The 93,139-nt window shown below is 38.1% G+C and carries 106 protein-coding genes, 1 tRNA gene, 1 rRNA gene, 10 pseudogenes and 1 riboswitch; of the genes and pseudogenes, 77 read left to right on the top strand and 41 right to left on the bottom strand.

The genetic code is table 11. The annotated features are described in order from the left end of the window. The first annotated feature begins 79 nt into the window (after nt 1-79). Nucleotides 80-194: ribosomal RNA gene (gene rrf, locus B9T38_RS14345) — 5S ribosomal RNA — on the top strand. Nucleotides 195-463: 269 nt separating this feature from the next. Here the strand turns inward: rrf and B9T38_RS14340 are convergent. The 7 genes and pseudogenes from B9T38_RS14340 to B9T38_RS14310 all read right to left on the bottom strand — a co-directional run bounded on the left by B9T38_RS14340 (nt 464) and on the right by B9T38_RS14310 (nt 7,368). After that, a complete protein-coding gene (locus B9T38_RS14340; RefSeq protein WP_086197443.1) occupies nt 464-1,045 on the bottom strand; it encodes a lytic transglycosylase domain-containing protein in 582 nt (193 codons plus the stop codon). Between the two features lie 201 nt (nt 1,046-1,246). Further along, nucleotides 1,247-1,789 carry a type 1 glutamine amidotransferase domain-containing protein gene (locus B9T38_RS14335; RefSeq protein WP_086197442.1) on the bottom strand — a complete coding sequence of 181 codons (543 nt, stop codon included), beginning with the start codon at nt 1,787-1,789 and terminating at the stop codon, nt 1,247-1,249. Nucleotides 1,790-2,154: 365 nt separating this feature from the next. Then, on the bottom strand, nt 2,155-2,640 hold the full coding sequence (locus B9T38_RS14330) for a GNAT family N-acetyltransferase (RefSeq protein ID WP_086197441.1): 486 nt from the start codon (nt 2,638-2,640) through the stop codon (nt 2,155-2,157). A 102-nt stretch (nt 2,641-2,742) separates the two neighbouring features. Continuing rightward, the gene (locus B9T38_RS14325) at nt 2,743-3,942 is read right to left on the bottom strand and encodes an acyl-CoA dehydrogenase family protein (RefSeq protein WP_086197440.1); all 1,200 of its coding nucleotides are present in this window, start codon (nt 3,940-3,942) and stop codon (nt 2,743-2,745) included. Nucleotides 3,943-3,966: 24 nt separating this feature from the next. Continuing rightward, a pseudogene (locus B9T38_RS14320) lies at nt 3,967-5,253 on the bottom strand (acyl-CoA dehydrogenase family protein). Between the two features lie 235 nt (nt 5,254-5,488). Continuing rightward, nucleotides 5,489-6,862 carry an ABC1 kinase family protein gene (locus B9T38_RS14315; RefSeq protein WP_086197439.1) on the bottom strand — a complete coding sequence of 458 codons (1,374 nt, stop codon included), beginning with the start codon at nt 6,860-6,862 and terminating at the stop codon, nt 5,489-5,491. A gap of 200 nt (nt 6,863-7,062) precedes the next feature. Beyond that, nucleotides 7,063-7,368 (bottom strand): hypothetical protein, encoded by a 306-nt coding sequence (locus tag B9T38_RS14310; RefSeq protein WP_086197438.1) that lies wholly within the window; start codon nt 7,366-7,368, stop codon nt 7,063-7,065. Nucleotides 7,369-7,569: 201 nt separating this feature from the next. Here B9T38_RS14310 and B9T38_RS14305 point away from each other — a divergent pair, with 201 nt between their 5' ends. The 6 genes from B9T38_RS14305 to B9T38_RS14280 all read left to right on the top strand — a co-directional run bounded on the left by B9T38_RS14305 (nt 7,570) and on the right by B9T38_RS14280 (nt 13,333). After that, nucleotides 7,570-7,935: a lysozyme inhibitor LprI family protein gene (locus B9T38_RS14305; RefSeq protein ID WP_086197437.1), complete on the top strand. Its 366-nt coding sequence runs from the start codon at nt 7,570-7,572 to the stop codon at nt 7,933-7,935. A gap of 103 nt (nt 7,936-8,038) precedes the next feature. Then, entirely contained in the window at nt 8,039-9,049 is a 1,011-nt protein-coding gene (gene prmB / locus B9T38_RS14300; protein ID WP_086197436.1) for a 50S ribosomal protein L3 N(5)-glutamine methyltransferase, read from the top strand. Nucleotides 9,050-9,061: 12 nt separating this feature from the next. Beyond that, the gene (aroC, locus tag B9T38_RS14295; protein WP_086197435.1) at nt 9,062-10,156 is read left to right on the top strand and encodes a chorismate synthase; all 1,095 of its coding nucleotides are present in this window, start codon (nt 9,062-9,064) and stop codon (nt 10,154-10,156) included. A 218-nt stretch (nt 10,157-10,374) separates the two neighbouring features. After that, nucleotides 10,375-10,920, top strand: coding sequence for a GNAT family N-acetyltransferase (locus B9T38_RS14290; protein WP_086197434.1), 546 nt, complete (start codon nt 10,375-10,377; stop codon nt 10,918-10,920). Nucleotides 10,921-11,095: 175 nt separating this feature from the next. Continuing rightward, a riboswitch (glycine riboswitch) is annotated at nt 11,096-11,185 on the top strand. A gap of 148 nt (nt 11,186-11,333) precedes the next feature. Further along, nucleotides 11,334-12,578, top strand: coding sequence for a D-amino acid dehydrogenase (locus B9T38_RS14285; protein WP_086197433.1), 1,245 nt, complete (start codon nt 11,334-11,336; stop codon nt 12,576-12,578). 110 nt (nt 12,579-12,688) lie between these two features. After that, nucleotides 12,689-13,333 carry a flagellar biosynthesis protein gene (locus B9T38_RS14280; protein WP_086197432.1) on the top strand — a complete coding sequence of 215 codons (645 nt, stop codon included), beginning with the start codon at nt 12,689-12,691 and terminating at the stop codon, nt 13,331-13,333. A gap of 68 nt (nt 13,334-13,401) precedes the next feature. Here B9T38_RS14280 and B9T38_RS14275 read toward each other — a convergent pair whose 3' ends face one another. Further along, the gene (locus B9T38_RS14275) at nt 13,402-14,052 is read right to left on the bottom strand and encodes an A1S_1983 family putative colistin resistance protein (RefSeq protein ID WP_086197431.1); all 651 of its coding nucleotides are present in this window, start codon (nt 14,050-14,052) and stop codon (nt 13,402-13,404) included. Nucleotides 14,053-14,151: 99 nt separating this feature from the next. Here B9T38_RS14275 and ispF point away from each other — a divergent pair, with 99 nt between their 5' ends. Further along, the gene (ispF, locus tag B9T38_RS14270) at nt 14,152-14,643 is read left to right on the top strand and encodes a 2-C-methyl-D-erythritol 2,4-cyclodiphosphate synthase (protein WP_086197430.1); all 492 of its coding nucleotides are present in this window, start codon (nt 14,152-14,154) and stop codon (nt 14,641-14,643) included. On the opposite strand, the gene B9T38_RS14265 is transcribed toward ispF, so the two are convergent. The 3 genes from B9T38_RS14265 to B9T38_RS14255 all read right to left on the bottom strand — a co-directional run bounded on the left by B9T38_RS14265 (nt 14,631) and on the right by B9T38_RS14255 (nt 17,327). Beyond that, complete coding sequence (locus B9T38_RS14265; RefSeq protein ID WP_086197429.1) at nt 14,631-15,155, bottom strand: protein tyrosine phosphatase family protein; 525 nt, start codon at nt 15,153-15,155, stop codon at nt 14,631-14,633. The two genes, ispF and B9T38_RS14265, sit on opposite strands and share 13 nt — an antisense overlap. Before the next feature lie 62 nt (nt 15,156-15,217). Continuing rightward, nucleotides 15,218-16,309, bottom strand: a complete 1,092-nt coding sequence (locus tag B9T38_RS14260) for a 3-deoxy-7-phosphoheptulonate synthase (RefSeq protein ID WP_143222737.1) — start codon at nt 16,307-16,309, stop codon at nt 15,218-15,220. 127 nt (nt 16,310-16,436) lie between these two features. Next, complete coding sequence (locus B9T38_RS14255; RefSeq protein WP_086197427.1) at nt 16,437-17,327, bottom strand: sulfite exporter TauE/SafE family protein; 891 nt, start codon at nt 17,325-17,327, stop codon at nt 16,437-16,439. 704 nt (nt 17,328-18,031) lie between these two features. Between B9T38_RS14255 and lpxB the strand changes: the two genes are divergently transcribed. Continuing rightward, nucleotides 18,032-19,225 (top strand): lipid-A-disaccharide synthase, encoded by a 1,194-nt coding sequence (gene lpxB / locus B9T38_RS14250; protein ID WP_086197426.1) that lies wholly within the window; start codon nt 18,032-18,034, stop codon nt 19,223-19,225. A 3-nt stretch (nt 19,226-19,228) separates the two neighbouring features. On the opposite strand, the gene B9T38_RS14245 is transcribed toward lpxB, so the two are convergent. Continuing rightward, nucleotides 19,229-20,152 (bottom strand): cupin domain-containing protein, encoded by a 924-nt coding sequence (locus B9T38_RS14245; RefSeq protein ID WP_086197425.1) that lies wholly within the window; start codon nt 20,150-20,152, stop codon nt 19,229-19,231. Nucleotides 20,153-20,343: 191 nt separating this feature from the next. Between B9T38_RS14245 and B9T38_RS14240 the strand changes: the two genes are divergently transcribed. The 3 genes from B9T38_RS14240 to ybaK all read left to right on the top strand — a co-directional run bounded on the left by B9T38_RS14240 (nt 20,344) and on the right by ybaK (nt 23,464). Then, entirely contained in the window at nt 20,344-21,546 is a 1,203-nt protein-coding gene (locus B9T38_RS14240) for an alkane 1-monooxygenase (protein ID WP_086197424.1), read from the top strand. A 523-nt stretch (nt 21,547-22,069) separates the two neighbouring features. Then, nucleotides 22,070-22,534: a MarR family winged helix-turn-helix transcriptional regulator gene (locus tag B9T38_RS14235; protein ID WP_086197423.1), complete on the top strand. Its 465-nt coding sequence runs from the start codon at nt 22,070-22,072 to the stop codon at nt 22,532-22,534. A 462-nt stretch (nt 22,535-22,996) separates the two neighbouring features. Then, entirely contained in the window at nt 22,997-23,464 is a 468-nt protein-coding gene (gene ybaK, locus B9T38_RS14230) for a Cys-tRNA(Pro) deacylase (protein WP_086197422.1), read from the top strand. A 95-nt stretch (nt 23,465-23,559) separates the two neighbouring features. Here ybaK and B9T38_RS14225 read toward each other — a convergent pair whose 3' ends face one another. Beyond that, nucleotides 23,560-23,829 (bottom strand): hypothetical protein, encoded by a 270-nt coding sequence (locus B9T38_RS14225; RefSeq protein ID WP_086197421.1) that lies wholly within the window; start codon nt 23,827-23,829, stop codon nt 23,560-23,562. Between the two features lie 195 nt (nt 23,830-24,024). Beyond that, on the bottom strand, nt 24,025-25,098 hold the full coding sequence (locus tag B9T38_RS14220; protein WP_086197420.1) for an ATP-binding protein: 1,074 nt from the start codon (nt 25,096-25,098) through the stop codon (nt 24,025-24,027). Between the two features lie 90 nt (nt 25,099-25,188). Between B9T38_RS14220 and B9T38_RS14215 the strand changes: the two are divergent. The 35 genes and pseudogenes from B9T38_RS14215 to B9T38_RS14070 all read left to right on the top strand — a co-directional run. Beyond that, nucleotides 25,189-26,079, top strand: a pseudogene (locus B9T38_RS14215) (helix-turn-helix domain-containing protein); the annotation flags it as partial. Continuing rightward, nucleotides 26,076-26,333: a helix-turn-helix domain-containing protein gene (locus tag B9T38_RS14210; protein ID WP_086197418.1), complete on the top strand. Its 258-nt coding sequence runs from the start codon at nt 26,076-26,078 to the stop codon at nt 26,331-26,333. The pseudogene B9T38_RS14215 and the gene B9T38_RS14210, both read left to right, overlap by 4 nt. Continuing rightward, nucleotides 26,333-26,749, top strand: a pseudogene (locus B9T38_RS14205) (putative endonuclease domain-containing protein). Before B9T38_RS14210 ends, B9T38_RS14205 begins: the two are co-directional and overlap by 1 nt. Continuing rightward, complete coding sequence (locus B9T38_RS14200; RefSeq protein ID WP_086197417.1) at nt 26,746-27,291, top strand: hypothetical protein; 546 nt, start codon at nt 26,746-26,748, stop codon at nt 27,289-27,291. The pseudogene B9T38_RS14205 and the gene B9T38_RS14200 overlap by 4 nt, the downstream one beginning before the upstream one ends. A gap of 159 nt (nt 27,292-27,450) precedes the next feature. After that, entirely contained in the window at nt 27,451-27,690 is a 240-nt protein-coding gene (locus B9T38_RS14195) for a hypothetical protein (protein ID WP_086197416.1), read from the top strand. A gap of 99 nt (nt 27,691-27,789) precedes the next feature. Further along, on the top strand, nt 27,790-28,119 hold the full coding sequence (locus B9T38_RS14190) for a hypothetical protein (RefSeq protein ID WP_143222733.1): 330 nt from the start codon (nt 27,790-27,792) through the stop codon (nt 28,117-28,119). Nucleotides 28,120-28,208: 89 nt separating this feature from the next. Further along, nucleotides 28,209-28,673 carry a hypothetical protein gene (locus tag B9T38_RS14185; protein ID WP_086197414.1) on the top strand — a complete coding sequence of 155 codons (465 nt, stop codon included), beginning with the start codon at nt 28,209-28,211 and terminating at the stop codon, nt 28,671-28,673. A gap of 391 nt (nt 28,674-29,064) precedes the next feature. Beyond that, nucleotides 29,065-29,211, top strand: a complete 147-nt coding sequence (locus B9T38_RS16845; RefSeq protein WP_171263253.1) for a hypothetical protein — start codon at nt 29,065-29,067, stop codon at nt 29,209-29,211. 89 nt (nt 29,212-29,300) lie between these two features. After that, complete coding sequence (locus tag B9T38_RS14180) at nt 29,301-29,588, top strand: hypothetical protein (RefSeq protein ID WP_086197413.1); 288 nt, start codon at nt 29,301-29,303, stop codon at nt 29,586-29,588. A 98-nt stretch (nt 29,589-29,686) separates the two neighbouring features. Then, nucleotides 29,687-29,763, top strand: a tRNA-Met gene (locus tag B9T38_RS14175). Nucleotides 29,764-30,030: 267 nt separating this feature from the next. Then, nucleotides 30,031-30,276: a hypothetical protein gene (locus tag B9T38_RS14170; RefSeq protein ID WP_086197412.1), complete on the top strand. Its 246-nt coding sequence runs from the start codon at nt 30,031-30,033 to the stop codon at nt 30,274-30,276. Nucleotides 30,277-31,229: 953 nt separating this feature from the next. Then, the gene (locus B9T38_RS14165) at nt 31,230-31,508 is read left to right on the top strand and encodes a hypothetical protein (protein WP_413784595.1); all 279 of its coding nucleotides are present in this window, start codon (nt 31,230-31,232) and stop codon (nt 31,506-31,508) included. 616 nt (nt 31,509-32,124) lie between these two features. Further along, complete coding sequence (locus tag B9T38_RS14160; RefSeq protein ID WP_086197411.1) at nt 32,125-32,313, top strand: type II toxin-antitoxin system HicA family toxin; 189 nt, start codon at nt 32,125-32,127, stop codon at nt 32,311-32,313. Nucleotides 32,314-32,315: 2 nt separating this feature from the next. Continuing rightward, a complete protein-coding gene (locus tag B9T38_RS14155; RefSeq protein ID WP_086197410.1) occupies nt 32,316-32,702 on the top strand; it encodes a type II toxin-antitoxin system HicB family antitoxin in 387 nt (128 codons plus the stop codon). Between the two features lie 127 nt (nt 32,703-32,829). After that, nucleotides 32,830-33,027 carry a hypothetical protein gene (locus tag B9T38_RS14150; protein WP_086197409.1) on the top strand — a complete coding sequence of 66 codons (198 nt, stop codon included), beginning with the start codon at nt 32,830-32,832 and terminating at the stop codon, nt 33,025-33,027. A gap of 39 nt (nt 33,028-33,066) precedes the next feature. Then, entirely contained in the window at nt 33,067-33,513 is a 447-nt protein-coding gene (locus B9T38_RS14145) for a hypothetical protein (protein ID WP_086197408.1), read from the top strand. After that, nucleotides 33,464-33,928, top strand: a pseudogene (locus B9T38_RS14140) (putative metallopeptidase); the annotation flags it as partial. The gene B9T38_RS14145 and the pseudogene B9T38_RS14140, both read left to right, overlap by 50 nt. Before the next feature lie 5 nt (nt 33,929-33,933). Then, a pseudogene (locus B9T38_RS16640) lies at nt 33,934-34,101 on the top strand (phage head morphogenesis protein); the annotation flags it as partial. A gap of 146 nt (nt 34,102-34,247) precedes the next feature. Further along, complete coding sequence (locus tag B9T38_RS16840) at nt 34,248-34,403, top strand: hypothetical protein (protein ID WP_171263252.1); 156 nt, start codon at nt 34,248-34,250, stop codon at nt 34,401-34,403. 158 nt (nt 34,404-34,561) lie between these two features. Further along, nucleotides 34,562-35,320, top strand: a complete 759-nt coding sequence (locus B9T38_RS14135) for a phage tail tube protein (RefSeq protein ID WP_086197407.1) — start codon at nt 34,562-34,564, stop codon at nt 35,318-35,320. Nucleotides 35,321-35,686: 366 nt separating this feature from the next. Beyond that, nucleotides 35,687-35,812 (top strand): YHYH domain-containing protein, encoded by a 126-nt coding sequence (locus tag B9T38_RS17140; protein WP_143222731.1) that lies wholly within the window; start codon nt 35,687-35,689, stop codon nt 35,810-35,812. 82 nt (nt 35,813-35,894) lie between these two features. Beyond that, entirely contained in the window at nt 35,895-36,551 is a 657-nt protein-coding gene (locus tag B9T38_RS14130) for a porin family protein (RefSeq protein ID WP_086197406.1), read from the top strand. Between the two features lie 57 nt (nt 36,552-36,608). Then, nucleotides 36,609-36,890 (top strand): hypothetical protein, encoded by a 282-nt coding sequence (locus B9T38_RS14125; RefSeq protein ID WP_251992253.1) that lies wholly within the window; start codon nt 36,609-36,611, stop codon nt 36,888-36,890. Next, a complete protein-coding gene (locus B9T38_RS14120; RefSeq protein WP_171263251.1) occupies nt 36,829-37,170 on the top strand; it encodes a hypothetical protein in 342 nt (113 codons plus the stop codon). The genes B9T38_RS14125 and B9T38_RS14120 overlap by 62 nt, the downstream gene beginning before the upstream one ends. A gap of 9 nt (nt 37,171-37,179) precedes the next feature. Further along, on the top strand, nt 37,180-38,799 hold the full coding sequence (locus B9T38_RS14115; RefSeq protein ID WP_086197404.1) for a hypothetical protein: 1,620 nt from the start codon (nt 37,180-37,182) through the stop codon (nt 38,797-38,799). 59 nt (nt 38,800-38,858) lie between these two features. Continuing rightward, nucleotides 38,859-40,094 (top strand): hypothetical protein, encoded by a 1,236-nt coding sequence (locus tag B9T38_RS14110; protein WP_143222729.1) that lies wholly within the window; start codon nt 38,859-38,861, stop codon nt 40,092-40,094. Beyond that, nucleotides 40,084-40,440, top strand: coding sequence for a hypothetical protein (locus tag B9T38_RS14105; protein WP_086197402.1), 357 nt, complete (start codon nt 40,084-40,086; stop codon nt 40,438-40,440). Before B9T38_RS14110 ends, B9T38_RS14105 begins: the two co-directional genes overlap by 11 nt. Further along, complete coding sequence (locus B9T38_RS14100) at nt 40,437-40,829, top strand: hypothetical protein (protein WP_086197401.1); 393 nt, start codon at nt 40,437-40,439, stop codon at nt 40,827-40,829. Before B9T38_RS14105 ends, B9T38_RS14100 begins: the two co-directional genes overlap by 4 nt. 13 nt (nt 40,830-40,842) lie before the next feature. Further along, a complete protein-coding gene (locus tag B9T38_RS14095) occupies nt 40,843-42,861 on the top strand; it encodes a hypothetical protein (protein WP_086197400.1) in 2,019 nt (672 codons plus the stop codon). After that, nucleotides 42,854-43,087, top strand: a complete 234-nt coding sequence (locus tag B9T38_RS14090; RefSeq protein WP_086197399.1) for a hypothetical protein — start codon at nt 42,854-42,856, stop codon at nt 43,085-43,087. Before B9T38_RS14095 ends, B9T38_RS14090 begins: the two co-directional genes overlap by 8 nt. 68 nt (nt 43,088-43,155) lie before the next feature. Beyond that, complete coding sequence (locus B9T38_RS14085) at nt 43,156-43,542, top strand: hypothetical protein (RefSeq protein ID WP_086197398.1); 387 nt, start codon at nt 43,156-43,158, stop codon at nt 43,540-43,542. 100 nt (nt 43,543-43,642) lie between these two features. Beyond that, nucleotides 43,643-43,792, top strand: coding sequence for a hypothetical protein (locus B9T38_RS16835; protein WP_171263250.1), 150 nt, complete (start codon nt 43,643-43,645; stop codon nt 43,790-43,792). A 76-nt stretch (nt 43,793-43,868) separates the two neighbouring features. Continuing rightward, nucleotides 43,869-44,456, top strand: a complete 588-nt coding sequence (locus B9T38_RS14080) for an N-acetylmuramidase family protein (protein ID WP_086197397.1) — start codon at nt 43,869-43,871, stop codon at nt 44,454-44,456. Between the two features lie 89 nt (nt 44,457-44,545). Continuing rightward, nucleotides 44,546-44,827, top strand: a complete 282-nt coding sequence (locus B9T38_RS14075; protein ID WP_086197396.1) for a type II toxin-antitoxin system RelE/ParE family toxin — start codon at nt 44,546-44,548, stop codon at nt 44,825-44,827. A gap of 24 nt (nt 44,828-44,851) precedes the next feature. Beyond that, on the top strand, nt 44,852-45,136 hold the full coding sequence (locus tag B9T38_RS14070; RefSeq protein WP_086197395.1) for a HigA family addiction module antitoxin: 285 nt from the start codon (nt 44,852-44,854) through the stop codon (nt 45,134-45,136). 20 nt (nt 45,137-45,156) lie between these two features. Here B9T38_RS14070 and B9T38_RS14065 read toward each other — a convergent pair whose 3' ends face one another. Further along, nucleotides 45,157-45,375, bottom strand: a complete 219-nt coding sequence (locus B9T38_RS14065; protein WP_086197394.1) for an excalibur calcium-binding domain-containing protein — start codon at nt 45,373-45,375, stop codon at nt 45,157-45,159. 207 nt (nt 45,376-45,582) lie between these two features. Between B9T38_RS14065 and B9T38_RS14060 the strand changes: the two genes are divergently transcribed. Genes B9T38_RS14060 through B9T38_RS14050 form a run of 3 tightly spaced genes read left to right on the top strand, consistent with a single transcriptional unit; the run spans nt 45,583 to nt 47,530 of the window. Then, on the top strand, nt 45,583-46,731 hold the full coding sequence (locus B9T38_RS14060) for a hypothetical protein (RefSeq protein WP_086197393.1): 1,149 nt from the start codon (nt 45,583-45,585) through the stop codon (nt 46,729-46,731). Continuing rightward, nucleotides 46,724-47,062, top strand: coding sequence for an STAS-like domain-containing protein (locus B9T38_RS14055; RefSeq protein WP_086197392.1), 339 nt, complete (start codon nt 46,724-46,726; stop codon nt 47,060-47,062). Before B9T38_RS14060 ends, B9T38_RS14055 begins: the two co-directional genes overlap by 8 nt. Before the next feature lie 6 nt (nt 47,063-47,068). Beyond that, nucleotides 47,069-47,530 (top strand): hypothetical protein, encoded by a 462-nt coding sequence (locus B9T38_RS14050; protein WP_086197391.1) that lies wholly within the window; start codon nt 47,069-47,071, stop codon nt 47,528-47,530. A gap of 20 nt (nt 47,531-47,550) precedes the next feature. Here B9T38_RS14050 and B9T38_RS14045 read toward each other — a convergent pair whose 3' ends face one another. Together B9T38_RS14045 and B9T38_RS14040 are read right to left on the bottom strand one after the other, a co-directional pair. Continuing rightward, the gene (locus tag B9T38_RS14045; RefSeq protein WP_086197390.1) at nt 47,551-48,432 is read right to left on the bottom strand and encodes a hypothetical protein; all 882 of its coding nucleotides are present in this window, start codon (nt 48,430-48,432) and stop codon (nt 47,551-47,553) included. A gap of 77 nt (nt 48,433-48,509) precedes the next feature. Next, entirely contained in the window at nt 48,510-48,824 is a 315-nt protein-coding gene (locus tag B9T38_RS14040) for an Arc family DNA-binding protein (RefSeq protein ID WP_086197389.1), read from the bottom strand. 151 nt (nt 48,825-48,975) lie between these two features. Between B9T38_RS14040 and B9T38_RS14035 the strand changes: the two genes are divergently transcribed. Further along, nucleotides 48,976-49,779: a BRO-N domain-containing protein gene (locus B9T38_RS14035; RefSeq protein ID WP_086197388.1), complete on the top strand. Its 804-nt coding sequence runs from the start codon at nt 48,976-48,978 to the stop codon at nt 49,777-49,779. A 360-nt stretch (nt 49,780-50,139) separates the two neighbouring features. Here the strand turns inward: B9T38_RS14035 and B9T38_RS14030 are convergent, their stop codons facing one another. After that, nucleotides 50,140-51,000, bottom strand: a complete 861-nt coding sequence (locus B9T38_RS14030; protein WP_086197387.1) for an alpha/beta hydrolase family protein — start codon at nt 50,998-51,000, stop codon at nt 50,140-50,142. A gap of 117 nt (nt 51,001-51,117) precedes the next feature. Between B9T38_RS14030 and B9T38_RS14025 the strand changes: the two genes are divergently transcribed. Next, a complete protein-coding gene (locus B9T38_RS14025; RefSeq protein WP_086197386.1) occupies nt 51,118-51,588 on the top strand; it encodes a hypothetical protein in 471 nt (156 codons plus the stop codon). Between the two features lie 70 nt (nt 51,589-51,658). On the opposite strand, the gene B9T38_RS14020 is transcribed toward B9T38_RS14025, so the two are convergent. Beyond that, nucleotides 51,659-51,901 carry a hypothetical protein gene (locus B9T38_RS14020; protein ID WP_086197385.1) on the bottom strand — a complete coding sequence of 81 codons (243 nt, stop codon included), beginning with the start codon at nt 51,899-51,901 and terminating at the stop codon, nt 51,659-51,661. A gap of 479 nt (nt 51,902-52,380) precedes the next feature. Continuing rightward, the gene (gene brnQ / locus B9T38_RS14015; protein WP_086197384.1) at nt 52,381-53,673 is read right to left on the bottom strand and encodes a branched-chain amino acid transport system II carrier protein; all 1,293 of its coding nucleotides are present in this window, start codon (nt 53,671-53,673) and stop codon (nt 52,381-52,383) included. Between the two features lie 358 nt (nt 53,674-54,031). On the opposite strand from brnQ, the gene map reads away from it, so the two are divergent. After that, nucleotides 54,032-54,826 (top strand): type I methionyl aminopeptidase, encoded by a 795-nt coding sequence (gene map, locus B9T38_RS14010; RefSeq protein ID WP_086197383.1) that lies wholly within the window; start codon nt 54,032-54,034, stop codon nt 54,824-54,826. Between the two features lie 420 nt (nt 54,827-55,246). Here the strand turns inward: map and B9T38_RS14005 are convergent, their stop codons facing one another. The 4 genes and pseudogenes from B9T38_RS14005 to B9T38_RS13990 all read right to left on the bottom strand — a co-directional run bounded on the left by B9T38_RS14005 (nt 55,247) and on the right by B9T38_RS13990 (nt 58,456). Further along, nucleotides 55,247-56,146 (bottom strand): LysR substrate-binding domain-containing protein, encoded by a 900-nt coding sequence (locus tag B9T38_RS14005; RefSeq protein WP_086197382.1) that lies wholly within the window; start codon nt 56,144-56,146, stop codon nt 55,247-55,249. 96 nt (nt 56,147-56,242) lie between these two features. Continuing rightward, nucleotides 56,243-56,947: an SIR2 family NAD-dependent protein deacylase gene (locus B9T38_RS14000; protein WP_086197381.1), complete on the bottom strand. Its 705-nt coding sequence runs from the start codon at nt 56,945-56,947 to the stop codon at nt 56,243-56,245. Between the two features lie 26 nt (nt 56,948-56,973). After that, a pseudogene (locus tag B9T38_RS13995) lies at nt 56,974-57,895 on the bottom strand (alpha/beta fold hydrolase). A gap of 15 nt (nt 57,896-57,910) precedes the next feature. Continuing rightward, entirely contained in the window at nt 57,911-58,456 is a 546-nt protein-coding gene (locus tag B9T38_RS13990; RefSeq protein WP_086197380.1) for a PadR family transcriptional regulator, read from the bottom strand. Nucleotides 58,457-58,591: 135 nt separating this feature from the next. Here B9T38_RS13990 and B9T38_RS13985 point away from each other — a divergent pair, with 135 nt between their 5' ends. The 4 genes from B9T38_RS13985 (at nt 58,592) to B9T38_RS13970 (ending at nt 62,925) form a co-directional block, all read left to right on the top strand. Then, nucleotides 58,592-60,616, top strand: a complete 2,025-nt coding sequence (locus B9T38_RS13985) for an FAD-dependent oxidoreductase (RefSeq protein WP_086197379.1) — start codon at nt 58,592-58,594, stop codon at nt 60,614-60,616. 217 nt (nt 60,617-60,833) lie between these two features. Next, a complete protein-coding gene (locus tag B9T38_RS13980; RefSeq protein WP_086197378.1) occupies nt 60,834-61,244 on the top strand; it encodes a nuclear transport factor 2 family protein in 411 nt (136 codons plus the stop codon). Between the two features lie 83 nt (nt 61,245-61,327). After that, nucleotides 61,328-62,416 carry a YheT family hydrolase gene (locus tag B9T38_RS13975; protein ID WP_086197377.1) on the top strand — a complete coding sequence of 363 codons (1,089 nt, stop codon included), beginning with the start codon at nt 61,328-61,330 and terminating at the stop codon, nt 62,414-62,416. A gap of 272 nt (nt 62,417-62,688) precedes the next feature. Then, a complete protein-coding gene (locus B9T38_RS13970) occupies nt 62,689-62,925 on the top strand; it encodes a hypothetical protein (protein ID WP_502687120.1) in 237 nt (78 codons plus the stop codon). A gap of 1,061 nt (nt 62,926-63,986) precedes the next feature. Here B9T38_RS13970 and B9T38_RS13960 read toward each other — a convergent pair. After that, nucleotides 63,987-64,346, bottom strand: a complete 360-nt coding sequence (locus tag B9T38_RS13960) for a hypothetical protein (protein WP_086197376.1) — start codon at nt 64,344-64,346, stop codon at nt 63,987-63,989. Nucleotides 64,347-64,553: 207 nt separating this feature from the next. Continuing rightward, a pseudogene (locus B9T38_RS13955) lies at nt 64,554-65,023 on the bottom strand (CinA family protein). Nucleotides 65,024-65,274: 251 nt separating this feature from the next. Here B9T38_RS13955 and B9T38_RS13950 point away from each other — a divergent pair. The 4 genes from B9T38_RS13950 (at nt 65,275) to B9T38_RS13940 (ending at nt 70,016) form a co-directional block, all read left to right on the top strand. Beyond that, complete coding sequence (locus tag B9T38_RS13950) at nt 65,275-66,690, top strand: iron-containing redox enzyme family protein (RefSeq protein ID WP_086197374.1); 1,416 nt, start codon at nt 65,275-65,277, stop codon at nt 66,688-66,690. Between the two features lie 68 nt (nt 66,691-66,758). Next, nucleotides 66,759-68,885 carry a catalase HPII gene (gene katE / locus B9T38_RS13945; RefSeq protein ID WP_086197373.1) on the top strand — a complete coding sequence of 709 codons (2,127 nt, stop codon included), beginning with the start codon at nt 66,759-66,761 and terminating at the stop codon, nt 68,883-68,885. 695 nt (nt 68,886-69,580) lie between these two features. Further along, complete coding sequence (locus B9T38_RS16830) at nt 69,581-69,721, top strand: hypothetical protein (protein ID WP_171263249.1); 141 nt, start codon at nt 69,581-69,583, stop codon at nt 69,719-69,721. 73 nt (nt 69,722-69,794) lie between these two features. Continuing rightward, nucleotides 69,795-70,016 (top strand): hypothetical protein, encoded by a 222-nt coding sequence (locus B9T38_RS13940; protein WP_086197372.1) that lies wholly within the window; start codon nt 69,795-69,797, stop codon nt 70,014-70,016. Nucleotides 70,017-70,466: 450 nt separating this feature from the next. On the opposite strand, the gene B9T38_RS13930 is transcribed toward B9T38_RS13940, so the two are convergent. From B9T38_RS13930 to B9T38_RS16825, 4 genes are all read right to left on the bottom strand, one after another. Then, on the bottom strand, nt 70,467-70,700 hold the full coding sequence (locus B9T38_RS13930; RefSeq protein WP_086197370.1) for a DUF2171 domain-containing protein: 234 nt from the start codon (nt 70,698-70,700) through the stop codon (nt 70,467-70,469). Nucleotides 70,701-71,027: 327 nt separating this feature from the next. Next, nucleotides 71,028-71,654 carry an SOS response-associated peptidase gene (locus tag B9T38_RS13925; protein WP_086197369.1) on the bottom strand — a complete coding sequence of 209 codons (627 nt, stop codon included), beginning with the start codon at nt 71,652-71,654 and terminating at the stop codon, nt 71,028-71,030. 204 nt (nt 71,655-71,858) lie between these two features. Beyond that, nucleotides 71,859-72,107, bottom strand: a complete 249-nt coding sequence (locus B9T38_RS13920; RefSeq protein ID WP_143222727.1) for a hypothetical protein — start codon at nt 72,105-72,107, stop codon at nt 71,859-71,861. A gap of 230 nt (nt 72,108-72,337) precedes the next feature. Then, nucleotides 72,338-72,505 (bottom strand): hypothetical protein, encoded by a 168-nt coding sequence (locus B9T38_RS16825; RefSeq protein ID WP_086197367.1) that lies wholly within the window; start codon nt 72,503-72,505, stop codon nt 72,338-72,340. A gap of 253 nt (nt 72,506-72,758) precedes the next feature. Between B9T38_RS16825 and B9T38_RS16630 the strand changes: the two genes are divergently transcribed. From B9T38_RS16630 to B9T38_RS16820, 3 genes are all read left to right on the top strand, one after another. Then, nucleotides 72,759-72,968, top strand: a complete 210-nt coding sequence (locus B9T38_RS16630; protein ID WP_143222725.1) for a hypothetical protein — start codon at nt 72,759-72,761, stop codon at nt 72,966-72,968. A gap of 133 nt (nt 72,969-73,101) precedes the next feature. Next, nucleotides 73,102-73,227, top strand: coding sequence for a hypothetical protein (locus B9T38_RS17050; RefSeq protein WP_240921614.1), 126 nt, complete (start codon nt 73,102-73,104; stop codon nt 73,225-73,227). 510 nt (nt 73,228-73,737) lie between these two features. Then, entirely contained in the window at nt 73,738-73,902 is a 165-nt protein-coding gene (locus B9T38_RS16820) for a hypothetical protein (protein ID WP_171263248.1), read from the top strand. A 99-nt stretch (nt 73,903-74,001) separates the two neighbouring features. Here B9T38_RS16820 and B9T38_RS13910 read toward each other — a convergent pair whose 3' ends face one another. Then, the gene (locus tag B9T38_RS13910) at nt 74,002-74,442 is read right to left on the bottom strand and encodes an META domain-containing protein (protein ID WP_086197366.1); all 441 of its coding nucleotides are present in this window, start codon (nt 74,440-74,442) and stop codon (nt 74,002-74,004) included. A 395-nt stretch (nt 74,443-74,837) separates the two neighbouring features. Here B9T38_RS13910 and B9T38_RS13905 point away from each other — a divergent pair, with 395 nt between their 5' ends. The 6 genes and pseudogenes from B9T38_RS13905 to B9T38_RS13880 all read left to right on the top strand — a co-directional run bounded on the left by B9T38_RS13905 (nt 74,838) and on the right by B9T38_RS13880 (nt 79,756). Then, the gene (locus B9T38_RS13905) at nt 74,838-75,071 is read left to right on the top strand and encodes a hypothetical protein (RefSeq protein ID WP_086197365.1); all 234 of its coding nucleotides are present in this window, start codon (nt 74,838-74,840) and stop codon (nt 75,069-75,071) included. A gap of 810 nt (nt 75,072-75,881) precedes the next feature. After that, complete coding sequence (locus B9T38_RS13900; protein ID WP_086197364.1) at nt 75,882-76,130, top strand: hypothetical protein; 249 nt, start codon at nt 75,882-75,884, stop codon at nt 76,128-76,130. A 597-nt stretch (nt 76,131-76,727) separates the two neighbouring features. Further along, on the top strand, nt 76,728-76,952 hold the full coding sequence (locus B9T38_RS13890) for a hypothetical protein (protein WP_086197362.1): 225 nt from the start codon (nt 76,728-76,730) through the stop codon (nt 76,950-76,952). A 446-nt stretch (nt 76,953-77,398) separates the two neighbouring features. Next, a pseudogene (locus B9T38_RS17240) lies at nt 77,399-77,512 on the top strand (putative metallopeptidase); the annotation flags it as partial. A gap of 352 nt (nt 77,513-77,864) precedes the next feature. Further along, nucleotides 77,865-79,022 carry an MFS transporter gene (locus tag B9T38_RS13885; protein WP_086197361.1) on the top strand — a complete coding sequence of 386 codons (1,158 nt, stop codon included), beginning with the start codon at nt 77,865-77,867 and terminating at the stop codon, nt 79,020-79,022. A gap of 254 nt (nt 79,023-79,276) precedes the next feature. Beyond that, nucleotides 79,277-79,756, top strand: coding sequence for a hypothetical protein (locus B9T38_RS13880; RefSeq protein WP_086197360.1), 480 nt, complete (start codon nt 79,277-79,279; stop codon nt 79,754-79,756). 82 nt (nt 79,757-79,838) lie between these two features. Here B9T38_RS13880 and accC read toward each other — a convergent pair whose 3' ends face one another. The 5 genes from accC to B9T38_RS17040 all read right to left on the bottom strand — a co-directional run bounded on the left by accC (nt 79,839) and on the right by B9T38_RS17040 (nt 83,098). Further along, complete coding sequence (accC, locus tag B9T38_RS13875; RefSeq protein ID WP_086197359.1) at nt 79,839-81,203, bottom strand: acetyl-CoA carboxylase biotin carboxylase subunit; 1,365 nt, start codon at nt 81,201-81,203, stop codon at nt 79,839-79,841. A gap of 17 nt (nt 81,204-81,220) precedes the next feature. Next, the gene (gene accB / locus B9T38_RS13870; protein WP_086197358.1) at nt 81,221-81,640 is read right to left on the bottom strand and encodes an acetyl-CoA carboxylase biotin carboxyl carrier protein; all 420 of its coding nucleotides are present in this window, start codon (nt 81,638-81,640) and stop codon (nt 81,221-81,223) included. 16 nt (nt 81,641-81,656) lie between these two features. Further along, nucleotides 81,657-82,112: a type II 3-dehydroquinate dehydratase gene (gene aroQ, locus B9T38_RS13865; RefSeq protein WP_086197357.1), complete on the bottom strand. Its 456-nt coding sequence runs from the start codon at nt 82,110-82,112 to the stop codon at nt 81,657-81,659. A 332-nt stretch (nt 82,113-82,444) separates the two neighbouring features. Then, nucleotides 82,445-82,621 (bottom strand): hypothetical protein, encoded by a 177-nt coding sequence (locus tag B9T38_RS17045; protein ID WP_251992252.1) that lies wholly within the window; start codon nt 82,619-82,621, stop codon nt 82,445-82,447. Between the two features lie 102 nt (nt 82,622-82,723). After that, a complete protein-coding gene (locus B9T38_RS17040) occupies nt 82,724-83,098 on the bottom strand; it encodes a DNA polymerase Y subunit UmuC family protein (protein ID WP_251992251.1) in 375 nt (124 codons plus the stop codon). 850 nt (nt 83,099-83,948) lie between these two features. Here B9T38_RS17040 and B9T38_RS16815 point away from each other — a divergent pair. Then, nucleotides 83,949-84,089: a hypothetical protein gene (locus B9T38_RS16815; RefSeq protein WP_166169875.1), complete on the top strand. Its 141-nt coding sequence runs from the start codon at nt 83,949-83,951 to the stop codon at nt 84,087-84,089. A gap of 125 nt (nt 84,090-84,214) precedes the next feature. Here B9T38_RS16815 and B9T38_RS13855 read toward each other — a convergent pair whose 3' ends face one another. Continuing rightward, a complete protein-coding gene (locus B9T38_RS13855) occupies nt 84,215-84,835 on the bottom strand; it encodes a LexA family protein (RefSeq protein ID WP_251992250.1) in 621 nt (206 codons plus the stop codon). Between the two features lie 128 nt (nt 84,836-84,963). Here B9T38_RS13855 and B9T38_RS13850 point away from each other — a divergent pair, with 128 nt between their 5' ends. The 4 genes from B9T38_RS13850 (at nt 84,964) to B9T38_RS13835 (ending at nt 87,934) form a co-directional block, all read left to right on the top strand. Then, entirely contained in the window at nt 84,964-85,329 is a 366-nt protein-coding gene (locus tag B9T38_RS13850; RefSeq protein ID WP_086197356.1) for an immunity protein Imm33 domain-containing protein, read from the top strand. A 138-nt stretch (nt 85,330-85,467) separates the two neighbouring features. Then, nucleotides 85,468-85,725, top strand: coding sequence for a hypothetical protein (locus B9T38_RS13845; RefSeq protein ID WP_086197355.1), 258 nt, complete (start codon nt 85,468-85,470; stop codon nt 85,723-85,725). Between the two features lie 4 nt (nt 85,726-85,729). Next, on the top strand, nt 85,730-86,479 hold the full coding sequence (locus B9T38_RS13840) for an ATPase (RefSeq protein ID WP_086197354.1): 750 nt from the start codon (nt 85,730-85,732) through the stop codon (nt 86,477-86,479). A 690-nt stretch (nt 86,480-87,169) separates the two neighbouring features. Next, nucleotides 87,170-87,934, top strand: coding sequence for an alpha/beta fold hydrolase (locus tag B9T38_RS13835; protein WP_086197353.1), 765 nt, complete (start codon nt 87,170-87,172; stop codon nt 87,932-87,934). Nucleotides 87,935-87,959: 25 nt separating this feature from the next. On the opposite strand, the pseudogene B9T38_RS13830 reads toward B9T38_RS13835, so the two are convergent. Next, nucleotides 87,960-88,136: pseudogene (locus B9T38_RS13830) on the bottom strand (M15 family metallopeptidase); the annotation flags it as partial. A 1-nt stretch (nt 88,137) separates the two neighbouring features. Here B9T38_RS13830 and B9T38_RS13825 point away from each other — a divergent pair. Then, nucleotides 88,138-88,381 (top strand): annotated as a pseudogene (locus B9T38_RS13825) (OmpA family protein); the annotation flags it as partial. 178 nt (nt 88,382-88,559) lie between these two features. On the opposite strand, the gene B9T38_RS13820 reads toward B9T38_RS13825, so the two are convergent. Further along, a complete protein-coding gene (locus tag B9T38_RS13820) occupies nt 88,560-89,981 on the bottom strand; it encodes an amidase (RefSeq protein ID WP_086197444.1) in 1,422 nt (473 codons plus the stop codon). 128 nt (nt 89,982-90,109) lie between these two features. Next, nucleotides 90,110-91,525 (bottom strand): aminotransferase-like domain-containing protein, encoded by a 1,416-nt coding sequence (locus tag B9T38_RS13815; protein WP_086197352.1) that lies wholly within the window; start codon nt 91,523-91,525, stop codon nt 90,110-90,112. A gap of 170 nt (nt 91,526-91,695) precedes the next feature. Between B9T38_RS13815 and B9T38_RS13810 the strand changes: the two genes are divergently transcribed. Next, nucleotides 91,696-92,541 carry a hypothetical protein gene (locus B9T38_RS13810; RefSeq protein WP_143222723.1) on the top strand — a complete coding sequence of 282 codons (846 nt, stop codon included), beginning with the start codon at nt 91,696-91,698 and terminating at the stop codon, nt 92,539-92,541. A 72-nt stretch (nt 92,542-92,613) separates the two neighbouring features. On the opposite strand, the gene B9T38_RS16810 is transcribed toward B9T38_RS13810, so the two are convergent. Continuing rightward, nucleotides 92,614-92,772 (bottom strand): hypothetical protein, encoded by a 159-nt coding sequence (locus tag B9T38_RS16810; protein WP_165493301.1) that lies wholly within the window; start codon nt 92,770-92,772, stop codon nt 92,614-92,616. Nucleotides 92,773-93,139 lie beyond the last annotated feature (367 nt).

Raw genomic sequence — 93,139 nt, 5'->3', positions numbered from 1 at the left:
AGATATACCTGTTAATGAATTCTATTTGACCAAGCATTGGCATCTAAATAAGACCAAACGCAAAGTCATAAACAGTTGTGCTGGCGACCATAGCAAGAGTGAACCACCTGATCCCTTCCCGAACTCAGAAGTGAAACCTCTTAGCGCTGATGGTAGTGTGGGATTACCCATGTGAGAGTAAGTCATCGCCAGCTCATTATTCCTAAAAAGCCCCTGCATAAAGCAGGGGCTTTTTTTATGCGGGGAATAAGGTATATTCTTTTTAAGTAAAACTTATAGTAGTTGAGCAGATAATGTTAGATCATACTTTATTGTATCTATATGAAAAAATTGAAAATAAATTGTTAGATTCAAAAATAATATCTGCAACTTTCTCATAATTTAATCCCTGTTGCACTTCATTTGAGAATCTAGGAAATAATAAAAAAGCCCCAAAACTGGGCTTCGAATAACAATTTAGCGTTTATAAAGCATTTTTTAGATTCTTTTGATGTTGCTTTACCTGTTTAGCATACCGTTTACCTTGTTTACGCATTTTACGATTATTCTCATAACCTGACGGACCTACATTATAATAGGCAAGTGCCTTCTTCCAGTTACCGGATGATTGATTATATTTAGAAAGAATATAAGTCCCACATTGGATATTACTGCTTTCATTGTATAAGTCACCTGGACAAGTTTGTTGCCAATAACGTGGAATGACTTGGGTTAATCCGACCGCCCCAGCAGGCGAAATTACAGAGTTTCTATAGCTTGATTCCTGTCGAATCATCGCAGCCAATAATATTGGATCTACATTATATTTGTCTGCGCTTTGAATAATCATGGGAGAAACGCGGTTTGCAGTAGCTGGTTCAACTGAATAGGCTTTTTGTATACCTGTAGATAATTTTTCAGATCGTTTAGCAATTGAATTACTATTTAAAGAAGTACACCCGACAAAAGTGAGAGTAGTAACAATGATAGCTACGGATTTAAATGTAAATAAATGATAGTTAGATTTTTTTGAGGATAAATATGAGAAATGCTGTGTAAAAAACAAAGTCAAAAACCCAAAGTAAAATTTTATTGCAGTTATGCTAGTGGGCTGAATAGGATGAGTCAAGCACTGACATTTTGATGGATTAGATCAATGTGATAAATATTTCTCTGATCTCAATTTATAATTCAAAATAATTCAATTATTTAAATCATAAACAAATTGTCCCATTAATTGAATGAGACTTTTCACTTAAAAATATTTTTAATGATCTAGTTCCTGCAAAATTGCCTGATTAAATGCAGGAATATCATCTGGAGATCGTGATGTGATTAAAGGCCAATTATTGGTATTGCATCGATGTACTTCTTCATCTAACCATTTGGCACCCGCATTTTCCAAATCTAACCGGATACTTTTATAAGAGGTTAAATTTTTATCTTTAATTCGCTGTGCATTGATTAAGGTCAAAGGGCCATGGCAAATAGCAGCAATCGGTTTGGCATTATCGGTAAAGTGCTGAATAATTTTATGAGCATCTTCATTTAAGCGTAGTGTATCAGTATTTACTGTCCCTCCTGGGATGACTAAAATATCATAATCTTCTGGAGAGACTTTAGCCAAAGTTGTTTGTGGAGTGTAAGCCATTGCATGTTCTTTATCTTTCTTGACAGTTTGGACATCTTTTTGCTCTTCTGCAGCATGAATGACTTCAATTCCTTTAGATTGTAGAAATTCAAGGGGTTTGATCAGTTCATCTTGTTCAACACCGATATTGGAAGTTATGAATAATGCTTTTTTAGTCATGTTAATGATCCTGAATCATTTAGATAAGCTTTGACATTAACAAAACGACTCAATGAAGCTGTACAATTTTTGGCTTATTCTTGTTAAGGTTTGAAAATATTAAAAAATAAGCCTCATAGCTAGATGAGGCTTATTTTATCTTATGAGGGTGATTAACTTCTTGCTTATATCGTTTATTCTTTTTATTAAGGAAACTTCATGTTTCCTGATGCTTTTAGCATAAATTTATGACTCGATATGCTGTAGAAGTTAATAAATATTTTCAGTTTAAGTCAAAGTAGATAACAAGATATTAATTAAATCTTAATAACCCTGATGAGTTAAATGAATATGACTTTTTATATAAAACAATAAAATAAGACCGATTATAGTTGTTTTGCCATCCAGATTTCACAGGCATGGCTATGTCCGGTGTTTCCCTTAGGTTGATCTAAATATTGAAAACCTGATTTTTCATAGAGTTTCACTGCTTGCCAAAGTTCCTTGGTGGTTTCCAGATAACATGATTGAAAACCATGCAGCTGTGTAAACTGAAAGGCTTTTGCTAAAAGTTGTTTGGCGAAACCTAAGCCTCGAACTTCAGGTAAAAAGTACATTTTCTGAATTTCTAAAATTGTAGAATCACCCTTTAAAGGTGATAAGCCACCGCCACCCAGAATTTTACCCTGTTGATTTTCAATTACCCAGTATTGGGCATTTGATTGCTGATAAACTGTATATAAATCATCTAAAATAGGATCGGCTACAGCAAAACCAGATTCAGGAGCAAGGCCAAATTCTTTAGAAACTTCACTAATAACCTGTGCAATTTCAGCATTGTCTTGGGGTTGAATAGGTCTGATCTGGTACATAAAACTCAATGAATAAAATAAAAGGAGATTGATTTTTATAACGCGATATCTAATAAAAATCCATCTTTTGTCCGGTTTTATGCGTAGAAAAAAGCGACAAATTTATTTTAATTCACTGGAATTTTTGCCTAACTCACGTCGAGCAATAATCAGTTGCTGAATTTGTTGAGTACCTTCAAAAATATCAAGAATTTTTGAGTCACGTGCCCATTTCTCTAACAATTCCTCTTCGTTATAGCCCACGCTTGCTGCAAGTTCGACACATTTTAAGGTAATTTCATTACAGATACGACCAGCTTTGGCTTTTGAAATGGAGGCTTCACGTGAGTTTGGTTTTTTATTATCTGCCATCCAGGCTGCTTTCATGGTGAGTAAACGAGCAGCTTCCCATTCTGCTTCCATGCGGTAAATCTGCGCAGCAATATGCGAGGTCTGTAGATAGGGAGTCTTGTAATTTTCATCTAACTGATCTTTGAAAATTTCCTTAACTCTTTCCAGAGATGCTTTGGCACATCCCACCGCCATGGCTGCGACCAATGGACGGGTATTGTCGAAAGTTTCCATGACACCTGCAAAACCTTTAGTAATATCAATTTCAGCATGACCCAACAGATTTTCTGCAGGTACACGGCAGTCAATAAAGCTGATCACAGCTGTATCGGATGCTTTTATGCCCAGTTTATGTTCAAGACGTTCAACTTTCATTCCAGGCGTTCCTTTAGGAACGACAAAGGATTTAATTGCAGCACGGCCGAGTTTCTTGTTCAATGTTGCCCAGACCACTACAGCATCGGCACGCTCACCCGAGGTTACGAAAATTTTTTCACCATTTAAGATGTAATGGTCACCGTCTTTTGTCGCTGTAGTTCGAATAGCGGCAGAGTCTGAACCACAGCCGGGTTCCGTAATGGCCATGGCCGCCCATGTGTCTTTAAAGCACTCCAGCTGTTCATCATTGGCAACGGCTGCAATCGCCGAATTACCTAAACCTTGACGCGGCATGCTGAGCAATAAACCGGTATCGCCATAGCACATTTCGATTACGCCAAGTACCGTAGACATATTGACGCCATTTTTGTTGCCTGAATCTGCATAGCCACGTTTGCCCACTGCAGCACCGGCATTGATGCCTTCGCCACTATCATTCATGCCATCAATGAGTGAGGCGAACATGTTGAGTTCCTTGGGATAGCTGTGTTCGGCTTTGTCATATTTACGTGAAATGGGGCGTAGTACATTTAAAGCTGATTCATGGGCTTGATCTATCAACATTTTAAATTTTTTAGGATTTTGTAAATTCATTTTTATAACTCCTGATTTGACAGATTAAGCATGTAAGCCTGAATACAAAATTGCAGTAGCACGTAAATCACGATACCAACGCTCAACTGGATGTTCTTTGGTAAAGCCATGGCCACCCAAAATTTGCACACCATCAGTACCAATTTTCATGGATTTTTCAGCACAAAGTAGACGTGCTAGATAAGCCTCACGATGGAAGGGTTTTCCTGCTTCAGCCAGGCTGGCCGCATTTAAAATCAGCATGCGCATGGCATCAATTTCAATGGCCATATCCGCAATCATAAAGGCGACACTTTGGCGATGTGAAATAGGTTCACCAAATGCAGTACGTTCATTGGCATATTGAATACAGTAAGCTTTGACTGCTTCACATGTGCCAACCGCCATAGCACACTACATTAAGTTTCCCAGATCTAAAAATGCCAGATAATCAAAGTCATCATCACCTAACAGTTCAGCAGGTGTATTATGGAATTTTAAGCTAACGGTTTCGGTTGCCTTTAGACCCATAGCCGGACTTTTTTGAGCCGTAATACTGAGATCACGTTTAACAATAAATACTTCTGGCGAGCCATTGAGCTCAGCATTAACCAGAAACATATCTGCAGTTTTACCTAAAATCACCAAGGTTTTTTCGCCATTAATATAGTATTGCCCATTGATTGAACTGGCTTGGGTTTTTAATTTCAGTGGATTAAATGCAGGAGTGGCTTCCTGGATGGCAAAGGTGGCGTGTATCTCTGCATCATTTGCAAAACTGGACAAATAGGTCGCCTGAACTTTTTCAGAACCCCATTGTGTAATGGCATTAATCACGCTAAAGGTTGAAAGTAATCCGGCAGTTAAGCTGAAATCACCTTTGGCCAAATGTTCTGCAATCAAAATATTGCTTAAAATATTTTTTTCGGTGGCCACTCCACCCAAGGCTTCAGGCAAAGCATAGTAATTTAGTCCTAAGTCTGTTGCATGTTGCCAAAGCGTTGCAGGAAATTGTTCGTTATTATCTGCCTGAGCTGCCAGTGGATAAAGCACTTCGGATGCAAACTGATCCATGGCATCACAACTCATTTGTTGTTCTTCAGTCAAACTTAAATCAAAGAGTGATTTCGGTTGATTGGGCAAACGTTGCTTACTGACATCGGAGCTGGCTTTAAAAACTTTTTGGGTTTTGTTTAAGGTTTTAAAACCCATTTTTGAACTTTGATAGAGAGATTTTTCCAGAAATTTACGCAGTTTGAATTGATCAAGTACATCGCTACCCGCAATTCGAGTAATGAGTGATAGCCCAAGTCCTTGCGCCTTGTTTACTATATTGGTCATTTTTGTCGTCCATCGATTTTCGATTCTTTATATTTTTATGCTGACATGTGAATATCGAAATGACTATGTCATCGCTGACAATTAAAATTGACTTGGATAAACGGTTAAAAATTAGTTCAAATTTGATTAAATTATTGAATATTATTTATTTTATTATAAGTAAAACTTGGTATGAAAAATGAAAATTGACTAGAATGACAAGACATCATTCTAGTCTTTACACAGCTTATAGAAAATTCGCCACCATTTTCCGTACATTAGTTTTTGCATCAATGACGGTCATGAAGGTATAAGCACCAATGAATTTGCGGCTAATAAACATAAACTCTTTAGGTGGCACACTGAAATAACGCGACGCCATCGATTTGGAAGCACGTTGCATGACACGGCTATGAAGCTGGCTTTTTTTCCAGTCATAGCGCTGATTTGCATCCATCACACCTTCAGGCAAGTCTGGATTATTCATAATGCTGCTAAAGGCTTCGGTGGCTAATAAAAACACTTTAGCCATATCTGGCTTGATACTTTGCGGAATGGAATCAAAAAATTCATAGCCAGTCATGGCATGAACCATTTCATCGATATTGTGATCATAACCAGCTTTAATCAGGTTGCGGGCGACTTTCAGCAAATGTTCATCAAACTGGCGGATGGCCCCGAAATCAAGTAATACAATCTTGTCTTGAACTTCTGCACCATCTCCCAAGCGGACCAGATAATTGCCAAAATTTGGATCGGTCTGCATTTCACCCCATTCAAAGATCTCACGAACGGCAATCTCGAGAGAGGCCTCACCTAATTGGTTACGACGTTCTTGAGGAAGAGAGAGCATGACCGGGCTGTTGATCGGCACTCCACGCTCAAAAGTCATGCACAGCACTTGATCGGTACAATATTCATCCACAATTTGTGGGACGATATAACGAGAATCATCTTTTAAACGTTCGGCAAAACGGCGAGTGGTCGCGGCTTCAATCTTGTAATTGACTTCACGATGCATCATTTCACGAACTTCATCAAACCACTGATCAAACTCACGGGTTTGCGGCACCATACGGGTCAGTTTGAGCATGTTTCTAAATAGGCTCATATCTGAATCAATTGCATCTGCCACGCCCGGATACTGAATCTTTAATACAATTTCCAAACCATCTGAGTTGCGTGTGGCGCGGTGTACCTGGGCTAAAGAGGCTGTGCCCAAAGGTTCACGGTCTATGGTCAAATCATGCAGTTTAGAGCCGAGTTGTTGTTCCAGTTGTTGTTTGATGGCCGGCCATGCAAGTGCAACAGTCTGATTGTTTAAGGTATTTAAAGCTTGGGTAATTTCTTCAGGTAAAAAATGTTCGCCATAGAGTGCCATCATTTGCCCGATTTTCACAATCGAGCCTTTCAATTTGCCGATTTCAGAAACTAGATAATCAGCTTGTTCCTTCATGGCTTTTTTACGTTTTTTTTCTTTTTCTGCTTCGCTTGAAAATATGGTGGTTGCACTTGATGCAGCCCAACGCGTTCCTGCGAGTAATGATGCTTTAGCGATAGATAAGCGTCGATCCATGGAAGAGGTTTTAAGTTGTTTAAGCTTATCGTTCTGATCTGACATTAAACAAAATCCTTTAATCAGCAAGTCGCAGAATATTTAATTGTAACGGATATTACCGTTTATTCACGTATTAAAAAAGTTCAACATGCTGAATGGAGAGTAAATATGTTTAATTTAATTTATTTTCCATCAAAATATAATAGACTGCTTAACTAAAATCGTTATTCAGATGGACTCAAGCTTCAATGCTGGGCTGGTATTTACATCCGAAATTGAATTTTGATATCACCTTTTTGCTGTAACAATTTTTTATTGTCTTGAATGTATTTAAAAATCATGGCTTGAACCGTGTCATGCTGAAAACCTAGTGCATAACCTTTAACAATAACGATACTCGGTAAACTAAAAAACAGATATTTGGCATCATCTTCTGATGGGCTGCTATGAATTGCCTGTTTCAGTAGTGTTTGTTGAAAGAATTTTTTTTCCCTCTGTACCTGTACAGAATTGGTATCATTCCAGTAGTTTTCACGCATCGCCATTAAATTATTGTGCTTGTAGCTCATAACAATAAAAATATTTTGTAGAAAAAGAATTGAAAATATATGGGGCTATTTTAGCCAGATTCAATATGCAATATGAATGATCTTTTTTAAGTTGGGGGATAAATGATCGAGTTATAGGAATTTGCACATGATTGATGTAGTATCACGACATAAACACAATAATAGTATTTGATATTAAGTCTTTTAGGGCAGGGGAATATTATGCGATTGGCAATATCAGTGATGCTGAGTCTGACTGCTTTCTGGTCAAATTCAGTTTTAGCTCAAGGCTATTCTGACGAATATAATAAATGTCTCAACACTTCTTATGGTGAAATTGGAACAATCAAAAAGTGTGTCGAAAAAGAACTGAAAAATCAGGAAAAACTTTTAAATAAAGCTTATAAAGGCTATATAAATAAGAATGTGGTTAATCAAAGTAGTATCGAACAACAGCATAAACTTTGGCTTAACCGTGTAGATCAAAAATGTTATTTAAAAGTAACGTCTGCCTATATGGCCGTTAAACAATTCAAGTGTGTACTCGAAATGACAATCGAGCGTACTTACTATTACCAGACTAAATAAATTCACCCTAGATATTTGTTTTTAATCTGGTCGAAACATTATAAAACCCCACAAAACAAGGTATCATAAGGCGTTTTAAAAATTGACCTTGGAGATGCCTTAAGTGGATCAACTGACTATTAGCCCTGAACATTTACAGGAAGCCGCTGAAAACCTAAGCACAATTCGCGATTTTATCCGTTTTGGTGTTTCAGCTCTACGTCAATACGATGCACACTTAGGTCAAGGTACAGAAGATTTTTTTGCTGAAAGTTCGGCTTTGGTTCTGCAAACACTGGCATTGGACTGGAATGCCAACCCGGAAATTTTAGATGCGAAATTGCTGCCAAGTGAAAAAGCAGAATTTATCAGCTTGCTGGAACGCCGCATTAACGAGAAAGTGCCAACCTCTTATTTATTAAATCTGGCTTATTTCTGTGGCAAACCGTTTTATGTCGATGAACGTGTACTGATTCCACGTTCACCAATTGCTGAATTGATTAATCAGCGCTTTGCACCTTACTGCCTGGATGAACATGGTCAGATGCGTGAAGCTTTAAACAATCTTCCGGAAAATGAGCATCCGCAAACACCGCGTCGTATTTTAGACATGTGTACCGGTTCAGGCTGTATTGCAATCGCTCTGGCTTATGCATTCCCGGAATCTGAAGTGGATGCCACCGATATTTCTAAAGAAGCTTTAGAAGTGGCTTCTATTAACGCTGAACATCACAATATGCAATATCAGGTTGCATTGATGGAATCGGACTTATTTGCAAAAATTCCTGCTGAGAATCAATATGATTTAATCGTATCTAATCCTCCGTATGTGGATGCAGAAGATATGGCGGATTTACCTGCGGAATTCTTGCATGAACCTGAGCTTGCACTTGCAGCAGGTCAGGATGGTCTGGATCTGGTGCGTAAAATGTTAGCACAAGCAGCAGATTACTTGACTGAAGATGGCTTAATTGTCATTGAAGTGGGTAATTCTGAATGGGCGATGAAACAGAACTTTAATACTGTAGATTTCCACTGGTTAACTTTCCAAAACGGTGGTTCAGGGATTTTTGCTTTGACAGCAGAGCAATGCCGTAAATACCGTGATTTATTTGTACAATCTGTTCAAGCATAAGGAGTTGTCAACATGGCGGGTAATAGTATTGGACAACTGTTCCGTGTAACGACTTGCGGTGAATCTCATGGCGTTGGCCTGATGGCGATTGTCGATGGTGTACCGCCAGGGATCGAACTGACTGAAGCAGATTTACAAAAAGATTTAGACCGCCGTAAACCGGGGACTTCTAAATTCGCAACCCAGCGTAAAGAACCGGATGAAGTCGAAATCATTTCCGGTGTCTTTGAAGGTAAAACCACAGGTACATCGATTGGTTTACTGATTCGCAATACCGACCAGAAATCTAAAGATTATGGCAATATTGCGCAAACATTCCGCCCAGGTCATGCTGACTATACCTATACCCAAAAGTATGGTTTCCGTGACTACCGTGGCGGTGGTCGTTCAAGCGCACGTGAAACGGCTATGCGTGTAGCTGCGGGTGCCATTGCCAAGAAATTCTTGTTTGAAAAATTTGGTATTGAAATCCGCGGTCACGTGACCCAGATTGGCACTGAAAAAGCTGAAAAACTGGATTGGAATGAAGTTCCAAATAATCCATTCTTCTGTGGTGATGTGGATGCCGTACCACGTTTTGAAGCTTTAGTTACTTCATTACGTGAACAAGGTACCAGCTGCGGTGCGAAGCTGGAAATTCTTGCCGAGAATGTGCCTGTGGGTTGGGGTGAGCCGGTATTTGACCGTCTGGATGCAGATATTGCGCATGCCATGATGTCTATTAATGCTGTTAAAGGCGTTGAAATTGGTGATGGTTTTGCGGTTGCTGAACAGTTTGGTCATGAATCACGTGATGAATTGACCACAGCTGGCTTCCTGGCAAATCATGCTGGCGGCATTCTGGGTGGAATCTCAAGTGGACAAACCATTCGTGTTGCAATTGCGCTGAAACCAACTGCAAGTATTACCACTCCGGGTAAAACCATTAATATCGATCGTGAAGATACCGATGTATTGACCAAAGGCCGTCATGACCCGTGTGTAGGCGTGCGTGCAACTCCGATTGCTGAAGCGATGTTTGCCATTGTACTCATGGATCACTTCATGCGTCATCGTGCCCAGAATGCCGATGTGGTTGCACCATTTGCTCCGATTGAGCCTAAGTGAAGAGCAAAGCACTGCTTTGCTCGAACGCAGTGGGTGTGAATAGCGTCAGCTATGAACTATAAATAGAAACAAAGCATTGCTTTGCCCGAATGCAGTAAGTGATGAGCTTTTATGATTCAATAAAAAACCAGACATTAAATCTGGTTTTTTTATTGCCTGATTTTTTATCTATTATTTGTGGTAATTTATTTCTATGAAACAGACATTTTTAGAAAAAAATGAAAGCATTAAAATATAGACTGGCAAATGCCAATGATGTTGAAACTCTTGTTGCGTTGATCAATCAGGCTTATCGTACCAATACAGGTTCTAGCTGGACCAGTGAGCAGCATATTATTGCTGGAGACAGGGTTAATGCCCAGCAGCTAAAGCAAACCTTGGCACAAGAGAATTTTTATCTGTATATAGCTGAAGTTATAGAAGATGGGAAAATGCATTTAGTGGCATGTATTGGCTTAACTTTTCAGCAGAATAGTGTGGAAATAGGCACTTTTTGTGTAGCTTCAGCTTGGCAAAATCAGGGTATTGGCAAACATGTTTTAAAATATGCTGAGAAAATGGCAGTAGAACACTGTCCTACATTAAGTCATTATGAAATGTGGGTGCTGGATAGCAGAACAGAGCTTATTCAATATTATGCACGGTGTGGCTATGCTAAAACGCAGCATACCGAACCTTATCCCATTCATGCCAATGTAGGACAACCCTTGATTGATTTGCAATTACAACAGATGTCAAAGCCGGTGCTCAGTGGTATAAGTTAAGCAATCAAAACAGTACATAACCTTAAAATAATAGCCTAAGCTATATCATTTAACTAAACTGGTTTGAATTTCAAGTATTTGAAAAATATGTCTATTCATAGTGTGATAACTGTGCTTAACAAATCAATCAATTTAGTGCTCGCACATGGTATAAAAATTGCTCATATTAATATAAATAATTATTGCAGGAGAGATGTTCTTCTGTGAACAGGCCGAAGGAGCAACGACCCCGGAAACTCTCAGGCAAAAGGACTGTAATAATTTCAAAAATCTGGAGAGAAGCATAGAAAAATATATGCTCACCGAAGGGGATGGTCGGCGTTATTGATTATAACGATGTGATCGAAGCTCTCAGGTAACCATGACAGATGGGGCGCATAGAAATGTAGATCTACATTTCCAAGGAGTGTGCTATGTGTCATATTGTTGTGATTGGATCAGGTATTACGGGTGTTACCACTGCCTACGAGCTCGCCAATTTAGGCTATAAAGTCACGGTTTTGGATAAGCATTTGTATCCTGCCATGGAAACTTCATTTGCCAATGGCGGACAACTTTCCGCCTGTAACGCAGAAGTCTGGAATCAAAAAGCCACCGTACTCAAAGGTATTAAGTGGATGTCGAATAAAAATGCACCATTATTACTCAACCCATCTTTTGATCTGCATAAATATGGCTGGTTAATGGAGTTTCTATGTAATATTAAACGTTATGAAACCAATACTCGTGATACCGTTAAAATGGCACTTTTAGCGCGTGAGCGCTTATTTGCAGTTGCTGAAAAAGAAAATATTCAGTTCAATCTGGAAAAACGCGGCATTTTGCATTTTTACCACACCAAATTAGATTATGAGATCGCCACCAAAGTGAATGATCTGCTGATCAAGGGTGGACTGGAAAGAATGGCAGTTACTCCTGCAGAAATCCAAGCCATAGAACCAAGCTTGAAAGGTGAATATTATGGCGGTTTTTATTGTCCGGGAGACGCGACAGGCGATATCCATAAATTCACCAAAGGTCTGGCTGAAGCCTCTGAAAAGTATGGAGTAAAATACCTATTTGGTATGGAAGTCACGGATGTAAAACACCATAACAAAGGTGTCACTGTGCTTTACCATGCCAGCAATGAAAATATGCACCGGGATGCAGCTGTGGTGGAATCACTGGAAGCTGATGCCGTAGTGGTTTGTGGTGGTGTGGGAAGCTATCACTTGGCAAATTTACTGGGTGATCGGGTCAATGTCTATCCAGTGAAGGGTTATTCAATTACCCTGAATTTGAACGATGAAGAGAGTGTCAAAAATGCGCCGTGGGTAAGTTTGCTGGATGAAAGTGCAAAAATTGTGACTTCACGCTTAGGTGCTGATCGTCTGCGTGTTGCAGGTACGGCTGAATTTAATGGCTATAACCGGGATATTCGCGCAGACCGTATTCAACCGCTGACAGATTGGGTCAACAAGAATTTCAATATGAGTACTGAAAATGTTGTACCTTGGGCAGGTTTACGTCCGATGATGCCCAACATGATGCCGATGGTCAGTCGGGGTCGCCGTGAACGGGTTTTTTATAATACCGGTCATGGTCATTTAGGTTGGACTTTATCTGCAGCGACAGCGGTGATGATTAGTCAGCAAATCGCTTCACAGCATCCTGTTTGATCATATAAAAGCATGGAGTTATTGGCTTCATGCTTTTGAATATATAAAGATTCATTATTCGAAGATGGTATGATAATTTGATTTTTATCACCTTAAAATAATGGATAATTATGAATATTTTTTCAAAAATTGTATTAAGTTCAGTTTTAATTGTGGGGATGACAGGGTGTGTTTCTACCCGTGGCTTGGTATCTCTGGAATCACCAGTGAAGCAGATCAATACACAGGAAAGTGGTCTTAAAACTGCGGTTATTAAAATAGTCGAAGATAAACGTGTATTTGAAGAAAAGCCCAAACAGGCCAATATTCCTTCGCTCAAAGGTGGATTACAGCAAGCGACAGCATCAGATAAAGCGAAAGCGATTGCCCGTAAACGTAATGGTTATGGTAAAGCCATGGGGGACATTTTCTTAAGAGATGAAACGGTAGTTTCCGTGTTCGAAAAACGCATTGAATCTGCTTTGCTGCGCTCAGGCTATAAAGTTGTACCAGCAGCACAAGTTCAAAATCCAGATTTGGTGTTAATGGTTAAAGTAAACAAGTTTTGGTCATGGATGCAACCCGGCTTTTCATACATTACCTTGAATACTGAAATTGAAACTGAAATTTATGATGCCAATAGCACTAAACAGCCTATTCGTACTTACACAAAAATATCCAAACCAACGGCAATGGCGACTGGCTCGCGTTGGATTGCAACCATGAATGAAGCTTTAAATGATTATGAAAGCCGTCTAGTTGATCAGTTGAAGTAATTTAGTTCTTTAAATAAAAAGACAGAGGTATGATGCCTCTGTCTTTTTATTCAATAACTTCAATCTTTTTAATCATACAGCCGGTATATACCTGCAAAACGTTCACAGCCTTTTTGTTTGGTTGTAACCGATAAAAGTGCTTTATTAAAATCGAAATGGTATTTGCAATCGTGTTCGTTATCGACAATTTCACTTTTTTGATCAGCGGTGGTATAGGCTAAAAAAGGAATCGTTTGTGTTTCTAATTTATTGTTCGGGTTACGGTAGGCTACGCCCTCAATTTTAATTTTATCTTTGGTCAGTTGATGGACTTGTAAATGTACCGGTTGATGGGCAAATTGACCCTTTTCAAATTTTAAATAGTGATTGGTCAAAGTCTGGTTCAATGAGGTATAAAAATTCAGATCTTCAATGCGTATTTCAAATTGCTGCTTATAACAGTCCAGGCTTTTACATTGCTGTAAGCGCTTAAACCATAAATGGTGTGTATCTTCGAGTAAATGTACCGGCGCATCGCTGACTAAAAAAGCCGTGATATAGTGATTAGAGAGTTTTTCTCGCGATTTTGCAAAATTGTCAGCACAAATATTTTTCATTGAGGCTGTATCAGGCTGTGTACAGTCAATGTCTTGAGCATATACCATGGTTGAGCACAAACAGCCAATACTGAATAATGTGCCTAATGTTTTAATGAGATTAATATCGGTATTCACCAGCATGATCGCTTATAATTTCACTATGTTGCGCTGCTGTAACTATAGCGAAATAGAAAGCGTGAATACAACATCTCAATCATTTATTTCTTAAGGATGCTTAACGTGGTCGCACAAATTCGAATTGGTCAGGGAATGGATGTACACGCCTTTGAAGAAGGTGATTTTGTTACTTTAGCGGGGGTCAAGATTCCACATAACCAAGGCTTAAAAGCCCATTCAGATGGTGATGTGGTATTGCATGCACTCTGTGATGCATTATTGGGGGCATTGGCTCTGGGCGATATCGGACAGCATTTTCCTGACACCGATGCAAAATTTAAGGGAGCAGATAGTCGCGTTCTACTTAAACATGTCTATCAACTAATTTTAGATCGTGGTTATGTGTTAAATAATGCAGATATTACGGTCGCCTGTGAACGTCCAAAACTGGCCAAATATAATCTGGAAATGCGTCAAAGTATTGCAGATGTTCTGGATGTACATGTTACACAAATTAGCGTTAAAGCCACAACCACAGAAAAATTAGGCTTTACCGGACGTGAAGAAGGTATTTTATCGACTGCAACAGTGTTGATTTCGCATCAGGCAAAATGATCTGGATGGATCAGCGACTGCTGTAGTTCCTGGGTAGCTTTGCGACCTTGCAGTTGTAGGGCTACTGCATGGATTAAGCCGGTCCAGGTTTCATTCGGTTCCCAAATACTGTGCATCAGCTCTTGCGCAGTGGGCATGTCCATATCCATATAATATTGACGATATAAATACATCAAACTGCTGACATGGTAATTGGTGACACAATGCACCCACACCATCTGTTCCTGTACCAAATGATCAATCATATCTAATGCCAGTAAGCATTGATCATCTGAAGGGGTTTCTGGAGAAAGGGGCAGCTGAATATAGTTTAAGCCCAAATCCAGACAAATTTTATCTTCATGATCTAAATACTGCACTGCATCTGATAATCCCAGATTCACAATGGTAGTTACGCCGTATTCTTTAATCAGCTTTAGCTGTTCCGCTTTAGGCTGGGCAGAAGTGAATAGATGCTCGTGAATAAACTGGAAATTTTCGATATGACTGAGAGCATGTTCAATTTCATTCATCAGATAAAATTTTTCCTAAGGTTAAAGTAGAAACGCCATCTGGTCAGATGGCGTTTTAGCTCTTAGCGATTTGGCAAAATGTCTTTCAATGCTTCATGCATATCGAGCAGGGCTTTTTCAGTGGTTTCCCAATCGATACAGCCGTCAGTCACCGATTTGCCATATTCCAGATTGTCCAGATTTTCAGGAATATCCTGACGACCACCTTTCAGATGACTTTCAACCATAATGCCCACAATCGACTTGTTGCCATCCTGAATCTGTTCAGTAATGTTTTTCAGCACCAGCGGTTGCAGGTACGGGTCTTTGTTGGAGTTGGCATGGCTGGCATCAATCATGATCTTGTTGCTGACTTTGGCTTTTGCCAAGGCATTTTCAGCTTCTGCAACAGAACCAGCATCGTAGTTGGGCTTCCCATTACCGCCACGAAGTACTACGTGTGCGTACTGGTTACCGCTGGTACGAATGACAGAAACCTGACCCTGATCATTCAGGCCGAGGAAGCTGTGACCATGTTTCACCGACTGCATGGCATTGGTTGCAACGGTCAAGCCGCCATCAGTACCATTTTTAAAGCCTACAGGTGAAGATAAACCTGAAGACATTTCACGGTGCGTCTGGCTTTCAGTGGTACGGGCACCAATCGCTGACCATGAAATCAGGTCTTGATAATATTGTGGCGAGTTTGGATCGAGTGCTTCAGTGGCGCATGGCAATCCTTTCTCGTTCAGTTCAACCAAAAGCTGACGACCAATACGCAGACCTTTTTCAATATTGAAAGAGTCATTCATGTCAGGATCATTAATCAAACCTTTCCAGCCTACCGTGGTGCGTGGTTTTTCAAAATAGACACGCATGACGATATAAAGGCTATCTTTAACTTTTTCGCTTAAAACTTTGAGACGATCGGCATATTCATGTGCAGCCACGGTGTCATGAATTGAGCAAGGACCAATGACGACAAACAGGCGTTTGTCTTTACCATCCAAGATATTGCGAATAGTTTCACGGCCTTTAAGGACGGTTTGATAGGCTTGCTCAGTCAAAGGTAACTCTTTTTTTAATTCTGCAGGAGTTACAAGAGGCTGAATGCTTTGTACATTCACGTCGTCGATGTCAGATTGTGTAATAGGTTTTGACTGTAGTGTATTCATTGCCGTCACTGGTTCGATCATACAAAAAATTATTTCATCCCCTGAATATAACACGAATATACATTCACCATGTTATAAAAAAGATCAATATATAGGTCAAAAAAAAGTGATGAATCGTATAGTTAAATTAAACATGTGCAGTTTTTTCAATGCTGATCACTTGTGCGGTAGCCGGTTTCGCCACAGGTTTTGCCTTGACTGGATGCAGCATGAAATTCATACCTAAGGCAAACAAGGTAATGCCCAGAATCTTACGGATAATTTTTTCCGGCAAGCGGGAACTAATCAAAGTACCTACTACAATTGCAGGAATGGAACCAACCAATAACCAGCCAAGCAAGTGTAAATCGACATTACCTGAACTCATGTGCCCAAGTCCTGCAACCAAAGTCAACAATACAGCATGCACCACATCGGAACCAATAATTCGGATCATGGGTAAATTTGGGAACATCAAAACCAGTGCCATAATACCGAATGCACCAGCACCGACTGAAGATAAGGTAACGAATATTCCCAATACAATGCCCATAATCACGATATAAGCACGTTTGTCTTTGGCTTGTAAGTTAACCTTTTCCAGATCCTGCGTCATATCAACAGGTACATCTTTACGCAGCTTGTTAAAAAATTGTTCAATATGACCACGGAATACGATAGAAACACCGGTCAGGGTCAACATAAAGCCTAGGACCATGGTTAAGACAGCTTTATAGCTACTGGATTGGCTGAGATAGTTTTCTAGTACCCAATGCGTTGCAAATGAGGCAGGAATACTGCCTACAGCAAGCCAGATGACAATCGGCCAAACAATATTCATTTTTTTTGCATGAACTAAAGACCCGCAGAATTTTGAAATAGCGGCATATAGCAAGTCTGTTCCAATGGCGATATGTGGTTCGATTCTAAACAGGCTAATCAGGATAGGAGTCATTAAAGAACCGCCACCGACCCCTGTAATCCCAACGCAGAAACCAACCAAAACACCTGCTAAAATAAATTCTAATGGACCAAACATGGTTATATGCCAAATATCAAAAACGTGCATATGTTATGACTTTTTCATATAAGTCGTTGTCTTGATTATTGATTTGCTTATTCTAAAAAGAGATAAAGCGGGATTTTATTTTCTTATGTTGTGCGTTAATACTTTTGTCTGATTAAAATTAAATATTGAAAATTCAGCAGGATATGAATTCTTGAAATAGAGATCGGAATAATGGAAGTTGATTATATAGCAGTTCAACTTAGACACTATCTGGGCTACTGTTATGTGATGCATTTTCACAAAAAGTTTCGATAGCCTTTTTTATAGTGGAACTATTCATATAGGTCATATAGTCACAATTTGCAGTCTATTTTTTTCATGAAATATCCATGAAGCGATTTGTCCTTGAAAACCAGAACTGGTGGCTGCTGTAGAGCGTTATGGTTTTAAGTTGAGCTGGAACCATATATTGGGACAAAGTATAAGAGCGAAGAACTGAACATTAATGAAAAATATTAGGCTGAAAATAAAATGTTTGTTGATCTATGTCTGAAAAGATTTTAGAACTTCCTGCTGAAGCCATGTTTGTATCGAACTCAAATTTTTCCCCCAACACGGCAACTAAATTTATTGTTTTGCTATAGTTTGAAGAGATTAATGCTTAGTCATGTAAAGACAAAGGACTATGCTAAAATATTAAACTATTCAGCCGCAGGACGTATGGGGAAAAACACTTGCAAAATAGAAAACTAAAAATTGGGATGGTAGTTGGTGAGGTTTCAGGCGATACCCTTGGCGCTAAACTGATCCGTAGTTTTCGTGAGCAAGGCATAGATGCTGAATTTGAAGGCATCGGTGGTCCACAGATGATTGCTGAAGGTTTCAAAAGCTATTATCCGATGGATATTTTATCGGTCATGGGCATTGTGGAAGTTTTAAAAGATCTGAAAAAACTTTTCGCCGTGCGTGATGGTTTAGTTGATATCTGGAGCAAAGAGCCGGTGGATGTGTTTGTCGGGATTGATGCACCGGACTTTAATTTACGCTTATCTAAAAGCCTGAAACAGAAAAACTTACCGATCAAAACCGTGCAATATGTTAGCCCTTCAGTCTGGGCATGGCGTCAGGGACGGGTACATGGCATCAAAGCCAGTATTGATCTGGTACTTTGTTTATTTCCATTTGAGAAAACCTTTTATAAGAAATTTGATGTGCCAGCTGCTTTTGTCGGGCATCCATTGGCCAGTCAATTGCCTTTGCAAAACCCGCTGATTGAAGCCAAGCAAGAGCTGGGCTTGAACGTGGAACACAAGCACATTGCACTGTTACCGGGGAGTCGTCGTGGCGAAATTGAAAGACTGGGTCCTTTGGTGCTTGATGCTGCCAAAATCGTCAGTCAAAAACATCCTGAATATGTGTTTCTGATTCCTGCGATTAATGATGCACGTAAGCAGCAGATTGACGCATTGCTACAACAGTATCCTGCTGACTTGGTGGCTAAAGTCTGTTTGCTGGAAAATACTGATACGGAATCGAAAATTGGCCGTCAAGTGATGAATGCTTCCAATATTGTGGCATTGGCTTCGGGAACCGCAACTTTAGAAGCGATGTTGTTACATCGTCCGATGGTGACTTTTTATAAACTAAACTGGCTGACCTATCATTTGGTCAAATTCCTGATCAAGATTCCGTATTATTCGTTGCCGAATATCATTGCCGGGAAAAAGGTCATTCAGGAACTGATTCAGCATGATGCCACCCCTGAAAATCTGGCTGCTGAAATTGAAAAACTGATAAACGTTGAAACCGCACAAATTCAGGCCATGCAGCACATTACCATGCACAAGCAGCTGCTTTCAGGCAATAGTGAGGATCCGGTTCAGGCTATTCTGAATACCTTGAATGCAGGCACATCTGATCAAGTCTGATTTTTATTGGAACTGCTGGCGATATTGGCTTGGGGTTAAATTAAACAGGCGTTTAAAGGTTTGGCTAAAGGCCGTTTCAGAAGAATAACCGACGCGATGGGCAATTTGCTGTATGGATAATTGCCCTTCACGCAGATGTTGTGAAGCCAAACGAAAACGGTATTGCTGTAAATAGGCCAAAGGTGTTTCACCTACGATACTGCTAAATAAGGTGGCGAACTTGGAACGGGACATACAGCATTGTTCAGCCAAATTTTCCACTGTCCAGGCCTGATCAGGCTTACCATGAATGGCCGCCAAAGCATTGGCGAGTTCGGTATGGGAAAGAACCCGTAGCCAGTTATTTGAATCCTGTAACTGGGCAATATAATCGCGTACACATTCAATAAATAGAATACTGACCAGATGATCGAGGATTTTGTCGCGACCCGGACGAATTTGATAGGCTTCTACAGCCAAAAAATGTAATCCGATTTGTAGCCATTCAGGGGCTGCACTGCCGGTAATATGCTGAATATGAATATAGTCGGGCAGGGCATTCAGTAAGGGACGTGCCATAATGGTATCAATATGACAGCGGATCGCCAGAATCAGTGCCGGTTCACCGCTGGTACTTCCAAACTCGATGGTTGCCTGCCTTTTTTTATCGAAAAGACCGGTAATATTAAGTGCTTCAACCAGATTGTCTTTATTATTACTTCGGCAGGTATGGTTTTGCCCTGAAGGAATCAGGATTAAGTCTCCCGCTTCGAGCTGAAGCATTTTTTCCGATTTGAATTGGATGTTGAGATTGCCCGCCAGAACCACATAGCCAATCATGGCATCCTGTTCCTGATAAGCATAAGCCCAGTGACCTTGCGGTTTTAAATAAATATATTCAGATTTATTCAGATGAATATCGTCAAAAATTTTACTTAAGGCATCCATGTCTTATCGTTCTGTCATCATTGAATAAAAATTATAAAATTCTGGATTTATGCCAGCATGTGTTTTTAGGTCAAAAATTGGCTAAATATGCCAAGGACGTTTGCATAGCTTTTTTGGACGTTTACAACTGTTCTTGAGGACCTATTTCTAGAAATATAACGTTAGAACAAAAAATAGGGAAGATCGCCAGCATGAATGCACCAGTAAATTTAAATCAAACTACAATTCAGCCCTTAGCCACTGCTTCAGGTTTAGCCCTCGATAAAAAACGTTATTGGTGGTTGCTGAGCCCCGGTTTACCGGTGATCGGTATGGGGATTTTGGCTGGCTATCAGTTTGGTCCTAAAGCCACGAAAAAAATCTTTGCTTTGGGCGGTCCTTTATTGCTGCATGTGATTATTCCAACGGTTGATGCTCTTGTGGGCGATGACAGTAATAATCCTGATGATGAAGAAATTAAGTCACTTGTAGCAGACCCTTATTATGACCGCATTGTAAAACTGTTTATTCCTTTGCAGATGGCAGCCAATCTTTTTGCTGGTTATGTGGTAAGTCGTAAAGAAACTTCTTTTATCGATCAGATCCTGCTCGGTATTTCCATGGGCGCGATTAATGGTGTAGGCGTGAATACAGCACATGAGCTGTCGCATCGACCACATAAAAAGGATCATTATCTTGCCCATGCCACATTAGCGCCGCTGTTTTATAATCACTTTCGGGTTGAACATCCTTATGGACATCATAAGCGTGCTGCAACGCCTGAAGATCCTGCTTCTTCGAAAATGGGTGAAACTTTCTATGAGTTTTGGTCAAGAACGGTATTTGGTGGAATTAAATCGTCCATTGAAATTGAAAAGAACCGTTTAAAACGTAAAGGATTATCCTTCTTTAGCAAGGAAAATGAACTGTTTCAAGGCTGGGCGATGAGTGCTGGCTTCCATGCCGCCATGCTGAAATTATTTGGTAAAGATGTAATTCCTTATTTGGCCACACAGGCTTTTTATGGCATCAGTTTGTTTGAGATTATTAACTATATTGAACATTACGGTTTAATGCGCGATAAAAAGGAAGATGGAACTTATACACGTACCATGCCTGAGCATAGCTGGAACAATAACAATATTACTACCAACCTGTTTTTGTACCAGTTGCAGCGTCATTCTGATCATCATGCCTATCCGACACGTCCATTTCAGGCCTTACGTCACTTTGATGAAGCACCTGAATTGCCAAGTGGTTATGCCACCATGTTATTACCAGCTTTAATTCCATCGCTCTGGTTTAAAATGATGGATAAACGTGTATTCGACCATTATAAAGGTGATTTAAATAAAGCCAATATTCATCCAAAACGCCGTGCCAGCATATTCAAGAAGTTCGATGTGTCTTTATAAAGTATTCTGCGCTGTTCTATTTGGAAATTTTCTATCAATAAATATATTTAAAAAAGCACTTATTTTTACAGAGATAGAAAATTTCCCGTTCTTTTTTGAAGAACATATATGAATGATCTTGATAGCTTGGATGTAAAATTCATCATTTTTATACGTTATGGCACACAGGAATTTAAGGTGTTTACGGATTAGTGTAATAGATTTTTTCCTGTGATCAAATCATACAGGAACAGGAAGTTCAGCAATAAAACAATAAATAGAAGTAAAGAAAAAATTCTTAGATTAGAAAGGTGATCTACGACAGGAGTCAGATCTAAGCATCAAATACGAAAAGGCCCGACATGATGTCGGGCTTTTATTTTATACAAATTTTGTAGATTTTTTGCACAATTTGTGGGAGACTTAATTTTTGAATGAGCAATAAAAATAATTTAATATGTATTGCTAAAAAAAATGACTTTAAATAAAATTTGGAACATTAAAATAATTTAAATTACAACAATAAGTTAGAGGTTTTTTTGACATGACAAGAAAATACAGTAAATTTTTTTCTGCAGCATCTGAGTTTAACCTGGATAATTTTCCATACTACTGGATTACTCAAGTACATTCTCAATATGTTCAGAATGTGGATCATGCGTTAAAAAAATATGGTTTAGACAATTCTCGTCGGCGTATCTTGTTGGCTTTAAAGTCCAAGCCCAATGCGAGTGTATCCGAGCTATCCGAGATGCTGATTTTTAAGATGTCGACGACTACGAAAATTATTTATCGTCTAAAAGATGAAGGCTTGGTACATACTTATTGTTGTGAAGACGATGCGCGAATTACCCGTGTCGTTCTAACCCATATGGGCGAGCAAATGGTGCAAAAAATTAACGATTTGAGTCATATTGTTTTAGATCAGTCTTTTGAAGGTTTGACCCCGTTGCAAATTGAAAAGATGTTAGACAGTCTTAAACTTATTTTCAGAAATTTAGCTCATTAATTTTAATGTAACCAAAAAGCGTGGATGCAATATCCACGCTTTTTATCAACTGTTGTAGGATCTACTTTTTAAAACTAAAAAAGCATATTTTTAACAGTTTTGATTTAAACTTCAGTATCGCGCTATAGCAGGTTGCTAAGATAAAGCCAGTTTTTCAAGTAAAAGTATATGAATTAGAGAAACAAGTAAAGGAAGACCAATACCCAACATCACAATAACCGCTTGTAAAGAAATGCGTCGTCTAGTCGACAGTAGAATAGGGAATCACCTCATACTTGCTTAGGCTTAGATTTTAGCTATGTCCATAATTCGGTTTTAAAATATAAGTCCTAAAATGATTTTTTAATGTTTTTGTAGAGTCACGTGATTTAAAAGATGAATCTAAAATAGCTTAAGCAATCTAAACATTCGTTTCTAAAGGGCATATAATTTACTTATCTCGTTATTAATATCCTCAAAAAAATGACACCAGCTTGTAAAGTTTTAAAATCCAATAAAATTGAATTTTCTATTCATGAATATGAACACGATACCAATGCAAAAAGCTTTGGTCTAGAAGCGGCTGAGAAACTGGGGCTCAGCGTTGAAGAAGTCTTTAAAACTTTATTAGTCACCGATGATAAGAACTACTTTGTAGCAGTTTTACCGGTCAATCATCAATTAAATTTAAAGAAAGTGGCAGCGGCTGTAGGCTGTAAAAAATTACAGATGGCTGATCCTAAAAATGCTGAACGTTTAACAGGTTATCTGGTCGGTGGAATTAGCCCGGTTGGACAGAAAAAACGTTTAAAAACAATTATATGTGAGAGTGCTAAAAACCTTAAAACCATGTACGTTAGTGGTGGAAAAAGGGGATTGGATGTTGGGTTAAACCCACAAGATTTAGCACGCGTTTTAGATGCTAAATTTGCTGATATTGTTGATGAATAATCGCATTATTTTAAACTATTAATTTGGGTGATTTTTTACTTGTTACTCACATTATTACTCACTTATTCAATTCCTTCAAAACAACAAAAGCCGCATTAAGCGGCTTTATGATTTGATTCTATATCAAGAATCACTGATTGAACATAAGAGTGAAACCAAAAACTTTTCCTCCCATCTTTGTGAGGTTTTTTATATCTTCCATCCCTAATTCGCGCATCTAGTGTTTCAGGTTCTATGTTTAATAACTTAGCAAACTCCGCCCGACCAATACGTCTTTCACTTTGATGCTTGAGTGTCTGTTTCAACTCTTGCATCTCATTAAAGATAGCTTGAAGTAAATTGTGTTCAGATTCGGTTCTCATCATGGCACCTCCTTCAAACTTTGCAAAACCTCAAAAGGCAACTCCAGCTCAGTAACCATTATCTTCTCCAGGTCGCTTCTTTAAACTTCGCATTGATTAATAGCTCTTCAATTTCACCAACACTGACATTATTAAAAATATGATCCATCTTGGCCCCGAACACTGTGAGTGTCCGGGTGATAGTTGAGTAGTTAAATTTCATTCTGACCATCCCTCCATATCTGATTTGGCCTGACAGGCATTTAAAATTTGTTGTTCGTACTTTGTGCCTTTGAAGTAATTCACAGGGCGATTTAGATCATTGACGTGACTGGCGTTCTGAATGTCCTTCAACGCAGCCTGATAATCATTTTCGAGACGTGCTTCATTCTCAGCATGGAGTTGCTGCTCATTATCCTGTTGCGCTTTTTGGTTACGCTGAATGATTGAGTGAATGCCAGCGCATGTCTCATCAAATTTTTGTTGTTGAACATCATGCAGACTGTTTAGTCCACGTTTGGCACAATATTTTTCAATATCAATCCCAGCTTGTTGCATTAAGGCTTCCAGTTCTAAAAACTGGTTGCCATTGATACATGCATCAGCAGATCCAGAGTTCAGCCATTGTTTGAGCAATATGCCTGCCTGTTCTGTAAGCAACATTGGTTCACTGAAAATACGGGTACGGTCTTTGGTTCTAACTGCATAGTTGTCATGAGTTAGATCCAGAACGGTAGTGAACTCATATTCGATACCATCGCGCTGTTCAGCTTTCATGCCCACTTTTTCGACTTTCTTTTTACCGTTGCCTGCATCAACCTGAACGGTATCCATTTTGCTGCGCATGGTCACAATAATATTGATGCTGGACTGAAGCATTGCGTCAATAAATTTGCGATGGCGTGGAGTAACCTGACTCCATGCACCCCAGCTATTACCTTTGAAAGTGGTACTGGAAAGTTTGTCGACAATCTCCAAGCAACCACCAACGCCAGACCACTCATGAGTAATGCTGTCCAGGATTAAAGTATCGAAACCTGCTTTCTCTGCAGCATGAATAGCATCAATAAACTTTTCAGGCGTGTAGGGAGGCTGAATGTTGGCATGTTCAAACGCAACAACATCTTCATACAGTTCAGCACTACTATTTTCTGTATCTGCTACTGCAATTCGGCCACCAATTCCTTTAGCTAAAAGAAGTCCACCTAAGGTTTTACCTGAACCGGTAGGACCGGCAAGAGCAAGACGTAATTTTGCGTTTTTGCGTTCAGCTTTTTTAAAAAATACAGTCATGATCTTTCCCCTTAATGCACAGCACGATGGGATTTAGCCCATTTTTTATATTCGTCAGATTTGAAGTGGCCAGTATTTTCTAGAATCTGGTTAAAGCCTCTTAAAAAATTAGTATTGCTTTCACTTGCTGATCGTGCAGGCGAAGATCACTGTGCTTATCCAAGTATGGCTAGATTGGTTGGTGATACTGAGATGGATCGTAAAACGGTTTTAAAGATCATTGATGAGCTGATTGAAGATGGATTCATTGTAGATACAGGTGAGCGAAAAGGGAAAACCAAACAGGTCAAAGTGTATCAATTGGTTGGGGTAAATGGCCGTGAAACAGTACCAACAGTGGAATCCTTAAAAGAGCAAAAAGCCGATTTAAAGAGTCCCAACAATGGAACAGTACCAACAACGGAACAGTTCCAACAATTCCATGAAAGGGTCCCAACAATTCCGTTAAAGGGTCCCAACGTTGGGACACGGAATCTATCAAAGAACCTACCAGAAGAATCTAAAAATAAAAAAGACTGGATTTGCTTTAAAAAACTTCATGAAGAAATTTATCTGGCCGATGACAGCATCGATTTTGAATCCATCATGAATTCGAAATGGGCTGAACGTGAAAAACGAGCATTCGAGAATTACAACACTGAAAAAACCATGAGTGATGATCTGATGATTTATCACTTTGCTGACTGGTTGATTAACGCCTACAGAACCAAGTATTCAAATACTCAAAATCCAGTTTCTGGAAAACCTGCAGGTACCTGCAGTAAATCTCAGCAGCTTTCTGAAAAACAGATTCACACCTTCGCTCAAAAACTTTCCCAGCATCCTGAGTTCTCAAGCAAGTTCTCTGAACCAGGTGAGTCCTATGAAAAACTTGCAGCACGTATCGCCGTGAAACTGGAAGATCCAGCACAAGCCAAAAAATGGGAACCGTATCTGAAACAGGTTGGGTTCAATGGATCACTCCCGGGAGCTGCAGCATGACCCATGCAGACCGAACTTACATGAACCTGATGATCTTCCAGATTATGTCATCCAGCAAAGGCCGAGTATCTGTGAAACAAATTCACCAGGCGATAGAGCCAAATATGGGGATTTCAGTGCGTAGTCTGCAGCGTTATTTGAATGGACTGGCACGCTGGGGACTGGTCGAAAAGGATGGTGAAACACCACAAGGATTTATTCTGACGGACAACGCAAAGGTGCTTTTCCACAATCTGGCTAACGGATGTGATTGATGGCCAGCTACTCAATCGCTGAATACAAGAAAATGATTGGAGCTTCAAAACCTAAACGGGGTTCCAAGCGTCCAAAGGTTAAAGGGGAAAAGGTACAAAGTGAAGGAGAGGCCAAACTGGCCAGAGACTTGAAAGCCTTAAAAATTGAGTTTGAGTAGGAATTTAAGTTTCACCCAAAACGTAAATGGAAAGCTGATTTCCACCTGATAGGAAAAATGATTTTGGTTGAGGTGGAGGGTGGGATCTGGATGGAAGGTGGTGGCAGGCATACGAGAGGTAAGGGATACATCGGGGATATGGAGAAATACAACACGGCAACAATGATGGGTTATCAGGTCATACGGTTTAGTACAGAGCAAGTGAAGTCAGGTTTGGCGGTTCAGCAAATAGAGAAGATGGTTGGAGATTTGGGATGAATGCAGCGGTTAAAGTTCAAAATATTATGCAGGTAGTTGATTGGTCTAAGTATTCATTGGAAGAATGGCTCTACCAGTTTGGGGCTTGGCAGAACTCTACAAAGGGAACTCGTGGTAGAGCACTAAATCCTATTGCTGTAGCTATGGATCAAGCTGTGGTTAAACGTAAGAAGTTGAAAATGGGAGTTAAAAAACAACGCCAAATTATTGCTGATGTAATGTTGGGTGATGTTGATTTCATGCCAATTAAAAAACAAACCCCAAAAGATATTGTTTGTCAGATTGATGATAATGAAGCGCGTGCTGTACAGCGCTTAATTTTGGATATGCAGGGAAGCTCAGAAACATTAGATGGCTGGATTGATGCAGTTGTTGATCGTTATTTTTATTTTAATACTTGGCCTGAAATGACTAAATGGGAAATGCAATGGGTTGGGGAAGTAAGAAAAATGGTAAAGGTCTATTCTGAAATGGATGCTAGATTTGATGTGAAATGTGGTTTAGCTGCATTACATGTGCGTTATGGATTTATTAAGTATTGACCCTGTACAGGCGATATGGCATATTTATGTTATAAGTGGTCGAAGTGTTAGTTAAGCACTTGATCTGAAAGAAAGCTCGCCAAATGGTGGGCTTTTTTGACATTATTCGTTTATATTAATAAAGGATAATGACTTTTTATTTTTTGAGATTTAATTGAGATGGCAATTCTAACTGTCAAGAAATTAGATGATACTCTGAGTGAGTTAGCAGTTAATGGCAAAAAACCTGAAAAGATTTTGTTAGGTTATAAAGCATATGCCGACCTAATGAATGATCGCAGATTTTTTGAAGAAGTAGCAGGCTCAGCAATGGATCCAAACAAACGAAAATATAAGAATATTAAGATTAAGGTTACCCAAGACGAATACCAGCTTGAAGTGAAGTGTTCAAAAGAATAGATTTGTATAGCAACGAAAGCTCGCCAAATGGTGGGCTTTTTTGCATTTATAATCTTTCAAAATTGGAACGAGCTGCAAATACACTTTTTGTACATCGTAATGAGAAGTATTGATTTATCTTTGATGGGTGACGTTAACCAGTTGGACATTGTTATGGTCCAGGAGATATTTGACTTTATTTATGATGAAGCTCTAAAGGAGTATGAGCCATCAAAATATGACATAGTCAATAAGTTAAATTTTTTTTTAATAGCGCTGCGATTATTTGCAGAGCTCAGGGATGAAGATGCTTACATTGAAATGAATACTTTGACTCTCATATTCAAATATAGGCTTAAATCTACATGTTATTGGGTATTTGATGTACCTGAAATAGAGGATAAAAAGCAGTTCATTGAGTATCTGTCTTCTGAATTAAATAAATTGTGATGACAGTTCAAAACTCAGTAAAACTTAAAGAATATGCGTCCCTTTATCTTAGGGTTCTAGTATCTTTCCCATGTAAACGAGTATGAGTCATGGGTCTAATTCTTCTCCTTATTGTTATCTTAATAACAGCTTTTGTAATGGTAAACCCTTTCCAACAAAAGTCTGGTGGAAAGTTTAAAGAAATGACTAAAAATAAGTTTGGTCATAAAGTTTCCAGTGCAATAGACTTTCAGCACCCCATAATTGAGATAGTTGGCCCTCAGCTTGATCATTCTGTCAGTAAAGTTGTCAATGCTCTTTTGATCATGGATACCACAAACACAGAATATACCTATGCAATTATGGTGATTGTTGGTGGTATTCAAGTAGGTTATCTAAGTGACGAAGATGCTGAAAAATTTCTCAAAATTTTAAACGATAAGCATCTATATGAAGATACTGGAATTGAAGTAAAAGCGCTTATTTATGGGGATTGGGGCAATGCTGATCAAATTGCAAATTTTAAAATAAATTTAAATCTCCCTAAAAATTTTGAAGATTCAGAAATCACATAATTAGATTGCTAAAGAGGCCTCCATTGGGAGGTTTTTTTAATGCCAGGAGAAAAGTATTTTAAAACCCATTTTCTATAGTTTGCTGATTAGCTAAAGCCTGTTTGAGTAAACACGTTTAGACTCCTCGAAAGAGGGTACAACCCATGCAGTTCATCGAGCATGAATAGGATATGCAGGAAAGTGAATACAGAGTTGGAATGGATACACATGATATGTGTATCCATCTGATACAGATGGGACCTCACCGAAAGTTAGGCTTTTTATTTAACTTATACTTCAAATGTATTTATTTACATTCTGTACAAAAAACAATCTAGATGGGGTTGAAAGGCTACAAATCCAAATGATAGTTTTGATGTATACCAAAATCATTAAGCATTTGAGGTGAGTAATGAAATTATGGAATCTACTTGGTTTAAGCGTAGCAAAAAGCTATTGTCAAAAAATTATAAAAAAAACTCGGTATTCGAAAGCTGACTTTGATGAAATTGTCAGAAAAGCGTTATTAAAAGATTTTGCCAACTATAAAATTGATTAACATTTACCAAATGAATAAGCTCATCGAAAGGTGGGCTTTTTTATTGTTTAAAATGGTATAGTGAAAATATCCTTTAAGTACTTGGTTCCATGTCTGAATCCTATAAATACATTTATACTCAAATTAGTATCTTTGGTTCGTTACCTACACATAAGGTTTTTTTAGATAGTGTTGAGAGAAAAGCAAAATTTATTTTTGCCGATAATACATTTATTTATGGAAAGATTTCTGATTGGGCTCTTAGTCATTCAGGCCTGGATTCAAGAAAATCATCCTGGTCTGATGAGCCTAAATCATTTTTAGAGAATGAAAAAAATAGATTGCGTAAGTATAGAGACTTACATCCAGCTTTTATTACTAAAACGAATAATGGTTAGATTTAGATACTTATTGATGCCGGATATGCTGTAAGTATTTATTTTTAAAATAAAGTTTGCTTTGATGCTGCTTATGACGTATAAAGCTAACTCGTTGATGCGGGATGGAGCAGTCTGGTAGCTCGTCGGGCTCATAACCCGAAGGTCGTTGGTTCAAATCCAGCTCCCGCTACCAACGAAAAAGATTCAAAGTTTATATACCCACTTATCTCAATTTGTGGGTATTTTTTTGCTCATCGAAAGGTGGCTTATTTTGTTCAAAATTCAGTATTGACACCAATTAAATTTTGAAGAAAATAAGCACCACCAGCGCATGGATGCTTTGGGTAATTTCGATTGACAGCTCGGAAAAGACGGCAAAACCTCAGAAAGCTCACATAGTGGGCTTTCTTATTTGTCATAATCCTTTGCTATTCTTTAGAAAAAATACTGAGCCGTTGTTATGAGTGCATTAACTAAAGATGAATTACAGTCGTTATTGGCAATGGTGATGCACGAAAATGAAGAATTAAAGGAAGAAAACCGAAAGTTATTGTTAATGGTTGCTGATTCTGCTGAGCAAATAAAGAAGGCTACTTATATTACTGAAGAGTATCAGCGAATGTTTAATGAGATTACTGAAGCGCTTCGGACTCGTTATCCTGCAGAGTTTAAATTTGTTGAAGATATTCCAAAACACCTAAGTTAATTCATATAAAAAATCTAAGCTCGGTCATTGATCGGGCTTTTTTGTTGTCTAGTGTTTTTGATACACAAATGAATTTGTCTCTCAAAATAACCCAAAAAGGAGAATCAAAATGCCAGTATTTGCTTAAGCAGCTTTTGAGCTAGGTTTAGATCGCACGAAAGACGATACAACCCATGCAGTTCATCGAGCATGAATAGGATATGCAGGAAAGTGAAATCAGAGTTGGGAGTGATGCCCCGCCATACATTGATAATGAAACCGAAAATTGATTAGTACTGTGCCTATTCAGTGGCAATCACAGTAGGGAGTAGCGGTAGATCAGTTGCCGAGCTGGTTAATATCGTAATCTGAGGCAATGGGTACACATGATGATATGTGTATCCATTTTTTATGAGCTTATAAGTTACTGAAATGGCAAACCAAAGTACATCATGCTTATAAATTTGCTAATAGAATTGGTTTTAACTAAATTACGCCCACTGTTATGAGGCAGTACTTATACATCTTGAATCAGCGCAAAATGATACAGATGGGGCTCACCGAAAGGTGGGCTTTTTATTTAATACACATAAATTTACCTGACATACAAAAAACTATCGAAACGTGCTTGGAGTGTAATGAATAGAGGTGATAGTTATATATGCTTGCATTTCTGATTGGTTGAGGTGAAAGATGAAACTATTAACTTTGATTGGTACAGGTGTGGTAGCCGGATATTGTTATAAAAAGCTTAAAGATAAGAAGAATTCAAAAAACAATAATTATCATTATATGAAGGGGGATACTAAGTCTTCATAATGAAGATGGGATTGTTTGTGCCCTGAGAAATGTCATGTGTAAGCAATATCAGGGCACCCAGATTTTTTTGATCACAAATTTATATAAAAAATTAACAACACATAAAGATGGCACTTCTATAATTCTTTGGAAAAAAATAAAAAGAGTTATTGGAAATGTCTAAAATTTTTATATTAAAAGAAGTAAAAGCTATAAGTCGTTGCGGTATGAAGATAGTGGTAGAGCAGGTATTTGAAAAGGTTTTCAATGAATATGGAAGAAACCCTATATGTGTGCCTTTACCCCAAATAGTGATTAATGAAAATGTGATTAGTTTAGATGGTGAAAACACTTTTATTCATCCTGGAACAAAGAAAAAGTTCAGGGTAACAAGAGAGGAAGTAATGTTTAAATCAAAATTGCCATACCTTAAAAAGAAAAATAACCCAAAGTAGACAAGTGAAAACAGTTCCTGTGCATTCTCTATACTTTGTTGTTAATTTTTTAGTGCTATCTTATTTTTGCGAAAACAAGAAAACGCAAATAAAACGAAGAAAATGACTACAGCACCGGCCCACTTATTTGAAGGAGTAAGTGGGCTTTTAATTGCCTGAAAGTTACCTATCAGCTTTCATCTTTAATGTTAATAAATAATTAATTAAGTTATTCTAATAATTTGATTTAATTATCATTATTTTAATTTTTGGTATATTTTGCCACTGAAAAATACTTAAATGGTGTAGAAAATAACCAACAGAAACAGCTGTAGTTTCTGAATGACCTACTCCATGGTCAGTGTTTATAAGCCCACCAATGTTCTCGAGGTGGGCTTTTTTTGTCAGGAGAAACTAGATGCTCCAATTCCTACGCAAATTATTTTGCATACATGCATTTGATTACGAGTCAGACATATTTGCCGAGGTCGAATGTCGTAAGTGTGGTAAAACAAAACCTGAGTGATTTCTCCATTGCCGAACGTATTACGGCATATAAAACCCCGCTACATACTAGATATTGGCGGGGTTTTTCTTTTCTATTCCCTATTAAAATAATGTTGTGTATAATTACACAATGAACAGCAAAGACATTATTAAGCGTCTAGAGCAGGAAGGCTGGTACAAGGTTGGCGGCAAAGGCGACCATGAAAAGTACAAGCATCCCGATAAACCCGGTCATGTTGTGGTTCCACATCCACGTAAAGATATGCCGATAGGTACTCTACGCAATATATATAAACAGGCTGGTTGGGAATGGAGGTAAATATGTTATATCCGGTATATGTTCATAAAGATGAAGATACTGCTTACGGTTTAACTTTCCCTGACTTTGAAGGATGTTTTAGTGGTGCGGATGAAATGCAAGAAATCCAGCGCATGGCACAGGAAGCGGTTGAGGTTCACTTTGATGGTGAAGATATTCCGTTGCCTGCACCATCAAGCCCAGAGCAATGGTTAGGTGATGAACGATTTGAAGGTGGTTTTTGGCTGTTAATTGATATTGATACAACAAAGGTAAATACGAAGTCTGTTCGTATTAATGTCAGTATGCCAGAAGCTTTAGTTAAGCGTATTGATGCAGTTGCGAAGAAGCAGCATTTAAGTCGTTCAGCATTTTTAGCAAAAAGTGCGGAAATGGCATTGCATCAGTAAAAGTAAATAATTTCATATACCCAGCCTGAGTGCTGGGTTTTCTTTTATTGAAAAGTAAAGCAAGTATTTCATGTAGCATAAAATAAGGTAATATTTTGATCACTTAAAATAAAAAATGGGATGTGATATGTTTTTACAACATAATGAATATATAATTAATATTAATAATATCAATTATATAAAATCTAAAATTGGGAAAACCCAAGTGACAGTAGTCTTCGAAGGTGAGCTTACAAATTCTGATACTGGATATCATTTAAGTCTAAAATTTGAAAGTGAAGAAGAAAAAGATAAATTTCTTGAACAGATAAAAAAGATAAAATAACAAAGCCTCCTCAGGGAGGTTTTTTAATGGGTACAATTTATGGAACTGGACGCATACAAAGCCCTGACTGATAAGAAACCCATCAAAAAGAAACCACGTACCAGACCATTACCCAAAGCCGGTGAAAAATACTTAGAAGCATTCGAGCGACTGAAAGAAATTCTTGATCGTATGGAAATCAAGTATGAAGAGTATTTTCATTTTAAAAGCACCAAACACTGGCGTTTTGATCTGCATCTTATTGAATATCGAATGCTGATAGAAATAGCTGGTGGACCATGGTCAGGTGGACGAAAAGGCAAACTGGCCACAAAAGCCTGGAGTATTGACCGGTATGACCATGCTGAAGAAATGGGCTATCGCTATATGCGCTTTGAAACTGGTGATATCAATATGGGAAGAGCTACCAAGTGGCTGAGAAATTTAAAGGCATCTTATGAAACAGTTCAGACCATTCCCGCCAACGGATCTGATGGATCAGGCTGAGGAAGAAGAAGCGATTCGATTAGCACCGGCATCAGAGCTTAAAGAATGGGTTGTCAAAAACTGGCTGACTTTGGGTGGTGAACTCCATAACCCTGATCATGACCATATTGCTGAGCTGCTTCACGACAATGATGAGTTCCTTGCATTCGCCTGGGCTTCATCGGCCGCCGTAGCTAAAAAACGTATGGTGCTGGGTCAATGTGAAAAAGTGATGTTTAACCAAGGCGGATGGAAGAAGGCACGCCAGGAACAGCAGATGCGGGACTGGTTCGGTTTCGTACCTCAATATTTGATTACGATAGACGCAGCATTCTGTGAGCAAGCTTCAGATCGTGAATTTTGTCGTTTGATTGAACATGAGCTTTATCACATTGGTGTTGAGCGCGATGAAGATGGCGAGATCATCTATAGCGATATGGCTCAAGCATCGTGATTCAGATTGAGAATGCCAAAGGGTTGGGGATTGACCTTGAAAAATTGAATGCTGGACAAGGTGTGCTGTTTGAAATGGGATTGTCTTTTGAGGTTGCTTCGGTGGAGATGGTGGAAGGTAAGATGGTTTATACATTAAGGGTTTTGAAAAACTAGCCGATATCACACAACAAACCTTAAGACGCCGTGATCTTTAATTAGGTCATGGCGTTTTGCATTGTACAAATAGCAAAAAGCCCATGACGGCAATCACGGGCTTTTTAAATCAACTCAACCGACAAAAGTAAGAGGAGATACAACATATGGAAGATTATATCACAGCAATTACAGGATTGATCAATATGGCATCAGGTTTATCAAATGGAATGTTATTTTTCATTTTAATATTAGGAGTTCTGTGGATTCTTGCGTGGAAATCACCAGATCTAATAAAAGCTTTCCGAAAAGATGATGATTAAGTTATCAGTTACATATCTAGCACCGCCTTAGTGGGTGGCAACCAGCCTCAAGTAAAGACCCTCTAAAGCTAATTAGCATTGGGGAGGAGTTTTCATCGACATGTGTATATCTCACAGCAGTATTTGAATCCACAAAATTTACCAATCAGGAGTAAACCATGTCTAATGGTTATGAATTTTTATCCCTACAAGGGGCATCACATTTAGCACGGAATCTACCAGGGGCTAAAGTTTTACGAGAACTAGGTAACCAAACCGGAGTTAAGTTAACGATTTCCTCTGATACTTTCTCGCGTTATGAATCCAAAACAGGTAAACGTCAAAAAATTGGCGAATGGACTAAAGCTCGTGATGTTGAGCTTGAAATTACAATGGATGAACAAAAGCAGGAGGATATTGCTCTAGCATTCCAAGCCGAAATTAAAGAAATTACTACTGAGAGTGTTCAGGATAAAAATCTGGGTACTGGTTTAAAAGTTGGTGACACTATCAAGCTTGATGGTTTTAATATTTCCGATTTGATGATTAGTGACTCCAAGTCCGTAACGCCTACACAATTAGTTGAAGGGCAGCATTATTCTTATGATGCTAGTTATGGCAAAGTTAAAATTTTAGACCTAACTGATCTTACTCAACCATTGATTGCTGATTACACGGTAGGGGCTGCGAAAGCCACGGTCATCTTCACCATGCCTGATGATGCAGAATATTATTATTTGTTCGAAGGTATCAATGCAATTAGCGATAAGAAGTTAGCACTTGAGCTTTGGCGCTTTAAACCATCGGTGGATGGTAATATGGATTTCATCAATGAAGAAACTGGTGAAATTTCAATTAAAGGATCAGCATTAGCCGATACCACCAAGCAACTAGATGAAAAGCTAGGAAGCTTTGGGCGTATTGTTTATCTGGATTAACAAAACACAGGTACAAAGAACTCCATAGGCGCTTAAGCGTCTTTTTTTGTGCCTGTTACAATATTTCTTTTTATATTGAATATGGTCATAATTTTTTACCTATTGGTTGAATTTATTATTGAGAATATTCTTATTTACCTGTATAAAAAAAGAACAATTAAAATCAGAGGGAAAAGGAATGACAGCAATAGGAGTATTGGTAACATCATCTTCAGCTCTAATGCTTATGCTGGTTATCCACCAATTTGGGCAAATGTTTAATTGAATTTTTCAAGCATTAAAACCACCCCCGGGTGGTTTTAATGCTTGAAAAACAACCAATTTAATATATAACTTAAACTTAGATTTTAAAATTTAGGGGGATATATGAAAAAAATAATTATATTGGCATTAATAGCATCTTTCGCCACAGCAGCCTATTCACATAGTGGTCGGACAGCAAAAGATGGATGTCATAAGCAGCGCTCTACTGGTGAAAGACATTGCCATTAATCTAAAGAGCTGCCCAAGTGGCAGTTTATTTTTGTCCAATAAATTAGTATCTTATCCACACCATAAATAAGGGGGTAAGATAATGAAAAAATTAGTTTTAGCTTTAGCTGTTGGGGTAGTTTCTAATATTACATTAGCAGATACATCATTAATGCTTAACAAGGGTGCACCAGCTATAATTGGAACAAGTCCAAATTATGTGCATACAGAAAGCGAATCTCAATCAAATAGTACCGGTCCATTTTCAGTAGCTTTTGGTTATGCTGGATCGAAATTAGGTTCTGATGAGTTTCTAGGAACAGAGTCTTTTGATGGAGTGTTTATAAATGCAACTTATCAATCGCACCCAAAAGCAAGCATCTGGGCGGAATATATATTCCAAAGCTCAGAGGCTGATTACAATCATTTTTCTATTGGTTATAAGTACAAATTTCTTGAAAATGAAAAACTGTATTCAGCAGCTTCACTCGGCCTTGGCTATGGATGGCTAGATGAAAAAGAAAGCGTTTCGGGTTTGGGAGATGTAAAACTTGAGTTGGAATATTTTACTATCCCTGCAGCCCTAGAGGTTGGTTATAAGGTTTCTCCGAAAATTGATGTGTTTGGCTCATTTGGTTACCAGTGGTTGTTTAACAATGATGCCAAAGTATGCCTAAATGGTGAGTGTTTATTTGGTAGTGGTGATGAGTTGGATTTAAATGGCGTAACCTACAAAACCGGACTTCGATATAATTTCTAAAGTAAGCCTCCTTCGGGAGGTTTTTTAATACCTAAAATTTATACCTGAGATTCCATCATGAATGATTTTTTCTTAGCAACGAACCGGTCTATCGCGGTGAATGACATCGAAGTCCGCCAGATCAAAATGAAGTATTTCGATACTTGGGCTACACATGCCGAACCAATCAAACAATTCCTAAAAGATAAAAATCATTCAGATGAGGTTTTGACAGAGTTATTTGCAGCTCATGGTGTGCAGGTCATTTCAGCCATTACATGTGTCACTGATCTGGACAATGAATCACTCTTTAAACTTGCTTCAGATGAGCAAAACCAAGTCAGCTATTGCACCAGATAGCAATCAAAAACTCAGTTTCACCATCGGCACCGGTGCCGCAATTCAACCGAACAGTGTTGAGTTAAGCATCCCGGTTTCCGATCAACTCGGCCAGAATACTGGTACTACCAAGGTCATCGATGTGCCGATTAATAGCACTATCGGAAACCTTGTCACCAATACCGGTGAGATACAGGGAACAATTGACTACACCACCGGTGCAGTTGAAGTGATGCCTATTTTAATTACTAAACAATTTAAGCAGGTTTATACACCAACAACTGTTTACGGAACGGCTTAAGGAGATTATATGTCTTTTTATTTACCCCAAACTTCTAATATTGAAGGTCAAGACGTTACGCTAAAGGCATATCAATCAACTGACATTGCTGTGAAATATCGCGATACCTCTGGATTGAATTCCAATTCTAAAATTGTGATCGGTGATAAATTACGATTGGATTTATCATCAGGTTTTGATGAGCAGATTCTTACCGGTTCAGCGCGTTTTAAAGTCGGTGTTGATACCTTTTTAGATCGTACTGGTACGCTTTATCGCAATGTTGATCCTTCTAATAATAGTGGTATCGCATCTGGTGTCATTCAATATGGTACCGGTAAGGTCGAAATTGATTCCTGGACACCAAATGCGGATAACACGATTGCTCTGGAATCCCTGACGACAACAACTGACCTGTTACCGGTCAATAAAATCAGTTTCAGAACCCCAATCATGCCGATCCGACCACAATCCTTAACTGTGGTAGTTGGTACACTTGAGCATGGACAGCTCACACTGACAGCGGATGAAAATGGAGTAATCGAGACCAGTCAGGCACATGGCCAAGTAAACTGGGACAATGGCTTTGTCACGATTTACTTCTACACCAAAACCAAAATCACCGAAGCCAATCGAGTAGAAATTGAATCCAATGACTGGTATGACCCATTGCTTGAATATCAGGAAGGTGCTGATACTTACCTCAATATTCCGGTCTGGGTAGATGCCTCATCAGTGCGCTATAACGCTGTGGCTTATACCTACATTCCACTGGATTCTGAAATTCTTGGATTGTCTGCCACTCGGTTACCGATTGATGGGGAAGTTCCGATTTTCCGTGTTGGTGGCACTGGGATTGTCAGCTCAAGTAAGTCTCAAGCATTACCAAGTACAATTGCAGGCACTACCTATGATCTGAATGATCAGCGCATTTCTTGGGCAGAATTGGAAGATACAAACGGAACGAAAGTACCGTTTGATCTGTACACGGTCGATTATGATTATGGTCGTGTGACGCTTGGCGGTGACTTTACAATGGGTAATCTGGTTGCACCACTGACAGTTAAATATCGATATCAGGATATGGGCTTGATTCGTGATGTGCAGATCAATGGCCAGTTGACATTCACCAAACCCTTAACACATAACTATGATGCAGTAGATACCATTGTGGGATCGGCACTGGTTGTTGGTGATATACAGGCACGCTATACGCGCAAGTTTGTGCAACAAGCTTGGAATAGTGTTTGGAATGATGAGCCAACTGGCACAGGAATTTCAGCGAATTACAATGATTCCCTCTACCCAATTCAGGTAACAAATAAAGGTGCGACTCAGGAGCGATGGGCAATTGTTTTCACCGGTGCTGAAGCATTCTATTGTGTAGGCGAGTACACAGGACGATTGACTCTTGCAGGATCGACCAATACTGACTATGCGCCACTTAATCCGGTGACTGGCGCACCATACTTCACGATTAAAAAAGAAGGCTTGGGTGTAGGTTGGGCAAATGGTAATGTATTGCGCTTTAATACGGTCGCTGCAAACTTCCCTATCTGGGTGATTCGCACAGTAAAACAATCAGAACCATCTGTTCTATCAGACCAATTTCAAATCATGCTACGCGGTGATATTGACCGCGTTGTTTAAAATTAAAATCGAATATGACCGCTTTATGCGGTCTTTTTTATGAGTGAATAAAAATGGTAATGAAGCAGACACAAACTAAATTATTTGATTTTTCGGATGCTGGATTGGATTTCTGCGCCGGGTCAAAAGCATTATTCCCAGATCGTTTTAAGAAGATGCTTGCGCTTGGCTATAACGTTCAAACTGTAACTGGTGTGACAATTGTAGGCGATCAAGTAACGTTAACTTATGGTGGGGCACACGGATATGTTGCGGATCGCGTGTTAAAAGTTGATTCAGGTGATCTATCATTAATTAATAACGGTGAGTTCTGGATTGACTCTGTAACTATAAATACAGTGACATTTACGCTTGATAATATTCCATCTTCAATAGCAAACGGTTTTAGTACCCGAATTGCATCACTTGGCTGGGCTCTTGAATATGAATCAGGACAGGTTCAGCTTTATAAAATGAAATATCTAGATGAACGGAATCTATATGTTCGTCTAGTTTTCCCCAGCATCGGTGCAACACGTGGCTCTATAAATGTTTGTGTTGGCAAAACAGCAAATGTGACAACAGGGGTGATTACCGATGTAAATTCACTCCCTCAATTCCGTGATAATTTAAATGTTTTGGCTGGATTTGAATGGCAGTTATGTTATCTGGCTAGCGCAACTTATGACAATTACAACTACTCTCAAGGCTTAAGTATCTTTGGACGAGCGTGTGTTGTTGGTAGTCAATATCATATTGCTTTAATGATAAATAATGGACATACAGGGGGATATGCTGGATGTACATATGGGATTCTACCAACAGTTCTACAAAAGTATGAAGTTTTAGATTATCCAGTTGTAATTGGTATATATAACGCAAATGCTTTAACTTCAAGTGGTTCAGTTTATCAATTTAATTTTGTTGTTGATAACTCATTCATTTACGTTGGTAGTATTCATGCAGCGATCGATCCCGCAAACAATACTAATCTTATTGCTGAACAAAGTGCTGCCAAGGTTGTCTCTTCATTTGTATCTACTAATATTGATAGTTTTAATACCTCACTCGCCTATCCTGTAAGTATTTTTGATAAACCAAGCAAACAACATCTGGGATTTATTGCAGCTGGTCTATATCGTTTCGAAGCTCGATATGGTACTAGCCCGCCATCTTCACGACTAGAATCCCCATCTACATCAATGGACATTGATCTGGCACACTTGTTAAAAATCCATGCCTCCAACACCGCAGCGAGTGCATCTTCTGTTTTGTGGTTTTGTGCTCCGGTTGAGGAGGTGAAAATTGCGAGTTAAAGTTTTAAGAACATTCTTCGGTGGATATATCCCCAATTACTCAAAACTGACTCAGTTGGGGTTTGTGACTCTTAGGTTGCCGCGCCCAATTACAACGATCATAAATGCAGACCAAGGACTTGGAAGAATTGAAGGTACAACTAAAAAGGTAGGGATGAATTATTCACCTGTGCCAGTTTGTGTTTTTAAAAGGGATAACAGGCTATTGCTTTGGGAGACTACATCAAAACCGGATGGTACTTATAAGTTTCGTAATATTGCAAAAGATCTGGAATGCTTCATTGTGGCTTTTGACCCGAATGATGAGTTTAACGCTGTAATTTCTGACAAGGTAGTTGCAAAATGATTCAAACCTCTTTAGCTGCCGGACTGGCTCAACTCCAGGCACTGGCAAACTTTTTAGATCAAGGTAGCATAAATGCTACCTTTATTTTTTATGATGATGAAAAACCCACTGATGTAACTGAAGCTGTAAACAACAGCGCCAGATTGGTGACATTGACGCTGCCTAAACCCTCAATTAAACAGGTTCACGCTGATCACATAGAGTTGAACCAGACTGATGCGGCTACGGTTGTAAAATCAGGTACTGCAGTTTGGGCACGTTTACTTAACGGGGAAGGGAAAGCAGTTGCTGATTTTGCGGTTGGGCCTGATATCACGCTGGCCAATCCTGATCTGGTGCTGGGTAGCACCCTCATGATGAACTCATTGATTTTACGACCATTAACATAAATGAGGTGGACCTGTGTCGAACTATCTTCCACCCGATGGCCACCAGGTAAATCTTAACTTTAAAGATTCCGTCACAGGCTCCACCGATCTTAACTTCGGTGCTGATGTTCAAAATCTTGCTTCTCTTGATTCTGTAATTAGCACAATAGTCATTGCTGAGTTTAATGCACTTAGTGATGGTAACGACGTATTGGATGCCCAGATTAATACGGGCTTTCATGCTGAATTTAATGCTGTTACAGGTCAGTTTGCTCAGCTTGATGTAACTATTCAAAATGGCTTTATTGCTGAATTTAAAGCAGTCAGAATTGATCAATATTGTGTGGTAGATGCAGTGATTCAAACCGGACTTAATGCCAAGTTTGAAACACTATTTGATATCAATCATCTGGTAGGTGTGTCCTATGGTTTTGATATGCGCTATCAGAAAGCCATCGCAGCCTTGAGTACTACAGAAATACCTTGGGCTAAGCCAATTTTAAGAGTCTCGAATGAGACTCTTTTTTATGACCAAGGCTTGGTGATTTCGAATCAGGTAGATTTTTGGCATGAGCAAGCTGGATCATTAAATCGTGCAATTAGATCACTACATGAGAAAGCCACTGGATTAAGCTCTGATGCTTATGTTGTCTGGGAGGAAGGAGATAAGCGCTTCATCCACCAAAAATATGTGCATGAAGAAACAATTAAGTTGCGTCATAACCGGGAAACTGTTTGGCAGGAAATGATTCGCCGGCGTAAGACTTTGACTTATTCACATGAAGTGGCGCGAGTCTTTGAACATCGATTTTCATTCGAGTGGGATAAGGGCCTTGAGATTGTTACCAGGTCTGATTTGCCATGGGATAAGGCCAAAGCGATTCATTATCGCAAACATCCGGTTCAACCTTGGCCAGAGCCGGAACATAAGCCATATCAGGGCAGTACAGACTTCAACTTTATCTGCTCATGTCATGATGTTGATTCACACAATGTTGTTTTAAATTTTGGTGCAGATGACTGTATTCCAGCACTGCCGAACAGAAACTGGTGGTATATCGTGAATACATTAACAGCCGAGCGATTAGATACCGGCGAGAAGATTAAAGTGATTGATGGCACCTACAGTACCAGCCGATCACAATGGTGCTGGACCTATTCCGTTACTGTAGCACCCACCGAAAAAGAAAAGCTTCAACCAATTAATGGCCAGCCGGTGATTCTGAAAGTCATGATCAATGGCTTTGAGCATCACATCTTGCTTGAAGATCCTGAAGAAACTCGGCGCTTTGCTAATGTGCTATACACTTACCCGGGTCGGAGTGTGACGGCTTTGAACTCGGATAAATACGCGCCTTCACGCTCATTCATCCAGGATAATGAACGTACCTCTGTGCAGCTGGTCCAGGCTGAAATTGATCGAGCTCAATCCAATACCACTTTGGATTGGAAACTGATTGATGGGTTAGGTTGGATCGTGCCGATTGAAAGCCTGAGTTATGCTGAACTTGCGCCAATTGATGCCATTAAACAGGTCGTTGATGCCGGTGGTGGCTTTATCTACAGTCAAAAATCCGGCAACACACTCACTATTTTGCCTCTGTACCAGAAAGGCTACTGGGATTCGATGACTGTTGATGATTATGACATTCTGCTCCCTGAAAGCGTGGTGATACAGCAAAACATCAAAAAGAATGATGAATATATTGCTGATTTCAATGCCATTACGGTAGTGAATAGCCGAAGCGGTGAAAGCTTAAAAGTATTGCAGCGTGGAACCTCAGGTGATGTGCCATTGGAAGCAGTCACAGGACCACTGTTTAATGTGGTATCCGGTGCCAGTTTTGGCAAGGCAGAGTTGATAAAAGCAAACATTCAGGAATTACATACCTTCGCAGATCTTCCGGTAAGCCAAGAAATTGGCGAGATGTTGCCAGGTAAAACCATTGCTTTTAATGGCCAGTGGTGGGGTGTCATCGATGGGGTAAGTGGTAGCTTCTCGCATGAAAAGGTCAATGAAACTATTACAGTGGAGCGTATTGGTCGTGACTAATCCTTTATTCGAATTACGAAAGCTTCTCAATCCAACCCATGCTGAATACATTGGCACCATTACATCGGCGAATCATCCTGAATATCGGGTACAGGTTGATGGTGGATCTGGTCCAGTACTGTGCACCTCAGGCACAACCTATAATTTGGGTGCGCGGGTCTTTATTGCAAATCAAGTTATCTTGCGACCTGCACCCAGCGGGTCACATTCAGAAATTGAAGTTTAAGTAAAAACAAACCAATGGTACCCAATCGGGTGCTTTTTTATTGCCAAAAATTAGGGGTAATTAAGTAAATGGAGCCAGTCTCTACAAGTGGCATAGCCACATTTTTAAAGTTCTATGGAATGGTTATTGTCACTACTTTAGCTATAGCCATGGTGGCTACAGTTGTTCTTATGATGCGTTTTCCACGTTCACCGCAAGAATGGGCTGTCGGTTTGATCTGTACGGTTGTTTCCAGTCTGGCAGGTGGAGCATTCATTATTGTGAAATGGGGGCTGCATGAATGGGTTAGGGATATATGGGGAGTTATTGCATTAGGCGGTTTCTTCTTTGTATGCGGATTGCCTGGTTGGGCTATTGTCAGGTGGACCTTTAACTTCATTAATAAACAGGAAGGTAAGACGATTATTGAGGTAGTCAAAGAGCTAAAAGATGCAAAAAACGATTTAAGAAAATAGTTATTCATGCTCAAAAGATAAAACCCCGATGCTGGAAACATCGGGGTTTTGTTTTTCCAATCCACAGAGACAGAGTAAGTAAAGAGGAAAAGTATTTCGTATGGAGCATTTTAAACCAGTAGCGGAGCTTATAAAAGTGTCTATTGAAAAATACGGATTGTGGCAAACAATATTTGCATTCTTAGTGTTATTTTCCATTCCGATTTTGATTTGGAAATTACCAGAGATTATTTCAGCAGTTAAAGCCTAAACCGACCCAATATGAGGTCGGTTTTTTATTATCTATGCGCCTTAAAGCGCATTTTTTTCGCCTATAGGAAAGTGAAATGAATAAGAAACTTACTGAAGCACAAATTGCAGCCCAGGCCAAAGCCTTGGGGATTGATGTTGCAGCACTTCGTGCGGTAATTGAAGTTGAGTGTAAAGGATCAGGCTTTAATGAGGACGGAACACCGGTCATTTTATTTGAACGGCATGTCATGCGTCAGCGTTTGATCGCAAACAAACGTGATATCGATCTGAGTCTAATCAGTGTTGAACGACCAGATCTGTGTAGTAAGTCTACCGGTGCTTATGGCCTGTATTCAGCTCAGCATGGGCGATTAAATGCAGCTGCTCAATATCATCGTGATTCTGCCCTTGAATCTGCATCATGGGGAATTGGGCAGGTGATGGGTTACCACTGGAAAGCATTAGGTTATCCATCATTACAGGCCTTCATTAATGCCATGTACAAAGATGAAGCCTCACAGCTGGATGCCATGTGCCGGTACATCCAGGTAAATAATCTTGTGAATGCCCTAAAGAACAAAGACTGGAAAGCATTTGCACGTGGATACAACGGTAAGGCATACGCAAAGAATAGCTATGATATTAAGTTGGCCAATGCTTATAAGAAGTGGTCAGTTCAATAAACTCCATTTTAGATTAAAGCTCATCTCTATACATATTTTCTAATGTGGTGTATATTGTATATATACGCTATACGAATGGATGCTAAAGCTTGATTAAGAGTTTTAAACATAAAGGTCTTCAGGCTTTCTTCCAAACTGGTACGACATCAGGCATTCAAGCAGCCCATTCTGCCAAATTGCGTTTAATACTTGCTGCATTGCATGCTGCATCTACAGTGAATGATTTGAGAACACCACCCAATTGGCGTTTACATAAGTTGAATGGGAATCTGCAGGATCAATGGTCTCTGACTGTAAACGGTAATTGGCGGGTAATTTTTAAATTTGAAGATGGTGATGTCTACGTTGTCGATTATCTGGACTATCACTAAGCTTTCAGCTCAGGAGTACTAATCATGAATATGATGTTTAATGCACCTCATCCAGGCGAAATGCTGCGGGAGTATATTGGTGAAACTCCTGTGACTGAGGCTGCTCAAGCTCTAGGTGTTACTCGAGCAAATCTGTCTCGTATTTTGAATGGCCATACCGGTATTTCGGCAGATATGGCGATTCGTTTAAGCGAGGCTTTAGAAACTTCACCAGAGTTTTGGTTAAATTTGCAGATGCAGCATGATTTATGGATTGCGAGTCAGCGTCAGCGACCGGCCATAAAGAAATTGGTTCAGGATTTTGCATAAATAGAGCGCCGTGAGGCGCTTTATTTCTTCTTCGGACACTTCTTACCATTCCCACCCGGCAAGCAATCACATGCAGAGCCATCTTTATCGCGATCCAAACTTTTCCATCCACTTTGACCAGAACTCTTACGTTGTTCATACCAAGCCTGAGCTTGTTTCTGAGTGCTAAAGTCAGCGCACTTTTTTGCATAAACTTGGATGGAAGTGAACCCCAAAATTAAAATGAGTAAAAATTTCATAAATTATTTTAAAGTCAAAACATTAGCTGAAGTCTAGCAATTATCAGTTCGTTTGCTCAATGAATCTAATCAAAAAGTCTCATAAAAGTGAGTTTGGTTGATAAATAATTAATTTAACAATAAAAGTTGGTTGACAAGTTTTGTATTTAGCCATAATTTCTATACTCAAATAAATTATTCGCGTTATGTTCTAATTCAATAAGGTTTATGAAATTTTTATCCAAAAAACAGCGTGAGCATGCAGCCCGTATTAAACAATTTCGTGAATGCTCCGTACAAAAAGAAAATTCTTTACGAAAACATCGTAAGCAAAAGATTCGTGGCAAACAAAAAAAAGCTTCTGACATAAAAACTATTATTGATTTAAAACTTCCGCACCATATAAATATCCTAAGCCCTAAAGCAAGAAAGTCCCTTAGAAAAGTAACGACAAAATTCAGGAAATATTATTATAGAGGTGATGTGTGTATCCGCCTCGACTTTAGTGATACTAAACAAATGTTTGCAGATGGAACATTGTACCTTTTAGCAGAGCTGGAAACCTTAACACTAATTAATCCTGCAATAACATTCAAAATAATTCCATCTAAGGAAAAAATTGTAAATCAAGTTTTAGCACAAACAGGTATTTTGAAATTACTCAAACAAACTTTAAAGTTTGATGATGATGAATTTGACGAGTCTGTAAAATATTGGAGTTATGCATCGGGCTACAACTCTGAGATAGACTCAGCTGATTCTATGTTAGATGATTTCGAGCAGATACTTTCAGAAGATACAAGTAAAAACGTTTTTACTTCATTAACTGAAGCCCTAACAAATTGTCATCACCATGCTTATGAAGAAAAAAGATATTCCACTGAAGCAAAGAGCATAAAAAAATGGTGGCTTTTCTCACAAGAAAGGGATGGGGTGCTGACAGTATGTGTCTGCGATTTAGGTATAGGTATCCCAAGATCATTAACAAGAAATACACCATCAGTGAAAGAAGACTGGTTTGGGCGATTGAAAGCTTTTATAAAATTGAACAAAGAGAAATACAATAATGATAGTGCGGCTATTAAAGCAGCGATTGAAATTGGGAATACTAGAACTAATCTGCCTAATAGGGGTAAAGGCCTCAATCAAATCATAAACAAAATTAATACGATGACAGGTCATAAGGTATCTATTGCAATTCTAAGTAATTATGGATCATATATAATTAATAGAGGATTCGTGACGGACCTTCCGACAACTGATATCATAGATGCAATAGCTGTTCCATATACAGAATCAATTGATGGGACAGTGATTGTATGGCAGATACCTTTGGATAAGCAGAACGTAGACGCTTTGGTAAAGTCAGATGAGTAAAAGTGTTATGAAAATTAATGTAGCAAAGGACTTTTCTAAAAATCCTTCAGGTCGCTATATCAAGGATGGGAAAACTTCAGGTGAAGTATTTCTCAAGAATTTACTTTTACCTGCAGTTCAGACTCATGATGTTGTCGAAATCAACTTTGATGGTGTTCGTGGTTACGGTTCATCTTTCCTTGAAGAAGCTTTTGGCGGCTTTATTCGTGAAACTAAAATGAACTTAGTTGAGTTTTTCAACAAAGTTAAAATAATTACGCAAGATCCTTTGTTGCAACAAGAAATACAGGGTTATTTGGAAGATGAAATTCATCGTTCTGGTATTTCATAAACGACAATGACCAGTATCATTAAGGATGTTATTTTACCTTTTTTACCCTCGGCACTAACCATAATTGGATGGTGGATTGTTGCCTCGCGAGACAGTAGTTCTAAGAAAAATGCCATTCACAATAAAAGAGTAGAAGCAGCATCCAAGTTAATTGATAAGATATTGCTGGATGCAAAGAAGTTTTATTCTTTGCCTGGATCAGATGCCGAAGCGCAGGGTATTGGTTCTTTACTCACTAGTGACTTTAAAAAATTAAGTTCAATAATTATTTTAATTACGAAAGAGCTTAGTGATGCTGAAAAACAGTCTTTATCAGTAGCTTTTATTGAATACAAGAAGATGGTAACTGGTGGTGAGTTTGAAACCGTTTCACGCCCAATTATAAGTACATCTAATCAGCTATATTTCGATATTGATGCAACCTATAATGATTTGTATATCGAGTTGGAAAAAACGTACTTAATCTAAATAAATCTAAAAAAAGCACTTTATGGTGCTTCTTTATTCTTCACTTCATTCTTAAATGTTTGTGCCATGGTTGTCATTGTTTCCAATGCATCTTTAGCGAAGCTGATATCAGCACTCTTCAGTAGATAAGTTTCAGGCCATTTGATTTCAGAACTTAGTTGCTCCATTAAAATAGTAAAATCCTTGTCACCTTTTTCAGATGAAACTAGATAAATAAGCATGTATTTATCAAAAATTGATTTAATTTTGGTAAGATAGGTTGAGGTATCTGAGAAACTCTTATATTGACGTAAATACCAGGCACTAATGAATTGGATAAAAATAAAAACTAAAGAAGTGGATATGATCCCATATATGTGATTAGTTTTAAAATCACCTATGTAGCTTATATATATTTGCCAAAATATGATGGCGATAATGAAATAAGTAATTCCTGTAATAAAATACAGTTTTCCATTATCAAGAAGTATCGATGCTTTTTTATCTGAATCGATGCTTTTTTCTTCTAAAGTATTTACTATTTTTAAAAAATATAGCTTAAAGCTATCAAGTGAATCCAAATCCGTAAGCCTTTCTTCTTTGCTTTGTTCTACTTTATTATGGGTATTAGGGTTTTGATTGATCTCTCTAGATGTGTCGATATCACTTAAATTCTTTGTGTTTTTAAATGCAGAATATAGTTCTATTGAGAGTAAATATAGTGTAGGAATACCTATATATATAAAAATATTTTCTTCAAAAAATAAATCGAAAGTTTTGGATTTATCAATTGGTGGATAATAGAATTGATATCCAAAGTAAGAATATAATATTAAAAATATTAAGAATACCAAAACGAATTTTTTATTTCTAGAGATGATTTTAAAAATAAAATCGAATGTTAAGTTTATTTCGCTGGACATTTTTTACCCTAGAAAATTGTATTAGATCTTTATAAAAATTAAGTCAACTTAGTATTATTTAAAAAGACTAACTAAAGTTAGCTTTCATCACTTTTTTTTGACATTGCTTCTGATGCCTTAGCTAAGGCTTTAGGATCAACACCTTCATCTAAAAGATTTGAAATAAGTTTGCTTAAAACATTATTTAAACTATTCGTTAAGATTGCTTGAGAATCTGCTGTAGCAATAAACCTACCTTCTTTATTTGCTTCTTCAATTGCAAAACTTTGCTCCAATCTTGCCACAATATCCGCATTCATAGAGCGATTCAGCTCTTTAGCAGACTCTGCAATTTTATCTTTTAGTTCTGGCGGTAAGCGTAAATTGTATGCAACACCTAAATGTTTACCCATGACTTCATCCTGAAAAATTCTGTTGACATGGTATCAAGTGGACATATATATTTGCAATATGTCCAGTGGACATTATTTTAAATAAAAAAATACCCCGAACATTCTTGGCGGAAGACGGGGTATTTACCAATACCAGATGAAGGATATTGATATGACTAGTTTATCACTTTGTTTTAGGGATACAACTCTCGATGTAATTATGCATGACCAAAAGCCATGGATTAGCTCGCGTCAACTTGGTCAAATGTTAGGTTATGCGCGAGAAGATGCAGTTAATAAAGTATTTGAAAGAAAGGCAGATGAATTTTCTAGTGGAATGACCTGTAACGTCAAAATGACGTTACAGGGTCAAACACGTGAAATTAGAGCCTTTTCTTTACGTGGTTGCCATCTGGTGGCTATGTTTGCAAAAACACCAGTCGCTAAAGAATTCCGCAAATGGGTACTCGACGTACTGGACAAAGAGACACTGCAACAGCAAATCGACACTCGAGTTAAAATCAACGCAGAGCAACAGGCCATACTCAAAGAAATTGTCGACCGACGTTGTGAAGGCAATGTAAAGAAACGCACCGAACTTTGGAGCCGGCACAACCAGCACTTCCGCATCCCACGTTATAGCGAACTGTTGGCCATCCATTTCCAAGACGCAGTGGATTACCTGGAAACGATGCAGATCAAGGCAAAAGGGGACGTTCATATAGATGAAAATCAATCTATAGAAATGCTGTGTAGTCATGCTCGCCTATTTCAAGCATGGTGGAATACCCATAGTCCGACATTGGCCAAACTCAATCCGCAACTGGTCTATATGTTGCATGACAATATGTTCTCTATGAATCATGCCATATCGGATCTATGTAAAAAGTTTGGTATAAGCTTGCCAGCCTATGATTATGACCATATGTTTGAACTGAAAACATTTCCACATGAACGATACAGATTGCTGAAATAACAAAAATACCGCCTGAAAGGGCGGTTTTTTATTTGAGTCTACAAAAATTCTAAATATTTCCCCATGCTTTAATATCTGCTTGATGTGAAAAGATTCCCATGTTTTCATTTTTATAATTCTGTTTTTTGCTCATAAAGCAGATGATATAATTAACATTAACAAGCAGTTGTTACCTGTGGATAACTTTGTATTTACGCCAGTTTTACGCCGATTAATTTTAAGCTATTGATTTTAGGCATTAAAAAGCCCCATGGTTAGGGGCTAGTCGTATATAAGATCTAAGCTTATATACTGTAAGAGGCTCATCTCAAACTAAGTGTATTAGAACATAATTTTCTAAAATTGGCGATGTATAAATGCTTAAGCCAAGAGTTCTTTTCCAATCACCGACCATAAATTTTGATGAGACTTCTTAAACATCAGCATATGACCAATCGTTTTATGTCCGTAGCTTTTCGGTTTTAGCTCAATCATTTGAGTGTCGGCATTCGGGTACAGGCGTAATAAATCCTTTACGTTGGCTTCCGTTGCAATTTCATCATCCGATGACCACAGTACCGTAATCGGGCAGCTAATTTGAGTGTGATAATCTTCAAACACGCTTTTGCCAATCGCATTGATCACATAACCCGGTTTACGACAAAATTGTGCCCATTGTTTGGCGACATCTTTAGGTAGATTTTCTCCCATTCCAATTGCTTGAGTTGGAGCATAACCTTTGGTGATGCGAGCCAATGGAAAAAGGACATTAAATATGACAGGAGCCAGCAATTTGGTGCGACCCTTTAAGCCTTTAACATGCCCGGTTGAACCTGAAACCGCAACAACTTTGGCTACTTTTTCATGGTTAGGCACAATACCCAAAAGCTGACCGCCAGCACTGTGACCAACTAAAATGACCTGATCGGCTCGAGTTTTATATAACAAGGTCTCTATTGCAGCAGGAATATCCAGTTTACCCCAATCTACAATGCTGGCTTCAGATTGACTAACCGGACCATGTAAAGAACGACCAATTCCGCGGAAATCGAAACTCAAAACCTCATAGCCTTGTGTGATTAACCATTCTGCAAAAGCGTGATAAAAATTCTGGGTAATCCCGGTTGCTGGACAGATGAGGACAGGGTAATTCTTTTTTTGCGTAGCGCTGGCTGCATAAAAGCGGCCGCTAAGTGAATATCCATCTTTACAGGTAATTGTTAATGATTCAAAAGTGTTCATATGGAGAATATGGAATAAGTATGTATGGTAACTACTGTAGCCAAGTTCTAAAAAGAAACTTGTATAATTCATGACTTTAAAGTCAAAATAACGATCTAAAAATAAGGATATAAATGCATGGAAGCGGAAAATTTAACACAGGCTGTAGCTTGGGCCGTGTTGTTTAGTGGTGTTTTTCTTTGGGTAGGTATGCTGACCGGGGTATGGAAATATTATCAGATTCGTCATTCAGCGCAGGCACGGGCCCATTATTATGTTGATATTGCGCATAGAAGTAGCTTGCTCTATGCACCAGCCAGCCTGATTATTGCAATTCTAGCCTATTTTTCAGTTTGGAGTGATGGACTTAACTTTACTTTTGTATTGATCAATCTTTTCTTTTTTAGCTTTTCAATTTTAAGTTATGTGTTACATGGCTGGCTGAAAGATACGACCAATCAGTTTAAGCAACCTCATCAAATGGGACGTTGGCATTTGCCAAAATGGATACTAAGCAGTGCAATGATTTTTCTGATCATTGGAGAGTTGGTTGCTACAACAGGATTATTGCTTGGTACAATGATCGGCCTAGTGAAAGTTTTAACTTGATGATTGGTGATTTTGGTATAAGTTCTGGATGATTAATTATTATTAAGATGGGTGATAGTTCACCCATCTTTTATTCTGTAGAAGTATTTTGCTTCTGTTGACGGTATTTCTGATCGACCACAGCCCACACATAGAAAGCTACCGATACAATAAAAGCATACATAAAGAATTCAGGTTTTAAGTTGCCTTGAATTAAACCATGAATAATGAGTGTCACAATCAGAGCAACCGTAGTACTCAAATAAGTGACCATATTCTTATTTGCTTTTAGAGCGTTAATGAAGATTTCTTTATTGAAATGTAATGATAACATCTCCACTCCTCCGGTTATATATTGACCTAAACCTAATTGTTTTAGTCAGATTAGTTCCTATTGTTGTACTTGGTATTTCGATTCATTTCAATAGTTGATGTCACTATTTTGTCATAAAAATATGTTAGACATAAGTTTATAGCCTGATTTTATTCAACATATAAATGCTGGATATTTCTTCTGAATATGCAATTATCCTCCTCATTCATTCTTAGCAGTTAAAAAGATGTCAAGATAATCAACAATAGTGAATATAAAAGAAGCAATATTGATGCCAGTCTAGAAGTGTATCAAGGTTTGGGATGGGATACGGCAGGATCAGTCTAATCGTGACTGATTGAGTTTTATATGTTTAAGCAACCATGTTGGATTGATGAGGATGTAAACAATAAAACCCAGTTTGGGTAAAACATGATGTTTTATTGATCACGGTTAAAATCAGGTTTGGGTAAAACCAGATTTTAAGCACATCAACTCAGTTATTTTCTAACTTTATCGATGACGATAGCAATAATCAGCACAATAATAGATGGAATCAGCCATGCTAAATTTTGTGCGTTTAACGGTAGATCCTGAATAAAACCGGGTAAGTAGGCTTCAAGTCCTGCAACTTTCAGGCCGTCAAAAATACCGAATAACAGGGCTACTGCAGTTACTGGTGCAACCACATAAGCAGGCCGGTTGAAAAATTTCCACAAGAAGCTCAGTAGAATCACTGCAATTGCTGGTGGATAAATGGCACTTAAAACAGGTACAGACACAGCAATCAGTTTGGTTAAACCGAGGTTTGAAATGATGAAAGCGAAACCAACCAGAACAAACACTAAAATTTTATAAGGAATTTTAGTCAGTTCCGAAAAGTATTCTGCACAAGCACAGGTTAAACCAATCGCTGTTACCATACAGGCCAGGAAAATCATGCCGGTCAAGAATACAGAACCAATATCACCAAAAGCATGCTGCACATAGGCATGCAGGATCACTGCACCATTGGCTGCATTTGGAGCGACTTCATGGCTGCCTAAACCGAGTTTAAACAGGCTTAAATAAACCAAGGTTAAACCTGCACCAGAAATCAAGCTGGCAATCACGGCATACTTGGTCACCAGTTTTTTATCTGTTACACCACGTGAATGAATTGCGTGAATAATAACAATACCAAATACCAATGCACCCAAAGTGTCCATAGTTAAGTAACCATTGACAAAACCTTCAGAAACTGGGGCAGTCGCATAGTTGTTAATTGCTGGTGAAATGAACCCAGCAGGAATGACAAATGCAGAGATACCTAATACTGCCAAAGAAATAATCTTTAAAGGTGCCAGGAAGTGGCCGACAGTATCGAGCAGTTTGTTGGGATATAAGGAAATAACAGTGACGACTGCAAAATAAATTGCACTATAAATCAGCAGACTGCTACTTGATGTACCAAAATAGGAAGAGAAACCGATTTCATAGGAAACTGTGGCTGTACGAGGTGTTGCAAATAGAGGACCAACAGCTAAGTAACATACAATGGTTAAAATCAGGCTGGCGATTTTACCCAGAGGTGAACTTAAATTCTGGATTGATCCTTCTACACGTGAAAGTGCCATAATGGTGATAACAGGCAGGCCAACTGCAGTAATAAGAAAACCTAAAGCAGCTAACCATACATGTTCACCCGCTTGTTGAGCGACAATTGGTGGAAAGATAATATTGCCCGCACCAATAAAAAGTGCAAAAGTCATAAAACCCAAGGCAATAATATCCCTTGTGCGGAGATTCGTCATAAAAAGGGAGAGGAATTAAACAAAAAAGCGATTTTAGAAGATATTAGTGCTTTTTTACAGTTCATTTTATGCAGCTTATAAGTTTTAGAGGTTCAGTAAGCTCTTAAACTGAACAACTGAAGAGTTTAAGTTTATTTATATATTTGATTAATTGGTAAAAAGCATAAAAGTATAGGCTGTTATGCTTTTTTAATTTTTTAAGCAGATTTTGATTTTTTTATACTGATCGTTTAAATGTATATAAATTAACCGCATGGTTGACTAAAAATGCTCAAAACTCCGCTGTTTATCTGCTCATATTAAACAAAATTAAAGTAAAAGGACTATAATCATAAGCCTTATTTCTGAGGATGATGCAATGAAAGCTTCCACTATTACCATTAAAACTGAGCAAGATTTAGAGAAACTCCGTATTTCTGGACGTTTGGCTGCTCAGGTTTTGGAGATGATAGGGAAGTATGTCAAGCCTGGAGTAAGTACCGAGTATCTGGATGATATCTGCAATGACTTCATTGTGAATACCTTAAAAGTCATTCCAGCCAACGTGGGCTATTATGGCTATACCAAAACCACCTGTATTTCTCCAAATGAAGTGGTGTGTCACGGTATCCCATCGCCAAACACCATTTTGCAGGATGGTGACATTATCAATATTGATGTGGCGATCATTAAAGATGGTTATTTTGGCGATACTAGCCGGATGTATTATGTCGGAAATGTAAAACCGGAAGCGAAAAAACTGGTTGAAACCACTTATGAAGCCATGGTAGCCGGCATCCATGCGGTGAAACCGGGCGCAACTTTAGGTGATATCGGTTTTGCCATTCAGTCTGTGGCTCATCGTGAGGGCTATAGCATTGTCCGTGAATACTGCGGTCATGGCATTGGTAAGGTCTATCATGAACAGCCGAATGTGCTGCATTATGGTCAGCCTGGTCAAGGTCTGATCCTTAAAAAAGGCATGGTTTTTACCATTGAGCCGATGGTCAATGCAGGCAAGGCGCGTGTTAAAGAGCTTAAGGATGGCTGGACTGTTGTTACAGCAGACCGCTCTTTGACAGCACAATGGGAACATATGGTTGCTGTAACGGATACCGGTTTTGAACTGTTATCTCCTTGGCCAGAAGGTACCGGCTCATATCCTGTAATTTAAGCGAAGAGTTAAATGAAATATACAACTTTATACTTTAGTATAGAATTGTATGTTTTGTGTTCATATAAAGTTTTAATATCTATGATATTAAGACTTAAGTTTATGATTTATTAGATAAAAATGTTTTTGCTATACTTTTTTGATATCTTTTATCTATTAGATATTTACATTTTTTCTTTGTAATATACAACTATAGATTCTAGCTGTAGTTTCTTATTTTCCTTATTTAAAGTTTATAAGCTTATCCACCTCGGATAAGCTTTTTTTTATCTAAATTTGTGTATTACTCAAGTAAATTTTATGTTTTTGTAACAATAAGATTTACGGTTTTTGTAATGTATTCATTAGCAACTCCAAGGCCTCTGTCGATGGTTTGAAGATAGCCCTGTGATTGCTTTTTTTACTCAGATCCATAAAAGCTTAATGCTTACTGAGCTGTTCCACCAAATAGTCGATAAAGACACGGACCGCAGGTAATAGGCCACGGCGTGAAGGATAAACCGCGTGGAAAATCCCATGTGGCGCTTTCCAGTCCGGCAATACACGTACCAATTCACCACTTTGAACATGATCCTGCACAATGCTGTCGGGCAATAACACAATTCCGCAATTTTGTCGTGCCAGTTGTGCCAGCATCATCAGGTCAGATCCCATCACTATAGGATTGACCTTGATTTTTTTCTGCCGGTTTTTATCATCATGCACAACAATGTATTGGTCTAAATGTTCATCTGACATACTGAGAATTTGATGATTGCTTAAATCCTCAGGCTGTTTTAAGTCACCAAATTCATTTAGATAGGCTTGGCTGGCAAACAGGTGCTGCTCGATATTTTCAAATTTGCGTAAAACCAGATTCGGGTCATCATCCAGATTGGAGCGTACCCGAAGTGCCACATCAATGCCTTCATTGATGATATCGACACGGCGGTTACTGACAATGAGCTGCACTTTAATTTCCGGATAGGTTTTCAGGAATTTTGGCAAAATCTTGGCAATTTCATTTTGCGCAATTGAAACAGGCAGACTGACCTTGATTACACCACGCGGCTGAATGCTGAGATGATCGACCAGATCATGAGCCGCTTGTGCCGCATTCATCATGACCTGGGCGTGGCGGTAAATATTCATGCCAATATCGGTTACGGCAAAATGGCGGGAGCTACGCTGAATCAGCCGGACTCCTAAATGTTCTTCCAGATTGTAAACGCGACGGCTTAATTTCGATTTTGGAATATCGGTTGCGCGTTCTGCTGCACTAAAGCCTCCATGTTCAACCACCAAGGCAAAGCAATAAAAATCATCAAGATCAGACAGCATTTAAGAATTCCATTTATGCAACAATAAGCTGATTAAAATTTTATTGTTGCATTATGTCAATGCCTGCTTTGTAGTTTTGCTATTCAATAGAAAGGCTTATCGTGATTGTCGCAATATTTTTTTCAGGTATTGCATGCCTTGAGTAGCGGTCATCACAATTTTCTGGAATTGGGGCGGAAGCTGCTGCTGATCAGCTTTGGGGTCAATATAGTAAGCGTTACAATTGGCTGAAATTTCATGGATTAGACCTGCCACGGGATAAACCTGTAGGCTGGTACCAATTACGATAAAAATATCCGCGTCCTGTACACAATCCTGTGCATAGGCATAGGCAGGCACAGCCTCGCCAAACCAGACTACATGTGGACGTAAAGGATAGCCATCTTTGCAGAAGTGTTTACTCAAATCTAGCTCTGCACCTTCGACCGGATAGAATTCAGTGCTGTATTGACTGTTTGGACCTGAGCTTTTAGCCAGACGAATATTGCCATGCAGATGAATGACCTGGTTGCTTCCGGCGCATTCATGCAGATCATCAATGTTTTGGGTAATGACATGTACATCAAAAACCTCTTCAAGTTCGGCAATGAGCTGATGTGCTGCATTGGGCTTGGCAGCTAGAATATTTTTACGCCGTTCATTATAGAAACGTTGGACCAGTGCCGGATCACGGTTCCAGGCTTCAGGTGTGGCCACGTCTTCAATTCGATACTGTTCCCATAAGCCATCACTGTCCCGAAAAGTGTTGATGCCACTTTCGGCACTCATGCCAGCACCTGAAAAGACTACTAGTTTTTTCATTTTGGCTCCTGACTTCATTCAGCTGTTTAAGGTTTATGAGTCGCATTGGCTTTCAGAAATGCGCTAATTTCTCGTGCAAACTTTAGCGGTTCAGTAAGTAACGGAGTATGTCCAGATTTTTCAAAACGGATCTGTTTGGCATGAGGAATACTCTGCGCAATCAAGGTTTGACCTTTTACCTGATAAAGCCTGGATTGCGTGCCACTAAGAAAAGTCACTGGACATTGCAGTTTTTGAATAGCTTCGCGGTAATCTTCCTGATGGTATAGATAATTGTTGATATACCAGGCCATATAGTCGACCCGCTTGGAGGGCAGTAATAAACTTTGCAATTGCGACTGGTTTAATACCCATTCAAAGGCTTTTAAACAGTATTTATTGCTGTTCTGCAGGCCAATAAACTGTAGCCAGAGCTTGGCAATCTGTTCGCGGGCTTGGCTATTCATGTCTTTTATATATTGAATGTGTTGATGCTGAGCCAGTAACTGCGACAGCTCTGTTAGAATAGAAATAAATAACTGATGCTGTTGACCAAATAAACCATAATCCCAGCTATCATTTACCGAAATTTTAGGGGTCTGGTCAATATGCAAATAGGCTGCAATGTGTTCGGCAAAATTGCCATAGTGCATGCCATGCATCGCTGTAGTTGCACCCATAGAATAGGCACTCACGGCGAAATCGTTTAAACTGAAGCTGTTCAATCAAGCTTTCAATATCACGCCAGTGACTGGAAATAGCATCCATTTCGGGAATGGCACACTCTTGCGAACCACCAAAGCCGCGCCAGTCCGGAATAATAAAGCGATGAGTTTTAGCATGCTGATAAAGAAATGGAAGCCATTGCCAGCTTTGCATACCCAAACCTGACAGGACCAACACCGCTTGTCCTTGTCCAAACTCACGCACAAACAGTCGTTCATTATCAGGCATCAGGTAGTGTGGCATACGCTTATCCTTTGTTTAGGTCTTATCTTCAAAGGCTTTTAACTGTGGAATCATGGTTTCTAGCCACTTGATCCAGCCCATTTCCAAGTCAATCCCCAGTTGCAGAATCATTTTATGAATAAACAGGGTACGGTCTTGATCCTGTGCATGGGCAAAATCCTTGGCGAAAATCGTTTGGTAAATTTTTAAATTTTGTTGATGCAAGACCAGATGTCTTTCCAGTTCCGGCAACACGTTATTACCACCGAGTTGAGCTTCGGCACGCAAACGGACCATTAAGTCGTCACGCAATTGGGCAGGCGGGCTTTGCTTGACCATCCAGTCGGCCAGTTCGGCACGCCCCAGAGCTTCAACCTGATAAGTCTTTTTACGTGTATTGGAGCCGTGATCTTCAAGTGTGGATATCCAGTTCTTTTGTTGCATGGCGCTGAGTTCACGGTAAATCTGCTGATGGGTCGCATTCCAGAAAAATCCCATGGAGCGGTCAAAGCGACGAGCCAAATCAATACCGGTACTGGGTTTTTCAATCAGGCTGGTCAATAAAACATGGGCTAAGGACATAAACGGCTCAGTCAATAAATCTTTACAAGTTCATTATGCAACATGTTGCATAAAAATAAAATCTGGAATATAAGTTATGCAACAAGTTGCATTAAAAGATATTCGCCAGCTGAGAAAGCACGCCAAGGAGATTGTATGTCTAATTACCCGCATTTATTAGCGCCTTTAGATTTAGGCTTTACCACACTTAAAAACCGAGTTTTGATGGGGTCCATGCATGTCGGTTTGGAAGAGGCTCCACGGGGTTATGAGCGTATGGCGGCATTTTATGCAGAACGTGCGCAAGGTGGTGTAGGGTTGATTGTGACGGGCGGGATTGCACCGAATGATGCAGGGCTGACCTTTGCGGGTGGAGCAAAATTAGACTCTCGGGAAGAAGCGGAAAAACATAAAGTGATTACCCGGACGGTGCATGATGCCGGTGGTAAAATTGCCATGCAAATTTTACATACCGGGCGTTATTCCTATCAGGCTGATCTGGTTGCACCATCTGCTATTCAGGCACCGATCAACCCGACCAAACCGCATGCCTTAACCAGTGCCGAAGTACAACAAACCATTGCTGACTTTGCCTACTGTGCAAAACTGGCGCAGTACGCAGGATATGACGGTGTAGAAATCATGGGGTCGGAAGGTTATCTGATTAATGAATTTATTGCTGCACGCACCAACCATCGTGATGATGAATGGGGTGGCAGCTATGAAAACCGGATTCGTTTCCCGATTGAAATCGTTAAACGTACCCGTGAAGCGGTAGGCGAAAACTTTATTATTATTTACCGCTTATCCATGCTGGATCTGGTGGAAGGCGGTTCGACTTTTGAAGAGGTGGTACAACTGGCCAAAGAGATTGAAAAAGCCGGTGCCACCATTATTAATACCGGAATTGGCTGGCATGAGGCGCGTATTCCAACCATTGCTACCAAAGTACCGCGTGCAGCATTTACCTGGGTCACTCAAAAGCTGAAAGGTTTGGTCAAAGTTCCTCTTATTACGTCCAACCGTATCAATACCCCGGAAATGGCAGAACATGTATTGGCTTCAGGACATGCCGATATGATTTCCATGGCACGTCCAATGCTTGCCGATGCATTCTTTGTACAAAAAGCCGAGCAAGGTCGCAGTGATGAAATCAATACCTGTATCGGTTGTAACCAGGCCTGTCTGGATCATATTTTCTCGATGAAAATTGCTTCCTGTCTGGTCAATCCACGTGCCTGCTATGAAACGGAATTGATTTTTAAAGAAACGGCACAGACGAAAAAGATTGCGGTGATTGGTGCGGGACCGGCAGGTTTAAGTTTCGCCACCTATGCCGCTGAGCGTGGACATCAAATTACTGTTTTCGAGGCAGCTAACCAGATTGGCGGTCAGTTCAATATTGCCAAGACTATACCGGGTAAAGAAGAATTTTATGAGACCTTGCGTTACTTCAAACGTAAAATTGAATTACAGCCCAATATTAAATTACTTCTAAATAATCCAGCGACCTATGAAGCTTTAAGTCAGTCTGACTTTGACGAGATTGTGGTAGCGACAGGTGTCACTCCGCGTCATTTAGAGATTGAAGGCATTGACCATCCGAAAGTACTTACTTATCTCGAAGTATTAAAAGAACGTAAGCCAGTTGGTCAACGTGTCGCGATTATTGGTGCGGGCGGTATCGGCTTTGATACTGCGGAATATTTAACCCATGAAGGCGATAGCGCCAGCCTGAATCCGGAAAAATTCTACGATGAATGGGGCATTGACACGGCTTATGAAAATGTCGGTGGTCTAAAAGCAGCACAAGTAGAACAGTCCAATCGTGAAATTTACTTATTGCAACGCAAGGCAAGTTCAGTGGGTGCGGGTCTGGGTAAAACCACCGGCTGGATTCACCGTACCGGCTTGAAACACCGTGCAGTAAAAATGCTGGCAGGAGTCAGCTATGAAAAGATTGATGATCAGGGCTTGCATATTGTAGTGAATGGTCAGCCGACCGTTTTAGAAGTCGATAATATCGTGATTTGTGCCGGTCAGGAACCTTTCACCGCGATGTTCGATCAACTGAAGGCGGATGGTAAAAATGTGCATTTGATTGGTGGAGCCAAAGAAGCGGGTGAACTGGATGCCAAGCGTGCGATTCGTCAAGGGGCTGATTTGGCCGCCGTGATTTAAAAATATTAAAACCTACTTTTACAATTTTTGTTTACAAATCAGGATTTCTGGTGAAGTAGACAAATAGATATGTAATTTTTCCCTCTCCTTTATTAAAGGAGAGGGTTAGGGAGAGGATTTAATTATTTAATATTAAATAGATGAATCTCCCTAAATCTCCCTTTTTCAAAGGGGGACTCTTTTTATTTAAAATATAAAACAAAAAAAGGAAGCTAAAATGACAATCGAAACCACAAAACAGGCAATTGCGCGCTGGCATGAAATGCTGCAAACAGGTGACATGTCTATTCTGAATGAATTACTGGCTGAAGATGTAGTATTTCGTTCACCTGTAGCATACAACCCTTATCCGGGCAAACAGGTAGTATTTTTTATTCTGAGTAATGTGATCCAGATCTTTGAAAACTTTACTTACCACCGTGAATTCTATACCGAAGATGGAATGAATGTGGTGCTGGAGTTTTCCGCCCATGTGGGTGAAAAAAAACTTAAAGGCATTGACATGATTCAGTTTAATGAACAAGGTCAAATTATTGATTTTGAAGTAATGCTGCGTCCGAAGAGTGGTCTGGAAGCATTGGCGGTACAGATGGGGCAGCGTATGGCTGCTTTTATGCCTAAAGCATAAAGCGTATAGTAAAAGTATGAACTGTTAATGGAATGACATGTACTAAGTATTTTGCGTTACATCATTTTTGAGGTAAACCGAATATGAAGTTTGTGGTCAATACAATCGGTCAGTTGGTGCAAGAAATTGTCGATCAGATTACGGGTGCGGCATTGCCTACCCTGTACTATGATCCACAAGGTGAAGCAGGGCAAGTGCTTGAAGTTTTGCCCCAACTTAAACAGAAATACCGTCCAACGCCGTGGCTGTCAAATACACATCTGCATTTGATCTATTTTGATTTAATCAAAAAAAAAGCGGTGCAACTCCAATATGATGTTATTGAACAGCTAAACATGTCTGATGGTGGAATTACGGCTATTGCCTGGTATGGACTTCATGTTGCTGAAGATACCCCAACCATTGTGTTGATGCCTACCTTGATGGGTACACCGGAAAGTATGGCTGAGCTGGTTCGTGACTTGCATCGACATACCGGATGGCGTGTAGCCTTATGTTTGCGCCGTGGCCATGCCAATTTACCTTTGCCTGTTCCAAAAATTTCCATGTTCGGTTCGACTGATGATTTACGTGAACAGATTCAATATATTGAAAGCAAATTTCCAGATTCGAGTCTCTATGCGGTTGGTTCATCTGCGGGCACAGGACTATTGGTCCGCTATTTAGGAGAACAAGGCGAGCAAACACCGTTTAAGGCAGCATTTGCATTGTGTCCCGGGTATGATACTGAACTGGGTTTTCAAAATGTACATCCTTTCTATAGTAAAGTAATGACGAAAAAGCTATTTGAATCCTTTATTCATCCTTATAGTGAAACATGGCAACAAACCACCTCCTTGCCCAAAGTGCTTGCTGCCAGGAATTTATTGGAGTTTCAATCTTATTATTTTGAACTGGCAGGCTATAGCAGCTTTGAAGACTATAATCAGGCCACCAATCCGATTCATGTATTTGAAAATGTCAAAATTCCGTTGATGATTTTAAATGCGGAAGATGATCCTGTGTGTCATATCCGGAATCTGGAGCCTTATAAGGAAACCCTTCAGAAGATGCCAAATATTGTGGTTGTGACCACTAAAAAGGGCAGCCACTGTATTTTTTATGAGGGCCTTAAACAGCCTGAATCTTGGGCAGCACGTTTGATTGCAGATTATTTGCGAGTATACCAGTAAAGTAATTTTCTGCATGTCTCGACATGTAAGGATCGATAGGGTAAAAAACCTGAAATCTTTGAATACAATTGTAATTTGTAACACTGATATATTAATGAGACTTAAATCAGTATTTCTGTTATAATAGCTTCAACAATAAAACTGACATGAAAATGTTCTCATTCAAAATTGGTATACGAGAAATCTCCTCTCATTCGAGTGATCCCAAGTTAAGGTTGTTATTTTGAAATGCCAATGGTGGCTTTTCTATCTGTATTACAAAATTGGTGTAAATGTTGAATAAAACTGAAAATTTAGTTGCAAAATCGGTAAATGGTCGTGAAATTGTTGTGTCGTTAATCCCTTTTAAAAAAATGCAAAATACCCGTGATGGGTTTAAATGGGTTGAAGTAGGCAAAAAAGTCTTGCTTGAATCCGGTATTGAAATTGATTTGAATCTTGATGGTCGCAGTTTCTATACGGGTGTAAATGAAATGTTCCGGCTTAATGCACATGTAAATGCGGTGTAAGGGATAAGGGTTAGGGCAATACGAAAACCGTCTTTAAGGCGGTTTTTTAATGCCTGAAAATTTTACTTGAGCTTGCCTGTTGAACAAGTCAGGAAATATTTTCTTGATGGATCTCTAGACAGCAGTCAGTGAAGAAGAGAGCAAGTCTACAAGTTGTAAAAAAATTTGAATCTGAGTCCATGAAACCCCCTAAAAATAGGTAGTAAAAATTAACAGGAAAGTTCAATCATATGTTATGACCTGAATATTTAAATGTAAGGGAAAAGTTAAAGACTTAAGATTTAAGTTATTGAAAAATAAATAAACATTAAAATAAAGGAAATGTTTTAAAAACAAGCGACATATTTTGCAATGAATTGTTGTATTTGTAATGAGAGAAAGTGTAGATTTTAAAATGTGATATTTATATGTTTAGTATTTTTTGATACATTTATGTCAATAATTGTTATTGTCTGACAAAAAATATCTGTGTATAAAGAGAGTTCCACGATAAGGAAGTGAGAGTGGGTTATGAAAACAATAGAACTCCTTGTAACTTCATCATCTGCACTGATGCTGATGTTTGTGATTTATGCATTTGGGCAAATGTTTAATTAATCAGAAAAAGATATTTCATAAAAAAGCACCCGAGGGTGCTTTTTTCGTGAGTGGGATTTTAAATGAAAATTTTCATTTCTTTATATTCTGTCCCATGCATCTTTTACAGCATGTTTCGCTTGTTGCCACTTTAAGCGAGAGTTCGCCTTAAACTGTTCCCATTTGCTTTCAAGATCATTTTCCGAGTCTTCAAAACGGGTATTTTCGCCGTATTCAGAACGTGAATTTCTTCCAAATTCGTAAGCAGAGGATAAATCCTTGTCATAATCAATATCGGAAATATCACGCTGTAAATCTTGATAATAAGGTCGACTGGTATAATTTTCACGCCAATACCGATCAGACTCATTATTTGACGTTGGGATCAGTCATTTTGTGTAGCTCCTAATTTTCGGAATCAATAGAATAGCCAAGGAATGAAATACAATTTCACATTCTAAAATGTTGAATGTTCAATCAACGCATTATTGCTGTTGATTATTTTGGTCATTCTGATTTTGTCGAAAATCTTGCTGTTGACCAGTTTGCTGACGTTGCTGATCATTTTGCTGCTGTTGTTGCGGGTTACCTTGTTGCTGATCATTTTGCTGCTGTTGTTGCGGGTTACCTTGTTGCTGACCAGTTTGCTGGCGCTGTGGGTCATTTTGCTGTTGCTGACCATTTTGTTGCTGCTGTTGAGGCATATTGCCTTGCTGCTGACCTGGCTGTTGATGTTGCTGATCATTTTGTTGCTGTTGGCCAGGCTGTTGACGTTGTTGGTCGTTCTGTTGCTGCTGTTGGCGTTGTTGATCATTTTGTTGTTGGGGTTGATTTGGATTAGTCATCTCTACACCTCATATATATTTTTTTAATAAAATCTGTTTAACCAGATACAATTATTATTAGCATGAATATTTAATTAAAAAATAAAATGGATGTTACATAATGTTTTAAATGTAATTATAATAATTAAATCATATATTATATCTATGAAATATATCAGTTATTAGGTGTATTAGTATTTACAAATTTAAATTTTAATTATTATTTTCTTAAATTTTTTTAATAATTTTAATGAGGCTTTTACATATATGTTGAATCAGCTTATTTAATTTTTCTGTTTTCTTTCCTTTACACAAACATCGGTAATTATATATTTTGTTTTTGTATAAAATTGAATAAAAAAAGTTCCCACAGGTTTTTCTGAAGTTTCAGAACCGCCAGGTTTGAGTAATCCTGTACATCCTACATAAATATCTGAGGTAAACATATTCTTTGCTTTTTTTACCAATTCTTCAGTAATTTCAATAGATTCAGGTGTATATTTTGCTATCAGTTTTGGAGAGATTTTCAGTATTTTTTCTTTAACATTCAGATCATAACACACTAAACCTCCAATTAAAATTTTGCCAGAGAATGGAGTCAGGGAAAATCGGTAAGCTAAATAACCTGAGGAAGCACTTTCAATGAAAGTCACCTTTAACTTTTTTTTAGCCAATAATTCACAACATTGAGTCATCATATTTTTTTCGCTTTATTTTAATTTCCTCTTCATATTCTAAAAAATATATAAAATATAAACAATAAAATATTTTTTTAAAAGGTGATTGGTTTATCATTTTTACGAGCATGAATATTTTAAATATTTGATATATAAAACCTGATTATTTTTTGATTCAACATAAATTAAACGAATAATAACAATTATAGGCTTTTTTCATTAAACCTAAGTGAATTAAGTTTATATGCTAATTACCGCTTGGAGAATAAAAAATGCCAGTAGCAGTAAAAAAGAAATTACTAGAATTGGTTGATAAAAATCATCAAAATTATTTTGATTTGGTTACTTTTTTTCTCAATGGTGAGGTTTCTATTCAAGAAAAGGAAAGAAAAGCTTCATATTTTTTAAAAAAAGAAATCCAAAGCTTAACTTATAACTCCATCGATTTTCCCCCTGATATCAGTAAAATCCAGGACTGGATTCTAGAAAATAATAAGTTTCAATGCGCTGAATATCAGGCCTATTTAGAAAAAAGAAATAGGGGGGCAGGGCGAGAATATTTTAAAAATGTGGGTCAGGCATTCGAATTTCTGATTAAGGTTGCGCCGGTAAAGCGGGTAGACGGTTCATGGTTGTTTAGTATTGTCCATTACTGGAATGATCCGGTTTTTAGAGACTTAATCCAGATTTATCTGGAAGAACTCGGTTTGGGACTCGCCACATCTAATCATGTATGCCTATTTGATGATCTTATCTTAAATTTGGGGCTGGAACATTTTGTACTGGATCTGGAAGATGAATATTATCATCAACCTGCCATTCAACTCGCGCTGGCTTATGCACCCCCCGAGTTCATTCCGGAAATCATCGGTTTTAATCTGGCCTATGAGCAACTTCCGTTACATCTGCTGATCACCAACTATGAGCTACAAGAATTAGGAATAGATTCAAAATATTTCAATCTGCATATCACCATCGACAATATTGATAATGGTCATGCACATTTATCCATTAAAGCTTTTGAAAAAATATATAGTAAATTCAATGATAAAAAGTCTTTTATAGAGAAAATGAAGATTGGCTTCGCTTTGAACGATAAAGGCTTGTCCTCTAGGCAAATTATTAAAAATCTAAATTTAGACACCTTGGTGATTAAAATTTTAAAACGAAAAGCCTTGATCGGTAATGTCATTCATAATGACAAATGCAAGTTTAATAACAAAACGATTAATTCGTGGCTTGCATCGCCAGACTCGGTAGAAGAATTTGTTGAGGTACTCATTGATAAAAAATGGATCAAGCTGGGTTACGATCCTGAAGAAAGCCGCTTCTGGAAGCTGATTAATCAGGAAGAAGGGAAAATGTTTGGCGTATTTACTGCTACTGAAAAGCAGATCATTTATGACTGGATTGCAGGTGAATCTGCTCAAGATGCTGATTTGAACGCTCGAAGAATCAAATTGGAACATAAAGATAAAAATAATTATATGTTCAGTTTTTTATCCGATGGGGAGCTTGAAGATATTCAGCATCAGATTTATGAAACTGGCAACCTTGCTATGAAGATCAATAAACTGCTGCCTTATTTAGCTCCTCATGCCCATCATCGTGAAACAGGACTCTGGTGTACCCAACGTTTGGTTGACTTCCTGTTTCCCTTTTTAAGCAATCAGAAATTCACCAATTGATGTCAGCCATAACATCCACGCATTCACGTTATCGAACCCATGTTTATATAATAGAAAAGAGGCGCAAGATGAATCATAAAGCCAAGCAAAGTGAAGTAGCAGGCACTTGTACTTTAGACAAAAAAAATGAAAGTGCAAAAACACAGCAGTTAGATGCTTCACGCAGTGATGCTACAGATCATGCACTGACCACCAATCAAGGCGTAAAAATCGCAGATAATCAAAACAGTTTAAAGGCAGGTGTAAGAGGTTCGACCTTACTGGAAGATTTTATCCTAAGGGAAAAAATCACCCATTTTGATCATGAGCGCATTCCTGAGCGGATTGTGCATGCACGTGGTGTAGGGGCACATGGATATTTCCAGGCTTATCCGGGTAATGAAAAATATACCAAAGCGGGCTTTTTAACAGACTCCGGCATACAGACGCCCATTTTTGTGCGTTTTTCTACGGTACAAGGACCCCGCGGTTCTGCCGATACCGTACGAGATATTCGCGGTTTTGCCATCAAGTTTTACACTCAGGAAGGCAATTACGATTTGGTCGGCAATAATGTTCCGGTTTTCTTTGTGCAGGATGGCATTAAGTTTCCGGATTTTGTACATGCCGTAAAGCCTGAACCACATACGGAAATACCAACCGGAGGATCAGCCCATGATACTTTCTGGGATTTTGTCTCCCTGGTACCGGAGTCTGCTCATACCGTGATGTGGGCAATGTCGGATCGTGCCATTCCCCGTAATTTACGCTCGATTCAAGGTTTTGGCGTCCATACCTTCCGTATGATCAATGCCGACGGCAAAGCCATATTTGTCAAATTTCACTGGACACCGAAACAAGGGTTGAGCCAGCTGGTTTGGGATGAAGCGCAAAAGTTGTCAGGTAAAGACCCGGATTTTCACCGTCGGGATTTATATGAAGCGATTGAGTCGGGGAATTATCCGGAGTGGGAGCTTGGTATTCAGATTGTCGCTGAAGAAGATGAAATGAAGTTTGATTTCGATTTACTCGATCCGACAAAAATCATTCCCGAGGAATTGGTTCCGGTCACGCCAATTGGCAAGTTTGTTCTTAATCGGAATGTTGATAATTTCTTTGCAGAAATTGAACAGGTGGCATTTTGCCCGGCCCATATTGTACCGGGTATAGATTTCACCAATGATCCTCTGTTACAGGCACGTTTATTTTCTTATACCGACACTCAATTGAGCCGCTTGGGTGGCCCAAACTTTCATCAGTTGCCCATTAATAAACCGGTTTGTCCTTTTCACAACAACCAGCGTGATGCCATGCATCAAACTTTTATTCATCGTGGTCAGGCATCGTATCAACCGAATTCGATTGATAACAACTGGCCAGTCGAAACACCATTCGCTGCACAGGATGGCGGTTTTGAGAGTTATCAGGAAAAAATTGATGGTAAAAAAATCCGCCAGCGCAGTGAGTCTTTTTCAGACCATTTCTCGCAGGCTCGACTGTATTACCAGAGCTTGGCACCGCATGAACAGAAGCACGTAGTAGATGCCTATACTTTTGAATTGAGTAAAGTGCAGCATCCACATATCCGCCAACGTGAAGTGCAAGAAGTATTGGCCAATATAGATCTGGATCTGGCCCAACAGGTCGGTAAAAATTTGGGTATAGAGGTCACAGCCCCCCAAAATCCGGCCAAATCTTCCTCGGTAGAAAAATCGGCGCGTCTTTCTATGACGGCATTTGTTCCTGAAGATATCAAAGCTAAAAAAATAGCCGTGCTGGTACATGATGGGGTGAGCCAAGAGAATATCGATGCGATTCAGCAATGGGCTATGGCTGAAAAAGCAGTTGCTCATATATTGACGCCAACGCCGGGCCCTGTGATGAATCAACAGCAGTCTGCAGTTGCATCGGATGGTATGCAAAAAGCAGAGCCTTCGATTGCTTATGATGCTGTGGTGATTGTGGATGGTGATAATTACCAGCAAGTGTTAAAAGACGGCGTGACAAAACATTATCTTTTGGAAGCCTACAAGCACCTAAAGCCGATTGTATTGTTAGGAGATAAGCAAGAACTTTTGCATGAGCTTAAATTGCCCCATGATGATGGAACGCTAAGAACAGATAATTTTTCCTCTGTACAGGAACAGTTTAAAACCCTGATTCGTTATCATCGGGTCTGGTCACGCGAAGCGATTGCCAATGCTGTTCCAGCTTAAATTGCGATATTTTCGCGACTATTTCTCATAAAACACCCATCTTCATGATGGGTGTTTTTCGAATGAATAATGTTAATTTTCTAAAATGCACTTGCAAGTTGGTGTAGCTATTGTTGAGTTGCACATACGATTTGAGGCTAAGCACTTAAATTATCGTTCGATTTAAATTTCGATAGCTTATTGATGAGTTGAATCAGAAGACTGACTTTTAATATATTAGACTTCTTTCATAAGTCTTTTTTACTTCTATCTATGAGATAAAAAATAAAGAAGCTATCAAGAATTATGAAGAAGTATATTGTATTAAAAATCATAAGCTTTACTTTGGAGCCATTTGATAAATATAGGAGATTTATTTATATGTATTATTTATGTATTCATGTTATTTTAAATTTTGTGAAATAAGTATTATTTTAAGATGATGATAAATTATCATAATTAATATATGTATAAGAATTATCATTATTTTTTTATTTAAAAAATTCTATTAATAATTTATTTATTTGCTGTGTTTAATATTGTTTCAGTAAGAATATTGAGTTCTACAGTTATATTTTTATTGCAATATTATATTTTGATACATCATGATTGTTTTTATTCGGTTAACTTGAGTATATGCTTAATATTGTCATTAATAATCAGGCTATTGATTATCATTAAGTAATGGTAATAAAAATAGCATAAGGAATAGTGTTATGTCTAAGTCTCAACCTCAAAATCAAATAGATATGAATCAAAGGAATCAACCGATTAAACAGCCACATCATTTGCCACAGCAAGACCATAAACATAATCAGCAAAAAGAGTCTGGTAAACAGTCTCAAAATGAAAAATAAAGCAGGATTGAATAGGGTGGTCAGTAGGAAGTTTGAAGGGGGAAAGCCCCTTTAAGCAGGACAGGAGTTAAGTATGAATATCAGACCTGTAAAAGCCCATAAAATGAATGAGGATTTTGATACAACACCCACCGTAATTTATACCGGTGAATATGATGAAGAAAATCATTTGCTTAATGTATATGACTCATCACAAGAACAATTAACAAAGATTATGGGCACTAATCAATGGATTTTGAACTCTACGGGAGAGGTATTCTTTATTGAAGAGGATGTACCTTATTTTGCTAATTAACAAGGTCAGGTAAAATGAATAATACAGTAATCACATATCCACAGAAACTCGTTACATTTTATAAACTTGATAGCCCGGACATTCAGCGAGGCGTATGGGCGAATTACGACAAAAATGGAAACTTTCTAAATCTGACCAATTATTATGGTCATAGATTAGACTTGATTGGGCCGGATCGGGTACGTATAGAGGGGGAGGTTTGGGTATGTAAAGAGAATTTCAAATAAATAGAGGTTTATGCTTTGATAAAATCTGCATTTAAAGATAAAAATATAGAAAGATGAATTTAATTAAAGTAAAGTCATCAGAAAAAAATTAAAATAAAAAGTCTTTAATATTTCAAGCTTTGATATAATGTGAATGAAATTTTCAGCTCAGGTATTTTAAGGCTATTAAGCTTAAATAAGCCCTCCAAGCGAAGAAAGGGCTTATATCAATGTTGTAATATGCTTAAGCAGCCACCCAATGACTTTTGACTTCTTCAGCATCTACATTAAGCATTACTTGATTTTCTTTAATTTCACTCACCCATGAAAGTGGAATAAGGTGATGACTACCTTCTTCATTTCTTGTTAGCTTGATTTGATCTGTGCCTTGAAGGTGATCTACAGTTCCTACTGTTTGACCATCTGAAGCAATTACCTCTGCATGTTTGCTAATGTCATTTGCATTGATCGTAGCCATTTCATAGCTCTCCTGATAGTGCTCATTTTGTATCCTCTAATTTAAGACATTCTCCGATATTGCGCGCCATATATATGCAAAAGGGAACAAATCTTTAAGCAACTTTACCTTAGTGCATAAATATCATGCTTTAGAAAGTAAATTTTGCATCTAATTAAAATGTGTAGCTCAATTTAATATTTAATAATCTATGTTCTTTATAATTTTAAGTTTATAGAAATGACGATCAAGAAAAAATTAAATCGAATAGCTTGGATTTTTATCATCTTTGATTAGCATTTAAAATGACTGCAAGGATGAGTGACAGATAAATAGTGGATATTAACGTCATGTCGTTGCTGCACGATTTTTGGGAACAGCAAGATATTCATCCTGCATTTCGAAGAAGAACTGGTTTGCTTCATCATATTTGCAATTTAACCAGTCCATTCTCGCATTTTCAGGAATAACAATGACCGAACGCTTTTCATCTTTTGGCGTGTGAAATTGCCGCATAAAGGGATGATGGTCAGCATTGATGGTGAGCAGGCTCATGGAACGAACATGCTTGTTTTCAATCACGGCATTTTCATAAATGGCAGCGAGGGTAAAAGGGAGTTCATCTTTTCGAAAAATGGTATACCAGTGCGGTTTGCCATCTATATATTTGGGTTCATAGATGGCTTCGACAGGTACTAGGGCAAACTGATTTTTATGCCAGGCGTGGCGAAAACTGGGCTTATTAGACACGGTTTCAGTTCTGGCATTATAGGTGTGACGACCATATTTTAATTCTTTTGCCCAAGAAGGAATCAGACCAAAATTGGCAAGGTCCCATTCTGGTTGGTCTGCACCATGGATTAAAATCGGGGCATCATATAAGGGATAAATATGATCAGGATATTGGAACTGTGGTTCGGAAAGATCGAGCAGAAATGCTCTATTTCTTTTAATTGCTTCAAAATTTGCGCACATGGAACAATCCCTAATTTTTTATTTATCCTCAATTACAGCAAAAAAAGTAGGCTGGCATCATGAATCTTACAAATTTAGCACTATTCGTACTCAAACCAATAATAAGCAGTTGATGGCGATTTTAGCTGCTGGGCTGTCTTGTAAGGCATACCCAGCTCACTAAATAAAATTGTCGGGCTAGTAATAGATTTGAGTTAAATTAAGTTAATCATATTCATATCTATACAAGTTTATTTCCTCCAGGATAAAAGACTCTCCGTAATGGGTAGTTAGAAAAACTTCTGCTTCAGTTTGGGTTATAAAAATTTTGGCTACATTTTTATCGGTCGTCCAGTACCATGGGCTGGCTAAGGCTAAATCCAGCTCGGACATTTGCCAATTATGGCAGTCATCAAATTGATCTCGATAAGCGAGAAAGCTTTGATTCTTTTTTATGCAATAGAGTGTCATCACTATTCACCCCTGTGACGGGTAAACTAAGATTTTAACGGTGTTGATTCATTTGAACCTTTAAAAATTGTGAATAATGTCAGCATATATTTTATAAGCTAATAATAATCATGCTGTTAGAGAGTTTTTGTAATTACACTATCCGATAAATGGTAAAATAGCTGGGTTATAGGCAGATCAATCAAATAAAGCCCTGATGAAAGAGCTTTATAGAATTGTAGAAAGAATAATCTTCAATGGTGTCTTTTTTTCTTGCCGCCACCATCCTGCTTATTGACGGTAGCCCAAGCAATCCGTTCAGCATCTTCCTCGGAAAGTCCACGTTCCTTCTCACTTTCCTCAATATGTTTGGCTTGCCGTTTCTGCTTCTCTGTATAAGATGATTTATCGCCTCTAGGCATGATGAGTTCCTCAAAAACCGTGTAATCGCATAGTATCTTGAATTTGCTGCCAAATATCATCGGTGAGAAGAGTACGTGCCATTGAAAAAATATAGAAATGAAAAGAGCTTAAAGGAGGATTTTAAGTATTTAAAACCAATTTTTCAAATGAGGACACGCCCTAGAAGCTTTAAAAAATAAATTTAGTGAGGCAAACATTTTAAGCTCTAATTTCTTATGATAGAGATCAAAATATACATGAAGATAAATCCTTATGATCAAAATTAGAAACCCTAATTCAGGCGAAGAGCGAATGATTAACAAGGTTTTAGGCGATGAAGTCACTCTGGCTCAAGCGCAAGATCATGCTGGTTATTATGATATGGATAATCATCAGTTTATTCCTAAGCTCAATGAAAATGATGAGGTGATAGGTTTCATTGAAACAGCAGAACATTCTGTCTTATGGAAAATTGTGACCTGAATTTTATGGTTTATAAAAGCTGTAAATAAAAAATTGAATAAATAAGCTGTTTTTACATTTATGCTGCAAAAACTGAACCGTGTAAGTGAGTATCTCTTCTATTCTTAATTTTTAAAAGATTTAAGGATCGACCATGAAAAAACTCGCATTTGTAGGATTGCTGATGATGCTGGGCCTAAGTGCATGTCAAAAACAGGATAGTGATACTTCGCAGCAAGATAAAACCACCACTCCTCATTCCATGGATAAAGATCAGTAAAATCAAAATTGCTAAATTATTTTATTATTTTGGTCTGAGTTTTTTATCTTACTGTTTGAAAGTGATGCTGTTTATACCCATATTATTAAGTAGAAATACTTTTCCTAAGCCGGTAGGTGAGGTGAAAAATATGCTTAATACATTTCGTAAACTGTTTTGTATTCATGTTTATGAGTTCAATTGGGATCATAAGCATGGGTACGTCCAGGAATGTCGCAAATGTGGTAAAAATGACTAAGCCATTTTATCGCTTAAATAAAACTATAACGACATTTCCGAAGGGCTTATTCTGCTTCAATTTTATTTGAAGGGGATGGGTTTGGTCTCAGATAAAAGGGTCACATAATAAAAATGTTAAGAGTGATAAAAAGGCTTTATTGCGGATCAATCATATAGATGCATCAAAATTACATTGAATGAAATTGATACAAAGTTAAGATTGGATAAAAAATATTAAATAGTAGATTAACTCATGTATAGATTCTAAATAGATAGAGGAAGGAAATTAAAATGGCTAATCAACAATCCCTACAAATGAGCCAACATAATCAAGAGCACGATCGTGATAAACATAAGCAGCAACAAGAGAATCAGCAAGGTCATCAGCAAAATCAGCAGTCCAATGTTCAACAACAGCCTAATCAACAAAACAATCCGCAAAAACAACATAAATAACATGTTGTGCTGTCTTTAAATTAGATGTGTTTTGGATGATTCAGGTGATATTACTGATCAATAAAAGCCCTCGAGTGAGGGCTAAATGATCTCTATGTTCTATTTAAGATTGTTAAATTTAAGCACCATGCGATGATTATTATCGAATAACTTTAATTCACTATCGGTGGCATCATAGCTGGCCACTTGGCTTAAGGCTTGGGAAAATTTTTGCGGTAAATCGGTGGAATTTAAACAGGCTTTTTCGGTAGTGACTAAATTGGAAAATTTAATCTGGGTGCCTTTTACTGCATAACCGCCCATAAATTGGTTACAGCCATCACTACCGCTGAGGTGGCTATGACCAAAGCTAAGTATTGGAACTGCAGATAAAGTAGGTGAGGCTTTATAACTCACCTGATTAATTTCGATCATCACCCAATTTTTGTTTTGCAATTTTGCTAAATTTTTTTCCGTAGAAGAGTTAAGCGTTGAGGGTATACAGCCGACTAACACCACAGAGGCAGCGATGCTACTTGCTATCATCATTTTATTTAACATTTGCTTTCTCCCATTGATTTCCCTTAAAGGCAATTGTGAGGCAAATAACACATAATAATTTTATAAAACTTTTCTCAATTCATTTGATTATTAACGAATAATCCACATAAATCGATCAAAAAATGAACATGGGTTGTGTCAAATGGGCAGCATCAATTTTTTTCTTATCATGATTATTTTATTTCAGTGCAATTGATCTTGATCTTGATCATGGACATATTAACGCTATGTTATACATGGTCTAAATGTAAGTCATGGACTGGATTGATAAAGAAGCTCATAGAAAAGTGGATTTTTTTCTTTTTGATAAAATTTCGATCAATTCATTTTATAGGTGATTCAGTTTGAAATTTTAGTATGTCAGAATGTATCCTCCAAACAGAGGGTAAATACAGATGTCTGATATAGAACTAAAAAAATTAGATGAATTGCTTGAAGCAGCTGCCAAAAAAGGAAAAAAAGTTGAGAAAATCTTGCTAGGATATAAAGCTTATGTTTGCTTAATGGGGGATACATCATTTCATGATGAGGTGATGAATTCAGCTATAAATCCGAACAAACGTAAATATAAAAAGCATAAAATTAAGGTTACCCAAGATGAGTACCAGTTTGAGTTAAAATATGTATAGCTCATAATTTTAGAAAACAGGCCTATAGAAATATGGGCTTTTTATTTCCTGAAAAAAGCAAGTCTTCATGCTAGTCGTCCGCTTAGATACCTCACATTAAGCAGGCTTTTTCATATTGTATAAATCATTAATTAAGACTTATTAATAATGTGATTTAATTATCATTATTTTATTTTTTGGTATGTTTTGCCACTGAAAAATATTTGAATAGTGTACAAAATAACCATCAGAAACTGCTGTAGTTTCTGAATGACCTCCCAAGGTCCTTAGTTTATAAGCCCACATCGTCTTTCCATGAGTGGGCTTTTTTTTGTATAGGGAAAAGCTGTATACCTTATTTAATTCCACTTCATACTGGTACTGTGTAGACATAGGTTGTGAGTGGTGTTTAGGGAATTCAGTTAAAAAAATGGTGGGATATGATTAAGAAAATTATTAAATCTATTTTTTGCAAGCATGGTTACAAACTGATTCGAACTATTCATGGTGATCAGATTAATCACTTAAATGCTCGTAGTGAGTGGCAATGTGACAAGTGTAAATGGATCACATATGGTCGATATTTAGATCGAATTAAATAAATCCTGTTTCACCATAATTAAAATATCCTAATGATACATCCATAGGCGATGGGACAATATTCAGGTCTAGTGGTTTGTAATTTAATGTCACGTGATAAATACGATAATTTGTTAAAGTTTCTTAAATGAATAAAAAGCTAAAGAATTAAATTTAAGAGCTCATCGAAAGGTGTGATTTTTATTTGTCACACTCATTTGCTATTCTTTAGAAAAATACCGAGCTGGTGTTATGAGTAGTGTATTAACTAAAGATGAATTACAGTTATTCTTGGCAATGGTGATGCGAGAGAATGAAGAATTAAAGGAAGAAAATCGAAAGTTATTGTTAATTGTTGCTGATTTTACTGAGCAAATAAAGAAAGCTACTTATATCACTGAAGAGTATCAGCGGATGTTTAATGAGATTACTGAAGCGCTTAGGACTCGTTATGCTGCAGAGTTTACAGTTGTTGAAGATATTCCAAAACACCTAAGTTAGTTCACATAGCAACCAAAGCTCTGGTATAGATCAGGCTTTTAGTGGATAAGTAACATAGAATTAACTTAATAATTCTACAACTCAACAATTTATCTATATTTTCTATACCTTGTGGTCAAATTTTCAGTGCTATTTTAATTTTGAAACCACAAGAAAATGAAGAAAATAACTGTAGCGCAGGCCCGCTTATTTGAAGGAGTAAGTGGGTTTTTAATTGTGAGGAGAAAAATCATGCTTAAGTTTCTGTATTGTTTACTTGGACTACATGGTGCGACAGAAATCGATTACACGATTGATGATGAAGAAATCCAGCTGTGTCGGGATTGTTTAAGGGAAAAATAGTTCTCCATTGCCGGATGGATGATGTATTCCGGAACATAAGACCCCGCTCAATATTGCATTATTGGTGGGGTTTTTCTTTTTTAAATTTATTATATTTTGTTACTTTTTAAATAACCTATTTAATTCATTAATTTAGTATTTTTAATTAATATAATTCTCTTAATTCAATAACTTAAGTTAATTTTTGGTATTGATTCTAGCTTGTTTGGTGGGCATTATTGCTTCGTTACTTTATAGAAATAACGGAGTTTTAAAATGAAAGTATCAACATTTACGACAACATTTGATGAGTTGTTAGGTCATTCATTCCGTAGGTTGAATGCACCAGAAGATGGCATTGTTAAGATAGAGGTGTGCGTATCTTCATTAGTCGGAAACGCTTTAAATAGATTTTTAGATTATTGCTCCAAGCATGGATATAAACACGGCGTTGAGGAGATCAAAGATAATTTGATTTTGCTTACTGTTCACTTGAAGTGATTGGATTGAACCAGAAACCCCTCTTGCTTTAGTAATGAGGAGGTTTCCTTTTCTTATTGGTAGTGCTTATGACAGACAAAGTACAAGCGAAACAAGACTTAGAATTTTGCAGTGCTGAGCTGTTTAAGTATCATAGTCTAAGTTGTTCAATGTTAGGTTAGAACATGCCATGCAGCTCTGATGCAGATTACGATTAATAAAATGACTATGTATAAAAGAAATCCACCAATTCCAGATGCTTGATCAAGTCTGTAGTGATAAGCAATAAAGAGCAGAAACAGAATCCCAAGGATATAAAGCATTGTGGTTCTTAATTTTTTAATAACTATTGGTAACATGATAAGTATTGAGGTGAGGAAATGCAAAAAGCTGTGTTTCCTATCAATTCCTATTCAGATGACTGAATATTTGAATGGCGGGCATGATTTCACTGTGGCGAAATTTGGTATTCATTTGCTTGGGCTTCATTGGTCGCCGTAGCAAAAAAAGCGTATGGTACTGGGTCTCAATGTGAAAAGGTCATGTTTAACCAAGGTGGATGGAAGAAAGTATGCCAGGAATAGCACTACAAACTCACTTCCATACCCATACTCACCATCAAAAAAACTATCCCAAACAGTTCAGCCTGATTCTCTCTAGATTTTTTATGTCAATTGAATATTTTTTAAAACAAACAGCTCAATAAAGAAAGTTTCTATAATATATATTTATATCCATTTTATAAATTTTTACTCTAAAATCAGTAAGGTTAGGGCTACTTAATAGGAGTCTACAAAAAAATGAAAAAATATTTATTTTAATTTTTGTAGACGGATTTGTAGACTATTGAAGTGCAATTAGTGGCAAAACCATGCAATGTGATGCAACTATTAAATGTTTTAAGTTATTGAAAATACAATGGAATGCAACTAAATGCTAAGCTTGCCAATCCAGCACAAACTGTCAGGATTCTACTTCTTCTACTATTCCATCGTTGGTACGTTCATGCCTTTTTGGAATTTGTATCTGGAAGATCAAGGCTTTAATTATCAAGAGATTGGACTTTTATCTTCAATTGCAATCATTACCCGCTTTTTCGCGCCGTTTATTTGGGGATGGATTGCCGATAAATCGGGAAAAAGAATGCTGTTGGTTCGTATAGCCACATGGATGGAATCCTGTATCTGGTTCATGATTTTTTTGATCCCAAATACCTTTCAGTCTGTTGCACTGCTTATGCTGATTTTCAGTTTTTTTCAGAATGCCATTTTAGCGCAGTTTGAAGGGGTTACGTTGTTCTGGTTGGGGGATAAGCGCAATCAGCTGTATGGGAAAATCAGAAAATGGGGCTCGGTGGGTTTTATTGTAGGCGTTTTTGGTATTGGTGCTTTACTTGAAATTGTCGCTATTTCCATGCTCCCGCTGATGTTGCTGTGTATCGCATTTTTGGCTTTTCTTTGGTCTTTTAGCATTAAAGAACCCAGCACAGCCCCACAATCACAACAACAATTAGAACCGTTGTTGCCGATATTAAAACGGCCTGTGGTGGCTGCTTTTTTTGCTATTGAATTTGTTTTGTTATTTTCCCATGCTCCATTTTATAGTTTCTATAGTAACTACTTGCATCAAGCTGGTTTTTCGACGACTGAAATTGGTTTGTTGTGGTCCGTCGGGGTGGTTGCAGAAATTATCATGTTTGCTTTTGCCCATATTTTCTTGACCCGGTTTTCGTGGCGCAGTCTTGTCAGTTGCTGTCTGGTCCTGACCGGTGTACGGTGGATTGTTGTGGGACTATTACCTCATCTCTTGGTGGCACAGTTTTTAGCCCAAAGTATTCATGCCTTTAGTTTTGGCCTGTTTCATATGATTGCCATGCGCATTATCTTTCAAAACTTTTCCGCAGGTCAGCAAGGCCGCGGTCAGGCCATGTACAGCACCATGTGGGGTTTAGGTGTCGCTTTAGGAAGTATTCTGGCTGGAAGATATTGGCAAGTCATCTCAGGAGAAATGGTGTTTGTTCTTGCTGGGCTTTCAACAGTTGTGGGTTTGCTATTTGTGCGCTGGCTACCGAAATATATTCAACATGGCTAAAAATTTTTTAAAAAGTCAGTATTTTACATTTATGGCCAAGATTGCCGCTGTGTGGTCTTTATTATACAGCTGCATCAGTACGAAAAATTCTTGTTTCAGTGTTGTGATAAAACTATTGATTCTTTCGGCTTGATAGACCAATTTTTTGTGCAAATTCAACCTGAAATTATATTGTTGTAATATGGTGATAAATACTGGTTTTTCATAAAAATATGCTAAGTTATAACAAAGGATTTTTAGCACTGAATTGATGTATGAAAAAAACATATTTTACAATTTTACTTACATTGTGCTCATCTGTTGCGATGGCAAATGACAATCAAGCTGTAGTCGCGACAGAAGAAAATGATCGAGCTGAAAATTCGAATACCATTCGTATTGTGACTCGTCCAGAAATTGTTGGCTTATGGGGGATGCAAGTTGCCAACAATAATAAATGCATTGAATATTATAATTTTAAATCGAATAACAATGTCATTATTAAAAGTGGTCAGGAGTGGTCATCTGGAATTTATGATTTTCAACCAGCTCAAGAGGAACGTTCCTTATTATCTGCACTGGTTTTACAAGTAAAGTATGACAATAATGAAAAGGATTGTTCAGGTCTTCAAGAAGACCAGACTGGTGAGATTTCCCAATACTTCGTGCAGTGGAAAAATGCATCAACAATAAATTTTTGTAGTAATGAAAAAGCTGAACAGTGTTTTGCCACCTTGCGCCGTGTTTTACCTTAATCATTGTTCATGATTTTATAAATATATCGTTATACAGATAAAAAAACCGCTCATAAAGAGCGGTTTTTTTATATCGGTTTACTTAAGACGCTTCTTGATAAGCTTCCAGCTTTTTCAATAAGTGTTTTTCCAGATAGTGAATATCCATCGCTTCTTTACAGAAGTTTTCATCTTCCAGAATCAAATCTCTATGTAAAGGAATGTTGGTTTTCACTCCGGTCAGGATCGTTTCTTCTAATGCCTGTTTCATACGTGCAATAGTCGTATCACGATCTTTACCATGGGCAATGAGTTTTGCAATCATTGAGTCATAATAAGGCGGAATGCTGTAGCCTGGGTAAATATGCGAATCCATACGGATACCTGCACCACCTGGAGCATAATAATTTTCAATTTTGCCCGGAGATGGAAGGAATGTGGTTGGATCTTCCGCATTGATACGGCATTCAATAGCATGACCACGTACTTCCACTTGATCTTGTTGAATTTCAAGGCCAAGTCCGCCAGCAATACGCAATTGTTGCTCAATAATATCAATACCAGTGACCATTTCGGTAACAGGGTGTTCAACCTGAACACGGGTATTCATTTCAATGAAGAAGAACTCACCATCTTCAAACAGGAACTCGAATGTACCCGCACCACGGTATTGCATAAGCTTACATGCATTGACACAGGCTTCTAAAATTTCAGCGCGAGCTTCTTCTGGTAAACCTGGAGCAGGTGCTTCTTCCAATACTTTTTGATGGCGACGCTGTAAAGAACAGTCACGATCATACAAGTGAATTGCATGGCCATTACCATCTGCCAAAACCTGAACTTCGACGTGACGCGGTTTTTGCAGGAAGCGTTCCATATAAACTGTGTCATCACCAAACCACATTTCAGCATCACGCTGTGCAGCCTGAACCGATTCAAGCAGGGTATCGACACGTTCAACAATACGCATACCACGACCACCACCACCAGAAGCAGCTTTAACGATCAGCGGGAAACCAATTTCTTTGGCTTCTGCAAGGGCATTGTGAATAGTCACTGCATGGTCACAGCCTGGTACTGTTGGTACACCGGCTTTCTTCATGGCAATAATAGCAGAAACCTTGTTACCCATCAGACGGATGTGTTCCGGACGTGGACCAATAAAGATAAAGCCAGAATTTTCAACAATTTCTGCAAATTCGGCATTTTCAGACAAGAAACCATAACCTGGGTGAATGGCATCTGCACCGGTAATTTCAGCAGCAGTAATAATTGCCGGGATGTTTAAATAGCTTTCGCTACTTGCACCCGGACCAATACATACCGCTTCATCACAAAAGCGTAAATGCATCAGGTCTTTATCGGCATCGGAATAAATACCTACGGTTTTAATTCCTAAAGTTCTGCAAGCTCGGGTGATGCGTAAAGCAATTTCACCCCGGTTTGCAATTAAAACTTTTTGCAACATTGTGAATCCCCGTGGTCTTAGGCGCGATAGCGGAACAATGGTTGACCGAATTGAATCACTTCGCCATTTTTCACCAGAATTTCTTCAATCACGCCACTTTGAGTTGCTTCAATGGGGTTCATGATTTTCATGGCTTCAATAATACCCAGTGTTTCACCTGCAGAAACGGTTTGGCCCACTTTTACGAATGGTGCTTCACCCGGGTTTGGTGCTGCATAGAACACACCAACCATAGGCGATGTTTCAACTGCACCGCGTGGTGTTTTTGCAGCAGGTGCTGCAGCTGCAGTAGCTACAGGCATTGCAGGAACAGCTGCTGCTACCACAGGATTGCGACGGGTGAGGGCGATGGATTGGTCACCCTCTTTAACTTCGATCGCTTGTAAGTCAGATTCAATCATCAGGTCGATGAGTTTCTTGATTTTACGGATATCCATGAGACAGTATTCCTAATTATGATTGCTTAGAAGGTTGAATTTTATCGATGGCGAATTCCAGTGCAGCGCTATAACCTTTTGCACCTAAACCACAAATCACGCCAACGGCTTTATCGGATAAATATGAATGATGTCGGAATGCTTCACGTGCGTGTACATTGGACAAGTGAACTTCAATAAACGGAATAGCAACACCAAGAAGCGCATCACGTACTGCAACCGAGGTATGGGTCAACGCTGCAGGATTGATAATGATGAATTGAATGCCTTCTTTTTGTGCCTGATGAATTCGGTCGACAATTGCACCTTCCCAATTGCTTTGAAAAGTATTCAGGGAAACAGATGCATTTTGAGCTTGAGCGATGAGCTTTTGATTTATATCGTCTAGGGTAAGGTGTCCATAAACTTCAGGTTCACGCATACCGAGTAAATTTAGATTCGGTCCATGAATAACCAAAATGGTTGAGCCCATTCAGCTTGCTCCAATTATAAGTTTGCAAATATACCTTGCAAGATGTCAGCAAAGTTTGCGTATTATGGCAAATAATCCCGTATTTCTATTATAATTTGTTTAAATTGATACGGAAGCTATGTGTCAAAACTGAGCTATATAATGAGAACTTTGCAGGTAATTGGCAATGTTAAAAAATGACATTTTTTATAATTATTACTCGTTCTTACATTGTAAGCTAAATTGACCAAAACAGTTCATTTATTTTGTGTAACAGTCACGGTAGAATCATGAATAGGTAGCAGTTCCTTCCAGCAGATGGTATCGAGTGAGGAGTGGTGCGGCTGTTTCATCTACCAGACCGAATTGGCAGAATGATAGACCACCTGTATATAATCCGATCCATAGCGTTCTTGCATTTTCAACAAGGTGTTCATTAAATTATCCCATTGTTGAATCAATGCTAAAGGTTGCCCTAAGCCATGAATATAGTGCTGCTTAACAGATAATGCACTAAAAATGACTTCCACATTTCCACTTTCAAATATTTATAATTTATTTAAATAAAACATCTATTTGCTTTAATGATATACCATTTAAAGCCAGCAAGTCATCGCTTGCATATTCAAGACTTAGCGCATAAGACAGCCTATTTTTATAGGGTGGGCCAGATATCTTTTCATAGCGTGAACATGGACACAGGCACACAGTTGCTGCTGCCAGTTTAAACGTTTATGGGCACGGATGACATGAAAAATCACTGCATATTTGATGATTGATTTTTTGGTCCATACTGTAGCGAAACTGCGTGATGAAAGAATACTTTTTGCTGGTGTTACAGGATCATTGAATGTAGTACATGATTGACCTTTTAATTCAGGAATTGTCCGTGCAATCATCACCGAGAATTGTTTTCCGAGATGATGTTTATTGGCAAAAGTTAAGTCATAGCAACTATAAAATTTATAGTCTTGAAACTGTTTGCCGTTTTTACGACCAATACCCAAATTTCGATGACCAGTGTTTCTACGAGCAGGCTTTCATAACTGCATAAGTCTAAATGTGGTAAATAGCACAGAGACTTATTTTAACAAAATAACTGGCCTGTTTGGCTTGGGTCTTAGTAATGCCACTCTTATGCAGCATAGTAAACTCAGTGATTGCTCAATGAGCTGGATTAAGACTCGACAATATTGTTCTAGATCAAAATATTTTGCATAACTGCTGTGCTGGTTAAAACAATCATCAATTTAAGGGGGAGTTGATGTTCTAAATCATCAGATGGAAATGCTGTTCCAGAATCCCCAAAAGCGCTTTGACATATCTGTGTATAAAGCGTAGTTACTGAAAGATACTTTGACTCCTAACAGGCCAAGTCTATTGTTCAATTTTATAAAAATATAAGTACATTATTGGAAAGTATATATAACCACAGGTTGGCCATTTAAATGAGGATTAAATCTCCGTTCACAGCTTACATAGCAGTTAAGATCAATTAAGGCAAAAAGTTGGTTAGCCATTTTTCTTATTTTGAAATTGTAACGTTTTCAAGGTGAGGAAAATAAAATCGTTTATAAATTTCAATTTTTAAAAATTCGAATAATCAAGAGATCATTCGATAAAGAGCTTGAGCAGCATGTAAGGTTCAGTGTAATTAGCGTTAATAGCGTAAAGATGAGATTCAGTGATAGACTAAAAATCAGTAAATTAATATTTTGATCATTACAATGAATTAAGTCGAAACAGTTTGCAGGTTGGTTACTCAGAAATATCCGCTAGATTAATAAGAGTCGTAATTACATACGGCATATCCCTAGCAATCAGGGCTAGTAATCAATCGAAAGGATGGATATGAAAATGGCTAATCAACAACAATCGAATCCGCAAAGCGAAAATCAAAAGCATCAACAGCAACAGCAGCAACAAGACAATCAACGTCAGCAAAACCAAGGCAATCAACGCCAACAGCAGCAAAAAAACCCTCAACAGCAAAAATAATCCTAAAACTTGCTTAGGATTGATTATAAGCCTCAAGTTTACTTGGGGCTTTTATCTATCTTATCTGCGTATGTTAAAAGTAAAATTTTGATCTGTGCCGGCTATATATCAACTCATTAAATTTATTAGCGCAATTTTTTTAAAATACAGGTCACTACACCCCAGATCATCAATTGTTCTTCACTGCGCAAATAAATATCCGGATATTCTGGATTTTCTGCTTTTAACCAGATTTTCACTTCTCTATTTTTCTGTTTTTCTATCATTAATCGCTTAAGGGTAAACTCATTATTAATTAAAGCCAAAACAATATCGCCATGTTCTGCGTTCAAGCTACGGTCAACTAAAATCTGGTCATCAATGTCTATACCAGCATTCTTCATTGACAACGAATTTACTCGTAATACAAAGGTACTGGAGACGTTGTGTACGAGATATTGATTTAAGTCGATAACGTCTTCCGTGTAATCCTGAGCCGGAGAGGGAAAATCTGTCCCGACTGATTCCAACGGATAAGGAATATCGAGTTGGGTCTGAATATGTATTGAATGCAGTTCAATCTTCTGACTACGGTCATCTGCGGGTTTGGGTTTTAACCAGGACTTAATTTCAGATACTTTAGACTCGGGTACGCGCATGACCACAGTTTTTTCCTGATACTGCGTTTTGCGGCCAGCATTTTTGCGTTTTCCGCCGTGACCATATTGAGGGCTTATTGTAGATTCTGTTATATCTTGTGGTTTCATTTATATCTTTTTTGATTTTGTAACATTTTCAAGCTTAGCAAAAAATACTGAAAATAAAAAGTTTAGCCATGTTAAATCGTTCTAAGTTAAACTGTGGCTATTCGGTTTTTATCTGCCAGAGAAGCGCAATGTCAAAAAAATCCCAACAACTTTCACCCTTAGAAGAGCTGATTGCTGAACAGAAGTTATTGTGTGAGGAGTTCGATTCTGCTTACGTCCAGGTGAGTGGTGATGATGTCGTAGCTATTGCGGTTGAGACTTTAAATAAGGAACCGATTGTCGGGATTCGTAAAAAGCCTGAAACGGATGAAAATATTAGCTGGTTTATTTACGGGGGCGAACTGGAAGAGGGTGAAGACTTTTTCCAGACCATGACAGTTCGAGAGTTACAGGATATTTTACCTGAAGTGCTGCCATACTTGGCTTTGGCTGAGGGTTTCCGCTTTATGATTGATCGTGAAGATTATGAAGATGTGTGGAAGGAAGACCAATAATGCATGAGCCACGGAATCTGTGGCTTTAATTAACTTCACTGCAAAGCGTTACATTTCTATGTTGGTGTATTTATAGACAATTATTGCGGCTATGTTAATATAATAAGCAAATACACCTTGTGTAAGGGGAGTTGCTCCATGACAGCTTATACCATTATGAAAGCAGGCAAATATGAGGATGATATGATTCCTAAACTTGCCATACATGCTTTCCATCACGCCTTTAACAAAGCATGTGCGGTAGCAACGGTCGTTTATGCAAAAGATCAGCAATTACTACAACACGAAGTCAATGGACAAGAAACCGTGATTGCAGACCTGCACCAAAGCTATATAAGTGTTAATCATTTTCCTAAAGTTTTAAAACGCAAGAGAAAACAAGAGGCAGCTGTATAATAGAATGCCTCAACCAAGAATAAGAATGTTTGCCGGTCCGAATGGATCTGGAAAGAGCACAGTCAAAGAATATTTATTGCCCCATTATATTGGGGCTTATTTAAATGCCGATGAATTGGAACAGAATCTTCGCTTGAGTCAACGGCTGGATTTAATGATCTATCATCCTGCCTTAAAAGCTCAATCCCTCATTGCTTTCCTTAAACAGAAAAAGCGTCCTCAATCCGGTCAGCTTTTGGCTTTACTCCAACATGAACCCACCATAATTGATGACTGGAATATCCAGTTTCAGCCATCAGAAATAGATTCTTATCTTTGCGCACGAATTATTGACTATATTCGCCTGGAATTTTTGCGCTTAAAAATCAGTTTTACTTTTGAAACGGTAATGTCACATATCTCTAAAGTTGAGTTTCTACAACAAGCACAGCTGCAGGGATTTAAAACCTATTTATACTATGTTTCTACGGTTGACCCGAGAATTAATATTGCCCGGGTTAAATACCGGGTGAGTGTAGGTGGACATCCTGTTCCGGAGCAAAAGATTGTGGAACGTTATTATCGCAGTATGGATTTACTCATGCAGGCGATTGATGCCAGTGATCGTAGCTATTTGTTTGATAATTCTTCTAATGGCGAAAAAGCCGCTTTTATTGCCGAGATTGAAGCGGCTGAAACATTGAAAATGAGCCCTGAGGTTCAACAGTTACCGTGGTGGTTTGCAGAAAAAGTATTTAAAGAATTTAGCGAATAATTCTTTATATCAAGATCTCTGGGATTAAAAACCCGGAAAAAATCAAACAAGATTTAACACCTGAATGGATATTATCTATCAATGTGCTGGATTATTATGCGCCGTCCAAAGCGACTATATTTATCAAAATAGCCTAAGCAAGAATAAATTTTTGCAGTTTATTTTCATACCAATCCTTCTGTGATTCTCCTAAAAGGGCAGTGCAGTTACTTAACTCAATTCCATTCAAAAGTGTTATACGTTGAATAATCAAATTCAGGTTTTTCTTTATCATGTTGTCACAATTATTGACCCGAAGATAGAAAAGAAGATCACGCTATACAAGAAATATTCTCCTGAATGAAACTACAACAAAAACAGATTTTGTTGAAATGCGTAACCGCCGTGATGCAACATTGTTTATGCCTAAACTGATTTTATCTGCTTAAAATTGCCTCTGAATTATTTTAAATAATTAAATCTAAAGTAAAAAAACAGGCTCAAAATAGGACATTGAGCCTAATTTTTTCATCTTAAGAACTTCCAGTTTTATGCTCTTTTGAACATCTCTTAAAACAGAACAATTCATTAAAAATTTGCCTATACCTACACAAATAGCCTAAGCAAAAAAATATTTTAGAAAATTAACAATTGATTAAATAGCTAATTTACTCAAAAATAATTTCATCTAAAAAGTAATGAAAGCACTCCATGATTTTAAATCACCAAATACATATTAATGAAACTGCTACAGCAAAAAATACGCTGGTATTTATTCATGGCCTCTTTGGCAGTTTAAGTAATCTAGGTATGCTGGCACGTGCATACTATGAATCTCATTCAGTCATTCAAATAGACATCCGTAATCATGGCCATTCAGCACATGCAACAGAAATGAATTATGCTGTCATGGCAGCAGATATTCTGGAAACATTAGATAGTTTAAATATTCAAAAATTTTCTGCTATTGGTCATTCCATGGGGGGAAAAATTGCCATGCAATTGGCAAATCAGGCAGGGCAGAGATTAGAACAATTGGTGGTTTTGGATATGGCACCATTTGCATACCGGGAAAGCCATCATAAGCAAATTTTTAAAGCTTTGTTTGCAGTCAAAAATGCACAGATTGAAAGTCGGCAGCAGGCGACCCAGATTATGCGTGAATATTTAAATGAAGAAGTGGTGATCCAGTTTTTAATGAAGTCTTTTAATAAAGGCCAATGGTTATTTAATGTCGATGCTTTATTTAATCATTACTCAGAAATTCTGGATTGGAAGATGATCCAGCCTTGGCAAAAAGAGGCACTGTTTATTCGTGGTGGTAAATCTGCCTATATCAGTAAGGATGAACATTTCAGTGCCATCAAACAGCAATTTCCGCATGCTAAAATTCAGGTTATTGATGATGCTGGACATTGGCTGCATGCTGAAAAAACGCAATCAGTTTTGGATGAAATGAATCGATATCTAAACTAAGTTTAGATATCAAATAGGTTCCCTGTTACTCAACAGCTTCATTGATAGAATCGGCCAACAGTTGACCTTCAGCCGTTAACTGTTCAGCCATTGCAGCAGTTTTTTTGAGTCTAGGCATACGATACTCACTATGACCATAATCTTGAATGGAGGTCCAACGGCCACCCCAAGTTAAACCGACCGATTCTGCAATGGTTCCATAAGCATTAAAGAAAGTGGATGGCAAGAAAGTAAAGGTGATTGGTCATACGGATAGCTCTGGTGATGCAAATAAAAACCTGATTCTAAGCCAACGGCGTGCAGCAGCAGTTAAAAACTATTTAATTGGGAAAAATATTGCAGCTGAAAATTTAACCGCAGAAGGTTTTGGTTCAAATCAATGTTGCTGACAATATCACTGCAGAGGGACGTCGGAAAAACCGTCGTATTGAGTTTAATGTTCAATAGATGTTTCCCATAAGTCCTTTTTATTTCTCTCTAAGCTTGGTTTTAAGCAGTGTTTTAAAATCAAGCATATGAGAAAAATAAAGAGGGTGTCAAAAATGATGAAAGACGTTTAATAAATGATTGTATTTAATATTCTATGGAATAAGGAAATAGGTCATTTCCTTATATATTTTTATGCTCAAGTATCCTGAATTCTACGCCAGGGTTTTGCCTGTTCAATTTCATAGGCCAATTCAATTAACGTTTTTTCATCACCAATATTGGCAGAAAGTTGCATGCTAATCGGTAAGCCATCCACTTGCGTTTGTCCCATTGGGATCGACATGCCAGGAGCACCCACCACATTTTGAATTGGAGTAAAAGTAACGTAATTTTGAATCCGATCAAATAATTGATCAAAGGGAAGTTGCGGCGACAGGTAACCAATTTGTGGCGTCGTATGCGCTAATACGGGAGAAAGCAGAACGTCATACTGGCTAAAAATGTCTTGATACTGTTGTTGCATTCTTTTTAAACGATACAAAAATAGCGGCGTTTTGTAAAAATTCTTCTTATAGAGTCCGGCAAGTCCTACCGTTAAATTATCCAGCTGTTTGACATTAAACCCAGCCCCAAACGCCTTTTTGCCAAAAGTTTGCAGCATAAAGGATAAAAAGCCCCAATATTCACTAAAATCGTCAACAAAGTTAATCGAGATAGGCAACTGAAACTCTTCAACATGATGACCCAAATCTGCAAGTAATTTCGCAGTCTGGTTGAGGGTGGATGATGTTTCCTGATCAATTTGGCCTGTGATGGATTGAGTAACCAGACCAATGCGTAAACGGCGCTGGATCGGCTGTTCGATTAGACCAATTTTAGGCAGTTTTTTATTATAAAATCTTTGCTCCATACCGGCATAAAAATAAGCCGTATCACGGACACTACGGGTAACTACACCTTCACTAATGATATTGATGGGTAAAGAACGTGCTGCATCACTATCAAAAGTACGACCGCGACTGGGTTTAAGACCAATCAAACCACAACAGGCAGCGGGGATGCGAATTGAACCGCCACCATCATTAGCATGCGCAATAGGCACTACACCTGAGGCCACCATTGCAGCAGAACCACCGGAAGATGCACCGCAAGAATAGTCCGTATGCCATGGATTGAAAGTCGCACTGCCATCTTTAAACTCTGTGGTGGCATTTAAACCAAATTCTGGCATGGTCGTTTTGCCTAAAACGACAAATCCCTGGTCTAAAAATTGTTGACTGATCTTGGGGTTAATTAATACAGTCTTGCCATTTACTGCTTTAGAACCATGACTGGTTGTAAGGCCCTGATAATCGGTATTGTCTTTAAAAAAGAAGGGCACACCTGCAAAAATTCCTGTTTGTTTGAAACGTGGTTTTGCTAAAGCACGCTCAAAACATTCAAGCTGAATTGCATTGAGATGTGGATTGACGCGTTGTGCACGTGCAATTGCCGCTGCAGTGACTTCCTGTACAGAAGCCTGTTTATCGCGAATTAATTGTGCGATACCCACGGCATCTAGATCGCTCATTACATCATTATCAAATGCATGAATACGTTTAGAATTTTGTGATTCCATATCATTATAGCCCCATATTTCCCAATATTTTTGTTTTTCATTTGGTCTGATTTTAATCAGCATAAGCGCAGACTACTGATCAGTGAATCATTTTACAGCATAATGACAATATTCGCTGTCAATTTAAACTAATCATCGACGATAACGCTTTGCAGCGTAGAAATAACCTTGTCCAATGAATGTTGAATTGAATCAGACCATGCAAATGAACAATTAATTCTTAAGTAATGCTGTTTTTGTGCGGTGATGTTAAAAAGTTGACCAGGTGCAATGCCAATTTTCTGCTGGATGAGGGCTTCATAAATGTACATGCTATCTACATTTTTAGGCAGTTTAAGCCATAAAAAATAACCACTTGGATGATATTCAACTTTACATCTGGCTGGTAAATTCAACTCTAAATATCTATAAAATAACAATTTATTATGCTGTAAATTTTTACGTAAATTGCGTAGATGTTTTTCATAATGAAAATTGGATAAAAATTCCACTAAAGCACTTTGCAGTAAGGAATTGACTGAAATCGTACTCATTAATTGCAGATGCTGAATATGCTGTGAGTATTTCCCGGCATGTACCCAACCCACCCGAAACGTCGCCCCCAGGGTTTTCGAAAAAGAAGAGCAGTGCAGGACTAAATTATTTTGATCATAATAAGTCATGGGTAACGGCTTTTTATGGCCAAAATACATTTCCTCATACACATCATCTTCAATCATATGAACTTGATATTGATGTAATAATTTTGAAATTTGAAACTTTATATCATCTAAAACGGTAAAACCTACCGGATTATGGCTATTTAGCATGAACCAGCAGAGTTTGACCGGATAGGTTTTTAAGATATGTTCAAAAGCTTCCAGGTCAAATCCATGTTTAGGATGTTCAGGAATGGTGACCACTTTTAGGCCTAAGCGTTCAGCTGCTTGCCAGGCACCATAAAAAATATTTTGCTGCAGGATAATATAGTCACCAGGTTTGGCAATCGCTTGTAAGGCCAGGTTTAGTGCATCCAAAGCACCCGATGTAATGACAATGTCATCAGGATCAGTGGGTATGCCTTGCATACAATAGCGTTGGGCAATCAGTTTGCGTAATGAAAAATTTCCTGGGGGCAAACTATCAATAGCATCATAACTTTTTTTATTACGCGCGATTTGTCCCATAATTTGCGTTAGTTTTTTGGAATAGACCAAATCACTGTCCGGAAACGCCGAACCAAATGGAACGATGTGTTCGCCTTGAATGGATTTCAGATATTTAAAAATTAATGAGTTGATTTCAATATTGGAATTGAGAGAAACAATTAAAGGAGCATTATGTTCATGGTCTGCATATGTATTTGCAATGTAGTAGCCAGATTTTTCTTTCGCATAAATTAAACCTCTAGATTCAAGCTCTTGATAAGCATTCATCACTGTAATCAGGCTAAAACCGGAAAGCTGCACTTGTTCACGTAAAGAAGGGAGTTTTTCATGGGCTTTAAGTGTGCCACTTTCAATCAATTGTCTTAATTGATGAGCAAGCTGTTCTGACTTATACATGTTGAAGTGTTAGTTATAGAAAGTGACTGTGTATAAATATAGCGCTATTTAATCAATATTAAAGTATTTTTATAACAGATTTGTTTGAAAATACTGATCTGTTATAAATTTTATGTCTGATGTTGTATCTATCAAATTTGAAAATATTTGCAATACTAGCCAACACTTAAATGCAAACGCATGATGAAAATATATGTACAGATGTGGAAATGGAGTTACAAATGTTTGAAATATCGCAACTAAATTTGATCCATCAGTTGCTGTCAGGATATGAAGTTTCTCCGCAGATTGAAGGGTTAATTAAGCAAAAATATTTAAATGTCGAAGCTACGCTACTCAGAGCAAAAATGCTCAGACAAATAGAAGCAGCAGGGCATATTGCTATTCTGCAAGACCCCATTACAGAGCATGTTGAAGATTTGGCTTATTTATTTTCACCCTTTATATTGGCAAATTTGAATCAAAAGGTTGTTTATTACACAGTCAAGAATGAGCAAAGTTTAAGCATTTTGTCACGTTATTATCAGGCCAACCAAAGTAACATTAGTTTTAATTTTGATGAATTATTGGATAGTTTGGGACTATCTATACAATTAAATGATGATAAAATGAGCCCGAAAGATTCATTTTATTTAAATTTAATCAATGCTTTATGTAATTCAAAAGTATCAAGAATAATTTGTATTACGCGTTTAGATATCAATCTGGAGCTGATTAATCCAATCGCTCATTTTCTGCATGTACAGATTCAAATCATCACACTGGAAAATCAAACTGAATACATAGATATAGATAAAATCAATATGTTACAGCTATTATTTAAGAACAAAAATGATGAATATATACAACTTTGTACAAAGCTTTCTAAAATTAATGCCAAATTGCTGAAAATGTTAGATTTATATAGCTTTGATCAAGCACAATTACTGGTAGATGATATGTTTTATTCAGAACATATTTTTGAAAAACTTTCGGTTTATGGTGAATATATGCAAACTAAAATTCAATATCATTGAACTAAAAAGCAGCATGTTTTATTAAGTATGCTGCTTGACCATAGCTTTAGTTATGTATTAGTTATGTAGAAATTAGGGAAGATATGAGTTATCTGCGCCAACCACAAATGCGACCCCAATACAGAACAATAAAGCGTAAATTCCAAACCAAATAATGGCTCGCTTGAAAGCCTTATCTGAAATTTCACTGTCAGCGTATTTTTGCTGCTTTTTTGGCTCTTGATTGTTCATCAGGCTATCTCAATTTATCTATCTGTTAGATTGATTATTGACGATGTAACAGCGTATCTATAGATACAAAAAAGTGAAATATTTATATAACAGTTATAGATACCTGGATATCAAACTGTCTGCTTCGATAATCGTAAAGGTGCGTATTCTAAAAGCGGACATTTCTACTTTGGGCTTACAAGACTTGTTATTCACCAATTAAAATGTCTATGCGATAAACCATTTAAAATGTCCTGTTTTTAACCACAAGAGTCAAGCACAGGATTTAAATTTCTTTGTTCAATGATAGCTTTCTGAGCTTTACGACTCGGCATACTTTTCTTGGCCCGGGAACGTTTATTCTGTTTTTCTAACTCTTCGTGTTGTT

Origin of the sequence: Acinetobacter sp. ANC 4218, from assembly GCF_002135245.1 — a bacterium.
Taxonomy (GTDB): Bacteria; Pseudomonadota; Gammaproteobacteria; order Pseudomonadales; family Moraxellaceae; genus Acinetobacter.
This window is presented reverse-complemented; position numbering and strand designations above follow the sequence as displayed.

Coding starts and splice junctions, on each gene's coding strand:
- B9T38_RS14335 (WP_086197442.1), bottom strand. CDS start 1,789: ATGACTAAAAAAGCATTATTCATAACTTCCAATATCGGTGTTGAACAA.
- B9T38_RS14330 (WP_086197441.1), bottom strand. CDS start 2,640: ATGTACCAGATCAGACCTATTCAACCCCAAGACAATGCTGAAATTGCA.
- B9T38_RS14325 (WP_086197440.1), bottom strand. CDS start 3,942: ATGAATTTACAAAATCCTAAAAAATTTAAAATGTTGATAGATCAAGCC.
- B9T38_RS14315 (WP_086197439.1), bottom strand. CDS start 6,862: ATGTCAGATCAGAACGATAAGCTTAAACAACTTAAAACCTCTTCCATG.
- B9T38_RS14310 (WP_086197438.1), bottom strand. CDS start 7,368: ATGAGCTACAAGCACAATAATTTAATGGCGATGCGTGAAAACTACTGG.
- B9T38_RS14305 (WP_086197437.1), top strand. CDS start 7,570: ATGCGATTGGCAATATCAGTGATGCTGAGTCTGACTGCTTTCTGGTCA.
- aroC (WP_086197435.1), top strand. CDS start 9,062: ATGGCGGGTAATAGTATTGGACAACTGTTCCGTGTAACGACTTGCGGT.
- B9T38_RS14290 (WP_086197434.1), top strand. CDS start 10,375: ATGAAAGCATTAAAATATAGACTGGCAAATGCCAATGATGTTGAAACT.
- B9T38_RS14285 (WP_086197433.1), top strand. CDS start 11,334: ATGTGTCATATTGTTGTGATTGGATCAGGTATTACGGGTGTTACCACT.
- B9T38_RS14280 (WP_086197432.1), top strand. CDS start 12,689: ATGAATATTTTTTCAAAAATTGTATTAAGTTCAGTTTTAATTGTGGGG.
- B9T38_RS14275 (WP_086197431.1), bottom strand. CDS start 14,052: ATGCTGGTGAATACCGATATTAATCTCATTAAAACATTAGGCACATTA.
- B9T38_RS14265 (WP_086197429.1), bottom strand. CDS start 15,155: ATGAATGAAATTGAACATGCTCTCAGTCATATCGAAAATTTCCAGTTT.
- B9T38_RS14260 (WP_143222737.1), bottom strand. CDS start 16,309: ATGAATACACTACAGTCAAAACCTATTACACAATCTGACATCGACGAC.
- B9T38_RS14255 (WP_086197427.1), bottom strand. CDS start 17,327: ATGTTTGGTCCATTAGAATTTATTTTAGCAGGTGTTTTGGTTGGTTTC.
- B9T38_RS14245 (WP_086197425.1), bottom strand. CDS start 20,152: ATGGATGCCTTAAGTAAAATTTTTGACGATATTCATCTGAATAAATCT.
- B9T38_RS14240 (WP_086197424.1), top strand. CDS start 20,344: ATGAATGCACCAGTAAATTTAAATCAAACTACAATTCAGCCCTTAGCC.
- B9T38_RS14235 (WP_086197423.1), top strand. CDS start 22,070: ATGACAAGAAAATACAGTAAATTTTTTTCTGCAGCATCTGAGTTTAAC.
- ybaK (WP_086197422.1), top strand. CDS start 22,997: ATGACACCAGCTTGTAAAGTTTTAAAATCCAATAAAATTGAATTTTCT.
- B9T38_RS14225 (WP_086197421.1), bottom strand. CDS start 23,829: ATGATGAGAACCGAATCTGAACACAATTTACTTCAAGCTATCTTTAAT.
- B9T38_RS14220 (WP_086197420.1), bottom strand. CDS start 25,098: ATGACTGTATTTTTTAAAAAAGCTGAACGCAAAAACGCAAAATTACGT.
- B9T38_RS14210 (WP_086197418.1), top strand. CDS start 26,076: ATGACCCATGCAGACCGAACTTACATGAACCTGATGATCTTCCAGATT.
- B9T38_RS14200 (WP_086197417.1), top strand. CDS start 26,746: ATGAATGCAGCGGTTAAAGTTCAAAATATTATGCAGGTAGTTGATTGG.
- B9T38_RS14195 (WP_086197416.1), top strand. CDS start 27,451: ATGGCAATTCTAACTGTCAAGAAATTAGATGATACTCTGAGTGAGTTA.
- B9T38_RS14190 (WP_143222733.1), top strand. CDS start 27,790: ATGAGAAGTATTGATTTATCTTTGATGGGTGACGTTAACCAGTTGGAC.
- B9T38_RS14185 (WP_086197414.1), top strand. CDS start 28,209: ATGGGTCTAATTCTTCTCCTTATTGTTATCTTAATAACAGCTTTTGTA.
- B9T38_RS16845 (WP_171263253.1), top strand. CDS start 29,065: ATGAAATTATGGAATCTACTTGGTTTAAGCGTAGCAAAAAGCTATTGT.
- B9T38_RS14180 (WP_086197413.1), top strand. CDS start 29,301: ATGTCTGAATCCTATAAATACATTTATACTCAAATTAGTATCTTTGGT.
- B9T38_RS14170 (WP_086197412.1), top strand. CDS start 30,031: ATGAGTGCATTAACTAAAGATGAATTACAGTCGTTATTGGCAATGGTG.
- B9T38_RS14165 (WP_413784595.1), top strand. CDS start 31,230: ATGTCTAAAATTTTTATATTAAAAGAAGTAAAAGCTATAAGTCGTTGC.
- B9T38_RS14160 (WP_086197411.1), top strand. CDS start 32,125: ATGAACAGCAAAGACATTATTAAGCGTCTAGAGCAGGAAGGCTGGTAC.
- B9T38_RS14155 (WP_086197410.1), top strand. CDS start 32,316: ATGTTATATCCGGTATATGTTCATAAAGATGAAGATACTGCTTACGGT.
- B9T38_RS14150 (WP_086197409.1), top strand. CDS start 32,830: ATGTTTTTACAACATAATGAATATATAATTAATATTAATAATATCAAT.
- B9T38_RS14145 (WP_086197408.1), top strand. CDS start 33,067: ATGGAACTGGACGCATACAAAGCCCTGACTGATAAGAAACCCATCAAA.
- B9T38_RS16840 (WP_171263252.1), top strand. CDS start 34,248: ATGGAAGATTATATCACAGCAATTACAGGATTGATCAATATGGCATCA.
- B9T38_RS14135 (WP_086197407.1), top strand. CDS start 34,562: ATGTCTAATGGTTATGAATTTTTATCCCTACAAGGGGCATCACATTTA.
- B9T38_RS17140 (WP_143222731.1), top strand. CDS start 35,687: ATGAAAAAAATAATTATATTGGCATTAATAGCATCTTTCGCCACAGCA.
- B9T38_RS14130 (WP_086197406.1), top strand. CDS start 35,895: ATGAAAAAATTAGTTTTAGCTTTAGCTGTTGGGGTAGTTTCTAATATT.
- B9T38_RS14125 (WP_251992253.1), top strand. CDS start 36,609: ATGAATGATTTTTTCTTAGCAACGAACCGGTCTATCGCGGTGAATGAC.
- B9T38_RS14120 (WP_171263251.1), top strand. CDS start 36,829: ATGAATCACTCTTTAAACTTGCTTCAGATGAGCAAAACCAAGTCAGCT.
- B9T38_RS14115 (WP_086197404.1), top strand. CDS start 37,180: ATGTCTTTTTATTTACCCCAAACTTCTAATATTGAAGGTCAAGACGTT.
- B9T38_RS14110 (WP_143222729.1), top strand. CDS start 38,859: ATGAAGCAGACACAAACTAAATTATTTGATTTTTCGGATGCTGGATTG.
- B9T38_RS14100 (WP_086197401.1), top strand. CDS start 40,437: ATGATTCAAACCTCTTTAGCTGCCGGACTGGCTCAACTCCAGGCACTG.
- B9T38_RS14085 (WP_086197398.1), top strand. CDS start 43,156: ATGGAGCCAGTCTCTACAAGTGGCATAGCCACATTTTTAAAGTTCTAT.
- B9T38_RS16835 (WP_171263250.1), top strand. CDS start 43,643: ATGGAGCATTTTAAACCAGTAGCGGAGCTTATAAAAGTGTCTATTGAA.
- B9T38_RS14080 (WP_086197397.1), top strand. CDS start 43,869: ATGAATAAGAAACTTACTGAAGCACAAATTGCAGCCCAGGCCAAAGCC.
- B9T38_RS14070 (WP_086197395.1), top strand. CDS start 44,852: ATGAATATGATGTTTAATGCACCTCATCCAGGCGAAATGCTGCGGGAG.
- B9T38_RS14065 (WP_086197394.1), bottom strand. CDS start 45,375: ATGAAATTTTTACTCATTTTAATTTTGGGGTTCACTTCCATCCAAGTT.
- B9T38_RS14060 (WP_086197393.1), top strand. CDS start 45,583: ATGAAATTTTTATCCAAAAAACAGCGTGAGCATGCAGCCCGTATTAAA.
- B9T38_RS14055 (WP_086197392.1), top strand. CDS start 46,724: ATGAGTAAAAGTGTTATGAAAATTAATGTAGCAAAGGACTTTTCTAAA.
- B9T38_RS14050 (WP_086197391.1), top strand. CDS start 47,069: ATGACCAGTATCATTAAGGATGTTATTTTACCTTTTTTACCCTCGGCA.
- B9T38_RS14045 (WP_086197390.1), bottom strand. CDS start 48,432: ATGTCCAGCGAAATAAACTTAACATTCGATTTTATTTTTAAAATCATC.
- B9T38_RS14040 (WP_086197389.1), bottom strand. CDS start 48,824: ATGGGTAAACATTTAGGTGTTGCATACAATTTACGCTTACCGCCAGAA.
- B9T38_RS14035 (WP_086197388.1), top strand. CDS start 48,976: ATGACTAGTTTATCACTTTGTTTTAGGGATACAACTCTCGATGTAATT.
- B9T38_RS14030 (WP_086197387.1), bottom strand. CDS start 51,000: ATGAACACTTTTGAATCATTAACAATTACCTGTAAAGATGGATATTCA.
- B9T38_RS14025 (WP_086197386.1), top strand. CDS start 51,118: ATGGAAGCGGAAAATTTAACACAGGCTGTAGCTTGGGCCGTGTTGTTT.
- B9T38_RS14020 (WP_086197385.1), bottom strand. CDS start 51,901: ATGTTATCATTACATTTCAATAAAGAAATCTTCATTAACGCTCTAAAA.
- brnQ (WP_086197384.1), bottom strand. CDS start 53,673: ATGACGAATCTCCGCACAAGGGATATTATTGCCTTGGGTTTTATGACT.
- map (WP_086197383.1), top strand. CDS start 54,032: ATGAAAGCTTCCACTATTACCATTAAAACTGAGCAAGATTTAGAGAAA.
- B9T38_RS14005 (WP_086197382.1), bottom strand. CDS start 56,146: ATGCTGTCTGATCTTGATGATTTTTATTGCTTTGCCTTGGTGGTTGAA.
- B9T38_RS14000 (WP_086197381.1), bottom strand. CDS start 56,947: ATGAAAAAACTAGTAGTCTTTTCAGGTGCTGGCATGAGTGCCGAAAGT.
- B9T38_RS13990 (WP_086197380.1), bottom strand. CDS start 58,456: ATGTCCTTAGCCCATGTTTTATTGACCAGCCTGATTGAAAAACCCAGT.
- B9T38_RS13985 (WP_086197379.1), top strand. CDS start 58,592: ATGTCTAATTACCCGCATTTATTAGCGCCTTTAGATTTAGGCTTTACC.
- B9T38_RS13980 (WP_086197378.1), top strand. CDS start 60,834: ATGACAATCGAAACCACAAAACAGGCAATTGCGCGCTGGCATGAAATG.
- B9T38_RS13975 (WP_086197377.1), top strand. CDS start 61,328: ATGAAGTTTGTGGTCAATACAATCGGTCAGTTGGTGCAAGAAATTGTC.
- B9T38_RS13970 (WP_502687120.1), top strand. CDS start 62,689: ATGTTGAATAAAACTGAAAATTTAGTTGCAAAATCGGTAAATGGTCGT.
- B9T38_RS13960 (WP_086197376.1), bottom strand. CDS start 64,346: ATGACTAATCCAAATCAACCCCAACAACAAAATGATCAACAACGCCAA.
- B9T38_RS13950 (WP_086197374.1), top strand. CDS start 65,275: ATGCCAGTAGCAGTAAAAAAGAAATTACTAGAATTGGTTGATAAAAAT.
- katE (WP_086197373.1), top strand. CDS start 66,759: ATGAATCATAAAGCCAAGCAAAGTGAAGTAGCAGGCACTTGTACTTTA.
- B9T38_RS16830 (WP_171263249.1), top strand. CDS start 69,581: ATGTCTAAGTCTCAACCTCAAAATCAAATAGATATGAATCAAAGGAAT.
- B9T38_RS13940 (WP_086197372.1), top strand. CDS start 69,795: ATGAATATCAGACCTGTAAAAGCCCATAAAATGAATGAGGATTTTGAT.
- B9T38_RS13930 (WP_086197370.1), bottom strand. CDS start 70,700: ATGGCTACGATCAATGCAAATGACATTAGCAAACATGCAGAGGTAATT.
- B9T38_RS13925 (WP_086197369.1), bottom strand. CDS start 71,654: ATGTGCGCAAATTTTGAAGCAATTAAAAGAAATAGAGCATTTCTGCTC.
- B9T38_RS16825 (WP_086197367.1), bottom strand. CDS start 72,505: ATGCCTAGAGGCGATAAATCATCTTATACAGAGAAGCAGAAACGGCAA.
- B9T38_RS16630 (WP_143222725.1), top strand. CDS start 72,759: ATGATCAAAATTAGAAACCCTAATTCAGGCGAAGAGCGAATGATTAAC.
- B9T38_RS17050 (WP_240921614.1), top strand. CDS start 73,102: ATGAAAAAACTCGCATTTGTAGGATTGCTGATGATGCTGGGCCTAAGT.
- B9T38_RS16820 (WP_171263248.1), top strand. CDS start 73,738: ATGGCTAATCAACAATCCCTACAAATGAGCCAACATAATCAAGAGCAC.
- B9T38_RS13910 (WP_086197366.1), bottom strand. CDS start 74,442: ATGTTAAATAAAATGATGATAGCAAGTAGCATCGCTGCCTCTGTGGTG.
- B9T38_RS13905 (WP_086197365.1), top strand. CDS start 74,838: ATGTCTGATATAGAACTAAAAAAATTAGATGAATTGCTTGAAGCAGCT.
- B9T38_RS13900 (WP_086197364.1), top strand. CDS start 75,882: ATGAGTAGTGTATTAACTAAAGATGAATTACAGTTATTCTTGGCAATG.
- B9T38_RS13890 (WP_086197362.1), top strand. CDS start 76,728: ATGAAAGTATCAACATTTACGACAACATTTGATGAGTTGTTAGGTCAT.
- B9T38_RS13885 (WP_086197361.1), top strand. CDS start 77,865: ATGCTAAGCTTGCCAATCCAGCACAAACTGTCAGGATTCTACTTCTTC.
- B9T38_RS13880 (WP_086197360.1), top strand. CDS start 79,277: ATGAAAAAAACATATTTTACAATTTTACTTACATTGTGCTCATCTGTT.
- accC (WP_086197359.1), bottom strand. CDS start 81,203: ATGTTGCAAAAAGTTTTAATTGCAAACCGGGGTGAAATTGCTTTACGC.
- accB (WP_086197358.1), bottom strand. CDS start 81,640: ATGGATATCCGTAAAATCAAGAAACTCATCGACCTGATGATTGAATCT.
- aroQ (WP_086197357.1), bottom strand. CDS start 82,112: ATGGGCTCAACCATTTTGGTTATTCATGGACCGAATCTAAATTTACTC.
- B9T38_RS16815 (WP_166169875.1), top strand. CDS start 83,949: ATGGCTAATCAACAACAATCGAATCCGCAAAGCGAAAATCAAAAGCAT.
- B9T38_RS13855 (WP_251992250.1), bottom strand. CDS start 84,835: ATGAAACCACAAGATATAACAGAATCTACAATAAGCCCTCAATATGGT.
- B9T38_RS13850 (WP_086197356.1), top strand. CDS start 84,964: ATGTCAAAAAAATCCCAACAACTTTCACCCTTAGAAGAGCTGATTGCT.
- B9T38_RS13845 (WP_086197355.1), top strand. CDS start 85,468: ATGACAGCTTATACCATTATGAAAGCAGGCAAATATGAGGATGATATG.
- B9T38_RS13840 (WP_086197354.1), top strand. CDS start 85,730: ATGCCTCAACCAAGAATAAGAATGTTTGCCGGTCCGAATGGATCTGGA.
- B9T38_RS13835 (WP_086197353.1), top strand. CDS start 87,170: ATGATTTTAAATCACCAAATACATATTAATGAAACTGCTACAGCAAAA.
- B9T38_RS13820 (WP_086197444.1), bottom strand. CDS start 89,981: ATGGAATCACAAAATTCTAAACGTATTCATGCATTTGATAATGATGTA.
- B9T38_RS13815 (WP_086197352.1), bottom strand. CDS start 91,525: ATGTATAAGTCAGAACAGCTTGCTCATCAATTAAGACAATTGATTGAA.
- B9T38_RS13810 (WP_143222723.1), top strand. CDS start 91,696: ATGCAAACGCATGATGAAAATATATGTACAGATGTGGAAATGGAGTTA.
- B9T38_RS16810 (WP_165493301.1), bottom strand. CDS start 92,772: ATGAACAATCAAGAGCCAAAAAAGCAGCAAAAATACGCTGACAGTGAA.